This is a genomic window from Streptomyces sp. NPDC110618, assembly GCF_055657065.1.
Window position 1 is genome coordinate 1 of sequence record NZ_JBVKBN010000011.1, and the last position, 113,321, is coordinate 113,321.

Consider the following 113,321-nt stretch of genomic DNA (forward strand, 5'->3'; position numbering starts at 1 on the left):
GGCCGGCCGCGACCAGACCGGCGAAGTGCGCCATGTCCACCCACAGGTACGCATCGACCTCGTCGGCGATGCGCCGGAACTCCGCGAAGTCCAGCTGCCGCGGGTAGGCCGACCAGCCGGCGATGATCACCTTCGGGCGGTGCTCCTTGGCCAGGCGCTCCACCTCGGCCATGTCGACCAGGCCGGCGTCGTCGACGTGGTAGGCGACCACGTTGAACTGCCTGCCGGAGAAGTTCAGCCGCATCCCGTGGGTCAGGTGACCGCCGTGCGCCAGGTCCAGACCGAGGATGGTGTCGCCGGGCTTGGCCAGCGCGAACAGCGCGGCCTGGTTGGCGGAGGCACCCGAGTGCGGCTGGACGTTGGCGTACGCGGCGCCGAACAGCTCCTTGACCCGGTCGATGGCGATCTGCTCGGTGACATCGACGTGCTCGCAGCCGCCGTAGTAACGGCGGCCGGGGTAGCCCTCGGCGTACTTGTTCGTCAGCACCGTGCCCTGCGCCTCCATCACCGCGACCGGCGCGAAGTTCTCGGAGGCGATCATCTCCAGGGTCGACTGCTGACGGCGCAGCTCGGCATCGACCGCGGCGGCAACCTCCGGGTCGAGCTCGTGCAGGGACGTGTTCAGGACGGACATGCGTCTACGACTCCTCAGCCGGCGGAAAAGGCGGTGTACTCGTCGGCGGAGAGCAGGTCGCTCGGCTCCTCCGTGACGCGTACCTTGAACAGCCAGCCGCCCTCGAAGGGGGCGGAGTTCACCAGCGACGGGTCGTTGACGACGTCCTCGTTGATCTCCGTGACCTCACCGTTGACCGGGGAGTACAGGTCGGAGACCGACTTGGTGGACTCCAGCTCGCCGCAGGACTCGCCCGCGGTCACCGTGGAGCCGACCTCGGGGAGCTGGGCGTAGACGACGTCACCGAGCGCGTTGGCCGCGAACTCCGTGATGCCGACCGTCGCGACGCCGTCCTCGGCGGCCGACAGCCACTCGTGCTCCTTGCTGTAACGCAGCTGCTGGGGGTTGCTCATGGCCTGAATTCTCCTGTACGCGGGGGTGTGCTGATGAATGAGGGACCGCTGGAGGCGTGCGTGAGCAGCGGTGATGTGTTCAGCATCACCCACGGCCGGTGCCGGTGACGCTCACAGCTCCTGCATCCGATGCGTGCGGCTACTACTTCTGGCGCTTGTAGAACGGCAGCGCCACGACCTCGTACGGCTCGTGGCTGCCCCGGATGTCCACACCGACACCGGGCGTGCCGGGCGCCGCGTGCGCGGCGTCGACGTAGGCCATGGCGATCGGCTTGCCCAGGGTGGGGGAGGGAGCGCCGGAGGTGACCTCGCCGATGACCTTGCCGTCGGCGACGACCTGGTACCCGGCGCGCGGGACCCGGCGGCCCTCGGCGACCAGGCCGACCAGGACGCGCGGCGGGTTGCTCTCGGCGCGGGCGGCGGCCTCGGTGAGCGCCTCGCGCCCGACGAAGTCGCCCTCCTTCTCGAACTTCACCACCCGGCCGAGCCCGGCGTCGAAGGGGGTCAGCTCGGTGGTCAGCTCGTGCCCGTACAGCGGCATGCCCGCCTCCAGGCGCAGGGTGTCCCGGCAGGACAGGCCGCACGGGACCAGGCCCACCGGCTCGCCCGCCTTGGTCAGGGCCTGCCACAGCGGCTCGGCGTCGGAGGGCTTCACGAACAGCTCGAAGCCGTCCTCGCCGGTGTACCCGGTGCGCGCGATCAGCGCCGGGACGCCCGCGACGGTGCCGGGGAGCCCGGCGTAGTACTTCAGGCCGTCGAGGTCGGCGTCGGTGAGCGAGGCGAGGATACCGGGGGACTCGGGGCCCTGGACGGCGATCAGCGCGTAGGCGTCCCGGTCGTCGCGGACCTCGGCGTCGAAGCCGGCGGCGCGCTCCACCAGGGCGTCCAGCACGACCTGGGCGTTGGAGGCGTTGGCGACGACCATGTACTCGGACTCGGCCAGCCGGTAGACGATCAGGTCGTCGAGGATGCCGCCGTCCTCGCGGCAGATCATGGTGTAGCGGGCGCGGCCGACACCGACGGAGGCGATGTTGCCGACGAGGGCGTGGTTCAGCAGCGCGGCCGCCTGCGGACCGGTCACCGTGATCTCACCCATGTGGGAGAGGTCGAAGAGGCCGGCCTTGGTGCGCACGGCGTTGTGCTCGTCGCGCTCGGAGCCGTAGCGCAGCGGCATGTCCCAGCCGGCGAAGTCGGTCATCGTGGCGCCCAGCGAGCGATGCAGGGCATCGAGGGCGGTACGGCGCGGTTCGGTACTGCTCATCGGTCGGTCGTCTCCCAAGGCATGACGGGGGGGGCGTTCCTCCCCATCTGTCATCGGAACCTGAGAGGTTCGTCATGACCGCGCGTGGGCATGACTTGCACCTTGGGTGGGACCACCGGCGACGGCGGCCCGCTTTTCAGATGTGCCTCGCCCGCGCGGTAACGGGGCCTGAGAGATTCAAGGGAGGGACTTGCTCCTTCGGCGCCCCAGCACAAGGCTGGGAACTCTCCCGCGCGGATTCAAACGGCCGGTATGCAGTTGGCGCGCACATCATTGCACGCATCGGTCCGGCGTGGCAGGGCAGCATCTGTAACCGGGCTGTTGCGGTACGCGTACAGAAACTCCAGGCACGCGGAATTACCTTCTCTTTACGGTCGACGGGCAGATGGTCTCCATCTGACCCAGGGGAGGACGATCACGGTGAACAGGACGACGGCGTACGCGGCCACCTCGGGCATCGCGGTGCCCCGGCAGCCGGCAGCCCCCGTCGCGGAGGTGTGTCCGGCCCCGGTCGTGCGCGATCTGCGTGAGCGCTCCGGCCTGAGCCCGCACGCCCTGCTCTTCGGACCGAAGGACGTCGTGGTGATCACCGGCCTGCCGGGCAGCGGCAAGTCCACGCTGATGAAGCGGGCGGTCACGGGGCCGCGGATCGACTCCCAGGACACCCGGGACCGCTGGGACGCGCGGATGCCGGGCTTCCTGCCGTACGCGGTCTACCGCCCGCTCGTGCGGGTCGCGCACTACTTCGGACTGTGGCGGGCCCTGCGCTCCGGCGAGGGCCTGGTCGTGCACGACTGCGGTACGCAGTCCTGGGTGCGCGGCTGGCTGGCGCGGGCCGCGCGGCGCCGGGGCGGCACCCTGCACCTGCTGCTCCTCGACGTCACCCCGGACCAGGCACTCCAGGGCCAGCGCGAGCGCGGGCGGGGTGTGTCGCGGTACGCCTTCCTGCGGCACCGGGCTGCCGTGGGGCGGCTGCTGCGCGCGGCGGAGCGGGGCGAGCTGCCGCGGGGCACCGGTTCGGCGGTCCTGGTCGACCGGCCGGCGGCCGGGGTGCTGCGACGGATCGGGTTCACGGGCTGAGCGCGGGGCGGGTCTTCGGGCGGGGGTCGGGCTCGCGGGCCGGGTGCCGGGCGGACGCGGAGCGGATCGGCTGATGGGCCGCGTGCCCGGTGGGCGGGCAGGGTCGGCGGGTGCGGGGCGGGCCAGGTCTGGTGGACGGGCCGAGCCGGCGGGCGGCGGCGGGCCGGATCGGGTGCACGGCCAGGGCCGGGGCGGGCGCGCAGGCGCTAGCCTTTTCAGCCATACCAGTGGTTCACGGCAGGCGGTCAGAAGAGTATGGACTTCCCGGCGGATCTCCCCGCGGACTTCCCGGCGCAGGCGCACCCCCATTCGCACGGCGGATGGCCCGGCAACGAACTGGAGGAGGTGCTCTCCGCCTCCCTCGGCGTGCCCACCGCGGGCGGCCGGATCATCGAAGTGCTCGGCCGCAGCTTCCTGTGGGTCCCGCTGCCGTCCGGCGGCGGCCCGAACAGCGGTCCGCTGGACCTGCCCACGATGGAGATCGAGGGGCAGGGCTACGTCCCGGTCTTCAGCTCCGAGGAGCAGTTCCGTCAGGTCGTCGGCACGCACATGTCGTTCGCCGTCGCCCCGGCGGTGGAGTTCGCGCGGGGGCTGCCGCCGCAGGTCGGGATCATGGTCAACCCGGACGGTGTGGTGGGCATACCGCTGCCGCCCCCGGCGGTGGCCGAGCTGTGCCGGGTGGGCCGCACCCCGCTGGACGGGCCCGCGAGCGGCGGCCGGGTCAAGCTGTTCGAGCCGGACTGGAAGGACGACCCGGTCGACTTCCTCTCCGCGGCCTCGGCGGAGTTCGCGGAGACGGGCGTGGTGACCACGGCCCGCCGCTGCCTGGCCGCGATCGAGACCGCGGACCCGGTGATGTTCGTGGGGGTGGAGCTCTCGCACTGGGAGGGCGATCTGCGTACCGCGCCGATGGACGCCCTGGGCCGGGCCCTGGGCCGGGTCCCCACGAAGTGGCAGGTCAACCTGATCCTGCTGGACATGGCGGCGCAGGACCCGGTGACGCTGTGGATGCGCGAGCACGTACGGCCCTTCTACACGCGGGGTTAGCGGAGCCGTTCGAAGGGGCGCGGGGCCTGCGCGACCAGCCGCAACCGGAGCCGCGGACGCCCGCCCGGAGCAAGTCCCACTGCAGTGGGCGGCCTTAAGCTAGGGTCACGGCTCGGTCGGAGAACAGGTTGAAGGGGCGGTACAGGTGAGCGCCAGCGGCATCGCGGCCGGGCAGGTCGAGCACATGCTGCGCCAGGTCACGCCCGGGCGTTACGACGCCTACGAGGCGCTCCTGCGCGCGCTCGCGACCCCGAATTCCGGCCAGATCTGGATGCTGCTGTGGCACGGCCAGTCCGGCTCCCCGGACGCGCAGTACGGGAACATGGAGGTCGACGGCTACGGCTACGCGCCCTGCGTCACCTCCGCCCAGGAACTGTCGGCCAGTGGCTGGAACCGCAGTTACGAGGTGGTCGACGGGCTCGACGTGGCCCGCACCCTCTACCCCGACCACTACGGCCTCTGGCTGAATCCGCACGCTCCGGGCGGCGGTGTCGGCATCCCGTGGCTGGATCTGCGCCGGATCGCCACCGGCCTGGACCGCCAGCCCGCGGGCCCGCTGAGCCTGTCCGAGCCCGGCATCGAGATCCCGCACTTCTACGCCCTGCTCGCCCAGAACGCCCATCGCACCCCGGCCGTGCGCAGCCTGCGCCGCGCCTGGGTGCAGCCGGCGCTGGGGGCGCCGTATCTCGCCATCGGTCTGGACGTCTACGACACCAGTCCGTCGGCGGTGGACTCGGTGCGTGCGATGATGCAGCAGTCGATCGGCGCGGTCCCGGACGGGCTGCCGGTGTCGACGGTGGCGATGTCGGACGAGTACGACCCGGTCGCGATGTGGATGCGGGCGAACGCCCGGCCGTTCTACGACCGCGAGGCGCACGCGGCCCCGGCGCCCGCCGCCGGGTACGGGTACCCGCCCGCGCAGGGCGGCTACTGACCCGACGGGCCTTCCGACGGACCTCCCGAGGTCTTCTGACGGACCATCAAATCGTTTACGTGAACGTCACATTTCTTCGCGCGTAGATGATGGTGAAGATCACTGATTGTCCGAAATGTCATAAATTCCGCCTGTCCGACGTCCGTTATCCCCTGTTCGGATAACGGAATCCCCAGCACATCATCACGGTTGCGCATACTTTCGCCGTCAGATCTGGCGGCTGATCACGACGAAGCTGAAGACTCCCCAGTCAGACATGGGATCGGTCGATCCTGTGATCGAGTGCAAGTCGACAAAGCCGTAATCCACGGCAGGCGTAGGCCGGTCACCACCGGCGAGAGGGGTCGGGTCACCGTGACCGCACCGATCGAGACCACCGGGGCATCAGAAGCACAGCCGGAGGCTGTGCTCAGCGGTGCCGACAAGGGGCAGATCGAGGGCCGTTCCCTGGGGCAGATCGCCTGGACCCGGTTCAAGAAGGACAAGGTCGCCGTCGCCGGCGGCGTCGTCGTCATCCTGCTGATCCTGCTCGCGATCCTCGCCCGGCCCATCCAGGCCCTGTTCGGTCTCGACCCCAACGCCTTCAACCAGGACCTGCTCGACCCCAACACCTCGCTGCCGCACGGCGACTGGGGCGGCATGAGCGCCGAGCACCCGCTGGGCATCGACCCCAATTTCGGGCGCGACATCGCCACCCGCATCCTGGAGGGGTCCTGGGTGTCCCTGGTCGTCGCGTTCGGGGCGACGATCCTGTCCAACACGATCGGCACCATCCTCGGCGTGATCGCGGGCTACTACGGCGGCCGCACCGACGCGATCATCAGCCGGCTGATGGACACCTTCCTCGCCTTCCCGCTGCTGCTCTTCGCCATCGCCATCTCGGCGACGCTCCAGGGCGGTGCCTTCGGCCTGGAGGGCCTGCCGCTGCACATCAGCGTGCTGATCTTCATCATCGGCTTCTTCAACTGGCCGTACCTGGGCCGCATCGTCCGCGGCCAGACCCTGGCGCTCAGGGAGCGTGAATTCGTCGACGCCTCCCGCGGTATGGGCGCCAAGGGTCCGTACATCCTGTTCCGGGAGCTGCTCCCGAACCTGGTCGGCCCGATCATCGTCTACTCGACGCTGCTCATCCCGACGAACATTCTTTTCGAGGCCAGCCTGAGCTTCCTCGGCGTCGGCATCCAGCCCCCGCAGGCGTCGTGGGGCGGCATGCTCAGCGAGGCGGTCAAGTTCTACAAGGTCGACCCGCAGTTCATGATCGTGCCCGGCCTCGCCATCTTCGTCACCGTCCTGGCGTTCAACCTGCTCGGCGACGGACTCCGTGACGCTCTCGACCCGCGCAGCCGCTGATATGCGGCCCCATCGAGAGCCCATCAAGTTTCCAACTATGGAGGGGAAGCAGACCATCATGCGAAGGTCAGCGCTGGCCGCCATCGCGGCCATCGGCACTGTCAGCCTGGTTCTTTCGGGCTGCAGCAAGGCCGATGACAATTCGGGCAATGGCGACGGCAACAGCAAGTCCGCCGGCGCCGACGCGGCGACCAAGGGTGTCGTCAACGCCTCCACCGCCAAGGGTGGCACGGTCACTTACGAGTACTCGGACGTTCCGGACTCCTTCGACCCGGGCAACACGTACTACGGCTACATGTTCAACCTCAGCCGGCTGTACGCCCGCCCGCTGATGACCTACAAGCCGGCCCCCGGTGACAAGGGCAACGAGCTCGTCCCGGACCTCGCCGCGGCTCCGGGTGAGTCCAGCGACAACGGCAAGACCTGGACGTACAAGCTGCGTGAGGGTCTGAAGTACGAGGACGGCACGCCGATCACGTCCAAGGACGTGAAGTACGCCGTCGAGCGCTCCAACTTCGCGCGTGACGTGCTCTCCCTCGGCCCGAACTACTTCCAGCAGTTCCTTGAGGGCGGCGACAAGTACAAGGGTCCCTACAAGGACAAGAGCGACAAGGGCATCGCGTCCATCCAGACGCCGGACGACCAGACGATCGTCTTCAAGCTCAACCGCTCCTTCCAGGAGTTCGACTACCTGGTCGCCCAGCCGCAGACGGCCCCCGTGCCGAAGGCCAAGGACAAGGGCGTCGACTACGTCAAGAGCATCGTTTCCTCGGGCTCGTACAAGTTCGAGAGCTACGAGGAGGGCAAGCAGGCCGTCCTCGTCCGCAACGAGAACTGGGACGCGAAGACCGACCCGCTGCGCAAGCAGTACCCGGACAAGATCGTCATCAAGCTCAAGGTCAACGCCGAGACGATCGACCAGGACGTCCGCGCGGGCAAGGCGATCGACCTCGGCGGCGGTGGCGTCCAGGCCGCGACGCAGGCCGAGATCGTCAGCGACCCCGACCTGAAGGCCAACACGGACAACACCTACGGTGGCCGTCTGGTCTACATGGCGATCAACACCAAGCTGGCGCCGTTCGACAAGGTCGAGTGCCGCAAGGCCGTGCAGTACGCGGTCGACAAGAAGTCGGTGCAGACCGCCCTCGGCGGCCCGATCCGCGGTGACATCGCCACCACCGTCCTTCCGCCGGACGTCCCGGGCTACAAGAAGGCCGACCTGTACGCCACCCCGGACAACAAGGGTGACGCGGCCAAGGCCAAGGAGCAGCTGAAGGCCTGCGGCACGGAGAAGATCAAGACCAACATCTCCGCGCGCAGCGACCGCCCGCAGGAGATCGCCGCGGCGACCGCCATCATCAACTCGCTGAAGGCGGCGGGCATCGACGCCACCCTGAAGCAGTTCCCGTCGGGTAAGTACTTCACCGACGCCGCTGGTGTTCCGGCCTTCAACAAGAAGCAGAACATCGGTCTGCACATGATGCAGTGGGGTGCCGACTGGCCCTCCGGCTACGGCTTCGACCAGCAGATCCTGCACGGTGACGCGATCGGCGAGTCCGGCAACACCAACCTGTCGCAGCTCGACAACGCCGACGTCAACAAGATGCTGGAGCAGGCGATCGCGACCGAGGACGCTGCCGAGCGCAACAACCTCTACGCCGAGATCGACAACAAGACGATGGAGGAGGCGGCCCTCGTTCCGCTGACCTACTTCAAGGTCCTGCTGTACCGCCCGGCCGGCTTCACCAACCTGGTGTCCACCGCGGCCTTCAGCGGTCAGTACGACTACCTCAACATCGGCACGACCAAGAAGTAGCCCCGGAAGGCAGGTGAAGGCATTGATGCCCGCGGGCTTCGCGGCCCGCGGGCATCAGCGCCGATCCCCGTGATCTCGTATATCCTCCGCCGGACGGTCGCGGCAGTGATCCTGCTGCTGGTCGTCACCGCGGTCACCTTCGCGATCTTCTTCCTGCTGCCCCGGCTCGCCGGCCAGACGGCCGACCAGCTGGCCCAGCAGTACATCGGGAAGAGCCCCACGAAGGCCGACATCGAAGCGGTCAAGCAGAACCTCGGACTCGACCAGCCCGTGTACGTCCAGTACTGGGACTTCATCAAGGGGATCGTCTCCGGCGCCACGTATGACCTCGGGCCGACCACCGCGCAGTGCAACGCCCCCTGCTTCGGCTACTCCTTCAAGACCCACGTCGAGGTCTGGCCGCAGCTGACCAGCCGTATCCCGGTCACGCTGTCCCTGGCCGCCGGCGCCGCCGTGATGTGGCTGCTGGGCGGTATCACTGCCGGTGTGATCTCCGCGCTCAAGCCGCGGTCGCTCGCCGACCGCACCTTCATGGGCATCGCCCTCGCCGGTGTCTCGCTGCCCATGTTCTTCACCGGTCAGCTCGCGCTGTTCCTCTTCACCTTCAAGTGGCCGATCTTCGGCCGCGACTACGTCCCGTTCACCGAGAACCCCTCGCAGTGGGCCAACACCCTCTTCCCGGCGTGGTGTTCGCTCGCCCTGCTCTACTCCGCCATCTACGCCCGGCTCACCCGCTCGGGCATGCTGGAGACGATGAGCGAGGACTTCATCCGCACGGCCCGCGCCAAGGGCCTGCGCGAGCGGAACGTGGTGGCCAAGCACGGTCTGCGGGCCGCGCTGACCCCGATCATCACCGTGTTCGGCATGGACCTCGGCCTGCTGCTCGGTGGTGCGGTGATCACCGAGTACACGTTCTCCCTGCACGGCATCGGTGAGTACGCGGTGCAGTCCATCAAGGACAACGACCTGCCGCCGATCCTCGGCGTCACCCTGCTCGCCGCCTTCTTCGTCGTCCTCGCAAACTTCCTGGTGGACCTGTTGTACGCCGCCGCCGACCCGCGGGTGAGGCTCTCGTGACCGAACTGTCCAAGACCGGCGCCGCGGTGGGGGAGCCCGTGAAGGCCTCCTCCGACGTGCCCACCGCGTTCCTCGAAGTCCGCGACCTCAAGGTGCACTTCCCGACCGACGACGGCCTGGTCAAGTCGGTCGACGGAGTCAGCTTCAAGGTGGAGAAGGGCAAGACCCTCGCCATCGTCGGTGAGTCCGGCTCCGGCAAGTCCGTCACCTCGCTCGCCGTCATGGGCCTGCACAAGCTCGGCTCGCGCGGCAAGAACGTGCAGATCTCCGGCGAGATCTGGCTGGACGGCAAGGAACTGGTCTCCGCCGCCCCGGACGAGGTCCGCCGGCTGCGCGGCCGTGAGATGGCGATGATCTTCCAGGACCCGCTGTCCGCGATGCACCCGTACTACACGATCGGCCACCAGATCGTGGAGGCGTACCGGGTCCACCACGACGTCAGCAAGAAGGTCGCCCGCACCCGCGCGATCGAGATGCTCGACCGGGTCGGCATCCCCGAGCCCACCAAGCGCGTCGACAACTACCCGCACGAGTTCTCCGGCGGTATGCGCCAGCGCGCGATGATCGCGATGGCACTGGTGAACAACCCCGAGCTGCTCATCGCGGACGAGCCGACCACCGCCCTGGACGTCACCGTCCAGGCGCAGATCCTGGACCTGATCCGGGACCTGCAGAAGGAGTTCGGCTCCGCGGTCGTCATGATCACCCACGACCTCGGCGTGGTCGCCGAGATCGCCGACGACGTGCTGGTGATGTACGGCGGCCGGTGCGTGGAGCGCGGTCCGGTGGCCGACATCTTCGAGCAGCCGCAGCACCCCTACACCTGGGGCCTGCTCGGCTCGATGCCGCGTATCGACCGGGAGACCTCCGAGCGGCTCATCCCCGTCAAGGGCCAGCCGCCGAGCCTCATCAACGTCCCCTCGGGCTGCGCCTTCCACCCGCGCTGCCCGTACGCGGACATCCCCAAGGGCGATGTCACCCGCACCGTGCGCCCCGAGCTGACCCAGGTCGGCACCGGACACTTCTCCGCCTGCCACCTCTCGCCCGAGGACCGTACGCGGATCTGGACCGAAGAGATTGCGCCGAAGCTGTGAGTGAAACCAAGAAATCGGACGTGACCGTCCCGGCGCAGGCGTCGGCCCCCGGGGCGGAGAACGACGTGCTGCTGAAGGTCCAGGGCCTGCAGAAGCACTTCCCGATCCGCAAGGGCGTGCTCCAGCGCCAGGTCGGCGCGGTCAAGGCCGTGGACGGCATCGACTTCGAGGTGCGCCGCGGCGAGACGCTCGGCGTGGTCGGCGAGTCGGGCTGCGGCAAGTCGACCATGGGCCGGGTCATCACCCGGCTCCAGGACCCGACGGGCGGCACGATCCACTTCGAGGGCAAGGACATCACGCGGCTGAACACGGCCGGGATGCGCCCGCTGCGGCGGGACATCCAGATGATCTTCCAGGACCCGTACGGCTCCCTGAACCCCCGGCACACCATCGGCTCGATCGTCTCGGCGCCGTTCCGGCTCCAGGGCGTCGAGCCCGAGGGCGGGGTGAAGAAGGAGGTCCAGCGACTGCTGGAGCTCGTCGGCCTGAGCCCCGAGCACTACAACCGCTACCCGCACGAGTTCTCCGGCGGTCAGCGTCAGCGCATCGGCATCGCCCGCGCGCTCGCGCTCAAGCCGAAGCTGGTCGTCGCCGACGAGCCGGTCTCCGCGCTCGACGTGTCGATCCAGGCCCAGGTCGTGAACCTGATGGACGACCTCCAGCAGGAGCTGGGCCTGACCTACGTGATCATCGCGCACGACCTGTCGGTCGTCCGGCACGTCTCGGACCGGATCGCGGTGATGTACCTCGGCAAGATCGTCGAGCTGGCCGACCGGACCTCGCTGTACGAGTCCCCCATGCACCCGTACACCAAGGCCCTGATGTCCGCGGTGCCGGTGCCGGACCCGCGGCGCCGGGGTGCCAAGAGCGAGCGCATCCTGCTCCGCGGTGACGTGCCCTCGCCGATCGCGCCGCCGCCCGGCTGCCGCTTCCACACGCGGTGCTGGAAGGCGACGGAGATCTGCAAGACGACCGAGCCGCCGCTGCTGGAGCTGCGTCCGGGCCAGCAGGTCGCCTGCCACCACCCGGAGAGCTTCGAGGACCAGGCTCCGCAGGACACGGTGCTGCTGACGGCCGCGAAGGAGGCGGCCGAGCTGGTCGCCGACGAGGTGCTGGCGGAGTCGGCGGAGACGTCGGCGGCGGTGGCCGCGGAGGTCAAGGCGACGACGGAGGAGGCGACCTCGAAGGAGGCGGCTTCCGAGAAGGTCGCCAAGACCTCTGAGGAGACTTCCGAGGAGCCGGAGTCCACCGACAAGTAGGGTTAAATCCCCAAGTCAAGAACGAGCCCTCGCCTTGCAATGAAAGGCGGGGGCTCGTTCTTGGGTGAGAATGTAGGGGTGCTCCAGCAACTGTTCACCCCGTCCGTGCAGCATACGCTCGACCTGATCGGCATCTTCGTCTTCGCCATCTCCGGCGCGCTGCTGGCCGTCCGCAAGAACTTCGACGTCTTCGGCATCGCCGTCCTCGCCGAGGTCACCGCCCTGGGCGGCGGACTCTTCCGCGACCTGGTGATCGGCGCCGTACCGCCCGCCGCCTTCACCGACCTCGGGTACTTCCTGACCCCGATGCTCGCCGCGCTCCTGGTGGTCTTCCTGCACCCGCACGTGGAGCGCATCCAGATAGGGGTGAACGTCTTCGACGCGGCCGGCCTCGGCCTGTTCGCCGTCACCGGCACGACCAAGGCGTACGACTACGGTCTGAACCTCACCGCCTCCGCCGCCCTGGGCCTGGCCACCGCGGTCGGCGGCGGTGTGCTGCGCGACGTGCTCGCCAACGAGGTGCCCTCGCTGCTGCGCTGGGACCGCGACCTCTACGCGGTCCCGGCGATGGTCGGCGCCATCATGGTCGCGATCTGCATCCGCTACGACGCCCTCACCCCCGTCACCAGCGGATTCGCGGTGATCACGGCGTTCGTGCTGCGCCTGCTGGCGATGCGCTACCACTGGCGGGCGCCCCGGGCCTGGAACCGGCGCTCGACGGTGCGGGAGGAGGAGTAGGTCCGCTGTGCCCGGGTAAGCGGGCGCTCAGGTTAGAGGTAGGGGAAAGCTACCGCTTAGTAGTTAGCTGTTGTACCGTTCATCCATGTCAGAAGTAGCGTTCACGCAGGCCACCGTCGGAGACAGCGAGTTCGACCGCGACACCGCGCTCACCCGGCGCGAGCCCGGCGTCTACGACATCGACCTCTCCGCCGGCTGGACCATCATCAGCGCCGTCAACGGCGGTTATCTGCTGGCGGTCCTGGGCCGCGCGCTCGCCGACGCCCTGCCGCACGCCGACCCGTTCACCATCTCGGCGCACTACTTGACCGCGTCCCAGCCCGGTCCGGCGGTCGTGCGCACCTCCGTGGTCCGCACCGGCCGCTCCCTGTCGACCGGCCAGGCGTCGCTCTTCCAGTACGACGAGCGGGGGCAGGAGGTCGAGCGCATCCGCGTCCTCGCCTCCTACGGCGACCTCGACTCCCTGCCCGACGACGTCCGTACGACCGCGCGGCCGCCCGCGATCCCGCCGATGGACCAGTGCTTCGGCCCCGAGGACGGCCCGGCCCCGGTCCCCGGCAGTTCCGCCATCACCGACCGGCTGATGCTCAAGCTGGACCCGGCGACCCTGGGCTGGGCCCTGGGCGCGCCCTCCGGCAAGGGCGAGATGCGGGCCTGGTTCGGCCTGGCCGACGGCCGGGACCCGGACCCGTTCTCCCTGCTGCTGGCGGTGGACGCGCTGCCCCCGACCGCCTTCGAGCTCGGCATCAAGGGCTGGGTCCCCACGGTGGAACTGACGGTCCACGTCCGCAGCCGTCCCGCCCCGGGCCCGCTGCGGGTGTCGATCACCACCCGCAACCTCGCCGGCGGCTTCCTGGAGGAGGACGCGGAGGTCTGGGACAGCGCGGACCGGCTGGTGGCCCAGTCCCGCCAACTGGCGCGGGTGCGGCTCGGCTGACGTCCGCCGAACCCGCCGGGTGCCTTGAGGTGCCCGGCATCGGGCGGGTGTCGAACTCGCCGGTCTTTTCCATGAGTTGTGGCGCCGGGGCGGGAGTTCCCCCCGGCGCCTTTCGTGTCACGGTCCGGGGTCGGCGGGCCGGGCTGTTCCGGCGCGTCAGTCGGCGCGTTCGCCGGGAACGGCAGGCGTCCATCGTGAACGGCCGCGCCCGTCGTGAGGGTGTGCGGCTGATCGCCCGTCAGTCCAACCAGTGCTGTCGGCCGATGCTGATGAGCCGCAGGCGTCGGGTGGCGATGCGGACGACCTCGTCCCGCTGGTCCTGCGCGTCCTTCTCCATGGTGTCCAGGAACAGGGACGCGGTGATGAGCATCTGGTCGACGTAGAGGTTGGCCAGCATCAGCAGGTCGTCGTCGCTCCATCCCTGTGCCAGCGGGTCCTTGGCGAGTTCGCGCTTGACCTCCTCGCCGAAGCGGGCGAGTTGGTCCTGGATGGCCTCGCGCACGGGCCGCACGCCGCCGTGCCGTTCGCGCGCGATGAAGCGGACATGGGCGGGGTGGGCGGCGACATGGTCGGCGATCAACTCGACGGCGCGGGCTATGCGTTCGTCGGGGGTGCCGTCGGCGGAGACGGTGACGCGGATCATCGCGTGCAGGCTGCCGAGCGCCTCCTCGACGAGGGCGACGCCGAGGTCGGCGGTGGAGCGGAAGTGCCGGTAGAACGCGGTGGGGGCGACGCCGACGGCGCGGGTGACCTCGCGCAGGCCCAGACTGCTCAGGCTCTGCCCCTCCAGCAGCCCCAACGCGGCGTCCAGGAGCGCCTGTCGGGTCTTCTGCTTCTGTGCCTGCCGGATGCCGAGGGTGTGACTCATGCCATGCAGTTAACAACTGTTCTCCGGAATTGAAAAGCCGTCGGGCACGCTAGACTCGGCAGTCAGTGAACAACTGTTACTGCAACCGTTCACCGAAACGTCGCGAGACGCATCTCGGAGGGGGATCCCATCCCATGCTGTTCCTCGTCGCCGCGCTCCTGCTGCTGGGCGTCGTCCTGGGCACCGTGGCCCACGCGCCGCTCGGCTTCACCGTCGTGACCGCCGTGATCATCGCCGCCTGGCTGAGCGTCTTCGCCGTCCGCGAGCGCCACGCCCGCCGCAACTGACCGCGGTCCACAAGGCCGCGGTCCCGATCACAGACCATCGACCGCACTAGGAGTCGACCGCATGCTGCACCTCACCGCCCCGACCACCGGCCACCGCCCGCTCACCCGGGACGCCGACGGCATGGCCGTCGCGTCCTTCATCCTCGGCCTGGTCGGCCTGCTCGTCCTCAACGTCGTCCTCGGTCCCATCGCCGTCGTGCTGGCCGCCGTGGCCCTGTGGCGGGGCACCGCCCGGCGCGGCCGCGCCTACCTGGGCCTGGCCCTGGGCGTCGCCGACCTGGTGGTCCTGCTGACGTTCATGCAGCTGGACAACACGGTGTCCTGGAGCTTCTGAGCCGGTTCCGGACGCTTCCGGAACGGCCGGAGCCCGTCCCCGCGCCAACCGGACAGGCCCGTAGAATCAGCTCACCATGGCTTACCTCGACCACGCCGCGACCACCCCGATGCTCCCCGAGGCGGTCGAGGCGCTCGCCGCGCACCTGAGCGTCACCGGCAACGCCTCCTCCCTGCACGCGTCCGGGCGCCGCGCCCGCCGTACGGTCGAGGAATCCCGCGAGACCCTCGCCGATGCCCTCGGCGCCCGGCCCAGCGAGGTGGTGCTCACCTCCGGCGGTACCGAGGCCGACAACCTCGCCGTCAAGGGCCTGTACTGGTCACGCCGGGACGCCGACCCGGCCCGCACCCGCGTGCTGGCCTCGCCCGTCGAGCACCACGCCGTCCTCGACGCCGTCCACTGGCTGGGCGAGCACGAGGGCGCCACCGTCGAATACCTCCCGGTCGACGCGTACGGCAGGGTCCACCCCGAGGCGCTGCGCGAGGCCATCGCCCGCAACCCCGACGACGTGGCTCTCGCCACCGTCATGTGGGCGAACAACGAGATCGGCACCGTCATGCCGGTCCGCGAACTCGCCGAGACCGCCGCCGAGTTCGGCATCCCGCTGCACGCCGACGCGGTCCAGGCCTTCGGGCAGCTCGACGTCGACTTCGCCGCCTCCGGACTCGCCGCGATGACCGTGTCCGGCCACAAGATCGGCGGCCCCTACGGGATCGGCGCGCTGATCCTCGGCCGCGACCACACCCCCGTCCCCGTCCTGCACGGCGGCGGCCAGGAGCGTCAGGTCCGCTCCGGCACCCTCGACGTGCCCGCCACCGCCTCCTTCGCCGTGGCCGGACGGCTCGCGGCCGAGCAGCGCGCGTGGTTCGCCCGGGAGATCGGCGCCCTGCGCGACGACCTGATCGAGGCGGTCCGCGCGGCCGTCCCCGACGCGATCCTCGGCGGCGACCCGGTGGACCGGCTCCCGGCCAACGCCCACTTCATGTTCCCCGGCTGCGAGGGCGACTCCCTGCTGCTCCTGCTGGACGCGCAGGGCATCGAGTGCTCCACCGGCTCCGCCTGCACCGCCGGGGTCGCCCAGCCCAGCCACGTCCTGCTCGCCACCGGCACCGACCCGGACCTGGCCCGTGGCACCCTCCGCTTCTCCCTCGGCCACACCTCCACGGAGGCCGACATCGAGGCCCTGGCCAAGGCCATCGGCCCGGCGGTGGAACGGGCGCGGGCGGCGGGGCTGTCGTAGGACGCGGGGGCGTCTTGCGCCTTCCCAGCGGCCGGGATTCTCCTTCCGGCGGCCGGGTTTCGCCTTCCGGTGGAGGGGTTTCGCTGTCCGGGCGGCCGGCTCTCGCCTCCCGGTGGCGGGGCGGGCGCGTGCCACGCCGCGCACGCCCTTGCCGCATACGGCGGCAAGCCGGACACCCCGCGTCGTGAACGTCGTAGCGCAGATCTTCGTCCTCGTCGCCGCCGTGACCCACCTCGTCGTCGGCGTCCTGGAACGCTTCTTCTACGGCCGCCCCGCGGTCCGCGAGTTCCTCACCACCTCGACCGCCGACGCCCCCGAGGTCACCCTGTGGCGGTCCGGGGTGGCCGTCTACAACCTCCTCCTCGGCGCCGGTCTGATCGCGGGATTCGTCGCTCTGCACACCGGCGACACCACCGTGGGCCGCACGCTGATCGTCTACCTGTGCGCCTTCCTCATCGCGTCCGCCGCGGTCTTCGCGCTCTCCTTCCCGCGGCTGTGGCGGGGCGCGCTCGGCCAGGGGCTGCCGCCCGCGATCGCCCTGGCCGCGGACCTGTTCTGAGCGGGTACGCCGCTCAGGCCAGCGCCGCGCGCGCCTCGCGCACCAGCTTCATGTACCGCTTCCAGTCCCAGTGTTCGCCCGGGTCCGTGTGGTCCGTGCCCGGCACCTCCACGTGGCCGATGATGTGCTCGCGGTCGACGGGGATGTCGTAGCGGGCGCATATCCGGGCCGTGAGGCGGGCCGAGGCCTCGTACATCTCGTCCGTGAAGTCCTCGGGGCGGTCCACGAAACCCTCGTGCTCGATGCCGACGCTGCGCTCGTTGTAGTCGCGGTTGCCCGCGTGGTACGCCACGTCCAGCTCGCGGATCATCTGCGTGACGCGGCCGTCCTTGCGGACGATGTAGTGGGCCGCCGCCCGGTGGTCCGGGTCCTGGAACGCCTTCACCGCGCTGGCGTGACTGCCCTGGGTGACATGGACGACCACCATGTCCACGCCGTAGTCGTCCGGCCGGTCCGCGCGCCGCCAGTTCGCCTCCGAGGCCGCCACCCAGCGCGCGCCCACGAAGTCGACCTCGCCCTCCTTGCGCGGCTTCTCCACGCCGGGCAGCCGCCACCACAGCCGCCCCAGCTCGTCGCGCGCGAGCACGGCGGTGCCCAGCGCGGCCGCCGCGCCGCCGATCAGCAGCGCGCGCCGGCCGATGCGCCGGTCCGTGTCCCTGGATGCCTTCCTCGCCCCCATGCGATCACCAACGGATATCCGGCGGCCCCGGTTCCCGCCAACCCGTACTCTGGAAGGGTTATGACTGACACCCCGCAGCGCCCTCTCCGTGTTCTCGCCGCCATGTCCGGAGGCGTGGACTCCGCCGTCGCCGCCGCCCGCGCCGCGGAAGCCGGCCACGACGTGACCGGAGTCCACCTCGCGCTCTCCGCGAACCCGCAGTCCTTCCGCACGGGCGCGCGGGGCTGTTGCACCATCGAGGACTCCCGGGACGCCCGCCGCGCCGCGGACGTCATCGGCATCCCCTTCTACGTCTGGGACCTCGCCGACCGGTTCCGCGAGGACGTGGTCGAGGACTTCATCGCCGAGTACGAGGCCGGGCGCACCCCCAACCCCTGCCTGCGCTGCAACGAGAAGATCAAGTTCGCCGCGCTGCTGGACAAGGCGCTCGCCCTGGGCTTCGACGCGGTCTGCACCGGCCACTACGCCAAGGTGATCGTCCGCGAGGACGGCTCCCGCGAGCTGCACCGCGCCTCCGACATGGCCAAGGACCAGTCCTACGTCCTCGGCGTCCTCGACGAGCGGCAGCTCGCCCACGCGCTGTTCCCGCTCGGCGACACCGTCACCACCAAGGACGAGATCCGCGCGGAGGCCGAGCGCCGGGGCCTGGCGGTCGCCAAGAAGCCCGACTCGCACGACATCTGCTTCATCGCCGACGGCGACACCCAGGGCTTTTTGGCCAAGCGGCTCGGCAGGGCCGAGGGCGACATCGTCGACGAGTCCGGCACCAAGCTGGGCACCCACGAGGGCGCGTACGGCTTCACCATCGGCCAGCGCAAGGGCCTGCGCATCGGCACCCCGGCCCCCGACGGCAAGCCGCGCTACGTCCTGGACATCTCCCCGGTCGACAACACGGTCACCGTCGGCCCGGCCGCCGCCCTGGACGTGACCGCGCTGACCGCGATCAAGCCCCGCTGGTGCGGCACGGCCCCCACCGGCCCCGGCACCTACACCGCCCAGCTGCGCGCCCACGGCGACGAGACCCAGGTGACGGCGGAGGTCGTCGACGGCGAACTCCGCGTCGACTTCGCCGAGCCGGTCCGCGGCGTGGCCCCCGGCCAGGCGATCGTGCTGTACGACGGCACGCGCGTCGTGGGCTCGGCGACCATCGCGTCGACCACGCGCGCGCACGCGGGCGTGGCCTGAGCCGTCACCCGGCGAAGAACTCCGCCAGCACCGGCGCCAGGACACCCGGCTCCACCATGTGGGTCTGGCCCTCCAGGACGCGGTACGTGCCGTGCGGGGCCGCCCCGGCGACCTCGCGGGCGGCGTCCCGCATCCACGCGGGGCTCGCGCCGCCCGCGACCGCCAGCAGCGGCACGCCGATCCGGGCCAGCCGCTCGCGCGGCACCCCGTCGTCGCCGAGCACCGCGGCGTCGTACGCGAGGCTCGGGGCGATGGCTTCCATGCCGGCCCACATCGGGGCCTGGCGGGCGCCCCGGATCATGTCCTCGGCGAGCCCGGTGAGCCGCAGGAACAGCTCCACGGCGTCCCCGCGGCGGCCCTGGGAGAGCGCCTCGGTGAGCCGCTCGGTGTAGACGGCCCACTGCTCCTTGCCGGCCTCGTCCATGGCGAACGGCGTCTCGTACACGGCGACCTGACGCACCGGCAGCCCGCTCGCCGCCGCCCGAAGGGCCAGCGCGCCGCCCGAGGAGACCCCGCACAGCGCCGCATCGTCACCCACCGCGCCGATCAGGGCCGCGAGGTCCTCGACCTCGCGGGCCACCTCGTACGGCGCGGTGTCCCCGCTCTCGCCGCGCCCCCGCCGGTCGTAGGTGACCACCGAGAACCCGTGCCCCGCCAGCGCCTCGGCCAGCGGGACCAGGGTCGCCCCCGTCGACATGGCCCCGCTGACGAGGACGACCACCGGGCCGTCACCGGTGCTCTGATGGGCGAGGGAGGTCCCGTCACGCGAAATGGTCTTCTGTCCCATGTCGGACAGACTGCCATCGGGCCCCGGACTAATCGGTCACAACACTTCCACGTCGTAGAAGCACAGGTGGCCCTTGATCTCGGCGACGTCCGGCTTGGGGTCGAGGTACGCCCACACCAGATCGGGCGTGTCGGGCAGCGACCAGTAGGAGGCCGTGCCCTTGAAGGGGCAGTACGTCTGGGTGTCGGAGGGGATGAGAGCGTCGAACCGGACGTCCTCACGCGGGAGGTAGTAGCGGACGGGACAGCCGGTCTCCTTGAGGATCAGCGGGCGTTCGCTCTCCGCCAGGACCCGGCCGCCGTGGACGACGCGCACGCGCCGTGTGCCCTGCTCGATCGTGATCGTGTGTCCTATGGCCATGAAGGGTGGAGCGTCGCCGGGGCGCCTGTTTCTTCCCGTGTCAGGCGGCTCTTCGCGGGCCGCGTACCGTTGCCCCATGCGCATCTGTGTCTTCCTCTCCGCCGCCGACCTCGACGAGCGCTACACCCGCCCCGCGCGGGAGTTCGCGACGCTGCTGGGCAAGGGCGGGCACACGCTCGTGTGGGGCGGCTCCGACGTCGGGCTGATGAAGGTCGTGGCCGACGGCGTGGAGGAGGCGGGCGGACGGCTCGTCGGGGTCTCCGTGGAGTTCCTGGCCGCGAAGACCCGGCCCGGTGTCGACGAGATGGTCATCGCCAAGGACCTCGCCGAGCGCAAGCGGCTGCTGCTGGAGAAGGCCGACGCCGTCGTCGTCATGGTCGGCGGCACCGGCACCCTCGACGAGGCGACCGAGATCCTGGAGCTGAAGAAGCACGGCCACACCGACAAGCCGGTCGTCCTGCTGAACACGGCGGGCTTCTACGACGGCCTCAAGGAGCAGTTCCGCCGCATGGAGGACGAGGGTTTCCTGCCCCGTCCGCTGGCCGAGCTGGTGTTCTTCGCCGAGGAGCCGGTGGGGGCGCTGGCGTACCTGGAGGAGAGCCAGGGCGTGGGGTGACCCCGCCGTGATGCGACGATGTCGGTCATGGCTACTCATGTGATCACCGGGGCCGGTTCCGGAATCGGCGCGGCCGTGGCGCGCCGCCTGCACGCGCGCGGGGACGACCTCGTCCTCCACGCGCGCAACGCGGCCCGGGCCAAGGAACTCGCGGCTGAATTCCCCGGCGCGCAGACGCTCGTGGGTGACCTGGACGACCCGGACAAACTGTCCTGGGCCTTCTCCCACCAGTCGCTCCCGGACCGGGTGGACTCGCTGCTGCACATCGCGGGCGTGGTGGACCTGGGCCGGGTCGGCGACCTGACCCCGAAGTCCTGGCGCCACCAGCTCAACGTCAACCTGATCGCCCCCGCCGAACTGACCCGGCACTTCCTGCCGCAGCTCAGGGCGGCCCGCGGGCACGTGATCTTCGTCAACTCCGGCGCGGGGCTCAACGCGCACGCGGACTGGTCGGCGTACGCGGCCTCCAAGCACGGCCTGAAGGCCCTCGCGGACTCCCTGCGCCACGAGGAGCACGCCAACGGCGTCCGCGTGACCTCGGTCTACCCCGGCCGCACCGCGAGCCCGATGCAGGCCAAGGTCCACCAGCAGGAGGGCAAGGAGTACGACGCCACGCAGTGGATCGACCCGGAGTCCGTGGCGACCACCATCCTGATGGCGCTCGACCTGCCCCGGGACGCCGAGGTCAACGACCTGACGGTGAGGCCGGGCCGGTGACGACGTTCGACTTCGCGCCCGCCACCGGCGTCGGCTCCCTGCCCGGCGGGGACGCCCGGGAGGCCGCGAAGACGGCCACGGGCTCCTTCGAGGACTTCCCCTTCCTCGCCGAGCTCCCCGCGCGCGGCCCCGGCGCCGACATGATCGGCCGCACCGCCGGAATGCTCGTCGAGCTGTACGCGCGCGTGGAGCCCAGCGGCTGGCGCATCGGCGACCGGCCCGGCCGGGACACCAAGCGCGCCCGCTCCTGGCTCGGCGAGGACCTCGACGCCCTGGAGGAGTTCACGCAGGGGTACGAGGGGCAGCTCAAGGTGCAGGCCGTCGGCCCCTGGACGCTCGCCGCCGCGCTCGAACTGAAGAACGGCGAGGCCGCCCTCTCCGACCCCGGCGCCTGCCGTGACCTGACCGCCTCCCTCACCGAGGGCCTGCGCCAGCACCTCGTCGAGGTGCGGCGGCGGGTGCCCGGCGCCGAGATCGTCCTCCAGCTCGACGAGCCCTCCCTGACCGCCGTCCTGCGCGGGCAGGTGAAGACCGCCAGCGGCTACCGCACGCACCGGGCCGTGGACCGGCAGGTCGTCGAGTCCGCGCTCCGCGACGTCGTCGGGGTTCACGACGGCGGGCCCGTCGTGGTCCACTCGTGCGCACCGGACGTCCCCTTCAACCTCCTGCGCCGGGCGGGCGCCGCCGCGATCTCGTTCGACTTCTCGCTCCTCACCGAGCGTGACGACGATGCCATCGGCGAGGCGGTGGAAGGGGGTACCCGGCTGTTCGCCGGTGTCGTCCCGGGCACGGACGGCCCATTGTCAGACCCTGCCGGTAGCGTCATGGGTGTCAGGACGCTGTGGCGCAGGCTGGGGCTGCGACCGGGGCTGCTCGCGGACGCCGTCACGCTCACCCCGGCGTGCGGACTCGCGGGCGCGTCCCCCGAGTACGCCCGCAGGGCGCTCGCCCACTGCGTCCGGGCGGCGAGATCCCTCGCGGACAACCCAGAGTAACGGGAGGACAACACGGTGGCCGGCGACAAGCAAGCGGAGACGACGGTGCCCGCCGAGGCGCGGGAAAAGCACGCCAAGCTCGCTGAGCAGATCGAGGAGCACCGCTTCCGGTACTACGTGAAGGACGCCCCCGTCGTCAGCGACGCGGAGTTCGACCGGCTGCTGCGTTCCCTTGAGGCGCTGGAGGAGGAGTACCCGGAGCTGCGCACCCCGGACTCCCCGACCCAGAAGGTCGCGGGCGCCTACGAGACGGAGTTCACCGCCGTCCAGCACCGCCAGCGGATGCTCTCCCTGGACAACGCCTTCGACGACCTGGAGCTCGCCGCCTGGGCCGAGCGCGTCCACAAGGACGTCGGCACCTCCGACTACCACTTCCTGTGCGAGCTGAAGGTCGACGGCCTCGCCGTGAACCTCACCTACGAGCGGGGCCGCCTCACCCGTGCCGCCACCCGCGGCGACGGGCGCACCGGCGAGGACATCACCCCGAACGTGCGCACCATCGCCGAGATCCCGGACCGGCTGTCCGGGGACGGCATCCCGGACCTCGTGGAGATCCGCGGCGAGGTCTACTTCCCGATGGAGGAGTTCGAGGCGCTCAACGCCCGCCTGGTCGCCGCCGGCGACAAGCCGTTCGCCAACCCGCGCAACGCCGCCGCCGGTTCGCTGCGCCAGAAGGACCCGCGGGTCACCGCCACCCGCCCGCTGCACATGGTCGTCCACGGCATCGGCGCCCTGGAGGGCTTCGAGGGCCTCGGCCGCCTCTCCCAGGCCTACGACCTGCTGAAGTCCTGGGGCCTGCCCACCTCCCGGCACAACAAGGTGGTCGACGACCTCGACGGGGTGCGCGCGTTCATCGCGTACTACGGCGAGAACCGGCACTCCGTGGAGCACGAGATCGACGGCGTCGTCGTCAAGCTCGACGAGATCCCGCTCCAGGGCCGCCTCGGCTCCACCTCCCGCGCCCCGCGCTGGGCGATCGCATACAAGTACGCGCCGGAGGAGGTCAACACCAAGCTCGTCAACATCCGTGTGGGTGTGGGCCGTACGGGCAGGGTCACGCCGTACGCCCAGGTCGAGCCGGTGACGGTGGCCGGTTCCGAGGTCGAGTTCGCCACCCTGCACAACCAGGACGTGGTCAAGGCCAAGGGCGTGCTCATCGGTGACACCGTGGTGCTGCGCAAGGCCGGTGACGTCATCCCGGAGATCCTCGGCCCGGTGGTGGACCTGCGCGACGGCAGCGAGCGCGAGTTCGTGATGCCCAGCGAGTGCCCCGAGTGCGGCACGCCCCTGCGGCCCATGAAGGAGGGTGACGTCGACCTGCGTTGCCCGAACGCGCGGAGCTGCCCGGCGCAGCTGCGCGAGCGCCTGTTCTACCTCGCGGGCCGCAAGTGCCTGGACATCGAGCACTTCGGCTACGTCGCCGCGGCGGCCCTCACCCGGCCGCTGGAGCCCGCGGAGCCGCCGCTCGTCGACGAGGGCGACCTGTTCGACCTCACCATCGAACAGCTGCTGCCCATCAAGGCGTACGTCCTGGACCAGGACAGCGGTCTGCCCAAGCGGGACCCGAAGACCGGCGAGGAGAAGATCGCCACGGTCTTCGCCAACCAGCAGGGCGAGCCGAAGAAGAACGCCCTCGCGATGCTGGAGAACATCAAGGCCGCCAAGGACCGCCCGCTCGCCCGGGTGCTCACGGGGCTGTCGATCCGCCATGTGGGACCGGTCGCCGCCGAGGCGCTGGCCCGCGAATTCCGCTCGATCGAGCGGATCCAGCAGGCCAGTGAGGAGGAGCTGGCGGCCACCGACGGGGTCGGCGCGATCATCGCGGCCTCCCTGAAGGAGTGGTTCGCCGAGGAGTGGCACCAGGAGATCCTGCGCAAGTGGCGGGCGGCCGGTGTCCGTATGGAGGAGGAGGGCTCCGGCGAGGACGAGGGTCCGCGCCCGCTGGAGGGGCTCACCGTGGTGGTGACCGGCACGCTGGAGCGCTACACCCGGGACGGCGCCAAGGAGGCGCTGCAGAGCCGGGGCGCGAAGGTGACCGGTTCGGTCTCCAAGAAGACCTCTTTCGTCGTTGTGGGTGACAATCCCGGTTCGAAGTACGACAAGGCGATGCAGCTGAAGGTGCCGGTTCTGAACGAGGACGGCTTCGCCGTCCTGCTGGAACAGGGGCCCGAGGCGGCGGCGGAAGCCGCGCTGCCGACGGAGGAGTAGGCGACGTCAGCGGTTGAAGGCCACCCGATCGGCGCATACCAGATGCATACGGGCGGCCGAGGCTCATTCGGGCAACCGTCGACGACCGGTGCCCGTGGAAGCCTTCTGCGGCCTACTGTTGAGATGTGCGCCTGCCGTGCCCAGCTGCGGTTGGGGCATTCCCTTGCTCTTGATGGGCCGGGGGACGGTTTTTCCAACGCGGTGCCGCTCAAGGACGTCGGGCAGCGGACCGCGTGGCGTGGGCACCGCCGGCTGTGAGAGGGACGGGAATGGAACCGACCGAGAGCGCCGCCCCGGACTCACGGCTGCGCCTGCGCCGGGTCACCGGCGCCTGGCGGGCGAGCCGCTGGTCCGGACGGGCCGCCGCACGCCCGGGCACGGCCGGGCAGGCACCCGGTGCGGACGGCCGCGGCGCCCGGCAGCTCACCGTCGAGCCGGTCGGCCTGCCCGGGAGCGAGGCCGAACGGCACCTGTCCTGGCCCGCGCTGCCCGCGGCGGTGGTCGCGGCGGCCGGCTTCGTGCTCGGCGCCGGGTTCTACCGCGCCTTCTCCGGCGACCACGCCCTCTTCCCGTCCGGCACCGTCGGCTGGTCGCTGGCGCTGCTCACCGGCATCATCGTCGGCCACCTGGTCGCCCTCGGACGGGCCCGCTGGTGGGGCGGCACCGGCTCCGGCGCCGCCCTCACCCTCGCCGTCCTGCTGCTCTACGGCTGGGTGCCGGCCGGAATGGTCAGCCTCACCGTCGTCGTCCTGGTCGGCATAGCCCGGCGCCACCGCTGGCGGCAGGGCATCCTGCACGGTTCGGTGGACATCCTCGGCATCGCCGTCGGCGCGCTGGTGCTCGCCGCGTTCGGCCGGGTGCCCTCCGTCGAGGAACCCTGGGACCCGGACACCTGGACCTTCTACACCGCCCCCGGCGTGGTGCTGGTGGCCGCCGCCTACCTGCTGGTCAGCCGCACCCTGCTGTGGTACCTGCACTCCCCGCGCACCAGGGGCCTGCCGACCGTCGCCCGCACTGCCCTGGTCAGACAGGGCCTGGTCGCGGTGGCCCTGCTCGGGATCGCCCCGCTGGTCTGCGTCGTCGCCATGGCCAAGCCGGTGCTGCTCCCGCTGTTCTCCATCCCGCTGATCGCCCTCGACTCCACGCTGTGGATAGCCCGGGCCCGCGCCGAGGAGCAACTGCGCGATCCGCTGACCGGACTGCCCAACCGGCAGTGGCTGCTGGAGCGGATCTGGACCGCGCTCGACGACGCCGAGCGGATCGGCGCCCGGTCCGCCCTGATGCTGATCGACCTCGACCGCTTTCGGTCCGTCAACGACACCCTCGGTCATCTCGCCGGTGACCGGCTGCTGCTCCAGATCGCCGACCGGCTCCGGCTGGCCCTGCCCCGGGGGGCCGAGGCGGCCCGGCTGGGGGGTGACGAGTTCGCCGTGTTACTGCCGGTCGCCGACTCCACGACCTCGGCGACCCGTGTCGCCCGCAGTCTGGTCGCCGACCTCAGCTCCCCGCTCGACCTCGACGGTCTGACGCTCGTGCTGGAGGCCAGCGCCGGAGTCGCCGTCTTCCCCGACCACGCCCTGGACGCCGAGGGCCTGCTGCGCCGCGCGGACGTGGCGATGTACCAGGCCAAGCGGGACCGCACGGGCGTGGAGGTGTACGAGTCCAAGCGGGACTCCAACACCCCGGACCGGCTCGGACTCCTCGGCGATCTGCGCCGGGCGCTGGACGCGCACGAGGTGCAGCTGCACTACCAGCCCAAGGTCCGCTTCGACGGGCAGGTCGCGGGTCTGGAGGCGCTGGTGCGCTGGGTGCACCCGGAGCGCGGCAAGGTGCCGCCGGACGAGTTCATAGCCATCGCCGAGTCCTCCGGACTCATGCCCTACCTCACCGAGTACGTGCTGGAGACCGCGCTCGGCCAGGTCGCCAAGTGGCGGGCGCAGGGGCTGTACGTCCCGGTCGCCGTCAACGTCTCCCCGCGCGACGTGCACACCCCCGGCTTCGCCGGGTCCGTCGCCGCCCGCCTGGCCCGGCACGGAGTTCCGGCGGGAGCGCTCCAACTGGAGATCACCGAGCACGTCCTGCTGGAGGACCCGCAGCGCGCCGCCGACACCCTCGCGGGTCTGACCGGGCACGGCGTGAAGATGTCCCTGGACGACTTCGGCACGGGCTACTCCTCGCTGGTCCATCTGCGCCGGCTCCCCGTCAGCGAGCTGAAGATCGACCGCTCCTTCGTGGCCCGCCTCGCCGTCGACAACGAGGACGCCGAAATCGTCCGCTGCACGGTCGACCTCGCCCATTCCCTCGGCCTCCTGGTCGTCGCCGAGGGCGTGGAGGACGACGAGACCTGGGAACGCCTGCGCGACCTCGGCTGCGACGCGGTCCAGGGCTGGCTGGTCGCCGCCGCGATGCCGCCGGAGGAGACCACGGCGTGGCTCCGGGCCCGGGGTTCGCGGGGGTGGCAGCGCCCGGCGGCGGCGCTGCCCGCGGCGGCTTCGGACGATCCGGGGCGGGTCGGGTAGGACGGCACCGGCTGGTCTGGCTGGGGGAAGGCAAGGGCTGGTACGGCCCGCCCGCGCGTATGTACGTCGGTGGGTGGGCGTTCGGTTTGCCCACCCCTGCGGAAACCGTTTCACGGGCACACGCCCCCGCCCCATAGGATGGAGGGCCTGGCGCCACATTCCCGCCTGCCGTGCGACGCCTGGCACGCACGCTCGCCGCGTTGCCGAATCGTCCACGTGGCTCCGCCACGAGGACGCTCCGGCGCCTTGCGATCGCACGCGCCAGACGCCGCACGGCCCGCCCTTCGGGCGGACGACGGGAATGCGACGCCAGGCCCTCGGCCCAAACCACACACACTCACCCCAGAGGATCGCTGCATGCCTGGCATCACGCGCGAGGAGGTCGCCCACCTCGCCCGGCTGGCGCGTCTGGAGCTGAAGCCCGAAGAGCTTGAACACTTCGCCGGCCAGCTGGACGACATCATCGGCGCGGTGGCCCGCGTCAGCGAGGTCGCCGACCAAGACGTACCGCCGACCTCGCACCCGCTCCCGCTGACGAACGTCATGCGCCCGGACGAGGTCCGTCCCTCGCTCACCCCCGAGCAGGCGCTCTCCGGCGCCCCGGCCCAGGAGCAGCAGCGTTTCAAGGTGCCGCAGATCCTGGGGGAGGACTAACCGCCATGACGGAGAACGTCAACATCATCAAGCTCACCGCCGCCGAGACCGCCGCGAAGATCGCTTCCGGCGAGCTGACGGCGGTCGAGGTCACCGAGGCCCACCTCGCCCGGATCGAGGCTGTCGACGAGAAGGTGCACGCTTTCCTGTACGTCGACCGCGAGGGCGCCCTCGCGCAGGCGCGTGCTGTGGACGAGAAGCGGGCCCGGGGCGAGAAGCTCGGTCCGCTCGCGGGCGTCCCCCTCGCGCTGAAGGACATCTTCACCACCGAGGGCATCCCCACGACCGTCGGCTCGAAGATCCTGGAGGGGTGGATCCCGCCGTACGACGCCACCCTCACCAAGAAGCTCAAGGCCGCTGACGTCGTCATCCTCGGCAAGACCAACATGGACGAGTTCGCCATGGGGTCCTCCACCGAGAACAGCGCGTACGGCCCGACCGGCAACCCCTGGGACCTCACCAAGATCCCCGGCGGCTCCGGTGGCGGTTCCTCCGCCGCGCTCGCCTCCTTCCAGGCGCCCCTCGCGATCGGCACCGACACCGGCGGTTCCATCCGCCAGCCGGCCGCCGTGACCGGCACGGTCGGTGTGAAGCCGACGTACGGGGCGGTGTCCCGGTACGGCATGGTCGCCTTCTCCAGCTCGCTGGACCAGGGCGGTCCCTGTGCCCGTACCGTCCTCGACGCCGCCCTGCTGCACGAGGTCATCGCCGGGCACGACCCGATGGACTCCACCTCCATCGACGCCCCGGTCCCGCCGGTCGTCGAGGCCGCCCGCAACGGCAGCGTCCAGGGCATGCGCGTCGGCGTCGTCAAGCAGTTCCGCGGCGAGGGCTACCAGGCCGGGGTCATCCAGCGCTTCGACGAGTCCGTCGCACTGCTGAAGGAACTCGGCGCCGAGATCGTCGAACTGGACTGCCCGTCCTTCGACCTCGCGCTCTCCGCGTACTACCTGATCGCGCCCTCGGAGTGCTCCTCCAACCTCGCCCGCTTCGACGGCCTGCGCTACGGCCTGCGGACCGGCGACGACGGCACGCACTCCGCCGAGGAGGTCACCTCCCTGACCCGCGAGGCCGGCTTCGGCCCCGAGGTCAAGCGCCGCATCATGCTCGGCACGTACGCCCTGTCCAGCGGCTACTACGACGCCTACTACGGCTCCGCCCAGAAGGTCCGCACCCTCATCACGCGGGACTTCGGAAGGGCCTTCGAGCAGGTCGACGTGATCGTCTCGCCGACCACCCCCACCACCGCCTTCCCGATCGGCGAGCGCGCCGACGACCCGATGGCGATGTACCTCGCGGACCTGTGCACCATCCCCACCAACCTCGCGGGCAACGCGGCCATGTCGCTGCCCTGCGGTCTGGCCCCGGAGGACAACCTCCCGGTCGGTCTGCAGATCATCGCTCCGGCGATGCAGGACGACCGCCTGTACAAGGTGGGCGCCGCGGTCGAGGCCGCCTTCGTGGAAAGGTGGGGCCACCCGCTCCTGGAGGAGGCTCCGTCGCTGTGAGTGCACTGTCCAAGGCCAAGGGCTTCAAGAAGTCCCGTTCCGGTCTCTACGTCTCGATGGCCACCTCGGCGTTCGGCGCCTTCGGTGTCTACAAGCAGATCAAGAAGGCCCGTGGCGACAACGACACGCTGCGGCTGCTCGACGCCGTGGTGACCGGCGCCGCGGTCGTCACCAACCTCGCCATTCTCTACCGCGAGCTGAAGCGGCTGGGCGACGACGACGTCCTGCTGGGCTGAGAGGGAAGTTTCACCGTGACCACCACGACCGACCTGGTGTCGTACGAGGACGCGCTGGCGTCGTACGACCCCGTCATGGGCCTTGAGGTCCATGTCGAACTCGGCACCAAGACCAAGATGTTCTGCGGCTGTTCGACGGCCCTCGGTCAGGACGCCAACACCCAGACCTGCCCGGTCTGCCTCGGCCTGCCCGGCGCTCTCCCGGTCGTCAACGCGACCGGCGTCGAGTCCGCCATCAAGATCGGCCTCGCGCTGAACTGCGAGATCGCCGAATGGTGCCGCTTCGCCCGGAAGAACTACTTCTATCCGGACATGCCGAAGAACTTCCAGACCTCCCAGTACGACGAGCCGATCGCCTTCAACGGCTACCTCGACGTGCAACTGGAGGACGGCGAGGTCTTCCGCGTGGAGATCGAGCGCGCCCACATGGAGGAGGACACCGGCAAGTCGACGCACGTCGGCGGTGCCACCGGCCGTATCCACGGCGCCTCGCACTCGCTGCTGGACTACAACCGCGCGGGCATCCCGCTCATCGAGATCGTCACCAAGCCGATCGTCGGTGCCGGCGAGCGCGCCCCCGAGGTCGCCCGCGCCTACGTCCGTGAGCTGCGCGAGCTCATCCGTGCCCTCGGGGTCTCCGAGGCGCGCATGGAGATGGGCCAGATGCGCTGCGACGTGAACCTGTCGCTGATGCCCAAGGGCAGCGAGAAGTTCGGCACCCGCAGCGAGACCAAGAACGTCAACTCGCTGCGCTCCGTGGAGCGTGCCGCCCGCTTCGAGATCCAGCGGCACGCGGCCGTGCTCTCCTCCGGGGGCACGATCGTGCAGGAGACCCGCCACTTCCACGAGGACACCGGCACCACCACCTCGGGCCGGGTGAAGGAGGAGGCGGAGGACTACCGCTACTTCCCGGAGCCCGACCTGGTGCCGGTCGCCCCGTCCCGCGAGTGGGTCGAGGAGCTGCGCGCCGGTCTGCCGGAGCTGCCCCTGGTGCGCCGCAACCGGCTGCGCGAGGAGTGGGGCATCTCCGGCACCGACATGCAGGCGATCCTCAACGCCGGTGCGCTGGACCTGATCGTCGCCACCATCGACGCCGGTGCCGACGCCGCCTCCGCCCGCAAGTGGTGGATGGGCGAACTGGCCCGCAGCGCCAACGAGTCCGGCAAGGCGCTGGACGAGCTGGCGATCACCCCGGCGCAGGTCGCCCGGGTCACCGAGCTGGTGGCGAAGGGGGACCTGAACGACAAGCTGGCCCGTCAGGTCATCGAGGGCGTCCTCGCGGGCGAGGGCACCCCGGACGAGGTCGTCGACAAGCGCGGTCTGAAGGTCGTCTCCGACGAGGGCGCGCTCACGGCGGCCGTCGACGAGGCCATCGCCGGCAACCCGGGCATCGCGGACAAGATCCGCGGTGGCAAGGTGGCCGCGGCCGGTGCCCTGGTCGGCGCGGTCATGAAGGCGACGCGGGGTCAGGCCGACGCGGCCCGCGTCAAGGAGCTGATCCTGGAGAAGCTGGGCGTCACCGAGGGCTGACCCGGATTCACCGCCGAAGGGGTGCACCGATGTTCGGTGCACCCCTTTGTCGTACGTGTCGACCTGTCGTACCTGTCGACGGTCAGGTGGTGGCGAAGTCCGGCAGCTCCGTGGAGAGCAGTCCCTCCGCGGCGCCGTCGAGCATCCGGGCCGTCTCCGTGGAGCGGGGGAGCATGGTGCTCTCGTAGGCGCGGACCGCTTCGGCGACGGTGTCGTGCCGCGTCAGGGCGAGGGCGAGCTCGCAGGCGTCCAGCATGGCGAGGTTGACGCCGACGCCGAGCGGGGGCATGAGGTGGGCGGCGTCGCCGAGCAGGGTGACCGTGGGGTTGGGCTCCCAGGTGTGCGGGACGGGCAGGGCGAAGATCGGGCGGTCGACGTAGGGGCCGTCGTTGTCGCTGATCAGCCGGCGCAGTCGGGGTGACCAGTCGCGGTAGCGCTCCAGGAGGCGGGCGCGGATGCCGTCGGTGTCCTGCGGGGTGAGGCCCTCGGCGGGGATCCAGTCGACGGGGACGCGCTGGATGACGTACACGCGGATGTGGTCGCCGCCGTTGCGCTGGGCGAACAGGCCGCGTTCGCCGTCGGCTCCGGCGGCGCTGCCCTGGCCGACGAGTTCGGCGATCTCGGGGTGGCGGGTGGTGACGTCGTGGAACCAGGCCTCCAGGAAGCTGATGCCGGTGTACTGCGGGGTGGCCGGGGACAGCGCCCGGCGGACCCGGGACCAGGCGCCGTCGGCGCCGATGACGAGGTCGCACTCCACGCTGGTGCCGTTGGTGAAGCGCAGTCGGCGGGGGCCCTCGGCGGGGCCGTCGACTGCGTCCAGGGTGTGGTCCCAGCGGACGGTGCCGGGCGCGAGCGAGTCGAGCAGCAGGGAGCGCAGCAGGCCGCGGTCGATCTCCGGCTTGAACCGGTCGTCCGGCTCGGGGAGGTGGTGGAAGAGGACCGTGCCGGCCGGGTCGAGCTGCCGCATCTCCTGTCCCTCGGGGCGGGAGAGCCGGAAGAACTCCCCCAGCAGACCGGCCTCGCGCAGGGCGATCTGGCCGTTGTCGGCGTGCAGGTCGAGGGTGCCGCCCTGGTCACGGGCGTCGGGGCCGGGGTCGCGGTCGTAGACGGTGGCGGCGATGCCGTGCCGCTGGAGGATGCGGGCGCAGGTCAGGCCGCCGGGACCGGCGCCGACGATGGCGATGCGGGGTGCGGGGGTCGGATTCATGGCGTGCTCCATCCGTCGTGTGGGTGACAGGGGTGCAGAGAAAGGGGAAGTGAGGCGGCCGGGCAGTGCCGCGCAGCCGCTACTTCAGAAAAGCACACCGAGTAAATAAGTGCAACGACTCAACTTTTGAAGTCGGTCAACCGTGGGTTAGGGTATGGGCATGCCCAGCTCGACCACTGACCCCGCGACCGGTTCCGCGCCCGCCCCTGTCGGGCGCCGCGAACGCAAGAAGGCCGCCACGCGTCAGGCCATCGCCGACGCCGCCCTGCGGCTGTTCCTGGAGCGTGGATACGACGCGGTCGGCGTCCGCGAGATCGCGGACGCCGCCGACGTGTCGACGACCACACTGTTCAAGCACTTCCCGGTCAAGGAAGCCCTTGTCTTCGACGAGGACGCCGACCAGGAGGCCAGTCTGCTGGCCGCCGTGCGGGAGCGGCCCGAGGGGCAGTCCATTCCTGCCGCGCTGCGCGAACACGCACTCAGCGCCCGGCTGGCCTCCGAGGGCGGGGACGCCCGCTTCGCCGCCTTCCTCGAACTGGCGGCCAGCACCCCCGCCCTGCGCGACTACGGCCAGAAGATGTGGCTGCGGCACGCCACCGCCCTCGCCCGGGTCATCGCCGAGGAGAGCGGCCTGGCCCCGGACGACCCGGCCTGCACGGCCCTGGCCCACTTCGCCCTCGAAGCCCCCCGCGTCGCCTACGCCCACGACGACCCACGTCAGGCCATCACCAGGGCCTTCGACCTCCTGGAACAGGGCTGGAGCGCCCTCGCCCGCACGAGCTAGGGGTACGGGGGTACGGGGGACCTACAGCCGTCGCCCGACCACCCGTACGAACCCCAGGGCCCGCCCCTCGTCGGCGCGCACCATCTCGGCGACCTGGCGGGCCATCGTGCGGTGGAACTCCTCGGGGCTCTCCTCGGCGACGACCTCGCACCACAGCAGCCAGTCCCGCCAGCCGTCCTCCAGCCAGTCCGCCGTCTCCACCTCGACGGCGCCGCTGCGTGTCCAGTGGCGGCGCCACCAGCCGGGGGAGTGGAAGCACCAGTAGTCCGGCTCCCACCACTGCTTCAGATGCCCCGGCGGCTCCACGCCGTCGATCTCCTCGCGCAGGGCGGGTACGACGATGCCGACCCGCCCGCCCGGCTTCAGCAGGCGGGTCAGGGTGGGCAGGTAGAGGTCGTTCGTGCCGAAGTACTGGTAGGCGTCGACGCTCACGATCGCGTCGAAGCTCGCCTCGGCGAACGGCAGGTCGTGCGCCTCGGTGTGCACGGGCAGCACCCGGTCGGCGAAACCGGCCTCGGCGATGCGCCGGGCGTTGTCGTCCGCGGCGATCCACAGGTCGGCCGCGGTGACCTGGGCGTGGAACTCCCTGGCCAGGAAGACCGAGGTCATCGCCCGGCCGCAGCCGAGGTCAAGGACGCGGGCGCCGGGGGGAAGGGCGTCCAGACCCAGGGCGGGTGCGAGCCACTCCAGCAGCCACAGGGCGTTCGGGCCCATCTGGTTCTCGACGACCCAGCGGGCGTCGTAGGCGTTGCTGCGCGGGTAGCGGGCGTGGGTCAGCCGCTCGGTGAGGGCCTGGTCAGAGGTCCTCGGGGTGATGGTGTCCGACATCGGTGAACGGGCTCCTTGAGTCCTGGAAGACGGAAAGGGATACGGAGGAGCTCGCTCCGACGCTCAAACAACACACCTGCTTTGATCATGGGCCGGACGGGTTCCGGCCGTTTCGACGGGACACGCTACGCTCCCCGGCCATGAGCGGTCGCACCAATTCCGAGAACCCCGCGGACATAGCCGAGACCGAGCAGGCCGGGCAGGCGGACCTGACCGAGAGGACCGGCCCGGACGACGAGGCGGATCTGGTCGACGAGGCCGGCGTGGACGACGACCCGGACGACGACCCGGACGAGGTGCGGGACGCGCGGCGGGCCCGTTGGATCGCCGTCGCGGCCGGGGCCCTGCTGACCCTGGCCGGCCTCGCCGCCGCCACGCTGCGCGCCATCGGCTCCGCCCCGGCGCTCGTCCCGGCCGCCTACGCCCTGGGCGCCCTCGTCTGCGCCCTCGCCGCTCTGCTCGGCTCCCGTGGACGCACCCGCCGGGCGCTGTGGCTGCTGGTCGGGGGCGTGTCCGTGATGGCGTTCGGGGATCAGTTCGACTGACCTGACACGGTGGCCGTTACTGTCCTGTGATCTGCCTCCCACTCCTGTGAATAAGCCCACGAACGGGCTAAACGATCACTTTCACCTGCAAGAGTGGACTCCGCATTGCTCATGCGTTCTTTGCTGGCCGTTCATCCCATGAGCGACTGAACCCGGTCAAAGATCCGTAGTCCCCACCCCCCGGGAGCACGTTCGTGGCAGCCCTCGCACGCTGGTGTGTCCAGCGCCGCCTTGTCGCCGTACTGCTGTGGCTCCTCGCCCTCGGCGGGGTGAGCGCCGCAGCCGCCGTCGCGGGTTCCGCGTACTCCAACGACTACGAGGTCGCCGGCACCGAGTCCGGCCGCGCCACCCAGCTCCTGCGCGACGGCTTCCCGGACCTCGGCGGCGACAGCGACACGATCGTCTGGCACACCGACTCCGGCACCGTGCGGGCCGCCGACGTCCAGCAGACGATGGACCGCACCCTGGAGAAGATCGCCGAACTGCCCGGCGTGGCCGCCGTGTCCGGCGCCTCCGACGACAGCGGCGCGACCCGGGTCAGCGCGGACGGACGTACCGCCTACGCCACCGTGACCTTCGAGGACCGGGCCGAGAACATCGACCCGGGCGAGGTCCGGGCCGTCGTCGACACCGCGAAGGACGCCGAGACCGACGGGCTCCAGGTGGAGCTCGGCGGCAGCGCCGTAGCCCTCACCGAGTCCTCCGGCGGGCACATCGCCGAGGTCGTCGGAGTGGCCGTCGCCGCGGTCGTCCTCTTCCTCGCCTTCGGCTCCCTCGCCGCCTCCCTGCTGCCCATCGCCACCGCACTCGTCAGCGTCGGCACCGCCTACGCGGGCACCGTGCTCCTCGGCCACGCCATGACGCTGGCCGACTTCGCGCCCATGCTCGGCATGCTGATCGGACTCGGCGTCGGCATCGACTACGCCCTGTTCATCGTCACCCGGCACCGACGCGGACTGAAGCGCGGACTGCCTGTCACCGAGTCCATCACCAACGCCGTCGCGACCACCGGACGGGCCGTCGTGTTCGCGGGTGCCACCGTTTGCATCGCCCTGCTGGGCATGCTCATCCTGCGGCTGAACTTCCTCAACGGCGTCGCGATAGCCGCCTCGCTCACCGTGGTGCTCACCGTCGCGGCCTCCGTGACCCTGCTGCCCGCCCTGCTCTCCTTCATCGGCATGCGCGCACTCAGCCGCCGCGAACGCCGCCGGCTCACCGAGCACGGCCCCGAACCGGAGGTGCCCACCGGGTTCGCCGCCCGCTGGTCCGCCTTCGTCGAACGCCACCCCAAGCTGCTCGGCGCCCTCGCCCTCGCCGTCATCACCCTGCTCGCCCTGCCCACGCTCTCCCTGCGCCTGGGCACCTCCGACCAGGGCAACAACCCCGAGACCGCCACCACCCGGCAGGCCTACGACCTGCTCGCCGACGGCTTCGGCCCCGGCGTCAACGGCCCGCTGACCCTGGTCACCGAGGTCGACGGCGGCGACGACCGGCTCGCCCTGGAAGGCCTGGACGCGACCCTCCGGTCCACCGAGGGCGTCGCCTCCGCGACCCCGGTGACCTTCAACGCCTCCGGGGACACCGCCTATCTCACCCTCGTCCCCGAGTCCTCGCCGCAGTCCCAGCAGACCAGCGACCTCGTCGAACGGCTGCGCACCGAGGTGCTGCCCCGCGCCGAGACCGGCACCTCCCTCGACATCCAGGTCGGCGGCGTCACCGCGGGCTACGACGACTTCGCCGACGTCATCGTCGGCAAGCTGCCCCTGTTCGTGGGCGTCGTCGTCGGCCTCGGCTGTCTGCTGCTCCTGCTCGCCTTCCGGTCCGTCGGCATCCCGCTGAAGGCCGCCGCGATGAACGTCGCCGCCGTGGCCGCCGCCTTCGGCGTCGTCGTCGCGATCTTCCAGTGGGGCTGGGGCAGCGAGCTGCTCGGCCTCGGCCGCGCCGGGCCCATCGAGCCCTTCCTCCCCGTGATCATGGTGTCCGTCCTGTTCGGGCTCTCCATGGACTACCAGGTGTTCCTGGTCAGCCGGATGTACGAGGAGTGGCTGGAGACCGGCGACAACCGGCGCGCCGTCCGCATCGGGCTCGCCGAGACCAGCCGCGTGATCAACTCCGCCGCGGTCATCATGATCTCGGTCTTCCTCGCCTTCGTGCTCAGCGGCGACCGCGTGATCGCCATGTTCGGCATCGCCCTCGCCGCCGCCGTCGCCCTGGACGCCTTCGTCCTGCGCACCCTGCTCGTCCCCGCCCTCATGCACCTCCTCGGCGGCGCCAACTGGTGGCTGCCGCGCTGGCTGGACGCCCGTCTGCCGCGGATCAGCATCGAGCCGCCCGAGTGCCGCGCCGCCCATGAGAGGCTGGCCCAGGTCGTGGAGGAGTTCGACGAGGAGCGGCGGGACGATGTACGCGATATCGCTGGGTGACGACGGCGCCGAACTGCGCCCCCTGGAGCCCTGGCACGCCGAGGAGTTCCTGGCCCACCTGGAGCGCGGCCGGGACTTCATCAACCAGTACATCCCCTTCGCGTCCAAGGCCACCGACACCGCCGGCGCCCGCGCGGTCCTCCAGCGCTACGCCGACATGCGCGCCGCCGACACCGGCTCCCTGCACGGCCTGTGGCTGGACGGCAAGCTCGTCGGCGGGGTGCTGTTCCTGAACTTCGACGCCGAGGCCGGCAACTGCGAGATCGGCTGCTGGCTGGAGCCCGCCGGGACCGGCCGCGGGCTGGTCACACGCGCCGCGCGCGTCCTGCTGGACTGGGCGTTCGGTGAACGCGGCATGCACCGGGTGGAATGGCACGCGGCGAGCGCCAACACGGCCAGCGTCAACGTGGCGCGGAGGCTCGGCATGACCCGCGAGGGCGTGCAGCGCGAGAGCTTCCCGCACCGGGGTGCCCGCCTCGACATGGAGATCTGGGCGATCCTGGCCCCCGAGTGGCCCGCGGCCCGCGCGCGCCTCGCTCACAACGATCATTAAGAAACCTCTCAGAGAGCCTCCGTACGGTGCGAGACATGGGAACGAAGACAGTGGACGAGACGAACACCGCCGAAGAGCCGGAGGCCGTCGCGGCCACCGACCCCGAGGACACCGACCTTCTTGAGGACCCCGACGCCGGGACCGAGGAGACGCCCGAGACGAAGGAGAGCTCCTTCGTCGGCCAGGGCGCCGCCGCGGTCGTCTCCGCCGCGCTCGGCCTGGTGTCGCTGACCGGCGGCTGGATCGGCACCGTCGCCGCCGCGCGGGAGACCCTCATCGGCCAGCTGGAGACCTCCTCCAGCGCCAGCGTCGCCACGCAGATCGACCGGGTCTACGGCAACGCCTGGCAGGCCACCGCCTTCTGGGCCGGCGCCTTCGCGCTCGTCGCCCTGATCGTCGGCGTCCTCACACTGGCCAGGCCCGCCTTCGGCGTCCCCGGCAAGCCGCAGCCCGTCTGGATCAAGTCGGTCTCCTGGGCGGGCGTCGCCCTCGGTGTGATCGGCCTGCTGATGGCCGTACTGAAGTACACCGACGTCCTGCTCGGGCTGCCCTCCGCGCCCTGAAACACCGCAGGTCCTGAGGGGTCTTAGGGAATCCGTGAGCACCTTACGGAGCCCCTGAGGCCCCTCGGCCGCGTCTAAGGCCCCCACCACCGCCGAAGATGCGGAACTCTCCCGATGTGGCCGACCCCCCTGGCGGACGAGAGTGGAGGCATCGCAGGGAGCGAAACCCTCGCAGCCCGCGAAACCCACTCTCATCAGGGGGAACACCATGTTCGAGTTCGAGCTTCACCACCTGCGCTCCGCCGACCTGATCCGCGAGGCGGACAACGAGCGCCTGGCCCGCGAGGCCGTACGCAGCCGCCGCGCCGCCCGCCGGGAAGCCGCCCGACGGGCCGCCGAGGGCGAAGTACATACCGCACGCCGCGGCCGGCCGCGCACCGCCCGCACCGCGTGACCGTCACAGGCCTGACGGCGGGGACCACCGGGAAAACCGGTGCCCCGCCGTCAGTGCCGCATGCGATGCTCGGGCCCGTGGAGACCCAGTTCGTCAGCCCGGTGTTCGTCGGCCGCACCGAGGAGTTGCAGGCCCTGAAGGACGCGCTCGCCCGCGCCGACGCGGGCGAGCCGCAGGCGCTGCTGCTCGGCGGCGAGGCCGGGGTCGGCAAGACCCGGCTCGTCGAGGAGTTCGCCCAGCACGCCGCCCGCGCCGGGGCCGTCGCCGCCCTCGGCGGCTGCGTCGAGATCGGCGCCGACGGACTGCCCTACGCCCCCTTCTCCACCGCGTTGCGGGCCCTCCGCCACGAACTGCCCGCCGAACTCGCCGCCGCCGCCCAGGGCCAGGAGGAGGACCTGGCCCGGCTGCTGCCCGAACTCGGCACCACCGGCACCGGCCGGTACGACGACGAGAACGGCGTCGCCCGCCTCTTCGAACTCACCGCCCGCCTGCTGGAACGCGTCTCCGCCGACCGCACCGTCGTCCTCGCCCTGGAGGACCTGCACTGGGCCGACGCCTCCACCCGCCATCTGCTCGCCTACCTGCTGCGCACCCTGCGCACCGGCCGCCTGGTCGTCCTCGCCACCTACCGCGCCGACGACATCCACCGCCGCCACCCGCTGCGCCCCCTGCTCGCCGAACTCGACCGGCTGCGCACCGTCCGCCGGATCGAACTCGGCCGCTTCAACCGCGCCGAGGTCGGCCGCCAGATCGCCGGGATCCTCGCCGCCGAACCCGACCCCGCCCAGGTCGACGCCATCTTCGAACGCTCCGACGGCAACGCCTTCTTCGTCGAGGAACTCGCCGTCGCCTCCCACGAGGGCTGCGCCGCCGGACTCACCGACACCCTGCGCGACCTGCTCCTGGTGCGGGTCGAGGCGCTGCCCGAGACCGCCCAGCGGGTCGCCCGGATCGTCGCCGAGGGCGGCTCCACCGTGGAGTACCCGCTGCTCGCCGCCGTCGCCGGGCTCCCCGAGGACGACCTCATCGAGGCACTGCGCGCCGCCGTCAACGCCAGCATCCTCACCCCCGCCCCCGGCAGCAACGGCTACCGCTTCCGGCACTCCCTGGTCCGCGAGGCCGTCGGCGACGACCTGCTGCCCGGCGAACGCTCCCGCCTCAACCGCGCCTACGCCGAAGCCCTCCAGGCCGACCCGAGCCTCGTCCCCGCCGACGGACTCGTCATGCGCCTGGCCAGCTACTGGTACCACGCCAACGACCCCGCCAAGGCCCTGCCCGCCGTCCTGGACGCCTCCGTCGCGGCCCGCCGCCGGCACGCCCACTCCGAGCAACTGCGACTCCTGGAGCGGGCCATGGAGCTGTGGGACGCCGTTCCCGAGGACGTACGGGCCACCCTGCGCCCCGTCGACTACACCGAGGTCTACCCGCCCTGCGGATGCGACCCCGCCACCAAGGCCCTGAGCTATCTCGACCTGATGGCCGAGGCCGCCGTCGCCGGACGCCTGTGCGGGGAGCGGGAACGCGCACTGAAGATCACCAAGCGGGCGCTGCGCCTCCTGGAGGGGGAGGACGACCCGCTGCGGGCCGCGTGGTTCTGGACCCAGCGCGCCCGGCTGATCCAGGCCCAGGCCCGCGGCGACGGCTGGCAGGAGATCGCCACCGCCCAGGAGCTGGTCCGCGGCACACCCCCGTCCGAGGTGCACGCCGAAGTCCTGGCCACCGTGGCGTCCTGGGCCATGGTCCGCTCACCCGGACCCGAGGCCATGACGGCGGCCGAACGCGCCGTCGAGTACGCGCGCATGGTCGGCGCCACCGAGATCGAACTGAACGCCCGCCTCACCCTCGGCGGTCTCCTCGTCGAGGCCGGGGACAGCCAGACCGGGCTCGCCGTGATGCAGGAGGTGCGCGAGCAGTCCCTGGCCCTCGGCGTGCCGTCCGTGATCGGCCGCAGCCACATCAACCTGGGCTCCGTACTCGTCGGCGTCGGCCGCGCCGAGGACGCGCTCGACGTCCTCCAGGACGGACTGCGCATCACCAGGGAGCGCGGACTGCGCGACTCCGAGGCCTGGATCTGGGCCAACCTCGCCGAGGCGCTGATCAGTCTGGGCCGCTGGGACGAGGCCGTCGAGGCCGCCGACAGCGCCCGGCGCACCGGACAGGTCGCCAAGCCCCGCGGCTGCGCCGCCCACTGCCTGGGCACCATCGCGCTCGCCCGCGGACAACTGAACGACGCCGCCCGCCACTTGGCCGACGCCCGCGCCTCCTACGGCACCCACGACCCCATGCCGCAGAACAACCTGCCCGTCGCCCGGCTGGCCATCGCCCACGCCGCCGCCGAGGGCCGCCTCCTCGACGCCCGCGCCGAACTCGCCCGCACCCTGGACACCGGCTTCCAGCCCGGCACCCAGCGCTACGCCTGGCCCGTCCTGCTCGACGCCGCCGTCGCCGAGGCCGACGCCCGCACCCTGCCCGTCGCCCAGGAGGGCCGCGCCGAGACCCTGGAGCGCCTGTTCTCCGCGGTGAGGACCCTCACCACCGACGCCCCGATCTGGCACGCCTACGACCAGTGGACCCGCGCCGAACTCCGCCGGGCCGAGGGGGAGACGCCCGTCGGCCTGTGGTCGGCGGTGGTCACCGCCTTCGAACAGCTCCAGCGCCCCTACGACCTGGCCCGCGTCCGCCACCGCCTCGCCGAGGCCCTGCTGACCACGGGCGGCGAGGAGGACCGCGCCCCGGCCGCGGAACTGCTGCGCCTCGCCCACGCGGTCGCCCAGCACCTGGGCGCCCGCCCCCTGGCCGACGAGGCCGCCTCGCTCGCCCAGCGGGCCCGGTTGCCACTGACCGCCGAGGCACCGCCGCGTCCCGCCGCCAACGGCCTCGGGCTGACCACCCGCGAGCACGACGTCCTTCGCCTGGTCTCGGCCGGCCGCACCAACCGGCAGATAGCCGAGGAACTGTTCATCTCCCCGAAGACCGCCAGCGTCCACGTCTCCAACATCCTCGCCAAGCTCGGCGTCGCGGGCCGCGGGGAGGCCGCGGCGGTCGCCCACCGGCTGGGCCTGTTCACGACGGGGGACGGGGAGCGGGTCGGCGCGGGATAATGCCGGAAGGCAACCAGTGAGGAGCCGTGTTGTACCAGATCGAGTACACCGAGCGTGCTGCGGCCCAGCGGGACGCGCTTCCCGAGGACCGCCGCAAGCTCCTGGAGCGCGGCCTCCTGAAGCTCGCCGAGGACCCGTTCACGCCCGTGTCGCAGGCCGTGAGCGGGGAGGACATCCGCGTGGTGTCCGTGGCCCCCGGACTGACCGTGGACTACATGGTCCACCGGGCGTTCCTGATCCTCGTCTCGGTGGCGGTCCTGGACCGGTCGCTGATCGAGGACGAGTGACCCGCGCGCAGCCCGGGTCTACTTCACCTGCACCTCCAGAATCCGGTCGTCCGTGTCCTCCGGGTCACCCCGGCCGTCCGTGTTGCTGGTAACCACCCACAGCTTGTCGCCGCCCGCCGGCACCACGGTCCGCAGCCGGCCGTACTCGCCGTCCAGGAAGGACTGCGGTTCTGCCGCGGCCTCGGTGCCCTTCAGCGGGATCCGCCACAGGCGCTCGCCCCTCAGGCCCACCATCCAGATCGAGCCCTCGGCGTGGGCTATGCCGCTGGGGGAGGCCTCGTCGGTGCTCCACTGGGCTATCGGGTTGTGGAAGTCCGGGTCGTCGGACCTGCCCTCGACCTCGGGCCAGCCGTAGTTGTCGCCCGGCTTGATCGCGTTCAGCTCGTCCCAGGTGTCCTGGCCGAACTCCGAGGCGAACAGGCGCTGCCGGTCGTCCCAGGCCAGGCCCTGCACATTGCGGTGGCCGTAGGAGTAGACGGGGGAGTCGGGGAAGGGGTTGCCCGGGGCGGGTTCGCCCTCCGGGGTCAGGCGCAGGATCTTGCCGCCGAGGGACTCCTTGTCCTGGGACAGACCCTCCTCACCGCTCTCGCCGGTGCCCGCGTACAGCATCTTGTCCGGGCCGAAGGCGATCCGGCCGCCGTTGTGGATGAAGCCCTTGGGGATGCCCCGGAAGACCGTGTCGGGCGCGCCCAGCTGCTCACCGGCGGGCCTGTCCTCGTCGTAGAGCATGCGGACGATGCGGTTGTCCGAGGCGGAGGTGAAGTACGCGTAGACCATGTGGTCCGAGGCGTAGTCCGGGGACAGCGCGAGCCCCATCAGGCCACCCTCCCCGGCCGGGGACACCCCGGGCACCTCGCCCAGCTCGGTCTTCCTGCCGGTCTTCGCGTCGACCCGGGTGATCGTCCCCTCGTCACGGGACGAGACGAGCAGGTCCCCGTCGGGCAGCGGGGCAAGGCCCCAGGGCGTCTTCAGGTCCTCGGCGACGGTACGCACGACCTTGGCCGACCCCTTGGCGGGAGCGGCCTCCTCGCTCGCGGCGGGGGAGGACGCCGACGCCGTGTCCCTCGGCGCCGTACTCTCACCGCCCCCGGCCGAACCGCCGTCCCCGTCGTCGGAACACCCGGCCGTCAGCAGAAGCGCGGCCGCGGCCAGTACGGCCGACACAGCTCGACGTTGCACGATCATGGTCCCTTCGACGCGCCCGACTCCTACCTGTCATACACCGCTCGCGCCCCACAGGTTCCCGATCAAGAAATCCCGAACCACGGCGCCGGACGACGCGACCTCGCGGACACGACCTAGGTCCTGTCTTCAAACTCCCGCCTGCCCCGAGCCGCCATGCACGCACTCTCGCCGCACCGACCAAAGGTCCAAGTAGCTCCGCTACGAGCACCTTCGCCCGGCACGCCGAGAGCACGCACCTGACGCCGCGGGGCCGCCCTCCGGGCGACGACGGGAGTTGAAGACAGGCCCTAGTCCCAGGACCCCCGGGCCCCCGGCAGCCTCCCGATCTCCGCCAGGTCCTCCGCCGTGAGCCGCAGCTCCGCCGCTCCCGCGTTCTCCCCGACCCACCGCTCCCGCTTCGCCCCGGGCACCGGTACCACGTGCCGTCCCCGGGACAGGACCCACGCCAGGGCGACCTGGGCCGGGGTGACCTCGGGGCCGTGGCGCCGGGCGACGCGGCGCAGGCCCGCCACGATCGGCTGGTTCGCGGCCATCATCTCCGCCGTGAAGCGGGGGTGGCGGGCGCGGACGTCGTCCGGTTCGAAGCCCTCGCCGGGCGTGAGGGTGCCGGTGAGGAAGCCGTTGCCCAGCGGCATCGCCGCCAGGAAACCGATGCCGCGCGCCTCGCACCACGGGAGCAGCTCGTCCAGGGCCTCCGGCGACCACACCGACAGCTCCGCCTGCACCGCGCTCACCGGGAACACCTGCTGGATCCGCCGCAACTGCCCGAGCGTGCCGTCGTGCAGGCCGGCCCCCGACCGGCGTCCGCCGCGCGCGCCGACCGCGCACATGCCCAACGCCCGTACCTTGCCCGCCTGTACGAGCTCCGCCATCGCGCCCCAGGTCTCCTCGACGGGGACCTCGGGATCGGCGCGGTGCAGCTGGTACAGGTCGATGACGTCCGTCTGGAGCCGCCGCAGCGAGGCGTCGCAGGCCCGTTTCACATAGCCGGGGCGGCCGTTGGCGACGATGTGCTGCTCACCGACCAGCAGCCCGACCTTGGTCGAGACGAAGGCGTCCGACCGGCGCTCCTTCAACACCCGCCCCAGCAGCAGCTCGTTGGTGAACGGGCCGTACATGTCGGCGGTGTCCAGCAGCGTCGACCCCAGATCGAGCGCCCGGTGCACGGCCCTCAGCGACTCGCCGCCGCGCTGCCGCGACGTGCTGTAGGCCCAGCTCATCGGCATGCACCCGAGTCCGACAGCCCCCACCGCGAGCGCCGCCGCGCCGATCGTCCTGCGCTCCACCTGGCCGTAACCCTCCCTCTTCCGGCACCCCAACCTAACCTCTGCCGTCCCGCGGACCTGACATAGCCTCCGGAGCATGACTCCTGACGTGTGGCTTCCCATTCCGCCGGACGAGATCGAAGGGCTCCCGGAGGGTCCGCAGTACCGTTTCTGGGACGGTGCCGAGGACTTCCCCGCCGACCCCGCCGACTGCGCCTTCTACGTCGTCCCCTACATGAAGCCGGCGGGCCTCGGACAGCGCCCGCTGCCGCACATGAGCAACGTGGAGGTCGTACAGACCCTGTCCGCCGGCACCGACCACGTCGAACCGGGCCTGAAGCACCTGCGCCCCGGCGTCCGGCTGTGCAACGCCCGCGGCGTGCACGAGGCGAGCACCGCCGAACTGACCCTCGCGCTGATCCTGGCCTCGCTGCGCGGCATCCCCGACTTCGTGCGCGCCCAGGACAAGGGGGAGTGGCTCGGCGGCTTCCGGCCCGCCCTCGCCGACAAGAACGTCCTCATCGTCGGCTACGGCTCCATCGGCGCCGCCATCGAGGACCGGCTCGCGCCGTTCGAGCTCGCGCGGGTGGCGCGCGTCGCGCGCTCCGAGCGCACCACGGCGCGCGGGCCCGTGCACCCACTCACCCAACTCCCCGCCCTGTTGCCCGAGGCGGACGTCGTCGTGCTGTCCACACCGCTCACCGAGGCCACCCGTCACCTGGTCGACGCGGGCTTCCTGGCCCGTATGAAGGACGGCGCCCTGCTGGTGAACGTGGCCCGCGGCCCGGTCGTCGACACCAAGGCCCTGCTCGCCGAGCTGGAGACCGGGCGCATCACCGCCGCGCTCGACGTCACCGATCCCGAACCCCTGCCCCCCGCCCACCCGTTGTGGCGCGCGCCCGGCGTCCTCATCAGCCCCCATGTCGGCGGACCCACGTCCGCCTTCATGCCCCGCGCCAAGCGGCTGCTGGCCGACCAGTTGCGCCGCTTCGTGAACCGGGAGCCGTTGCGCAACGTGATCCTTACGACGGGCACGCCCACCGGCCCGTCGGGCAACGCAACAACCACGTAATCCGGTTCGGGTACCCTCCGCATTCCTCCGGACGCGGTCCGTGCCCGCATCCCCGCTGGTCGTCACGGAGCGTAGAGAACCTATGTCCCTGAGTGACGAGACTGGTGTATCGTCCCGACAGGGGCTGCGCCGCGCACCGTTCGGCGCCGGGGATGGACATTTCAGACTGTGAGGGGGGCGACGGGCGATGCACGGCCTATGGACCAACGATCCGACGCGGCGGGGCCGCCGACGGCGACCCTGGCGCACGACCGCGCGCAGACGAGGCCACCACGGCAGCCACAGCCGGCACAGCCATCACACCCCTCACCGCAGGCACAACGGCCGCCGCAGGAACACACACCCGGCCCACCGGGACCCGCGGGACCCGGGAGCGGCGCGGACCGGGAGGGACCGGTGAGCTCGCCGCCTCCCACCACCCTCAACGGCGCGTTGCGGGTGCGTCCCACGTCGGGGGTGCTGACCCGGCCGCCGTCCTCCGGCGCCGGGCGCGGCATGGTCCCCCAGCTCGTCCTGGCCGTGGTCTGCGCGGGATACGCCGTCGGTTCCGCGCTCGGCTGGGGTTCGCGGCAACTGGCCCTGATCATGGGCGACTTCGGGCTGAGTGCCGCCGCCGCGGTGGCCGCCGTGAGCTGCCTGCTGCACGCCCGCAGCCGCCGCGTCCGCTTTCGTCCCGCCTGGCTGCTGTTCGGCCTCTCCTCGCTGATGGCGTCCCTCGGCAACCTGGTGTGGGGATGGTACGAGGTCGTACTCGGGCGGCCCGTGCCCAGCCCCAGCTACGCCGACCTGTTCTTCCTGTGCTTCGCCCCGCCTGCCATCGTGGGCCTGCTGGTGCTCGCCAAACGCCCGGTGACCAAGGCCGGTTGGGTCTGCCTGGGACTGGACGCCTGGCTGATCGGCGGCTCCCTGCTCACCCTGGCCTGGAGCCTGGCCCTCGCCCAGACCGCCGCCCAGTCCGAGGCGACGAGCGTGTCGCACACCGCGCTCTCGCTCGCCTACCCGCTGCTGGACATCGCCCTGGTCAGCATGGTGCTCGCGCTGCACTTCCGGCGCTCGGCGGTCAACCGCACCGCCGTCAACACCGCCATCGGCGCGCTCGCGCTGACCGTGGTGTGCGACGCCCTGTTCACCTCGCCGCTGCTGCACAACAGCTACCGCTCCGGCCAACTCCTCGACGCGGGCTGGTTCGCCGGCTCCCTGCTGCTCGCGTACGCCCCCTGGGCCGCCCCCCGGCGCGGCGACGCCGAGCGGCCGGAGAGCGAGGGGTACACGCGCGTGGTGCACGAGCATGTGCCGGGGCAGCAGGGACCGCGCGGCGGCCACCATCACCCGCCCGCGCCAGGTGATCACAGCCGCTACCCGGCGGCCCGCCCCATCGCCGGTTCGCTGGCCGCGCTCACGCCCTATCTCGCCGCCGCCGTCTGCACGTTGGGGATCCTCTACAACGTCCTCAACGGCCGCAGCGTCGACCGCGTCGTGCTCATCACCGGCGGCACCGTCGTGCTCGCCCTCGTGATGCGCCAGGGCATCATGCTGATCGACAACATCACCCTCACCCAGGAACTGGCCCAGAAGGAGAACCACTTCCGCTCCCTGGTACAGGGCTCCAGCGACGTCATCATGATCGCCGCCCCGAACGGCATCCTGCGCTACGTCTCCCCGGCCGCCGCCGGTGTCTACGGCCGCTCCGCCGAGGAGTTGGTGGGTACCGAACTGGCCAATCTCATCCACCCGGAGGACCTGGGCTGTGTGGTGCACGAGGTGCGCCGCTTCCTCGCCGCCAGCCCGGGCGAGGAACCGACCACCCGTATCGAGTGCCGCTTCCGCTCCGGGGACGGCGGCTGGCTGAATGTGGAGTCCACCGTCAACCGTCACCACGGTGGACTCATCTTCAACAGCCGCGACGTCACCGAGCGCGTCCGCCTCCAGGCGCAGCTCCAGCACAACGCCGAGCACGATCCGCTCACCGACCTGCCCAACCGCGCCCTGTTCACCAAGCGCGTGCAGCAGGCCCTGTCCGGGCGCCGCGCCTCCGACCGCGGTGCCGCCCTGCGCGGCACCGCCGTCCTCTTCATCGACCTCGACGGCTTCAAGGCCGTCAACGACACGATCGGGCACCAGGCCGGGGACGAACTGCTCGTCCAGGCCGCCCGGCGGCTCCAGGAGGCGGTGCGGCACGGCGACACCGCCTCCAGACTGGGCGGCGACGAGTTCGCCGCGCTGATCGTCGGGGACGGAACCCGGGACCGCACCGCGCGGGAACGGCACATCCTGGAGCTCGCCGACCGTCTGCGGGTCACGCTGTCGCAGCCGTACACCATCGACGGCAACGATGTCCGGGTCGCCGCCTCCATCGGTGTCGCCTTCGCCGAGCCGGGCCTCGGCGCGGGTGAGCTGCTGCGCAACGCCGACCTGGCGATGTACCGCGCCAAGGCGGCCGGCAAGGGCCGGGTGGAGCTGTACAAGCCGCAGATGCAGCAGGACGTCGTACGCAAGGCCGAGCTGGCGACCCGGCTGCGGGCCGCGCTGCACGACGGCGAGTTCGTCCTGCTGCACCAGCCGGTGGTGTCCCTGGAGGACGGCCGGATCACATCGGTCGCCGCCCAGGCGCGCTGGCGGTCCTCGCAAGGCGTGCTGTTCACGCCCGCCGAGTTCCTGCGGGTCTCCGAGGGCAGCGACAAGACGGCCGAGCTGGGCCGCTGGATGCTCCAGGAGGCCGTGGAACTGGCCGCCGAGCGCACCGCCACCGGCGTCTCCGTACCGGTCTGCGTCCGGATGAGCGCACGCCGCCTGCTGGACCGCTCGATGCCGCTGGACTCCATCGAGGCCCTGCTCACCCGGCTCGGGCTGCCCTCGGGCGGCCTGGTGATCGAACTCGCCGACACCGACGTCCGTACGTCCCTGGACGACCTGGAGCGCAGGCTGAGCGCGCTGCGGCGGCTCGGGGTACGGATCGCGCTGGACGGCTTCGGCACCGGCTGCGGGGCGATCACCGCGCTGCGCAGGCTCCCCGTCGACATCCTCAAGCTCGACCGCGGGCTCGTGGACGGGGTCGTGGAGTCCGCGCGGCTGCACAAGATCACCAGCGGGCTGCTGCGGATCGCCGCCGACCTGGGACTGCAGTCCGTGGCCGACGGGGTGGATCTGCCCGAGCAGGTGGTGGCGCTGCGCGCCATGGGCTGCACCCACGGCCAGGGCATGGCGTTCTCCGGCCCGCTGGACGAGTACCGCTTGCGCAGAGCGCTCGGATCCGGCCACTTTCCGGTCCCGCACGGCCCCGCGGAACCCGCGTTCGCGGGCGTGCGCGAGCCCCGCGGAGTGCCCGCCGTCCTGGGCGGCGGCCGTTCACATAATGAGACTCCCGTCCCACCACCTTGACACGCGGTGCGTGCCGGGGGGAGGGTCAGTGCCATGCGCACCCGAATTCTCGTACTTGGAAAGCGCGTCGGCTGACGCTGAGCCACGACCGCTCAGCGACCCACTCCGGCGCGCTCCCCTCGCTTGCCTTACGGCACGAGGGGTTTTTTGTTGCACCAGCACCCGTCGTACACCGCACAAACTTCGCAAAAACCCTCAGCATCGAGAAGAGAATGCCGATGACCGAGCAGGCCACCGGGGCCCATCATCCGCAGCCGCGGCCCCGTTCCGGAGGACAGCAGTCCGCGCCCGAGCACGTCACGGGAGCGCAGTCCCTCATCCGCTCCCTTGAGGAGGTCGGCGCCGACACGGTATTCGGCATTCCCGGTGGTGCGATCCTCCCGGCGTACGACCCGCTGATGGACTCCACGAAGGTGCGGCACGTCCTGGTCCGGCACGAGCAGGGCGCGGGCCACGCGGCCACCGGCTACGCGCAGGCCACCGGCAGGGTCGGCGTCTGCATGGCCACCTCGGGCCCCGGCGCCACCAACCTGGTCACCCCGATCGCCGACGCGCACATGGACTCCGTGCCGCTGGTCGCGATCACCGGTCAGGTCGCCTCCAAGGCGATCGGCACCGACGCCTTCCAGGAGGCGGACATCGTCGGCATCACCATGCCGATCACCAAGCACAACTTCCTGGTCACCAAGGCCGAGGACATCCCGCGGGTGATCGCGCAGGCGTTCCACATCGCCGCCACCGGCCGCCCCGGCCCGGTCCTGGTCGACATCGCCAAGGACGCCCTCCAGGCGCAGACCACCTTCTCCTGGCCGCCCACCATGGACCTGCCCGGCTACCGGCCCGTGACCAAGCCGCACGCCAAGCAGATCCGCGAGGCCGCCCGGCTGATCACCTCTGCCAAGCGCCCCGTCCTCTACGTCGGCGGCGGTGTGCTGAAGGCGTCCGCCACGGCCGAGCTGAAGGTCCTGGCCGAGCTGACCGGCGCCCCCGTCACCACCACCCTGATGGCGCTCGGCGCGTTCCCCGACAGCCACCCGCAGCACCTGGGCATGCCCGGTATGCACGGCTCGGTGGCCGCCGTCACCGCGCTGCAGAAGGCCGACCTGATCGTCGCCCTCGGCGCCCGCTTCGACGACCGCGTCACCGGCAAACTGGACAGCTTCGCCCCGTACGCCAAGATCGTCCACGCGGACATCGACCCGGCCGAGATCGGCAAGAACCGCGCCGCCGACGTGCCGATCGTGGGCGACGCCCGCGAGGTCATCGCCGACCTGATCCAGGCCGTGCAGAAGGAGCACAGCGAGGGTCACAAGGGCGAGTACGAGGCCTGGTGGAAGGACCTCAACCGCTGGCGCGAGACCTACCCGCTCGGCTACGACCAGCCCGAGGACGGCTCGCTCTCCCCGCAGCAGGTCATCCAGCGGATCGGGCAGCTCGCCCCCGAGGGCACGATCTTCGCGGCGGGCGTCGGCCAGCACCAGATGTGGGCCGCCCACTTCATCCAGTACGACAAGCCCGCCACCTGGCTGAACTCCGGCGGCGCCGGAACCATGGGCTACGCGGTCCCCGCCGCCATGGGCGCCAAGGCCGGCGCGCCGGACAGGACGGTCTGGGCGATCGACGGCGACGGCTGCTTCCAGATGACCAATCAGGAGCTGACCACCTGCGCCCTGAACAACATCCCGATCAAGGTCGCCGTCATCAACAACGGCGCCCTCGGGATGGTCCGCCAGTGGCAGACCCTGTTCTACAACCAGCGGTACTCCAACACCGTGCTGCACTCCGGTCCGGACGACGTCAACCCGCAGGCCCGCGGCACCCGCGTCCCGGACTTCGTGAAGCTGTCGGAGGCGATGGGCTGTTACGCCATCCGCTGCGAGGACCCCGCCGACCTCGACAAGGTCATCGAGGAGGCGAACTCCGTCAACGACCGTCCGGTCGTCATCGACTTCGTCGTCCACGAGGACGCCATGGTGTGGCCGATGGTCGCCGCCGGCACCTCCAACGACGAGATCATGGCCGCCCGGGACGTCCGCCCCGACTTCGGCGACAACGAAGACGACTGAGCGAGAGAGACGTAGAAGATCATGTCCAAGCACACGCTCTCGGTCCTGGTGGAGAACACGCCCGGCATCCTGGCGCGGATCGCCGCCCTGTTCTCCCGCCGCGGCTTCAACATCGACTCGCTCGCGGTCGGTGTCACCGAGCACCCCGACATCTCCCGCATCACCATCGTGGTCAGCGTGGACGATCTGCCGCTGGAGCAGGTGACCAAGCAGCTCAACAAGCTCGTCAACGTGCTGAAGATCGTCGAGCTGGAACCCGGTTCGGCCGTTCAGCGCGAACTCGTTCTGGTGAAGGTGCGCGCCGACAACGAGACGCGCTCCCAGATCGTGGAGATCGTCCAGCTGTTCCGCGCCAAGACCGTGGACGTCTCGCCCGAGGCCGTGACGATCGAGGCCACCGGCTCCAGCGACAAGCTGGAGGCCATGCTGAAGATGCTGGAGCCCTTCGGCATCAAGGAACTGGTCCAGTCCGGCACCATCGCGATCGGCCGCGGCGCGCGTTCGATCACCGACCGGTCGCTGCGCGCCCTCGACCGTTCGGCATAACGACGGATCCGGGCGGCCGGGACACACCGGCCGCCCGCATTCCGAGACCCTAGAACTTCCCTTCCGCCCGCCGTCATACGGTGGGACGCAACACCTGCACCCAAGGAGAGAACCCAAAGTGGCCGAGCTGTTCTACGACGCCGACGCCGACCTGTCCATCATCCAGGGCCGCAAGGTCGCGGTCATCGGTTACGGCAGCCAGGGCCACGCCCACGCGCTGTCGCTCCGTGACTCGGGTGTCGACGTCCGCGTCGGTCTGCACGAGGGCTCCAAGTCCAAGGCGAAGGCCGAGGAGCAGGGCCTGCGCGTCGTGACGCCGTCCGAGGCCGCCGCCGAGGCCGACGTCATCATGATCCTGGTCCCGGACCCGATCCAGGCCCAGGTCTACGAGGAGCACATCGCCCCGAACCTCAACGACGGCGACGCCCTGTTCTTCGGCCACGGCTTCAACATCCGCTTCGGCTTCATCAAGCCCCCGGCCGGCGTCGACGTCTGCATGGTCGCCCCGAAGGGCCCGGGCCACCTGGTCCGCCGCCAGTACGAGGAGGGCCGCGGCGTTCCCTGCATCGCCGCCGTCGAGCAGGACGCCTCCGGCAACGCCTTCGCGCTCGCCCTGTCCTACGCCAAGGGCATCGGCGGCACCCGCGCCGGCGTCATCAAGACCACCTTCACCGAGGAGACCGAGACCGACCTGTTCGGTGAGCAGGCCGTCCTCTGCGGTGGCACCGCCGCCCTGGTCAAGGCCGGTTTCGAGACCCTGACCGAGGCCGGCTACCAGCCGGAGATCGCCTACTTCGAGTGCCTGCACGAGCTGAAGCTGATCGTGGACCTCATGTACGAGGGCGGCCTGGAGAAGATGCGCTGGTCGATCTCCGAGACCGCCGAGTGGGGCGACTACGTCACCGGCCCGCGGATCATCACCGACGCCACCAAGGCCGAGATGAAGAAGGTCCTCGCCGAGATCCAGGACGGCACCTTCGCGCAGGCGTGGATGGACGAGTACCACGGCGGTCTGAAGAAGTACAACGAGTACAAGAACGCGGACTCCGAGCACCTGCTGGAGACCACCGGCAAGGAGCTGCGCAAGCTCATGAGCTGGGTGAACGAGGAGGCGTAAGCCTCATGCGCAACAGGGCCGGAGCAAGCGCTCCGGCCCTGTTGTCCACCGCGTCCAACCACGGACGGGTGATCCTTACGAGGAGGCGTGAGACCGCCTCCGCCACGGCACTACACTGCCGTACTACATACGCGTCAGGCCCACAGCGTCGTGCGTCTTCCACGCGGCAAGCCCCCCTCCACCGCCTGCGGCCGTCGGGACGGCCGTCCGCATCGCACATGTGAGGACTCACGTGAGCTCGAAACCCGTCGTACTCATCGCTGAAGAGCTGTCGCCCGCGACTGTCGACGCGCTTGGCCCCGACTTCGAGATCCGCCACTGCAACGGCGCCGACCGGGCGGAGCTGCTCCCGGCCATCGCCGACGTGGACGCGATCCTGATCCGTTCGGCCACCAAGGTCGACGCCGAGGCCATTGCAGCCGCCAACAGGCTCAAGGTCGTCGCGCGAGCCGGCGTCGGCCTGGACAACGTCGACGTCTCCGCCGCCACCAAGGCCGGCGTGATGGTCGTCAACGCCCCCACCTCCAACATCGTGACCGCCGCCGAGCTGGCCTGCGGTCTGATCCTCGCCACCGCCCGCAACATCCCGCAGGCCAACGCCGCGCTGAAGAACGGCGAGTGGAAGCGGAGCAAGTACACGGGCGTGGAGCTGGCCGAGAAGACCCTCGGTGTCGTCGGCCTCGGCCGTATCGGCGCCCTGGTCGCCCAGCGCATGTCCGCCTTCGGCATGAAGGTCGTCGCCTACGACCCCTACATCCAGCCGGCCCGCGCCGCGCAGATGGGCGTCAAGGTGCTGTCCCTGGACGAGCTGCTTGAGGTCTCCGACTTCATCACCGTCCACCTGCCGAAGACCCCCGAGACGGTCGGCCTGATCGGCGACGAGGCGCTGCGCAAGGTCAAGCCGAGCGTGCGCATCGTCAACGCCGCGCGCGGCGGGATCGTCGACGAGGAGGCGCTGTACTCCGCCCTCAAGGAGGGCCGGGTCGCCGGTGCCGGTCTCGACGTGTATGCCAAGGAGCCCTGCACGGACTCCCCGCTGTTCGAGTTCGACCAGGTCGTGTGCACCCCGCACCTCGGCGCCTCCACCGACGAGGCGCAGGAGAAGGCCGGTATCGCCGTCGCCCGCTCGGTGCGCCTGGCCCTCGCCGGTGAGCTGGTCCCGGACGCGGTCAACGTCCAGGGCGGTGTGATCGCCGAGGACGTCAAGCCGGGTCTGCCGCTCGCCGAGCGCCTGGGCCGGATCTTCACCGCGCTCGCCGGTGAGGTCGCGGTCCGCCTCGACGTCGAGGTGTACGGCGAGATCACCCAGCACGATGTGAAGGTGCTGGAGCTGTCCGCCCTCAAGGGTGTCTTCGAGGACGTCGTCGACGAGACGGTCTCCTACGTCAACGCCCCGCTGTTCGCGCAGGAGCGCGGCGTCGAGGTGCGGCTGACCACCAGCTCGGAGTCGGCCGACCACCGCAATGTCGTCACCGTGCGCGGCACGCTCGGCAACGGCGAGGAGGTCGCGGTCTCCGGCACGCTGGCCGGTCCCAAGCACCTGCAGAAGATCGTCGCCGTCGGCGAGTACGACGTCGACCTCGCGCTCGCCGACCACATGGTGGTGCTGCGCTACGAGGACCGCCCGGGTGTCGTCGGCACCGTCGGCCGGGTCCTCGGCGAGGCGGGCATCAACATCGCCGGTATGCAGGTCGCCCGTGCGGCGGCCGGCGGCGAGGCGCTGGCCGTCCTGACCGTGGACGACACGGTTCCGGCGGCGGTGCTGGCCGAGCTGTCCGAGGAGATCGGGGCCACCTCGGCCCGCGCGGTGAACCTCGTCTGAGGCTCCGGTTCTGCGAGGACGCCGGACGGACCGAGAGATCGGCCCGTCCGGCGTCCTTTGTTGTCCGCTCACCCGCCGGAGGGGCTGAGCACGTCGGCCTGCGGAGCGTCCTCGCTGTCCCGCACCTTGATCCGCCGCAGCGTCACCGCCCCCAGTACCGCCGCCCCGACGAGCAGCACCGCCCCCGCCACGGCCGCCGCCTGCATCCCCGCCGTGAACGCCTCCCGGGCCGCCGACGCCAGGGCCTCTCCCGCGCGCCCCGGCATCCGCTCGGCCACGGCCAGCGCGCCGCCCAGCGTCTCGCGTGCTGACTCCGGCGTGCCGTCCGGCAGATCGGCGCGGTAGACAGCCGTACCGATGGACCCCAGCGCCGCCATGCTCAGGGCGCCGCCGAACTCGGTGCCGGTCTCCATCAGCGACGAGGCCGTGCCCGCCTGCTCCACCGGCGCCGCGCTCAGCGCGAGGTCGGTGAGCTGGGACATCACGGCGACGATCCCGCAGGCCAGCACCGCACACGCGGCCAGCAGTAGCCACATGTCGTCCGAGTCGGTCAGGGCCAGCAGCAGATAGCCCGACGCGGCGACCGCGAAGCCCCCGGCGACCACATGGGCGCGCGGCACACCCCGGCCCACCAGCCCGGCCGCGAACGGCGCCGCCGCCCCGATGGGCAGGGAGGGCAGCAGACTCCACAGCGCCGCCTCCAGCGCGCTCTTGTCGAGCACGGACTGCAGGTACTGCGTGGTGAAGTACGCCGAGCCCATCATCCCGAAGGCGGAGACCAGGTTGAGCACGACCGCCGGGCTGAAGCCGGGGATCCGGAACAGGGCGGGCGGGATCAGCGGTGAGGCCGCGGTGCGCTGCCGGTGCACGAAGAGCGCCGCGAAGAGCAGACCGACGGTGACCGAGACGACGTACGCCGCGCTCCAGCCGTTGGCGGCGATCTCCTTCAGCCCGTAGATCACGGGCAGTACGGCGGCCATGGACAGCGGCACGCTCACCCAGTCGAAACGGCCGGGCGCGGGGTTCCTGGACTCGGGCAGCAGGACCGGGCCGAGCAGCAGGAGCAGGACCATCGCGGGCAGGTTGACCAGGAAGACCGAGCCCCACCAGAAGTGCTCCACGAGCACCCCGCTCATCACCGAGCCGAGCGCGATCCCGGAGGTCATCACACCGGACCACACCCCGATCGCCTTGGTGCGCTGCGCGGGGTCGGTGAACATCGTGCGCACCAGCGCCATGGTCGACGGCATCAGGGTGGCGCCGCCGATGCCGAGCACCGCGCGGGCGGCGATCAGGGTCTCGGCGCTGTTGGCGTACGCGGCCACCAGGGATGCGCCACCGAAGGCCGCCGCGCCGCACAGCAGCAGCCGGCGCCGGCCGATCCGGTCGCCGAGCGAGCCCATCGTCATCAGCAGGCCGGCCAGGACGAATCCGTAGATGTCGAAGATCCACAGCTGCTGGGTACTGCTGGGCTCCAGGTCCGCGCTGATCGCCGGGATCGCGAAGTAGAGCACCGAGACATCCATCGAAGCCAGCATCAGCGGCAGCATCAGCACGCCGAGGGCGGTCCATTCGCGGCGTCCGGCGCGTAGGGACGGGGTGGTGTTCGTCGTCATGGCGGTGAATGTACGCGCGTCTTAAACGCTTGTCTAGAACGATTGTGTAAGACGGTCGTATGGGACGGCTGTATGGACGGGCGGTAGGGTGGCCCGCATGGGACACCGTGAGGATCTGCTCGAAGGCGCCAAGCGCTGCCTGCTGGCGAAGGGTTTCGCGCGGACGACCGCGCGCGACATCGTCAAGGAGTCGGGGACCAACCTGGCGTCGATCGGCTACCACTACGGCTCGAAGGACGCTCTGCTCGCCGAGGCGTACCTCGCGCTGGTCAGCGACCTCTCCGACGCCTTCGACGGCCAGGAGGGCGGAGGCATCACCGCCCCGCCCGGCTCGCTCGAACGGTTCCGGGAGGTCTGGTCGAACATCATCGGCACCATGCGGGAGCCCGGTTCGATGTGGCACCTGAGCATGGAGATCGTGGCGATGGGCGACCAACTGCCCATCGTGCGCGACCACTTGGCCAAGCAGCAGCGGGACGCAGAACGGGCCCTGGTCTCCCTGTTCACGGGCGTCCCCGAGGGCGAGATCCCGGACGAGCGGCTGGACACCCTAGGCCGCTTCTACACCACCCTGATGACGGGCCTGATCGTCCAGTGGAACTTCGACCCCGAGCGCGCCCCCGACGCCGACGCCCTCACGGAGGGGCTCAAGGAGCTCATCGAGGCCGCCTCCTAGAGCCGCGCCCCTTTGAGCGCCATGTGCAGCAGCAGCCGGTCCTCCCCGTCGTCCAGGTCCAGGCCCGTCAGCTGCTCGACGCGGGAGAGGCGGTAGTACAGGGTCTGCCGGTGGATGCCCAACTCGGCGGCCGTGCGCGCCGCCTGTCCCGCGCAGTCCAGGTAGACCTCGGCGGTGCGGGCCAGTTCGCGGTGGGCGGGGGAGAGGAGCGGGGTCACCGCCGGGTCCTGGGCCGTCTGCGGGGGCAGCGCGGTCAGCAGGCGGTACGGGCCGATGCGGGCCCACTCCGCGACCGGCCCGAGGCGCGGCTCGGCCAGCACCGCGCGGGCCGCCGCCGACGCCTCCCGCCAGGCCGCGCCGAGTTCCGCGAGCCCGCTGCGCGCGGCGGAGATGCCGGCGCCCCCGCCACTCACCCGTTCCAGCAGCCGCGTGGCCGCCGAGGTCGCCGGGGTCGGCGTCTGCGCGGACCGCAGCCGGATCAGCAGCGCCAGACAGTGGCCCGCCGCGCCCCACGGCACCGTGCACAGGGCCGTCGCGCCCGGCACCGTGCGCACCGAGGGCGCGTCGTCCGGGTCGGCGGAGGGCCAGGGGGCCACGCAGACCATCGTGTGGAGGGAGTCGGCGCGGGTGCCGAGGGCGGTGCGCAGCTCGGCGATCGCCATGTCCCGCTGCCAGTCCCGCTCGGCGGTCAGCACGGCCCGCAGCTCCCGGCTGAGGTCGGCGCCGTGCTGGGCCTCGTCGGCGAGCAGGTCGCCGATCCGGGCGGTGACGTCCATCGCGGCGGCGAGCTGGCGGTCGGTGGGGCCCGGGTCGTCGTCCAGGAGCCAGACGTAGCCGAACACGACACCCCGATGGCGTACCGGGAGACAGATCCGGCCACGGTAGACGCCCGCCTCCGGGGTCGGCGGGATCCGGACGGGTGCGGTCGCCCGGGTGATGCCGAAGCCCTCGAACCAGGTGCGGACGGCCGCCGTGGAGCGGCGGGTCAGGATCGAGCGGGTGCGCACCGGGTCCAGCGCGGAGGCGTCCAGCTCGTCCTCGCTGTCGTAGGCGCCGAAGGCGATCAGCTCGAAGTCGCGGTTCTCCAGGGTCGCCGGGGCGCCCAGCAGCTGAGAGATCTCGTCGACCAGCTCCTGGTAGTCGGCCTTGTATTCAGGCGTCACGCGGGCATTCTCCCTCATTTCCCGAGGGCCCTCATACATCTGTATGAGATCTGCGGCACGGATGCGTGACAGCTGTCGATGGCCGACGATCGGAGGGATCCTTAGGTTTCACGGTGGTTCTCCGTGCTGTTTCCCATGCGTTGGGTTTCGGCCAGTCTCTGATGGTTTGTGGAGGTGCCCCGTGCTGGGTCCCGTGATTCTCGCCGCGTCGCGCAGCGACCGGATGCGACGTCTGGTCTCGGCGGCCCCGGTCACCAAGCAGGTCGTGGACCGCTTCATCCCGGGCGAGACCGTGGACGAGATCGTCCCGATCATCGAGGACCTCACGGCCAAGGGCCTGGAGCTGACCATGGACGTGGTCGGCGAGGACATCACCACCCCCGAGCAGGCCGAGGCCGCCCGGGACGCCTACCTGGAGCTGATCGACCGGCTCAAGGGCCTGGAGCTGGGCACCCGCGCGGAGATGTCCGTGAAGCTGTCGATGTTCGGCCAGGCGCTGCCCGGCGGCCACGAGCTGGCGCTCGCCAACGTCCGCCCGGTCGTCGAGGCCGCCGCCGAGATCGGCACCACCGTCACCCTCGACGCCGAGGACCACACCACCCTCGACTCGATGTTCGCCATCCACGAGGAGCTGCGGAAGGACTTCCCGCAGACCGGCTGTGTGATCCAGGCGTACCTGTTCCGCACCGAGGCCGACGCCCGCCGGCTCGCCGAGAACGGCAGCCGCGTCCGGATCGTCAAGGGCGCCTACAAGGAGCCCGCCGAGGTCGCGTACCAGGACAAGGCCGAGATCGACAAGGCGTACGTCCGGATCATGCGCATCCTCATGGAGGGCTCCGGGTACCCGATGATCGGGTCCCACGATCCGCGTCTGATCACCATCGCCCAGGAGCTGGCCCGGCGCGCCGGGCGCAAGCTCGACGAGTACGAGTTCCAGATGCTCTACGGCATCCGCGGCGAGGAACACCTCCGCCTGGCCGCCGAGGGCCACCGCATGCGCGTCTACACCGCGTACGGCACCGACTGGTACGGCTACTTCATGCGCCGCCTCGCCGAGAAGCCCGCCAACCTGCGGTTCTTCCTCAGGTCGATGGTCAGCAAGGGCTAGCCCGAAACACCCGCTCACGTACAAGGAGTTACGGATCTCATGGACGCTGTGACCCAGGTCCCCACCCCCGTCAACGAGCCGGTGCACGGCTACGCCCCCGGCTCGCCCGAGCGTGCCCGGCTGGAGGCCAAGCTCAAGGAGCTGGCCGACAACCCGATCGACCTGCCCTGCACCATCGGCGGTGAGAAGCGGATGGGCGGTGGCGAGGTCTTCCAGGTCGTGCAGCCGCACAACCACAAGGCCGTGCTCGGCACCTACCGCAACGCCACCCAGCAGGACGCCCAGGACGCCATCGACGCGGCGCTGGCCGCCGCCCCGGCCTGGCGCGCGATGTCCTTCGACGACCGCGCCGCGATCATCCTGCGCGCCGCCGAACTGCTGGCCGGCCCCTGGCGCGAGACCATGGCCGCCTCGACCATGCTCGGCCAGTCCAAGACCGCCCAGCAGGCCGAGATCGACACCCCCTGCGAGCTGGTCGACTTCTGGCGCTTCAACGTCGCCTACGCCCGCCAGATCCTGGCCGAGCAGCCCCCGGCCAACTCCCCGGGCGTGTGGAACCGCCTGGACCACCGCCCGCTGGAGGGCTTCGTCTACGCGATCACGCCGTTCAACTTCACGGCCATCGCGGGCAACCTGCCGACCGCTCCCGCGCTGATGGGCAACGTCGTCGTGTGGAAGCCGTCCCCGACGCAGACCCACGCCGCCGTGCTGCTGATGCGGCTGCTGGAGGAGGCCGGTCTGCCCAAGGGCGTCATCAACCTCGTCACCGGCGACGGCATCGAGGTCTCCAAGGTGGCCCTGGAGCACCGGGACCTCGCGGGCATCCACTTCACCGGCTCCACCAAGACCTTCCAGTACCTGTGGAAGACGGTCGGCGCCAACATCGAGAAGTACCGCTCGTACCCGCGTCTGGTCGGTGAGACCGGCGGCAAGGACTTCGTCGTCGCCCACCCGAGCGCCGACCGCGCGGTGCTGAAGACCGCGCTGACCCGCGGTGCCTTCGAGTACCAGGGCCAGAAGTGCTCGGCGACCTCCCGCGCCTACATCCCGGCGTCTATCTGGAACTCCGGTTTCAAGGAGGAGTTCGCCTCCGAGGTCGACTACATCACCATGGGTGACGTCACCGACCTGTCGAACTTCATCGGCGCCGTCATCGACGAGCGTGCCTTCGCCAAGAACAAGGCCGCCATCGACCGTGCCAAGCAGGACCCGGCCTGCACGATCGTCGCGGGCGGCTCCTACGACGACTCGGTCGGCTACTTCGTCCGCCCGACCGTCATCGAGTGCACCGACCCGGCGAACGAGGTGTTCACCACCGAGTACTTCGGCCCGATCCTCGCCGTGCACGTCTACGAGGACGACAAGTACGACGAGATGCTGGAGCAGATGGAGTCGGTCTCCGACTACGCGCTGACCGGCTCGGTCATCGCGGGCGACCGCGCCGCCGCCGCGTACACGATGGAGAAGCTGCGCTACGCGGCCGGCAACTTCTACATCAACGACAAGTCGACCGGCGCCGTCGTCGGCCAGCAGCCCTTCGGCGGCGGCCGCGCCTCCGGCACCAACGACAAGGCCGGCGCCCCGCAGAACCTGATGCGCTGGACGCTGACCCGCGCCATCAAGGAGACGCTGGTCCCGCCGACCGACTACACCTACCCGCACATGGGCTGACACCCCGTCGCACAGGACAGGGGCCGGGCACACTGCCCGGCCCCTGTCCTGTCGTTCCCGGGGGCGCTAGCCCGGCATCTCCGTGCGCTCCCACCACTCGTACACCGGCAGCTCCCCCTCCGGGGTGTCCGCCCGGCGCGAGGTCGGCCGGAAGTGCTCGTAGCCGTTGCGCAGCTCGACCTTCACATCCGGGCCCGGGCTCGGGGTCGGCACGATCCGCTCGGGCAGATCGTCCGGCCCGCCTTCGAGAAACACCTTCGCCGTGTCGTTCATGCCGATCACCGTTCCCCTCGCACCCACGGTAGTCCCCGGCCGCGCCCGGGGATCAGTCGAGTGGCCGAGTCCCATCGGTCGCCGTCAGCACCGTTCGATACTGGGGTCATGACCACCTCCCACGTCCTGCGCACCGTCCACACCGCCGACCTCACCCCGGCCGAACTGAAGACCCTGCGCGCCCTGTTGGACGACGTCTTCGACGGGGACTTCGCGGACGAGGACTTCGAGCACTGCCTCGGCGGACTGCACACCATCGCCTACGAGGAGGGCGGGCGGCCCGTTGCGCACGGGGCCGTGGTGATGCGCCGGGTGCGCCACGGCGGGCGCTGGCTGCGCGTCGGGTACGTCGAGGGCGTCGGCGTCCGCGCCGACCTGCGGCGTGCCGGGCTCGGCGGGCGGGTCATGGCGGAACTGGAGCGGGTCGTGGCGCAGGCATACGACGCCGGGATGCTCTCCGCCAGCGACGAGGGCGCCGCGCTGTACGCGTCGCGGGGCTGGCAGGTGTGGTCCGGGCGTATCTGCGCGCTCGGTACGGAGGGTGTGGTCCGGCTGCCCGACGAGGAGGGGACCACCTTTGTGCTGCCCGGACTCGCCGGTCCCCTGGACGTGGAACAGGAGCGGGATCTGGTCTTCGACTGGCGCGACGGCGACGTGCTGTAACCCACACGACATCGGCGAAACCGCAGGTCAGCGGTGTGGGTCCGGTGGTGCCGTCTCAGATAGTAGGAAGTCCGACTAATTGTGGAGACAGAAAAGCCACCCTCCCTTAACTTTGTAGGAGCCGAACGTCTCGCTCGATCAAGCGAATGGCGGTCGAGAGCCGGGCCCCGTGCAGGCAACCCCTGCGGCACCGCTCCCCGCCCAACCGGCGTCTCGTAACCCCTCTTTGCGCTCCAGGAATTCGAAGGAGTCGATTTCTCATGGCCGAGACGACCGTCCGCCGCGTCCGTCACCACTCCCGTACGAGCGAGTCCGACCGCAAGAACGCCGCCGCCGCGCTCCAGCGCGCCCTCGACCGCCGCGACAACGGCGGCTCCACCGGGCACTGAGCCGCGCCGCCCCTGACCACCGGGAGCCGCACCCGGGCGAGGCGCGGCGCCGGGCTCGTCCCGCGCGCCGCGCCTCGACCCGGCTGTCCGTATCGCGGACATGGCATGTCATCCCCTGGGACGAGGAGTAGGGTGCCGACATGTCTCGCAGCATCAATCTCGCAGTGATCCCGGGTGACGGCATCGGCCAGGAGGTCGTGGCCGAAGGTCTCAAGGTCCTCTCCGCCGTCCTTCCGCAGGATGTGAAGCTGGAGACCAAGGACTACGACTTCGGCGCCCGGCGCTACCACGCCACCGGTGAGACCCTCACCGACGCCGACCTCGACGCCCTCAAGCAGCACGACGCCATCCTGCTCGGCGCCATCGGCGACCCCAGTGTCCCCTCCGGCGTCCTGGAGCGCGGCTTCCTGCTGAAGCTGCGCTTCGCCTTCGACCACCATGTCAACCTGCGTCCGTCGAAGCTCCTCCCCGGGGTGGCCACCCCGCTGGCCGGTGAGCCGTCGATCGACTTCGTGGTCGTCCGTGAGGGCACCGAGGGCCCGTACACCGGCAACGGCGGCACCATCCGCAAGGGCACCCCGCACGAGGTCGCCACCGAGGTCTCCGTCAACACCGCGTTCGGTGTCGAGCGGGTCGTCCGGGACGCCTTCGCCCGCGCCCAGGCCCGGCCGCGCAAGAAGCTCGCGCTGATCCACAAGAACAACGTGCTGACCTTCGCCGGTCACCTGTGGACCAACATCTTCAACCAGGTGGCCGAGGAGTTCCCCGAGGTCACCACCGAGTACATGCACGTCGACGCGGCGACCATCTACCTGGTCACCCAGCCCGAGCGGTTCGACGTCATCGTCACCGACAACCTCTTCGGCGACATCATCACCGACCTCGCCGCCGCCGTCTCCGGCGGAATCGGCGTCGCCGCGAGCGGGAACATCAACCCCTCCGGCGAGTACCCCTCGATGTTCGAGCCGGTCCACGGTTCCGCGCCCGACATCGCCGGCCAGGGCAAGGCCGACCCCACCGCCACGGTTCTGTCCGTCGCCCTGCTGCTGCGTCACCTCGGCTACGACGCCGAGGCCGCCCGGATCGAGGAGGCGGTCTCCGCCGACCTCGCCGAGCGCACCGGCAAGCCCGCCCGCTCCACCGCGGAGATCGGTGACGCGCTCGCGGTACGCGTAGCCGGCTGACCCGGTCGCGCACCAAAGCCGCCGGGTCCTGAACGCCCGGCGGCTTTCCCATGTCCGCCGCCGGGTGGGACCATCGAACCCTGGGCCGCATTCACGCCGTTTTCTTCCGTGGCACCCCGCGCGCGATAATCGAACGCGGAGCCGCGGAATGAGGGAATGCTCGGACGTCCTAGCACTGGCCACTGGCAGTACGGGCGTGAGCGCGGCCCGTCACGACAACCGGTGAAGGACACACTCATGACGACGCCCACGATCGAGCTCAAGCCCTCCGCCAGCCCCCTCGCCGACGCCGAGCGCGCGGCGATCCTGGCCAACCCGGGGTTCGGCCGCCACTTCACCGATCACATGGTGACCATCAAGTGGACCGAAGGCCGCGGCTGGCACGACGGTCAGCTCGTCCCGTACGCGCCGATCCCGCTCGACCCGGCCACCATGGTCCTGCACTACGCGCAGGAGATCTTCGAGGGCCTGAAGGCCTACCGCCAGCCCGACGGCTCGGTCGCCACCTTCCGCCCCGACAAGAACGCCAAGCGCTTCCAGGCCTCCGCCCGGCGCCTGGGCATGCCGGAGCTGCCGGTCGAGACCTTCATCGAGGCGTGCGACGCGCTGGTCAGGCAGGACGCGGCCTGGGTTCCGGCGCACGGCGGTGAGGAGTCCCTCTACCTGCGTCCGTTCATGATCGCCACCGAGGTCGGCCTCGGGGTGAAGCCGGCCAACGAGTACCTGTTCCTGGTCATCGCCTCCCCGGCCGGCGCCTACTTCCCGGGCGGCGTCAAGCCGGTCTCCATCTGGGTCTCCGAGGACCACGTCCGCGCGGTGCCCGGCGGCATGGGCGACGCCAAGACCGGCGGCAACTACGCGGCCTCGCTGCTCGCGCAGGCGGAGGCGGCGGCCGAGGGCTGCGCCCAGGTCTGCTACCTCGACGCGGTCGAGCGCAAGTGGGTCGAGGAACTCGGCGGCATGAACCTGTACTTCGTGTACGGCAACAAGATCGTCACCCCCCGGCTGACCGGTTCGATCCTGGAGGGCGTCACCCGCGACTCCCTGCTCGCCGTCGCCCGTGACCTCGGTTACGAGGCCGAGGAGGGCCGGATCTCCGTCGACCAGTGGCAGCGCGACTCGGAGAACGGCACCCTGACCGAGGTGTTCGCCTGCGGTACGGCCGCGGTGATCACCCCGGTCGGCACGGTCAAGCGCACCGGCGCCGAGTGGCAGCAGAGCGGCGGCGAGCCCGGCGAGGTCACGCTCCGGCTCCGCCAGGCCCTGCTCGACATCCAGCGGGGTACGGCCGAGGACAAGCACGGCTGGATGCACCCGCTGGGCTGAGGCACCCGGCGCCGGGGGCGGGCGTCCGGGGGCTGCCGCCCCCGGGCCCCCGCTTCGGCCTAAACGGCCTCGTCCTCAAACGCCGGACGGGCTGAAACGTCCACCCCGGCCTCGGCGGTTCCCGGCGTGGACACCACGTAGGCCAGGCCCCCCACCACCCCCGACAGCACGAAGCTCACGTCCACCCCGCCCGTCCACGCCACCAGCGGCCCCTCGTACGACGGCAGCGCCACCGCCAGCACGCCCACTGTCGCGCCCAGCGCCCAGGAGGCCGTGGCCGGAAGGTGCCAGCCGCCCCGGTACCAGTAGATCCCGCCCCGCGCGCGGCGGTTGAAGACCTGGAGGGCGTCCGCGTCGTAGACCCCGCGGCAGCGGGCGAAGCCGATGAGGGTGATGACCGCCCACGGGGTGCCGATCGCGGTGAGCAGCAGCACGAACGACGTCATCGCGTCCTGTGCGGTCGAGGCGTAGTGCCCGATGAAGACGCACACCGTGGCGACGGCGGCGACCGTGTAGGTGGCCGTGGCCCGGGAGGCGCGCGGCAGGATGGCGTCCAGGTCGAGGCCCATGGAGTAGAGCATCAGACCGGCGTTGCCCACCGAGCCCGCGCTCGCCGCGAGCAGCAGCGGCACCAGGTACCAGGTGGGCGCCGCGTCCACCAGGGGACCGGCGTAGTCGAGGGCGGCACGGGCCGCGTACGCGGTGAAGGTGCCGAAGAGCTGCGGCACCAGCAGGCCGAGGGCGAGGCCCAACCAGGTCGCGCGCAGGACCGTGCGGGAGGAGTGGCGGGCCGGGGAGATGTAGCGGGTGTAGTCGCCGAGCAGGGTGATGAAGGCGACCGGGCCGGACAGGCCCGCGGCCACGGCGGCCAGCAGCCAGGTCGGCCAGAACCCGTCGAGCAGATAGCCGCCCGCCTCGGGGAGCGCGGACGTGGTGAAGTCCGGGGCGTAGGCGAGGACTCCGAGCACCAGCAGGGCCGTCATCCCGACCGCGAGGACGCGGGACATGGCGAGCAGCACGCGGTAGCCGTAGACCGCGCCCGCGACGGTCGCCGCGGCGAGCAGGCCGTAGACGACGCCGTAGGAGAGGTCGTTCACGGGGAGGCCGAACAGGCGGTTCAGGGCGCCGAGCATCACGTCGCCGCCGATCCATACGGTCAGCGCGGTGTAGCCGAGGGCGAGCAGCAGGCCGACCACCGAGCCGACCAGCCGACCGCGCACGCCGAACTGGGCGCCCGAGGAGGTGGACAGGTTGGTCGCGGTGCGCAGGGAGATCAGGGCGAGCGGGGCGGTCAGGGCCGTGCCGACGGCGGTGCCGACCAGGATCGAGCTGACCGAGGCCCACCAGCCGAGGCCGAAGGACGGCGGCAGCCAGCCGAAGACGATCACACCGAGGCAGAGGTTGGAGCCCAGCAGGATCGAGACGAGGTCGCGGGGCCCGCTGGTGCGTTCCTCCTCGGGGATGGTGTCGACGCCGCGCTGTTCCCTGAGCATGCCCGCTCTCCTTCGCCTCGCCTTGCGCAGTGCTTAGAACGCCACTCAATGTGAGTCACCGTGGGGCGGGCGTCAAGGGTTTGTTTGTTGGCTGCTCTGATTTAGAGTGGCGTTCTAAAGGTGGATCGACGGCGGGGATCGAGGAGGGAATCACATGCGGCTCACGCCCACCGAGCGCGACCGGCTGCTGCTCTTCGGGGCCGCCGAGCTGGCCCGCGCCCGGCGCGCCCGCGGACTCCGGCTGAACGTGCCGGAGGCCACTGCGCTGATCGCGGACACCGTCTGCGAGGCCGCCCGCGACGGACTGCGGCTCGCCGAGGCCATCGAGCGCGCCCGCGCGGTCCTCGGCCCCGACGACGTGCTGCCGGGCGTCGCCGACGTGGTCACCGAGGTGCATGTCGAGGCCGTCTTCGACGACGGTTCGCGGCTCGCCGTGGTCTCCGACCCGATCGGCGGCGGGGGACTGGGCGAGCGGGCGCCGGGCGCGCTGCTGCCGGGCCCCGAGCCCGCCGAGCCCGAGGCGGCGCTGCGGCTGGCGGTCACCAACACCGCGACCGTGCCCGTCTCCGTCACCTCCCACTTCCACTTCTTCGAGGCCAACCCGCGCCTGGACTTCGACCGCGAGCGCGCCTACGGCATGCGGCTGGCGGTGCCCGCCGGTTCCTCGGTGCGGTTCGGGCCGGGGGAGAGCCTTCAGGTCGGCCTGGTGCCGATCGGGGGTGCGCGGATCGCCGTCGGGTTCGCGGGGCTCGTGGACGGGCCGCTGGACGCGCCGGGGGCGAAGCAGGAGGCCCTGCGGAGGGCCGCCGCCTGCGGATACCTGGGCACACGGACCGAGGAGGCAGACCGATGAGCCGTCCCGGAGGGCACGCGGCCGAGGCCCGTCGCCTCACCCCGCACGAGTACGCCGCCACCCACGGCCCCCGCGCCGGGGACCGCGTCCGCCTCGGCGACTCCGGGCTCGTCGTCCGCGTCGAGTCCGACTCCCAGCGCCACGGCGACGAATTCCTCGCCGGGTTCGGCAAGACCGCCCGCGACGGACTGCATCTGAAGGCCGCGGCCGTGCGCGAGACCTGCGACGTCGTCATCAGCAACGTCGTCGTGATCGACGCCGTGCTGGGCATCCGGAAGGTCTCCATCGGCATCCGCGAGGGGCGGATCCGCGCCATCGGGCGGGCCGGGAACCCGGACACCCTCGACGGGGTCGATGTCGTGGTCGGCACCGGCACCTCGATCGTCTCCGGCGAGGGGCTCATCGCCACCGCCGGGGCCGTGGACACCCACGTCCACCTGCTGTCGCCGCGCATCATGGAGGCCTCGCTGGCCTCCGGGGTGACCACGGTCATCGGCCAGGAGTTCGGGCCGGTGTGGGGCGTCGGCGTCAACTCGCCCTGGGCGCTGGGGCACGCCTTCAACGCCTTCGACGCCTGGCCGGTCAACATCGGGTTCCTAGGCCGGGGTTCGTCCTCCCAGGAGGCGCCCTTGGTGGAGGCCCTGGCCGAGGGCGGCGCCTGCGGCTTCAAGGTGCACGAGGACATGGGCGCCCACACCCGCGCGCTGGACACGGCGCTGAGGGTGGCCGAGGAGCACGACGTCCAAGTCGCCCTGCACAGCGACGGACTGAACGAATGCCTCTCCGTCGAGGACACCCTGCGCGTGCTGGAGGGGCGCACCATCCACGCCTTCCACATCGAGGGCTGCGGCGGCGGACACGTACCCAACGTGCTGAAGATGGCGGGCGTCCCCAACGTCATCGGCTCCTCCACCAACCCCACCCTGCCCTTCGGGCGGGACGCGGTCGCCGAGCACTACGGCATGATCGTCTCCGTCCACGACCTGAAGACCGACCTGCCCGGCGACGCCGCCATGGCCCGCGACCGCATCCGCGCCGGGACCATGGGCGCCGAGGACGTCCTGCACGACCTGGGCGCCATCGGCATCACCTCCTCCGACGCCCAGGGCATGGGACGCGCGGGCGAGACCGTCCGCCGTACCCTCGCCATGGCCGGGAAGATGAAGGCCGAGTTCGGCGCCCCGGACGAGCACGACAACGAGCGCGTCCTGCGCTACATGGCCAAGCTGACCATCAACCCGGCCATCGCCCACGGGCTCTCCCACGAGGTGGGCTCGCTGGAGGTCGGCAAGCTCGCCGACATCGTGCTGTGGCGCCCGGAGTACTTCGGCGCCAAACCGCAGCTCGTCCTCAAGGCCGGCTTCCCGGCCTACGGCGTGACCGGGGACCCCAACGCGGCCACCGACACCTGCGAACCCCTCGTCCTGGGACCGCAGTTCGGCGCGTACGGCGCCACCCCCGCCGACCTCTCCGTCGCCTTCGTCGCGCAGGCCGCCCTCGACCAGGGCCACGACACCATGCCCACCCGGCGCCGCCGCGTCGCCGTGCGCGGCACCCGCGGCATCGGACCGGCCGACCTGCGCCTGAACTCCCGTACCGGAGCCGTCGACGTGGACCGGCACACGGGTCTGGTGACGCTGGACGGGGAGCCCCTGCGCTCCGAGCCCGCCGACTCCGTCTCCCTCAACCGCCTGTACTTCCTCTAGGCACCTCTCTTCAGACACTTCCTCCTCCACTGCCTCCGGACACACGGGACTTTCGCCGATGACCTACCGCATGCCCCCCGAGTGGGCCCCGCACGAGCGCACCTGGATGGCCTGGCCGGGCCCCAACCCCACCTTCACCACCGACCAGGAGCTGGCCGAGGCCCGTACCGCCTGGGCGGCCGTCGCCCGCGCGGTGCGCCGCTTCGAGCCGGTGACCATGGTGCACGGACCCGGCCAGGGCGAGTCGGCGCGCGAACTGCTCGGCCCGGACATCGAGTTGGTGGAGCGCGAGCTGGACGACGCCTGGATGCGCGACATCGGCCCGACCTTTGTCAGCAACGGCCGTGAACTGGCCGCCGTGGACTGGGTGTTCAACGGCTGGGGCGGCCAGGACTGGGCCAACTGGGAGCACGACGCCAAGATCGCCCGCCATGTCGCGGACCTGGCTCACGTACCCGTGCACTCCTCGACGCTGGTCAACGAGGGCGGCGCGATCCACGTCGACGGCGAGGGCACGGTCCTGCTCACCGACACCGTCCAGCTCGGCGCCGGCCGCAACCCCGGCTGGAGCAGGCAGCGGGTCGAGGCGGAGATCCACGCCAGGCTCGGCACCACCAAGGCGATCTGGCTCCCCTACGGCCTGGCCGGCGACTACGGCCGCTACGGCACCCAGGGTCACGTCGACATCGTCGCCGCCTTCGCCCGCCCCGGCACCGTCCTGGTCCACAGCCAGCGCGACCCCGCCCACCCGGACTACGCCCGCTGTCAGCGGTACGTGGAGCTGCTGAGTGCCGCCACCGACGCCAAGGGCCGGGCGCTGGAGGTCATCGAGGTCCCCGCGCCCACCGCCTTGAAGGACGAGGACGGCGACTGGGTGGACTACTCCTACATCAACCACTACCTGTGCAACGGAGGCGTCGTGCTGTGCGCCTTCGACGACCCGCACGACGAGGTGGCGGCCGGCATCTTCCGGGAGCTGTTCCCCGACCGGACCGTCACCCTGGTCGACGCCCGTACCATCTTCGCGGGCGGTGGAGGCATCCACTGCATCACCCAGCAGCAGCCGAGGATCTAGGAGCCGTCGGATGGCCGGTGCGCGCAAGAACGCGCCGCCGCGGGAGGACGTACTCGCCGCCGCCATGGAGATGATCGCCGAGCGCGGTCTGGAGAAGCTCACCATGGCGGCGCTCGGCCGCGAGGTCGGAATGAGCAGCGGGCATCTGCTCTACTACTTCGGCTCCAAGGACGAACTGCTGCTGGAGACCCTGGAGTGGAGCGAGGGCCGGCTCGGCGCCGAACGCGGCCGCCTGCTCACCCGCACCGCCCCCGCCCGGGAACGGCTGGAAGCGTACGTCGACCTGTACGTGCCCGACGGCCACCGCGACCCGCACTGGACGCTCTGGCTGGAGGTCTGGAACCGCTCGCAGAACGCCGACGACTCCGCCCGCGACCGGCAGGCCGCCATCGAGGGCGCCTGGCACCGCGACCTCGTCGCCCTGCTCGCCGAGGGCATCTCGCGCGGGGAGTTTTGCCCGGTCGACGCGGACCGGTACGCGGCCCGGCTGCGCGCCCTCCTCGACGGCTTCTCCATCCACGTGGCGATCGGCCTGCGCGGCGCGGACCGGGCGCACATTCTCGGCCACGTACGGGAGTTCATCGAGCAGACCCTCCTCGCGGACGACTGAGACCGCGCCCGGGTTGTACTCAATTCGGGGGATTGGCGCCCCTGTGTGCGGTGCGTTTGCCTCGATGGGAGCCCCTCGGCGCGGGGCCGGGGGAGAAGCAGTCACACGGGGGAAACGTGTTGAGAACCATGCGTGGAGTGTCCATCGCCGTGCTCGCGGGCGCGCTGGTGGCGGGGGCGACAACGTTGGCGGGGGCGGCGCCGCAGCCGGGGCCCGAGCGGATCACCCTGCGGTCGACGGGGGAGCAGATCGGGGAGGGGTCCGGCGGGGCGCGGCTCAGCGCCGACGGACGCTACACCGCGTTCGCCACGAGCGACGCCGATGTGGTGCCCGGTGACACCAACGGGCGCAGCGACGTGTTCGTGCGCGATCTGCGCACCGGGGCCGTCGAGCGGGTCAATGTCGCGTCGGACGGGACGCAGGCGGAGGGTGGCTGGAGCGGCTCGCACGCGGTGCGGATCAGCGCCGACGGCCGCTATGTCGCCTTCATGTCGGACGCGACGAACCTCGTCGACTGGCCCGAACCGCCCAGCGGCAGTGTGTCGGACGTCTATGTACACGACCGGCGCACCGGCCGCACGGAACGGGTCAGCGTGGGGGTCGGTGGCGGAACCGCCCTGACGTTCGACGCCTTTGACATGTCCGGGGACGGCCGCTTCGTCGCGTTCGCCGCGCAGCGGATGGAGGGGGCGCCGAACAACCAGACGCTGGCCTATGTCGTCGACCGCCGCACCGGCACCGTCAGGCGCGTCAGCGATCGCATCCCGGGGGACTGGTACGTCCCGTACGTCACCCTGAGCGCCGACGGCAGCCATATGGCCTATGTGCAGCGGCATCCGCGCGGCGGGCGGCACGAGCTGTGGCACGTCGACCTGCGCACCGGTGAGCAGAAGCTGGTGAACCAGGTCGGGGGCGAGCCCACCAACGGCGGCCCGGGCTACACGACCCTCTCCGCGGACGGCCGGTACGTCGCGTACTCGTCCTTCGCCGAGGAGGTGGTCCCCGAGGCGCCGGACTACACCTGGGAGACCTACCTCTACGACAGCCGTACCGGCAGGACGCGGTGGATCACTAACGAGGGCCAGGGCGGGCTCGGCGCGGGCCTGCTCAGCCCCGACGGCCGGCAGATCGCGTACAGCGTCGAGACCAAGGCGGGCGATGAGGTCGTCGCGGAGAATGTCCACGTCCAGGACCTGCGGACGGGACGGACGAAGCTCGTCACCCGCACCCTTGCGGGCGGACCCCAGACCGAGGGGTTCGCGGCGCCCAGTGCGTTCGCGAGGGGCGGCAGCCTGCTCTCGGTCCTTTCGACCGCGCCCGACCTCGTCCCCGGCGACACCAACGGGGCCGGCGACGGCTTCCTGTACCGGCTGAGGTGACCAGGACGAGGTTCGCATACTGAGACAGCGCTGAGCACGCGGGGCGGACTGTGCCAGACTGCCCCCGTGCTCTCGTTCGCCATGATTATTGGCAGCAGGCGCGCCGGTCCGCAGTGACCGCCTTGTACGACCAGGTACGGGCGGCCATCGTCGTCCTCGACCCGCGCGCAGACCTCTCGCACCCGCGAGAGGTTTTTCGCATTTCTGGCCCACCTTCAGCCGGGAGAGCAGCGCGAGGGATCATTGGAGGACGGTGGAGCCGGTCATTCCGGTACAGACCGAGATCCATACATCAGGAGCCTTCACACCATGACGGAAACCAGCGAGCTGGACGACTCGTTCCACGTCTTCGACACCACCCTGCGCGACGGCGCCCAGCGCGAGGGCATCAACCTCACGGTCGCGGACAAGCTGGCCATCGCACGGCACCTGGACGACTTCGGCGTGGGATTCATCGAGGGCGGCTGGCCCGGCGCCAACCCGCGGGACACCGAGTTCTTCGCCCGCGCCCAGCAGGAGATCGACTTCAAGCACGCCCAGCTGGTCGCCTTCGGGGCCACCCGGCGCGCGGGCGCCAAGGCGGCGGACGACCCGCAGGTGAAGGCCCTGGTGGACTCCGGCGCCCCGGTGGTCACCCTGGTCGCCAAGTCGCACGACCGGCACGTGGAGCTGGCGCTGCGCACGACCCTGGACGAGAACCTGGAGATGGTCCGGGACACGGTGTCCTTCCTCAGGGAGCAGGGCCGCAGGGTCTTCGTCGACTGCGAGCACTTCTTCGACGGCTACCGCGCCAACCCCGAGTACGCCAAGGCGGTCGTCCGGACCGCGTCGGAGGCGGGCGCCGACGTGGTGATCCTCTGCGACACCAACGGCGGCATGCTCCCGGCGCAGGTCCAGGCGGTCGTCTCGACGGTCCTGGCCGACACCGGCGCCCGGCTCGGCATCCACGCCCAGGACGACACCGGCTGCGCGGTCGCCAACACCCTCGCCGCGGTGGACGCGGGCGCCACCCACGTCCAGTGCACGGCCAACGGCTACGGCGAGCGCGTCGGCAACGCCAACCTGTTCCCGGTGGTGGCGGCCCTGGAGCTGAAGTACGGCAAGAAGGTGCTGCCCGAGGGCCACCTGCGCGAGATGACCCGCATCTCCCACGCCATCGCCGAGGTCGTCAACCTCACCCCCTCCACCCACCAGCCCTACGTCGGCGTCTCCGCCTTCGCGCACAAGGCCGGCCTGCACGCCTCCGCGATCAAGGTCGACCCGGACCTGTACCAGCACATCGACCCCGAGCAGGTCGGCAACACCATGCGGATGCTGGTCTCCGACATGGCGGGCCGCGCCTCGGTCGAGCTCAAGGGCAAGGAACTCGGCATCGACCTCGGCGGCGACCGGGAACTGGTCGGCCGGGTGGTCGAGCGGGTCAAGGAACGCGAGCTGAAGGGCTACACCTACGAGGCGGCCGACGCGAGCTTCGAGCTGCTGCTGCGCGCCGAGGTCGAGGGCAAGCCGCTGAAGTACTTCTCCGTCGAGTCCTGGCGCGCCATCGTCGAGGACCGCCCCGACGGCAGCCACGCCAACGAGGCCACGGTCAAGCTCTTCGCCAAGGGCGAGCGCATCGTCGCCACCGCGGAGGGCAACGGCCCGGTCAACGCCCTGGACCGCGCGCTCCGGGTCGCCCTGGAGAAGATCTACCCCCAGCTCGCCAAGCTCGACCTGGTCGACTACAAGGTCCGCATCCTGGAGGGCGTGCACGGCACCCAGTCCACCACCCGCGTCCTGATCTCCACCACGGACGGCACCGGCGAGTGGTCCACGGTGGGCGTGGCCGAGAACGTCATCGCCGCGTCCTGGCAGGCCCTGGAGGACGCCTACACCTACGGCCTGCTGCGGGCGGGGGTCTCCCCGGCGGAGTAGTCCGGCCGCACCGAGAACCGACGGCGCCCGGGCGGTCACGTGTCCGCACACGGGCGCCGTTTGCCTGCCTTCCCGAAATGTCTGACGTGGCGTCTTGACGGGGCTACGTGGCGTTAGTTAACTCACGCCGTGATCTAAGTCCTGAGTGAACTAGAGAGCCGAGGGAAGGTCCATGCGAAGAACCGCCCTGCTCGTCTCCAGCGCTCTGCTCGCCGCCCTGGTGCCGCTCACCACGGCCCGCGCGGCCGACGATCCCGACCCCGCACCCGTCCCCATAGACCGCTTCGAAGGCGAAGTCCCCTTCGCCAAGCCGCCCGCCCACGGCATCTTCACCTGGGGCGGCGACACCGACGACCCGCCCACCCTCGAACTCGGCGCGCGCGACGACGCACCCGAGGGCGAGAAGGTCCTCTCCGGTACCTACGACATCAGCGGCTACGGCGGCTTCAGCCACGGCTACGCCTTCGACGAGCAGCCCCACAACTGGTCGGCGAGCAAAGGCATCCGCTTCTGGTGGGACGGGAGGAACAGCGGCGAGAAGTTCCTCTTCGAGCTCAAGGACGGCGGCGCCAACGGCGAGGCGTCCGAGCTGTGGCAGGCCGCCTTCACCGACGACTTCACCGGCTGGAAGCAGATCGAGCTGCCCTTCACGGAGTTCGTGTACCGCACGGACTACCAGCCCGTCGGCGGCATCGACCAGGTCCTCGGGCTCACCGAGATGTGGGGCTACGCCCTCACCCTCCCGGCCGGCAGGCCCGGCCAATTCGCCATGGACAACGTGGAGTTGTACGGCCGCGCCGATCCGGCGCTGCGCGCCTCCGTCACCACCGACGCCGCGGTCCACCCGGTGAAGGAGGGCGGCACGGCCACCGTGCGCGTCACCCTCTCCACCACCGGCGCCGCCCCCGTCGAGGAGCCCGTCACCGTCGCCTACGAGACCTCCGGCGGCACCGCCTCGGGCGGCGACTACGTACCCGTGAAGGGCGAGTTCACCTTCCCCGCAGGCACCGCCTCCGGCACCACCCGCGCCATCCAGGTCCGCACGCTGAAGGACAAGAGCGCCGAACCCGCCGAGACGGTCCCGCTGAAGCTGACCGTCACCGGCGCCAAGGCCCCCGCCGAGCACCCGCGGATCGTCGTGAACGCCCACGGGCTGCCGTATCTGAACAGCAAGCTGCCCGTGCACAAGCGGGTCGCCGACCTCCTCGGGCGGATGTCGCTGGAGGAGAAGGCCGGGCAGATGACCCAGGCCGAGCGCGGCGCGATGGGCAAGCCCGGCGACATCGCCGCCTACGACCTCGGCTCGCTGCTCTCCGGCGGCGGCTCCACCCCGACGCCCAACACCGCCGGGGCCTGGGCGAAGATGATCGACTCCTACCAGCTCAGGGCCCAGGCGACCCGCTTCCAGATCCCGCTGATCTACGGCGTGGACGCGGTGCACGGCCACAACAACCTGGTCGGTGCCACGGTCATGCCGCACAACATCGGCATCGGCGCCACCCGCGACCCCCGGCTCGCCCGGCGCACCGCCGAGGTCACCGCTGCCGAGGTCCGCGCCACCGGCGTCCCCTGGGACTTCGCACCCTGCCTCTGCGTCACCCGCGACGAACGCTGGGGCCGCTCCTACGAGGCCTTCGGCGAGGACCCGGCCCTGGTCGAGTCCATGGAGACGGTGATCCAGGGCCTCCAGGGCCGCCGCGACGGACAGGACCTGGACCGCGACGACAAGGTTCTGGCCACCGCCAAGCACTTCGTCGGTGACGGCGGCACCGAGTTCGGTTCCTCCACCACCGGCAGCTACACCATCGACCAGGGCATCACCAAGGTCACCCGCAAGCAGCTGGCGGCGGTGCACCTGTCCCCGTACCAGGAGGCCGTCGACCGCGGGGTCGGCAGCGTCATGCCCTCGTACTCCTCCCTCGACCTGATCGGGGACGGTCAGGGCCCGGTGAAGATGCACGCGCGCGGCGACATGATCAACGGCGTGCTCAAGGGCCGGATGGACTTCGACGGCTTCGTCATCAGCGACTGGAACGGCATCGACCAGATCCCCGGCGACTACGCCAGCGACGTGCGCACCTCGGTCAACGCCGGGGTCGACATGGTGATGGCGCCCTACTCCTACAAGGAGTTCCACTCCGCCCTGGTCGCCGAGGCGAGCGCCGGGCGGATCAGCCAGAAGCGGATCGACGACGCCGTGTCCCGCATCCTCACGCAGAAGTTCAAGCTGGGGCTCTTCGAGCAGCCGTACGCCGACACCAGCGGCGCGCGGAAGATCGGTTCCGCGCAGCACCGGGCGGTGGCGCGCGAGGCGGTGGCCGAGTCGCAGGTGCTGCTGAAGAACTCCGGGAACCTGCTGCCGCTGAAGAAGTCGCAGAAGGTGTACGTCGCCGGGTCCAACGCCGACGACATCGGCAACCAGTCCGGCGGCTGGACCGTCACCTGGCAGGGCTCCTCCGGCGACATCACCCCCGGTACGACCGTCCTGGAGGCCATGAGGAAGAACACCTCGCGGCTGACGTACTCCAAGGACGCCTCCGCGCCGACCGCAGGGCACGATGTCGGCGTGGTCGTCGTCGGTGAGACCCCGTACGCCGAGGGCGTCGGCGATGTCGGCAACGGGCACGACCTGGAGCTGTCCGCCGCCGATCAGGCAGCCGTGGACAAGGTGTGCGCGGCGATGAAGTGCGCGGTGCTGATCGTGTCCGGGCGCCCGCAGCTGATCGGGGACCGGCTCGCAGACATCGACGCGCTGGTCGCCTCCTGGCTGCCCGGCACCGAGGGCGACGGCGTCGCCGATGTGCTCTACGGCAAGCGGCCCTTCACCGGGCAGCTCCCCGTCACCTGGCCGAAGTCCGAGGCCCAGCTCCCGATCAACGTCGGGGACGCCTCGTACGACCCCCAGTTCCCCTACGGCTGGGGCCTGACCACGCTGACCCAGGTGCCGCACGGCGGTGCGGCCACCCTCAAGGCGCTCGGCATCGCCGCCGCGGTCGCCGAGCGGGCCGGGGCCGACGAGGCGGGGCGCGCGCTGGTGAAGAAGGCGCGGCTGATCGTCCAGCAGAAGCCGGTCACCGCGGCCCTGGCCAAGCCCTTCGCCGAGGCGGACCGGCTGCTCACCCAGGGCAGGTACGGCGCGGCCGTGGACCGGCTGACCACCGCCTACCGGGCGGACTGAGCGGCCGTACGACTGCCGGGCCCGGCGGGATTGCCCCCGCCGGGCCCGGCACGTTTGCCCGTTTCGTCGGGTAGCGTCGAAGTATGAGGACTCCGATGCTCCGGGGCCTTGTGCGCTGGGCCCTCGTCCCGGTCGTCGCCACGCTGGCGGCGCTGACCGCCGGTGTGCCCGGCGCCACCGCTGCAGCCGACCTGTCGACGGTGGCCGAGGCGCTGCGCGAGAGCCCCGTCTACGTGGACCCCGCCGCCTCCGACCAGCTCTCGGCCTCGGACGCCGAGGCGCTCGCCGACAAGATCACGGACGCCGACAAGCCGGTCTTCGTCGCCGTCCTCCCGGCCGACCAGCCCGAGGACGACCTGTTCCTCAAGCTCCGCACCGAGACCGGCATCACCGGCCTGTACGCGGTGCGCAGCGGTGACCGCTTCGGCGCCCGCGCCGACTCCTCCGTCATGAGCAACCAGGGCGTGGAGAACCTGGTCGCCTCCGTCGAGGGCACCGACGACGTCAAGGCCCAGCTCAACGACTTCGTCGACGCGGCCCTGCTGAACGCGGGCGGCTCCGCGCCCGCCTCCTGGGGCGGCACCACCACCGACGGCGGAGTCCCGGTCGCCGGGCTGGTCACCACCGGCGTGGTGGTCGCGGCGGGCGGCGCGGGCGCCTACGCCCTGGTACGGCGCCGGCGGCTTCAGCACGAGCGGGAACAGCGCGCGGCGCTGGAGAAGCTGCGCGTGGTGGTCGACGAGGACATCACCGCGTTCGGCGAGGAACTGGAACGCCTGGACTTCCACCCCGGCGAAGCGGGCGCCGACGACGCGATGCGCACCGCCTACGAACACGCCCTGGACTCCTACGAACAGGCCAAGCGCCTGATGGACGCGGCGGCGAAACCCGAGGACGTCAAGGCCGTCACCCAGGCCCTGGACGACGGCCGCCACTCCCTCGCCGTGCTCGCCGCGCGCCGCGAGCACCGTCCGCTGCCCGAGCGCCGGCCGCCCTGCTTCTTCGACCCGCGACACGGCCCGTCGACCGTGGACGCGGAGTGGACCCCGGTGGGCGGCGCCACCCGTGAGGTCCCGGTGTGCGCGGCCGACAAGGCCCGCCTCGACGACGGCCTGGACCCGATGATCCGCGAGGTCACCACCGACACCGGCGCCCGCCGCCCCTACTGGGAGGCCGGACCGGCCTACGGCCCCTGGGCGGGCGGCTACTTCGGCGGGGGCATCCTGCCCGGCCTGCTCGTCGGCACGATGCTCGGCAGCATGATGGCCTCCCCTGCCTATGCGGCCGACTTCGGCGCGGGTTACGGCGACTTCGGCGGCTACGAGGGCGGCGACATCTCGGGCGCCGACTTCTCCTCCGACGACTTCAGCGGCGGCTTCGGCGGCGGCTTCGACGGAGGGGGCTTCGGGGGCGGGGACTTCGGCGGAGGGTTCTGAGGCGGAGAGGTCTGAGGCGGAGGGTTCCGGGGCGGGTCCTTCGCGCCGGGAGCCGGGCGGGGATCGGGTACGGGCCCGGCGCGCGCGGCGCCGGGCCCGTCAGGTGCGTGGGCGTGCTCAGAGACCGGCCGCCGCGGAGGCTATCTGGGCGGCGAAGGTGGACACCTCGGCGTAGACACCGGGGGCGTTGGCCCGGGCGCAGCCGATGCCCCAGCTGACGATGCCGACCTGGATCCACTGGTTGGCGGAGTCCCGGCGGAACATCGGGCCACCGGAGTCGCCCTGGCAGGTGTCGACCCCGCCCGCGGTGTAACCGGCGCAGATCTCCTCGTTGGGGATGAGACCGCCGTAGCCGCTGTACGAGCGGCACTGGGCGTCGCTGACGAAGGGCACGTTCGCCTTCAGCAGGTACCGCTGCTGGGCGCCGCCCTCGCGGTTGGCTCCCCAACCGGCCACGGTGAAGGTGCCGTTGTTGTACTCCGTGGTCGTGGCGATCTTCAGCGTGGGCAGGTTGACCGGCTGGGCGAGCTTGATCAGCGCCCAGTCCTTGCCGTCGCCGTTGTAGCCGGGGGCGCGGTAGACGTAGGTCGAGCGGACGGTGATCCGGCTGCTGGACTGGAGATCCACGACGCCGGCGGTGGCGGTGATGCTGGTGTTGGGGCCGGTACGGCCCACGCAGTGCGCGGCGGTGAGCACGATCTGCTGGGTGTAGAGCGCCCCGCCGCAGCCCATGGAGAGCCGGACCATGAACGGGAACTCACCCTGCGCGGCCCGGGTGCCGCCGACGACGGGCGCCGGGGCCGCCTGCGCGGCGGACACGGGCTGGAGACTGACAACGGCGAGCGCGGCCGCACCGGCCACGGCGCATCTCTTGAGCGCCTTGAGGAGAGACTTCAACGGGGTTGCCTTCCGTGGGGGGTTGATGGAGGCGTACCGGCGTGCCCGGCTTGCTTGTCGCGGGCACGTCAATCCTGTGCTCGGATTATGGAAACGCTGTGAGCGGGCGGCAAGGAGGCAATTCCGGCCAGACCGACGGTCGGCGAAGAGGGCGGAAACCGACCTAATTGGCCCGTACGGTCGGCTCATGACCCCCGACGAACCGCTCTTCTTCGCCTCCGTCGGCGCCCTCGACACCTGGCTCGCCGCACACCCGGCCCCGCATCCCGGGATCTGGGTGAAGGTCGCCAGGAAGGGCTCGGGCATCACGTCCGTCGACTCGCTCGACGTCAACGACGTGGCGCTGTGCCACGGCTGGATCACCGGCCGGCGCCGGGCGCTGGACGAGTCGTACTTCCTGCAGCGGATCACCCCGCGCCGCCCCGGCAGCCTGTGGTCGATGGTCAATGTGCGGCGGGTGGCGGAACTGGCCGGCCAGGGGCGGATGCGCCCCGCCGGGCTCGCGGAGATCGAGGCGGCCAAGGCCGACGGCCGGTGGGAGGCGGCCTACGAGTCGCAGCGCAACGCCGCCGTCCCGGCGGAACTGACGGCGGCGCTGGAGCGGAACCCCCGGGCGGCGGCGGCCTTCGAGTCGCTCGGGAGGACCGAGCGGTACCAGCTCGTCCTCGGGCTGCTCCAGGCCCGTACCGCGAAGGCGTGTGCCGCCCGGCTCGACGCGGCCGTCGCTCGGCTGGAAGGGATGCGGACAGCCGAGCGCCCGCCCTCACGTACGGGGGAGTGAAGGGCGGGCGCGCTCAGGGGGCCGCGTTACGCGGCGTTGCGGATGGCCGAGATGTCGAAGTTCAGCTTGATCTTGTCCGAGATCAGGACGCCACCCGTCTCCAGGGCCGCGTTCCAGGTCAGGCCGAACTCCGAGCGCAGGAGCTCCGCCTTGCCCTCGAAGCCGACGCGCTCGTTGCCGAACGGGTCCTTCGCGGCGCCGTTGAACTCCAGGTCGATGGTGATCGGCTTGGTGGTGCCGAGGATCGTCAGGTCACCGGTGATCCGGTAGTCGTCGCCGCCGAGGGCCTCCGCCTTGGTGGAGCGGAAGGTCATCACCGGGAACTCGTCCGTCCGGAAGAAGTCGGCGCTCTTCAGGTGGCCGTCACGGTCCGCGGACCCGGTGTCGATGCTGTCCATCTTCACGTCGATGGAGGCGCTGGACTTCGAGGGGTCCGAGCCGTCCAGGCTGAGCGAGCCGGAGAAGTCCAGGAACTTGCCCTTGACGTTGGTGACCATCGCGTGGCGCGCCGTGAATCCGAGCGTGGAGTGGGCGGTGTCGATGGTGTACTCACCGGTCAGCGCGGCCAGGTCGGCGCTGACGGCGGCGGGGGTCTCGGTCTCAGCGGTGGTCTTGCGGCCGAAGATGCTCATCACGTTCTCCTTGGGGGACGGGTCTCGCTCACTGATGTTGAACGTTGAACTAACCAACGCCCACGACGGTAGACCTATTCCGTTCAGATTTCAACAACCTTGGTGGAGTGTTCGCCGCCACACGCCCGAGGGCATCACCAGGCATGCGCATGAATCGCCGTGCACTGCTCCTCGCCGTCGCCCTCGGTCTCACCGCTGTCGGCGCGGGCCGCGCGGAGGACCCGTACGACGTCCTCCGGCGCCGCTGGCTCGACCTCGCCCTGGGGACCGGCTACGACCCCGCCGCCGAGCCGTACGCCTCCCGGCTCGCCGAGACCGGCGTGCTCGCCCGGGGGTACCGCGCCTCGATGGCGCCCACCCCGACCTCGCTGTGGCCCGGCTACCCCTACGACCCGCCCTCCGGCATCACCCGCAGCTACAGCCGCCTGTGGACCATGACCCAGGCCTACCTCCAGCCCGGCACCGGATCGACCGGGGACGAGGGACTGCGGGACGACGTCGTCCGAGGGCTCGACCACCTGTCCGCCACCGTCTACAACCCCACCACCACGCGCTACGGCAACTGGTGGGAGTGGCAGATCGGCAGCCCGCGCCTGCTGATGGACATCGCCCTCGCCCTGTACGACCACCTCACCGGGGACCGCCGGGCGGCGGCCTGCGCCGCCGTCGACCACTTCGTGCCGGACTCGGTGCTGGCCGACTACTCCGGCACCTCCACCGGCGCCAACCGCGTCGACCTGTGCCGCTCGGTCGCCCTGCGCGGCATCCTCGGCCGGGAACCGGCCAAGATCGCCCTCGCCCGGGACGCGCTCTCCCCGGTCTTCCCGTACGTGACGCAAGGGGACGGGCTCTACTCCGACGGCTCCTTCGTCCAGCACACCTGGGTCGCCTACTCGGGTACCTACGGCCAGGTCCTGCTCGACGGGCTCGGGCGGCTCTTCGCCCTGCTCGCCGGGTCGCCGTGGGAGGTCACCGACCCGAACCGGCAGATCGTCCTGGACAGCGTGGAGCACGCCTTCGCCCCGCTGATCCACGACGGGCTGATCATGGACAGCGTCAACGGGAGAGCCATCAGCCGGGGTCTGCTCAAGGGCGATCGGAGCATCCTGCGCGGCGACCACTTCCACGGCCAGGGCGTCATCGCCGCGATCGCGCTGCTCGCGGGCGGGGCGAGCGCGCCCGAGCGGGATCGCTGGTACGGCATGATCAAGGGCTGGATCGAGCGGGACACCGTCTCCCCGGTCCTGATGGCACCGCAGTACCCGGTCGCCGACCTCGCCCGGCTGCACGCCGTCGCCGAGTCGGAGGTGCCCGCCACCCCCGAACCCGTGGGCCACCACCTCTTCGCCGCCATGGACCGCGCCGTCCACCGCCGCCCCGGCTTCGTCGCCAATATCGCCATGGCCAGCGACCGCATCGCCCACTACGAGTGCGGCAACGGCGAGAACCCGCGCGGCTGGCACACCGGCGCCGGAATGCTGTCCTGGTGGGTGCCGGGCCAGGGCGGCCAGTACACCGACTGGTTCTGGCCGACCGTCGACTGGTACCGGCTCCCGGGCACCACGGTCTCCACCCGCCCGCTGCCCGACCGCGCCGGCGGCGAGTGGGGCGAGCCCAAGCCCGACGCGCGCTGGGTCGGCGGGGTCACCGACGGCGCGTACGCGGCGATCGGCCAGCACCTGAAGGGGCTCGGCTCCACCCTGGTCGCCCACAAGTCGTGGTTCTGCGTCGACGACGCCGTCATCTGCCTCGGCGGCGGGATCACCTGCGCCGACGGCGTCCCCGTCGAGACGGTCGTCGACAACCGGAACCTGGGGGAGGGCGGCGAGCAGACCTTCGTCCAGGGCCGCGGCTGGGCCCACCTGGAGGGACACGGCGGCTGGCTGGTCCCGGGCGGCGGCCTGCGCGCCCTGCGCGAGGACCGCGCCGGCGCCTGGTCCGACATCAACACCGGCGGCGCCACCGAGCGGCGCACCCGGCGCTGGCAGACCCTCTGGCTGGACCACGGCACCGACCCCGAGGACGCGGCCTACCGGTACGTCCTGCTCCCCGGCGCCTCCCGCCGCGCCACCGCCGCCCGCGCCGCCGACCGGCACTGGCTGTCGGTCCTCGCCAACGACACCGCATGCCAGGCCGTCCACCTCCCCGCCCTGGGCCTGACCGCGGCGAACTTCTGGTGCCCCGGCACCGCCGGCCCGCTCACCGCCTCCGCGCCCGCCAGTGCCCTGGTCCGCCGCGAAGGCCGTACCGCTACCCTCTCGGTGAGCGAGCCGCCCCGGACCGGAGCCCCACTGGAGATCACCTGGGACCGGCCGGTGCGCTCCGTGATCCGCGCCGACGACACCGTCGAGGTGATCTCCACAGGCCGCCGACTGCGCGTCCGTGTCACTCCGGGGAGGGCATGTGCGAGCCATCGCTGTGAGGTGACTCTCCACTGACGGCTTTGTACGACCCCCACAACGGGCACGCCCCCTGAGCAGTCGGAACGGCTGCATAGGGCGATGGTTCTGTTCAGTGGTACCAGGAAAACGGGCCGGAGACTGTACGGAGTCGACGGCCCGCTTTCCTTCGCGGGCTTCGTAAGGTCGCTACATGACCGTTTTGGAAGAGACCACGGGTGAGCCCACGGACGCGCGCGGCCGGGTCGCCGAGCTGCACGAGATCCGTGCCCAGGCACTGGCCGGTCCCAGCGAGAAGGCGACCGCGGCGCAGCACGCCAAGGGCAAGCTGACCGCCCGGGAGCGGATCGAGCTGCTGCTCGACCCGGGTTCCTTCCGAGAGGTCGAACAGCTCCGCCGGCACCGCGCCCAGGGCTTCGGCCTGGAGGCGAAGAAGCCGTACACCGACGGTGTCATCACCGGCTGGGGCACGGTCGAGGGCCGCACGGTCTTCGTCTACGCACACGACTTCCGGATCTTCGGCGGCGCCCTGGGCGAGGCCCACGCCACCAAGATCCACAAGATCATGGACATGGCCATCGCGGCCGGTGCCCCGCTGGTCTCCCTGAACGACGGCGCGGGCGCCCGTATCCAGGAGGGTGTCTCGGCGCTCGCCGGGTACGGCGGCATCTTCCAACGCAACACCAAGGCCTCGGGAGTCATCCCGCAGATCTCGGTGATGCTCGGCCCGTGCGCCGGCGGCGCGGCCTACAGCCCGGCGCTGACGGACTTCGTGTTCATGGTCCGTGAGACCTCGCAGATGTTCATCACCGGCCCGGACGTGGTCAAGGCCGTGACGGGTGAGGAGATCACGCAGAACGGCCTGGGCGGCGCGGACGTCCACGCGGAGACCTCCGGTGTCTGCCACTTCGCCTACGACGACGAGGAGACCTGCATCGCCGAGGTGCGCTACCTCCTGTCGATGCTGCCGCAGAACAACCGCGAGAACCCGCCGCGGGTCGAGTCCACCGACGCCCCGGACCGCCGCGGCGACGTACTCCTGGACCTGGTCCCGGCGGACGGCAACCGCCCCTACGACATGGCCAAGGTCATCGAGGAGATCGTCGACGACGGCGACTACCTGGAGGTCCACGAGCGCTGGGCGCGCAACATCATCTGCGCGCTGGCCCGGCTCGACGGCCAGGTCGTCGGCATCGTGGCCAACCAGCCGCAGTCCCTGGCGGGCGTCCTGGACATCGAGGCCTCCGAGAAGGCGGCCCGCTTCGTCCAGATGTGCGACGCCTTCAACATCCCGATCGTCACCCTTTTGGACGTACCCGGCTTCCTGCCTGGTGTAGACCAGGAGCACGGTGGAATCATCCGCCACGGCGCGAAGCTGCTGTACGCCTACTGCAACGCGACCGTGCCCCGGATCTCGCTGATCCTGCGCAAGGCGTACGGAGGCGCGTACATCGTCATGGACAGCCAGTCCATCGGCGCCGACCTCACCTACGCCTGGCCCACCAACGAGATCGCCGTTATGGGCGCCGAGGGTGCCGCCAACGTCATCTTCCGGCGGCAGATCGCGGACGCCGAGGACCCCGAGGCCATGCGGGCCCGCATGGTCAAGGAGTACAAGTCCGAGCTCATGCACCCCTACTACGCCGCCGAGCGCGGTCTGGTGGACGACGTGATCGACCCCGCGGAGACCCGCGAGGTGCTGATCCGCTCGCTGGCGATGCTCCAGTCGAAGCACGCCGACCTGCCGTCCCGCAAGCACGGCAACCCCCCGCAGTAACCCACCGGTTCCCCTGCGGAAACCTCTCTCACGGAGACTGACACCCATGAACGCTGACATCCGCGTCGAAAAGGGCCACGCCGAGCCCGAGGAAGTCGCCGCGATCACCGCCATCCTGCTGGCCCGCGCGGCGGCCCGCCCCGAGCCCGCCGCCCACCACGGCCGGGCCAGGGCCGGCTGGCGCCGCCTGGAGCGCGAGTCCGGCTTCCGAGCGCCGCACAGCTGGCGCTGAGCGCCGTACGAAACCTGAGGGCCCCTCTTGTTCGGGAGGGGCCCTTTCGCGCGCCCAGCGGGCCGCAGAAGCCGTTCCCGGGCACAACAGAACTGCCCCGGACGGTGAACATCCGTCCGGGGCAGCTCAGTTGGCGTGCGAACCGCTTACCGCAGCCGCGCCATCAGCGCGTGCTCGACCAGCGTGATGAGGGTCGACTTCGCGTCCGCCCGGTGCCGGGCGTCCGTGGTGATGATCGGGGTGTCGGGACCGATCTGCAGCGCCTCGCGCACCTCGTCCGGGCTGTACGGCTGGTTGCCGTCGAAGCCGTTGAGGGCGATCACGAAGGGCAGACCGCTGTTCTCGAAGTAGTCGACAGCCGGGAAGCAGTCGGCGAGCCGCCGGGTGTCGACGAGAACGACCGCCCCGATCGCACCGCGCACGAGGTCGTCCCACATGAACCAGAAGCGGTCCTGTCCGGGCGTACCGAACAGGTAGAGGATCAGGTCCTGGTCCAGGGTGATACGGCCGAAGTCCATGGCGACCGTGGTGGTCGTCTTGTCCCCGGTATGGGTGAGGTCGTCGATACCCGCCGAAGCAGACGTCATGACGGCCTCTGTGCGCAGCGGGTTGATCTCCGAGACGGCGCCGACGAACGTGGTCTTGCCCACGCCGAAGCCGCCCGCCACCACGATCTTCGCGGAGGTGGTGGAGCGGGAAGGACCGCCGCTAGAGCTTGCGAAGTCCACTGAGCACCCTTTCGAGCAGTGTCACGTCTGGCTGGCCGCCGGCGTTCTCGTCGCCGCCGGGCTGATGGATGGCGACCAGGCCCGCCTCCGCCAAGTCGGCGACGAGGATCCTGGCCACGCCGAGAGGGATGGTCAGCAGGGCCGAGATCTCGGCCACCGACTTGATCTCCCGGCAGAGGTTGCAGATCCGCTGATGCTCGGGCAGCTGGCCCTGCATCTGGTGCGGCTGCGCGGTGGTGTGCACCAGCGCCTCGATGGCGAGCTGGTACCGCGGCCTGGTGCGACCGCCCGTCATCGCGTACGGGCGCACCAGAGGGTTGTTCGACGCCCCGGCGGGCGACGGCTCGGGGGCACGTCGCTGCGGCTGCACCGGCTGGATACGCGGGGACTGCGGCTGATCGTACGGACCGGGACCCTGCGGACCCTGGGGGGCGTACGGCTGCCGATGACCCGGTGCGGAGGGGAAGTTGTACCGGTTCTGGGAACCGTCGTGCTGACCCTGGGCAGGGCCGTACGACCAATTGCCCGGATGTGAACCGTCTGGGGGTGTTGCCACTTTCTCTCCTCCTCCGACTGTGCCTGGCACCCATCATGTGGAGCCGCGTCCCGAAACCTTACGGCCACGGGACGCCAAAACGCACCGTCTCTCTGTTAGTTGAGAAGGCTCCCTTGGAGCTCCGCACGCAGATCCGGGGTAAGGACCGTGCCCGCGCGGTCGACCAGAAGGGCCATCTCGTACCCAATGAGGCCGATGTCCGCCTCGGGGTGGGCGAGAACCGCGAGCGAGGAACCGTCGGAGATGGACATGATGAACAGGAATCCCCGCTCCATCTCCACAACCGTCTGGTTCACGCTGCCGCCCTCGAAGATGCGCGAGGCACCGGCGGTCAACGAGGTCAGACCGGAGGCGACGGCCGCAAGCTGATCGGCGCGGTCGCGCGGGAAGCCTTCGGACATCGCCAGAAGGAGTCCGTCGGCGGAGACCACCACCGTGTGAGACACCCCGGGGGTGTTGTCCACGAAGTTGGTGATCAACCAGTTCAGGTTCTGTGCCGCCTGGCTCATCGGGCTCACACTAACGCTCCTGGTTGTAGGTGCTGTCAGGACCGAAGCCCTGGCCGTTCGTTTCACTTCCCGCACTGCGACCCCGCTGGACTCCCCGGCGCAGGTTGCTCAGCCTGCCCCGGACGTCCTCGGGAGCGCGGGAGACCTGTGGGCCGCCCTGAGGGGTGGCTGCGGCGGCTCCCTCGACCAGATTGGCCTTGGGTACCCGCCGAGGTAGACCGGAGGAGGTCACACCGCCTGCCTTGGGCTTGCGGAGCTGCGCCGCCTGCTGCCAGCGATCGTCGTTCGCCGAACGCCAGCCGGAGTCGGTGGAGTTCTCCGCGGGGGCCGGCGTCTCCTGCCGTACGGGCCGTGCGCCGTTCGCGCCGCTCGCGGTGGATCCGCGGCGGGGGAGCCCGGCGTCGGTCAGCTCGTGGGCGGCGGAGGGGGCCGGTCCCGGACGGTCGAAGCCTACGCGGTCCCGCTCATTTGTGTCAGCGGCCTGCACAGGTTCCGGTTCCGGAGAGTACTGGTCGGAGTAGCCACCGCGGTAGTCGTCCTGCTGCGGCCAGTCGTCCTGCTGACGGCTCTCCTCGAAGGCCGAGTAGGACTCCTGGGCGGACGTGTGTCCGGCCGCGGGGGCCTCCTGAGCCGACTCCGGATAGGCCGGCTCGGGGTAGCCGCCGTTCGACGAGAAGGTGTCGTCCTGTGGCAGGCCGCCGTTCGGCGCGTAGTACTGCTCCTCGTACGCAGGCTGCTGAGGCTCCTCGTACGCCGTCTGCGGGTCGTACGCCTGCTGCTGCTCGGGGTAGCCGCCGTGGCCGTTCGACGCGGCGTTGTCGTAGCCCTGCTGCGCGCCGTACTCGTTGTACGCGCCCTCCTCGGAGGACTCCAGGGCGGGCTGCCCGTGCTGCTGGGCCTCCAGGGCCGCCCTGCGCTCCTCGCGCATCAGGGAGCGGCCCACCGGGTCCAGCTCGCGGATGTCGTCCGGCACATCGGAGTAGCGGCTGTCGTCGAAGCCGAGTTCGGCGGCCGTGCGCATCGGCTGGCCGTTGAAGTTCTCACCCTGGAAGTTCTGCTCCGGGATGATCTGCGAGACGGTGAACTCGTCCTGCATCGGCGCCGCCTCGCCGCCACCGCCGTGGGTGATGGCGTCGGGCAGCATGACCAGCGAGGTGGTACCGGCCTGCTCGCCCGAGGGGCGCAACTGGACCCGGATGCCGTGCCGGTCGGACAGCCGGCCGACCACGAACAGACCCATGCGCTGCGAGATCGCGGCGTCCACGGTCGGCGGGTTGGCCAGCTTGTGGTTGATGTCCGCGAAGTCCTCGGCGGTCAGGCCGATGCCCTTGTCGTGGATCTCGATCATCACGCGGCCGTCGGGGAGACGGGTCGCGGTGACCCGGACCTTGGTCTGCGGGGAGGAGAACGTGGTGGCGTTCTCCAGCAGCTCGGCCAGCAGGTGCACGAGGTCGGTCACGGCGCGGCCGTGGATCTCGGCCTCCGGGACGCCGGACAGCTCGATGCGCTCGTACTGCTCCACCTCGGAGGAGGCGGCGCGCAGCACGTCGATCAGCGGGACCGGCTGGTCCCAGCGGCGGCCGGGCTCCTCGCCCGCGAGGACCAGGAGGTTCTCGCCGTTGCGGCGCATACGGGTCGCCAGATGGTCCAGCTTGAAGAGGTTCTCCAGCTGGTCCGGATCGGCCTCGTTGTTCTCCAGGTCGGTGATCAGGGTCAGCTGGCCCTCGATCAGCGACTGGTTGCGGCGCGAGAGGTTGGTGAAGATCGCGTTGATGTTGCCCCGCAGCAGGGCCTGCTCGGCGGCGAGCCGGACGGCCTCGCGGTGGACCTGGTCGAAGGCGCGGGCGACCTCGCCGATCTCGTCCGTGGAGGTGATCGGGATCGGGGCCACCCGGGTGTCGACCCGGCCGGGGTCGGTACGGGAGAGCTGGTCGACCAGCATCGGCAGCCGCTGCTCGGCGATGCCGAAGGCGGCGTTGCGCAGCTGGCGCATCGAGCGGGACATCTGGCGGGCCACCATGCCGGCCAGGATGAACGCGGCGAGCAGGGCGACGACGACGGCGGCACCCACGATGAAGGTGTCCTGCTTGGCGTCCTCGGCGATCGCCTCGGCCTCGTTCACCGCGGTGTCGGCCATGTCCGACTCGATCTGGCGGTAGGCGTCGTACTTGAGCGTGTTCACCGCCCACCAGTTCTCGGCGGTGATGCCCTTCGTGGCGAGCCCCTGGCGCACGATCGGGTCCGTGGACTCCATGCCCGCGACGCCCCGCACCATGTCGACCGGGTCCTCCGGCGGCGGCACGTAGTCCGGGTTCTTGGCCTTGGCCTCCTTGGCCATGGCCGCGCCCTTGGTCTTGAGGTTCGCCTGGGCGGTCAGCAGCTTCTGCTCGTCGGCCTCGGTGCCACCGCCGATGTACTCCTGCAGGGCGATGCCCTCCAGGTAGGCGTACGAGGACAGGGCGACCTTCTGGCTGGTGAAGCTGCCGGTGCCGGGGCCGGGCTTGACCAGCATGTGCATACCGATCGAGCGCTCCAGCGACAGGGCCGCCTTCGTCAGCTCGATCGCGTAGACCGTACGGCCGTAGGAGGTGACGTTGCCGGTGCCGAGGCCGAGCTCGTTGGCGAACTCGGTCAGCGGGTGGGCGACCTCGACGTAGCCCTCCTCGGTGTCCACGCCGGGCAGCTTGGTCGTGTACGCGTCCTCGCGCAGCTTCGCCAGGTCCGGCTCCACCTCGCGGAACAGAGCCAGGCGGCGCTCCAGGCCCGGCTTGCTCGGCGCGTTCTGGGCGACCTCGTCGAAGGTGTCCCCGGCCTCGTCGGTCGCCTTGCGGGCGGCCTCGACGGTGGCCTTGTCCTTGTCGGTCTGGGAGTTGCCCTTCAGCAGCGGCGCGGCGGTGATGTCGCGCTCGTTGTACAGGGCGTCCGCGTAGTTCAGGGCGGCCCGGACCAGGCGCGCGGTGTCCGCGGCGTCCTCGGCCTCCTGCCAGGTGTCGATCGAGCTCTTCACCTGGAAGCCGCCCATGACCAGGCCGACCAGCACGGGTATGAGCAGGATCGCGTTCAGCCGGGTCGGCACCCGCCAGTTGCGCGGGGAGAGACGGCCGCCGCTCGGAGCGGGCGCGGCCGTCGGCTCGGGTCCGGGCACAGGGGCGGGCGCCGCTCCGCGCGGCGGCGGGGTGAAGTTGCCCCGCGCCGACGGCTCGGGACCGTTCTTGCTTCGCCTCACTCGACCAACAACCTTCCGGCGGTCGGCACCTACGTTGTGCCGCAGTGTCTCAGGCCCAGTACGTCATCGACTTGTGAGTACGTCTTTGACTATTGGGCAGTTCAGGCATTCCAGCACGTGGACCTGCGCAGTTCCAAACATGGGAATGCGATCTTTCCACGTGATGTAAGCCCCAGATAAAACGGTCATAAAGAACGAGCCCCGCCAAAAGGCGGGGCCTTCGTGCGCACAGCGAGACCGGTTGACCGCGACGCGTGGCCGCCCCACTCGATTCCTCTGCCGAAACGTTATGAACACCGGAGCCGACCGTGTCAAAGGCCACAGCCGGCTCCGGAATTCCTACGGCAACTGCCGTACGCGATGGCTGAATTGCCCGCTTACCGCAGTCGCGCCATCAGAGCGTGCTCGACCAGCGTGATCAGCGCACTCTTGGCGTCGGAGCGGTGCCGGGCGTCCGTGGTGATGATGGGGGTGTCGGGCCCGATCTGCAGGGCCTCGCGCACCTCCTCGGGCGCGTACGGCTGGTGCCCGTCGAAGCCGTTGAGGGCCACGACGAACGGCAGTCCGCTGTTCTCGAAGTAGTCCACCGCCGGGAAGCAGTCCGCCAGACGCCGGGTGTCCACCAGCACGACCGCGCCGATGGCACCGCGCACCAGGTCGTCCCACATGAACCAGAAGCGGTCCTGTCCGGGCGTACCGAACAGGTAGAGGATCAGGTCCTGGTCCAGGGTGATACGGCCGAAGTCCATGGCGACCGTGGTGGTCGTCTTGTCCCCGGTGTGGGTCAGGTCGTCGATGCCCGCGCTCGCGGACGTCATGACGGCTTCCGTGCGCAGCGGGTTGATCTCGGAGACGGCGCCGACGAACGTCGTCTTGCCGACGCCGAAGCCACCCGCCACCACGATCTTCGCGGAGGTGGTCGCCCGGCCTCCGTCAGAGCTTGCGAAGTCCACTGAGCACCCTTTCGAGCAGCGTCACATCCGGAGCGCCGCCGTTGTTCTCGTCGCCACCCGGCTGGTGAATGGCGACAAGCCCGGCCTCCGCGAGGTCCGCGACGAGGATCCGGGCGACACCGAGAGGCATGGCCAGCAGCGCCGAGACCTCGGCGACCGACTTGACCTCTCGGCACAGATGGCAGATGCGCTGGTGCTCCGGGAGCAGCCCCATGAGCGCTGCCGGGTCGGCCGTGGTACTGATCAGGGCCTCGATGGCCAACTGGTAGCGCGGCCGGGTCCGGCCACCGGTCATCGCATAGGGACGGACCAGCGGCTGGTCGCCCTCATCCTCGTACGGCTCCGCGTACGGATCATGAGAGGCGTTGGGCGGGGTCATGAATCCTCCGGGCGGGACAGCAAGTGGGTCAGTCGTGCCGTCGGAACGGGGCCGGTGGGGGGACTTGTGTCGGCCTGACGGTGATTTGGTGAGGCGGGTGGATCCGAGATGGGTCAGTGGAGCAGACTGCCTTGCAGCTCGGCACGGAGATCGGGCGTGAGCACCGCGCCCGCCCGATCCACCAGCAGCGCCATCTCGTAGCCGACGAGGCCGATGTCGCACTCCGGGTGCGCGAGTACGGCCAGGGACGAGCCGTCGGAGATGGACATGAGGAAGAGGAATCCCCTCTCCATCTCCACAACGGTCTGTGCCACGTCGCCGCCCTCGAAGATCCGGGAGGCGCCGGCCGTGAGCGAGGTCAGTCCGGACGCGACGGCCGCCAGCTGGTCGGCTCGGTCGCGCGGGAAACCCTCCGAGAGCGCCAGCAGAAGACCGTCGGCGGACACGACGACGGTGTGGGACACCCCGGGGGTGTTGTCCACGAAGTTGGTGATCAACCAGTTGAGATTCTGTGCCGCCTGGCTCATCTGGCTCAACTAACGCTCCTGCTGGTGAGTGGGGCTCGGGAAGCTGCCGGTCTGGCCGTTACCGGCCTGACGACCCTGCGCGATACCCCGACGGAGATTGGTCAGCCGCCCGCGCACGTCGTCAGGCGCACGCGAGACCTGCGGACCGGCTTGGTGCTGTTGCTGCTGAGCCGTGCCCGGGACGAGGTTCGCCCGGGGCACCCGCCGTGGCAGGCCGGAGGTGGTGACCCCGCCCGCGGCCGGCTGACGGACCCGCTCTGCCTGCCGGACGAGATCGTCGTTCGGCGAGCTGCGCCAGCCGGTCGCGGCCGGACGCTGCGGAGCGGAAGCTTGCGGTGCCGGAGACTGCGGCTGGGCCGGAGCGGGCGCGGCACCGCCCGGCTGGCCCTGGCCCTGGTTCTGCTGGCCGCGCTGGCCGCGGAACCAGTTGGTCTCCAGCGTGTCGTACAGCGGCGTCCGTCCGTCACCGGGACCGGTGGCCGGGGGCAGCGCCTCCGGCTCGGGCCGGCGGGCCGGCGGACGCGGCGGAGTGGCCGGACGCGGCGGGCTGTAGTCGGCCGGGCCGCCCACCTGGGGCCGCTCGAACTGACCCGTGCTCGACGGGTCCTGCCGCGGCGGCAGGGGGTGCTGGCCGGTCGAGCCGTTGTCGTAGCCGGTCGGGGCCGGGAACTGACCCGTGGACTGGCTCGCGGCCGGACCGTAGAGGTCCTGGCGGGCGAACTGGCCCGTGTCCTGGCCCGTGTTCTGCGGCACGCCCGGCTGCGGGAACTGGCCGGTGTTCTGCCCGGAGTCGTACGACGGGACCGGGCGGCCGCCGTCGCGCGGGACCGCGGGCATCTCGGCCGTCGCGGCCGGGCCCTGACGGTCGTCGATCCGCGGCATCCGGGAGGTCTGCGCCGGGTCCTGCTCGTCGTGGCCGCGCGGGGCGTCCAGCGAGGCACGCGGCACGGACGGCTGGGCGTTCTCGTCGCTCCAGCTCGGGGTGCGCGGCTGACCGGCACCCGCGCCGGCGCCCGGCAGCTCGGCCCGCGGGCCGCGACGGGCCCCGGGAAGCTGCGGCCGACGGCGGCGGCCGGTGTTGCCCTGCTCCGACTTGCCGCCCGCCTGCTGCTGCGGGGCGGGGGGCGTCGGGCGACCGCCACCGAAGGCGTCCTGACCCTGGGACGCGGACGGGGCGGGACGGTTGTTGCCGAAGGCGTCCTGGCCGGCACCGTTGCCCGAGGACTGCAGGCCCTGCGGCGCGGCGGGCGCCTGCCCGAAGGCGGAGGCGGTCTGCGGGGCCGGACGGCCCGGCGGGGGACCGGCCGGGGGCTGCTGCGGTGCCCGCGGGGCAGGGCGGCCCGCGCCGTCCCGGCCGGGCAGCGCGGCACGCGGTCCCTGACCGGCGCCGAGCAGTCCGCCGGAGGGCGAACCGGCGCCGAGCGAACCGCCCGCGGCGGCCTGGCGGCGGGCGGCGGCCGCACCGGCGGCGGCCTGCGCGGCGGCGGGACCGCCGGACGGGCCGCCCTGGCCGGGCTTGCCCGGTCCGGGCTTCTTGCCGCCCTGGGCGACGTCGACGGGGAGCATGACCAGCGCGGTCGTACCACCGGAGTCGGACGGGCGCAGCTGGATGCGGATGCCGTGCCGCTGCGACAGACGACCGACCACGAACAGACCCATGCGGCGGGAGACGGAGACGTCCACGGTGGGCGGCGAGGCGAGCCGCTCGTTGATCGCCGCGAGGTCCTCGGGGGACAGGCCGATACCGGTGTCGTGGATCTCGATCAGCACCCGGCCGTCGGGCAGGGCGTGACCGGTGACCTTGACCTTGGTCTGCGGGGAGGAGAACGAGGTGGCGTTCTCCAGCAGCTCGGCGAGCAGGTGCACGAGGTCGTTGACCACGCGTCCGGCCACTTCGGTGGACGGCACGGAGGCCAGCTCGATGCGCTCGTACTGCTCCACCTCGGACGCGGCGGCGCGGAGCACGTCGACCAGCGGGACCGGGCGGGTCCAGCGGCGGCCGGGCTCTTCACCGGCGAGAACGAGGAGGTTCTCACCGTTACGGCGCATGCGGGTGGCGAGGTGGTCGAGCTTGAACAGCGAGGACAGCTGGTCCGGGTCGGCCTCGCGGGACTCCAGTTCGGAGATCAGCGAGAGCTGACGCTGGATAAGACCCTGGGAGCGGCGCGAGAGGTTGGTGAACATCGCGTTGACGTTGCCCCGCAGCAGGGCCTGCTCGGCGGCGAGGCGGACCGCCTCGCGGTGCACGTCGTCGAAGGCCGCGGCCACTCGGCCGATCTCGTCCCGGGAGTGCACACCGACCGACTCCACGGACGTGTCCACGTCCTGCGGGTCGGACTCGGACAGCTGCTTGACCAGCTCGGGCAGTCGGTCCGAAGCGACCTTGGTGGCGGTCTCCTCCAGACGGCGCAGCGAGCGGATCATGGAGCGGGCCACCACGAAGGCGCCGACCAGGGAGACACCGAGCACGAGCAGGATCAGCGCACCGGAGATGATCGCGTCGCGCTCGGACTCGTTGCGCAGCTCGCGGGCCTTCTGCTCCATCTGCTCCAGGAGCGTGCGCTCGATGTTGCCCATCTGCTCGATCTTGATCGAGCTGTCGTCCACCCAGTCCTTGTACGAGCGCCGGTCCACCGTGGCCAGACCACTGGTGATGGCGCGTTCGCCGTAGGTTTCGGTGGCCTGGATCGTGGAGTTGCCCTCCTGGACCGGCTTGAGCAGCTCGGCCGCCTCGTCACCGCCGTAGATCGCCTTGAAGGAGGCGAGTTCGGAGGTCTGGCTGGTCAGCGCCGACTGGGCGTAGAGCCGGTCGTTGTCGGAGAGGGAGCCGGCGGACTTGTTGTTCACCGGCAGCGCCGAGGCGAGCACCGCGCGCTGGATGGAGGCGTACTCCTTGGCGGAGGAGAAGGCCGCGAGCGCGCGGGTGCGCTGGATCATGTCCGGGTTGCTGGTCGCCTGCGCCATGTCCTGGGACAGGTCCAGCAGGTTCTCGATCAGCCGGTGGTACGCCTCGACCGTCTGGGTGGAGTTGTCCTTGGCCTGGTAGGCGTCGCGGCGGATGTTGGTCAGCGTGCGCAGGTCGCGGACGACACCGACGAGGGTGTCGTGGACGCCCTGGAGGTTGGTGTCGGAGGTGTCGACCTCTTCCGCGGACTCGATGAAGTTCTCGCGCAGCCGGTCGGTCTTGTCCGTGAAGCCCTTGACCGTGTAGCCGGTCGCCTTCTCACCGTGCGAGAGCGGACCGGCGGACTGGTCGCGCTCCTCCTGGAGCGCGGCGGCCAGCTCGGTCGCCTGCTTGGTCATGTCCGTCAGCAGCTTCATGTTGTCGAGCTGCTGCATGTCGTCCATGGAGTCGCTGATACGCAGAGCGCCCAGCGACGTGGCCGCGACGACCGGAAGAGCCAGCAGCGACACCAGGCGCGTGGAGATACGCCAGTTGCGCAGGGCTATTCGCGGACCCGGGTTGGGGGCACCCTGCGGCGGCTTCACCGCCGGGGCCGTGGGGCTCGCCTGGCCCGAGGAGGCCGCACCGCCGTCGGCGGACGGGGCCTGACCCGGGCTCTGGGCGTGCTGGGGCGAGGGACTGCCGGCATTGGGGCCAGTCCCGCCGTGCAGCTCCGGCTCCGCCGAAGCACTGCCATCCCTCTTGAAACGTCCCTGCACTAGCGTCGCAACCTCTGGACCAGGCGCCCCGCCGGTTGAACGGACAGGACGGTGTCGGCGTAAGTAGAAGACGTACCTGAATTACGTCCTCTGATGGTCGTTGAGTGACCGGCGCTGGCTCCCCCTTCCGCCGCCACTCGGCGCTGTTGCGCCCTTGCGCGCCGGTACGAACCTGCGGCGGTCCGTGGAATTCCAGCACAGTGCAGGAACTCCAACAAGGGCCGTGGACCGAGCCGTGACCTAGGTGACACCTTGTGGGTGCTGAGTCACGGTGTGTAGAAAGTGATTCACCCCAAAACGGACTTATAAGAGCGAGTTGCAAGGGTACGTCCCGTGTCCCAGTCGACATGATCAGGAGCGGAATGACTGCTTCAGGTGCGCAATGTCCGTTTCGTTGGGGTGGCTTGGGGGCCGGATTTGACCGGTTTGAGCCTGAACCCGTGAGCAAACTCACATACAGATCATGGGGTCTTCACGTCTTCTCCGGGGAAACGGATGTTTAGCCTGACGCTTTACAAGAGGGCGCGATCTGCCCACTCACCCCACCACAGACGACAGGGTTCGTACCACCGTGAAGACGACGATGATGTTCCGCACCATAGCCAACCCGCGGCGCACGACGCTGGCCCACCTCGACGGAGCCGACGAACTGCAGACCCCGGAACTGCCGGAGCACCCCGTCGAGCTGCCGACCCAGACGGCCAACCCGCGCCGCACGGTCCTGGACACGATCCCGAGCGCCACCGCCGCGGAGTAATGCCGCGAGGTGCGCCGCCCCGACCGCGCTAGCCTGGAGCGTCAGACTCCAGCCGGTTCAGTCAAGGGGCCAAGCATCCCGTGCGCATCGCCAGATTCTCCATCGACGGGAACGTCGCCTTCGGCGCGGTCGAGGGCGACAAGCCTGACGAGCTCGTCCTCGACATCATCAAGGGCATCCCGTTCGCGGAATTCGAGCTCTCCGGCACCAAGGTCCCGCTGAGCAAGGTACGGCTGCTGCCCCCGGTGCTCCCCAACAAGGTCGTGGCCTTCGGCCGCAACTACGCGGAGCACGCCCGCGAGCTGGGCAACGAGGTCCCGGACGCGCCCTTCGCCTTCTTCAAGCCGTCCACCTCCGTGATCGGACCGGGCGACGAGATCCAGTACCCCGCCTTCTCCGAGGAACTGCACCACGAGGCCGAGCTGGCCGTGGTCATCGGCCGGATGTGCCGGGAGGTCCCGCGCGAGCGGGTCAAGGACGTGATCCTCGGCTACACCTGCGCCAACGACATCACCGCCCGCGACGTACAGCGGCGCGAGAAGCAGTGGGCGCGGGCCAAGGGCTTCGACACCTCCTGCCCGCTGGGCCCCTGGGTCGAGACCGACCTGGACCCCTCCGACCTGACCGTCCAGCTCACCGTCAACGGGCAGCAGCGGCAGCTCGGCCGCACCAGCGAGATGATCCACTCCATCGAGGATCTGATCGTCAACATCACCGAGGCCATGACGCTGCTCCCCGGCGACGTGATCCTCACGGGCACCCCCGCCGGGGTCGGCCCCCTGGCTGTCGGCGACGAGGTCTCCGTCAGCATCGAAGGCATCGGCACTCTCACCAACAAGGTTGTCAAGCGTGGCTAGCGCACCCGCCTCCCCCGTCCGCGTCCGTTTCTGCCCGTCGCCGACCGGCAACCCCCACGTGGGCCTGGTCCGCACCGCCCTGTTCAACTGGGCGTTCGCCAAGCACCACGGCGGCACCCTGGTCTTCCGCATCGAGGACACCGACGCAGCCCGCGACTCCGAGGAGTCCTACGAGCAGCTGCTGGACTCGATGCGCTGGCTGGGCTTCGACTGGGACGAGGGCCCCGAGGTCGGCGGCCCGCACGCGCCCTACCGCCAGTCGCAGCGCATGGACCTCTACCGCGACGTGGCCCAGAAGCTGCTGGACGGCGGGTACGCCTACCACTGCTACTGCTCCCAGGAGGAGCTGGACAGCCGCCGCGAGGCCGCCCGCGCCGCCGGCAAGCCGTCGGGCTACGACGGCCACTGCCGCGAGCTGAGCCCCGAGCAGGTCGCCGAGTACCAGGCCCAGGGACGCGCCCCGATCGTCCGCTTCCGCATGCCCGACGAGACGATCACCTTCACCGACCTGGTCCGCGGCGAGCTGACCTTCACCCCGGAGAACGTGCCGGACTACGGCATCGTCCGCGCCAACGGGGCGCCGCTGTACACGCTGGTCAACCCGGTCGACGACGCCCTGATGGAGATCACCCACGTCCTGCGCGGCGAGGACCTGCTCTCCTCCACGCCCCGGCAGATCGCCCTGTACAAGGCGCTCAAGGACCTGGGCATCGCCAAGCAGACCCCCGCCTTCGGCCACCTGCCCTACGTCATGGGCGAGGGCAACAAGAAGCTCTCCAAGCGTGACCCGCAGTCCTCGCTCAACCTCTACCGCGAGCGCGGCTTCCTGCCCGAGGGCCTGCTCAACTACCTCTCGCTGCTCGGCTGGTCGCTCTCCGCCGACCAGGACATCTTCACGATGGACGAGATGGTCGCCGCCTTCGACGTCCAGGACGTCAACCCCAACCCGGCCCGCTTCGACCTGAAGAAGTGCGAGGCCATCAACGGCGACCACATCCGCATGCTCGATGTGAAGGACTTCACCGAGCGCTGCGCCCCCTGGCTGAAGGCCCCCTTCGCCCCCTGGGCCCCGGAGGACTTCGACGAGGCCAAGTGGCAGGCGATCGCCCCGCACGCCCAGACCCGCCTGAAGGTCCTGTCGGAGATCACCGACAACGTCGACTTCCTGTTCCTGCCGGAGCCGGTCTTCGACGAGGCGAGCTGGACGAAGGCGATGAAGGAGGGCAGCGACGCCCTGCTGCGCACGGCCCGCGAGAAGCTGGAGGCGGCCGACTGGACGAGCCCGGAGTCCCTCAAGGAGGCTGTCCTGGCGGCCGGCGAGGCGCACGGCCTCAAGCTCGGCAAGGCCCAGGCGCCGGTCCGGGTGGCCGTCACCGGCCGCACCGTCGGCCTGCCGCTCTTCGAGTCCCTGGAGATCCTCGGCAAGGAGACGACGCTGGCCCGCATCGACGCGGCGCTGGCGAAGCTCTCCGCGTGAGCTGAAGCACAAGTGAGGGGCGGCACCCGGTCCGGGTGCCGCCCCTCACTGCTTGAACTCAGCGCGCGTCCGCCTCGTCGATCAGGTAGGCGCTCTCGTCGAAGACCTCCAGTACGACGACGACCATGATCGCTCCGGCCACCATGTACTCAAGCATCATGCCGGGGGCGACATAGGCCTTGCGCAGATGCTCGTCCGGGCCGAGCTGCGCTGTCGAGTTCTTCCGGAACGGGTCCCGGGCCAGTATCCGTACGGCCGTGTCCAACTGTGCCCGGCGTTCTTCAGGCAGGCCGTCGAATGTCGCACGGGCCTCGACGGTGAACTGGACACGGTACGCGCTCATGAGCACCAGTGTGTCAGCCGTGCCGCGGCGCCGGGCACCCTTCCCGGACCCCCTGCCTGCCCGCCCGCAGGCCGTGCCGGGCGCCCCTGCGCCGAGCTCGGGACGTCCCTGGCCGCCGGCACCCCACGAGGTGACCTACGTCGGGGACCACCCCGAGATCGACGCGCGCGGTGCCGCCGAGGCGGGCCTGGTGTCGGTCTGGATCGACCGGGGCGCCCTGCCCGGCGCCGCCGACGCCCCCGTCGGCCCGCACCGCATCGCGACCCTCGCCGAACTCCCCGCGCTGCTCGGCGCGGATACCCGTTTTGGAGCCCCGTCCACCTTCGGGTAATGTTCTTCCTGCGCCGCCGGGGAGCGGGCCGAAAGGCCGGTGACCGGAAGCGCGAACTAGAACAAGATCCCTTCGGGGCTTGCGTTCCAGTGGCCTATGGTGTAATTGGCAGCACGACTGATTCTGGTTCAGTTAGTCTTGGTTCGAGTCCAGGTAGGCCAGCTCGCAGAGCTCATCTGCAAAGCCCCCGTTGTGTAGCGGCCTAGCACGCTGCCCTCTCAAGGCAGTAGCGCCGGTTCGAATCCGGTCGGGGGTACAGATCCTTCCCGCGGGAACGGTTCGGGTAGCTCCCTCCGTACCTGATGCAGGATCGCTAGGGCCCCCGTTGTGTAGCGGCCTAGCACGCCGCCCTCTCAAGGCGGTAGCGCCGGTTCGAATCCGGTCGGGGGTACTGACTGGTCTAAACCACATTGGTCTATGGTGTAATTGGCAGCACGACTGATTCTGGTTCAGTTAGTCTTGGTTCGAGTCCAGGTAGACCAGCTCGGACCTGCGGAAACGCAGGCTCCACGCCCCCGTTGTGTAGCGGCCTAGCACGCCGCCCTCTCAAGGCGGTAGCGCCGGTTCGAATCCGGTCGGGGGTACGCATCACGAAAGGCCCTCCACTTCGGTGGAGGGCCTTCGGCGTTCCCGGGGCGCTCACTCCAGGCCGTACCTGCGCGCCGACTCCTCCTCCTGTGCCAGGTGGTGCAGCGCCCGCAGCATCGGCTCGACCAGGACCACGCCGAGCACCGCGACCTCCGCCTCCGAGACATGCGCCTCCATGAAGTCCAGGTCCAGCTCGGCCACCTGGTGCATCAACCGGGCGTAGGGCACGAGACGTTCGGCGCCCCAGTCGTAGCCGAGCCGGCGCAGCGCCGCCGCCGCGACCACGAGCGAGCGGAAAGCGGGGGAGAGGGGGGCCAGGGACTGCGCGTGGGTCCAGCCCAGCGTGCCCAGCAACTCCTCCATCGCGGCCCGCGAGCCCTGTACGAATTCGTCGTCGGCGTCCGGCTCCGGCACCTGTGGCAGCGCCCACACCGAGGCGCCCAGGCGAATGGTGCGGGGCAGGGAGTCGTCGTCGACGTGGGTCAGCACCTCGCGCACGGTGGCCACCGGGATCCGGCCGACCTGGATCATCGCGCGGATCAGCCGCAGCCGGCGCAGATGCTCCTCGTCGTATTCGGCGGTGGTCGCGTTGACCTGGCGGCCGGGCGCCAACAGCCCTTCGCGCAGGTAGTACTTGATCGTCGCGGTGGACACCCCGCTGCGCTCGCTCAGTTCGGCCAGCCGCATCTCTTGCGCCTTTCGTTGGGGAGTGTCACTATCCAAGCACCGAACAGAAGGATAGCGCCGCTATCCAACGCGGGGAACGGGGGCTCGTCATGTTCGCCAAGCCCGTCTCGGGCCGGACCACCGCCAATGTCGAGGGCGACGCGGTCGTCCTGCTGATCGGCATGCGCATCAACCACTTCTGGGCCGTGCACCACTGGCTGCCGGTGCTGACGGCCATGCCGCGGATGCTGCGCGAGCTGGGCAAGGAGCCCGAGCGCGGACTGCTCGGCCACGTCCTGCTGACGGCCTCGCCGCGGACGTACTACGTCGTCCAGTACTGGGAGTCCAAGGAGAAGCTCTACGCCTACGCGCACGCGCCGGACATGTTCCACCGGCGGGCCTGGCAGATCCTCAACCGCAAGGAGAAGCAGGGCAAGGCGAACCGGCACGTGGGGCTGTGGCACGAGGCGTACGTCGTGCCGGAGGGGTCCTACGAGGCGATCTACTTCGACATGCCGGCCTTCGGGCTCGCGGCGGCCCACGGCCAGGTGCCGGTGGAGCGGCGCGGGCGCACCGCGAAGGACCGGTTCGCGTACCGGTCGAAGCAGGCGAAGGTGCCCGAGGGGACAGGCTGACGGGGGATCGGGGGACGGGGAGGGCCTGCCGCGGCGTTGAGGCAGGTCCTCCCCGCTTGCCGTTCCGGGGGGCGTCAGCCGCTGCGGCGCAGGGCCTCGGAGAGGCGGGCGGCGGCGTCGATGACCGCCTGGGCGTGCATACGGCCCGGATGGCGCGTGAGGCGCTCGATGGGGCCGGAGACCGAGACGGCGGCCACCACGCGGTTGGAGGGGCCGCGTACGGGCGCGGAGACCGAGGCCACGCCCGGCTCGCGCTCGCCGATCGACTGGGCCCAGCCGCGGCGCCGTACGCCCGACAGCGCCGTCGCCGTGAACCGGGCGCCCTGCAGACCGCGGTGCAGGCGCTCGGGCTCCTCCCAGGCCATCAGGATCTGGGCCGAGGAGCCCGCCTTCATCGTGAGCGTGGAGCCGACCGGGACGGTGTCCCGGAGGCCGGAGAGCCGCTCCGCCGCCGCGACACAGATCCGCATGTCGCCCTGGCGGCGGTAGAGCTGGGCGCTCTCGCCCGTGACGTCACGCAGATGCGTGAGCACCGGGCCGGCCGTGGCGAGGAGACGGTCCTCACCGGCCGCCGCGGCCAGTTCAGCGAGCCGAGGGCCGAGAATGAAACGGCCCTGCATGTCACGCGCCACCATACGGTGGTGTTCCAGGGCCACGGCCAGACGATGGGCCGTGGGCCGTGCCAGTCCGGTGGCGGCCACGAGCCCCGCGAGGGTGGCCGGACCGGACTCCAGAGCGCTCAGGACAAGGGCTGCCTTGTCCAGAACGCCGACGCCGCTACTGTTGTCCATGCAACGATACTCACGTCTCACTCTGTGAAACGCAAGTTCCTTTTTTCGTGAGACGCGCAACCCTTGGAGACACAGCGGCCCGCAGACCAACGGGCCTGGCGGCGGCTGCCCGGAAATCCAGGGGGCCGGGCGCCGCTTACGGAAGATCTCTAGTTGGGCCGGGCACACCTTTGCCGGCCGGAGGGAAAGCGATGGGTAGGACACTCGCGGAGAAGGTCTGGGACGACCACGTCGTCCGGCGCGCCGAGGGCGAGCCCGACCTCCTCTACATCGATCTGCACCTGCTGCACGAGGTGACCAGCCCGCAGGCGTTCGACGGCCTCCGCAAGAGCGGCCGCCAGGTGCGCCGGCTCGACCTGACCATCGCCACCGAGGATCACAACACCCCGACCCTCGACATCGACAAGCCCATCGCCGACCCGGTCTCCCGGGTCCAGCTGGAGACGCTGCGCAAGAACGCCGCCGAGTTCGGGGTGCGGCTGCACCCGCTGGGCGACGTCGAGCAGGGCGTCGTGCATGTCGTCGGCCCGCAGCTGGGTCTGACCCAGCCCGGTATGACCGTGGTCTGCGGCGACTCCCACACCTCCACGCACGGCGCCTTCGGCGGCCTGGCGTTCGGCATCGGCACCTCCCAGGTGGAGCATGTGCTGGCCACCCAGACGCTGCCCATGGTCCGCCCGAAGACCATGGCCATCACGGTCAACGGCGAACTGCCCGAGGGTGTCACCGCCAAGGACCTGATCCTGGCGATCATCGCGAGGATCGGCACCGGCGGCGGCCAGGGCTACGTCCTGGAGTACCGCGGCTCCGCCATCGAGAAGCTCTCGATGGAGGCCCGGATGACCATCTGCAACATGTCGATCGAGGCCGGCGCCCGCGCGGGCATGATCGCCCCGGACGAGACCACCTTCGAGTACCTCAAGGGCCGCCCGCACGCGCCCAAGGGCGAGGACTGGGACGCCGCCGTCGCGTACTGGAAGACGCTGAAGACGGACGAGGACGCCGAGTTCGACGCCGAGGTCGTCATCGAGGCCTCCGAACTGTCGCCGTTCGTCACCTGGGGCACCAACCCCGGCCAGGGCGCGCCGCTTTCGGCGTCCGTCCCCGACCCGGCTTCGTACGAAGACGCTTCGGAGCGCCTGGCCGCCGAAAAGGCCCTGGAATACATGGGGTTGGAGGCCGGTCAGCCGCTGCGCTCCATCAAGGTGGACACCGTCTTCGTAGGTTCCTGCACCAACGGCCGCATCGAGGACCTGCGGGCCGCCGCCGAGCTGCTCAAGGGCCGCAAAGTCGCCGACGGCGTACGGATGCTGGTTGTCCCGGGCTCCGCGCGGGTCGGTCTGCAGGCCGTCTCCGAGGGTCTGGACGTGGTCTTCAAGGAGGCCGGCGCCGAATGGCGGCACGCGGGCTGCTCCATGTGTCTGGGCATGAACCCCGACCAGCTCGCCCCCGGTGAGCGCTCCGCGTCCACCTCCAACCGCAACTTCGAGGGCAGGCAGGGCAAGGGCGGCCGTACCCACCTGGTGTCGCCGCAGGTCGCCGCCGCGACCGCCGTACTGGGCCACCTGGCCTCGCCCGCCGACCTGTCCGACGCCCCTGTCGCCGCTGGAGTCTGATCAGTCATGGAAGCATTCACCACGCACACCGGCCGGGCCGTCCCGCTGCGCCGCTCCAACGTCGACACCGACCAGATCATCCCTGCTCACTGGCTCAAGAAGGTGACCCGGGACGGTTTCGAGGACGGGCTGTTCGAGGCCTGGCGCAAGGACGAGAAGTTCATCCTCAACCAGCCCGAGCGCAAGGGCGCGACCGTTCTGGTCGCCGGCCCCGACTTCGGCACCGGCTCCTCCCGTGAGCACGCGGTCTGGGCGCTGCAGAACTACGGCTTCAAGGCCGTCATCTCCTCCCGGTTCGCCGATATCTTCCGCGGCAACTCGCTCAAGAACGGCCTGCTCACGGTGGTTCTGGAGCAGAAGATCGTGGACGCCCTGTGGGAGCTGACCGAGCAGGACCCCGAGGCCGAGATCACCGTCGACCTGGAGAGCCGCGAGGTGCGCGCCGAGGGCATCACCGCCGCTTTCGAGCTGGACGAGAACTCCCGCTGGCGGCTGCTGAACGGCCTGGACGACATCTCCATCACGCTCCAGAACGAGGCCGACATCGCCGCGTACGAGGCGAAGCGGCCGTCGTTCAAGCCGCAGACGCTGCAGGCGTGACGCCGGGCGGAGTCCGCCGCAACTGAACAGGTCGAGATTCGGCCACCCCAACACCCCCGTTGTACCCCCGATCGGCCCGATCGGGGGTACAGCCATGTCCGGGCCCGAATCGCCGCGCGCGTGCGCCGGGGGGCGCACAACTTCCCACGTTAGAGGGGTTGTTGTCGGGGTAGTCGAGCGTTGAGGCCGTGGCCTCCGCCCGTGCTCGGGCGGCTGTTTGAGGCGGCAGTTGCACCCTGAGCAGGCGACAACTCGCCCCAGATGGCACAATCTGTGCATGGAACACGACGGCCAACTCGAGCTCTATGCGGCAGTCGCGGACCAACTCAAGGAAGCGCACACAACAGTGCGCGCACTGCAAGTCCCGGAGGGCGTACGGATGGCGCTGACCCGGAAGCTGCTGGTCATTACGGCCGCGGCCAAGCACGATCTCGCCGACGCGGCAAGGCGTCTGGAGGCGTTCAAGGTGGACCTCGAAGCGGGTCGACTCCCCGACGAGGAACGCTGAGGCTCCGAAGATCGCCGAGTCCGTTGCGGCACAAGGGTGATAAGCCCGTTTCGTGTTTGATTTGCGGTATATATCTGCCTAACGTGCGAAAAAGCTTGAACACTTTCGTTCTGGCGATGTCTCCGAAGGGGAAGACGTGAACAAGGCGCAGCTCGTAGAAGCGATTGCCGACAAGATGGGCGGCCGCCAGCAGGCCGCCGATGCTGTCGACCACGTACTGGACGCCATCGTCCGCGCGGTCGTCGCTGGTGAGCGGGTCTCCGTCACCGGCTTCGGTTCGTTCGAGAAGGTCGACCGCCCCGCCCGTTACGCCCGCAACCCCCAGACGGGCGAGCGGGTTCGGGTCAAGAAGACCTCCGTTCCGCGCTTCCGGGCCGGCCAGGGCTTCAAGGACCTGGTGAGCGGCTCGAAGAAGCTCCCGCGCGGCGGCGAGGTGGCCGTCAAGAAGGCCCCCAAGGGCAGCCTGAGCGGCGGCGCTTCCGCGACGGTCAAGAAGGCCGCGGCCAAGAAGACCACCGCCAAGAAGACCACGGCGAAGAAGACGACCGCCAAGAAGACCACGGCGGCGGCGAAGAAGACCACGGCGAAGAAGACGACGGCTAAGAAGACCACGGCCGCCGCCAAGAAGACCGCGGCGAAGAAGACCACCACCGCCAAGAAGGCGACGGCGAAGAAGGCCCCCGCGAAGAAGGCGACCGCCAAGAAGGCCCCGGCCAAGAAGTCGACCGCCCGCAAGACCACGGCGAAGAAGACCACCGCCCGCAAGAGGTAGAGGCGCAGAGGTACTCACGCGCCGGGCCGGACTCCCCAGGGAGCCCGGCCCGCGGCGCGTTCAGGGGCCTTTCGGGGCCTCTCAGAAGGTCTGGAGCGTCACCAGGGTGATGCGGGGCTTGTCCTTCGGGCCCTCCACCTCCACGCGCACCCGCTGACCGGGGCGCAGCAGCCGCAGCCCGCCGGCGTCGAAGGCCGCGGTGTCGAACGGCACGGGGGTGCCGTCGTCCAGGAGTACCTGTCCGCTGCGGGTCTCGGCGTCGTACGTGTATGCGGTGGCCTGCATGACGGTCAGCCTACGCCGACCCGGTCGCGGGTGAATCCGCTGCCGCTCGATCCCGGCCGCGCGAAGCGGGCTCCGCTACCGCCCCGCGTTGATCAACCGCGCCGCCGCCTCGGCCGTCCACCGTCCCACCCCCAGTGTCAGCGCCGCCCGCAGATCGTCGCCGGTGTCCACGTCCTGGCGTACCGAATCGACATCGGTGAGGGGGAGTTCCGCGGCCCCCGAGGCGCGGTGGCGGGCGCGGGAATCGGGGCCGAACTCCGGGTCCAATTCCCGGCCCGGCGCGGCCGTCAGCAGTGTGGTGCCGATCGCCGCCGCGTCCGGCAGAAAAGCGCGCGGGAATTGCGCGGCCGAGTCCAGTACCCGGGTCAATTCCGGCGGGCGCAGTGCGGGTAGATCCGCGTTGAGGGCGGCGAGGGCGCTTTCCGGACGGGAAGCGCGGACCACCGCCGCCGCGTGCGCCAGGGCCGCGTTCAGACCGGCGCCGGGGGTGTCCGGCACGATGCGGGCGCCGAGGGCGGCCAGCTCACGGCCGGCCAGGGGATCGTCCGTGACGACTGCCACATCCCGTACCACGGCGCTGGCCAGCGCCGCCGCCACGGTGTCCTGCGCGAAGGCCAGGGCGAGCGCCGGGCGCAGGGCGTCGGCCGCGGTGTCCGAGAGCCTGCTCTTGGCCCGCGCCAGAGGCTTCAGGGGTATGACCAGGGTCCACTGCACGAACGTTCGCACCTCTCTTGTCGCGGCCATTGTCACCCGGCTCTCACCCTTGGCCATCTGGCGGTCCGGTGCGTGGGGCGTACGGTGTTCTCGACAGACGGTCGGCCTGGGGTGACACTTGTGCGGCCCCCCAAGGCCCTAGAGGAAGGTGTCCGCGTGCCCCGCCGCAAAATCGGCTTCTGGTATCGCTTGGCAGCGGTGATCGCCAAACCACCGCTGGTGGTACTGATCAAGCGGGACTGGCGCGGAATGGAGCACATTCCGGCCCAGGGCGGATTTATCACCGTGGTGAACCACAATTCGCACGTCGATCCCTTCGCCTACGCGCACTTTCAGTACAACACCGGCCGAGTTCCGCGATTCCTCGCGAAGAGCGGTCTTTTCAAGAAGGGATTCGTCGGCGCCTTCATGCGCGGCACCGGCCAGATCCCCGTCTACCGCGAGACCACGGACGCGCTCAGCGCCTTCCGGGCCGCGATCGACGCCGTGAACCGGGGCGAATGCGTCGCCTTCTACCCCGAGGGCACCATCACCCGGGACCCGGACCAGTGGCCCATGACCGGCAAGACCGGTGCCGCGCGCGTGGCCCTGCAGACCAAGTGCCCGGTGATTCCGGTCGCCCAGTGGGGCGCCAACGAACTGCTGCCGCCGTACGCGAAGAAGCCCAGTCTCCTTCCCCGCAAGACCTCCCGCGTCCTCGCGGGCCCGCCGGTGGACCTGGAGCGCTTCTACGACAAGGAGATGACTCCGGAGCTCCTGAAGGAGGCCACCGAGGTCATCATGGCCGCCATCACCCGGCAGCTGGAGGAGCTGCGCGGCGAGAAGGCGCCCCTGACGCCCTACGACCCGCGCAAGGAGCGGATCGAGCAGCGACGCCGCAGCCAGGCGCAGAACGGACGGCAGGCACAGACCGGGCACGAGGAGAAGAGCACGTGAGCAAGCCCGTCAAGGCGGCCGTCTTCGGCACCGGCTCGTGGGGCACCGCCTTCGGCATGGTGCTCGCCGACGCGGGCTGCGAGGTCACCCTGTGGGGGCGGCGACCGGAACTGGCCGAAGCGGTCAACTCCACCCGCACCAACCCCGACTACCTGCCCGGCGTGGAGCTGCCGGAGAACCTGCGGGCCACCACCGACGCCGCCGAGGCGGCGCGCGGCGCCGACTTCACCGTCCTCGCGGTGCCCTCGCAGACGCTGCGCGGCAACCTCGCCGAGTGGACCCCGCTGCTCGCCCCGGGCACGGTCCTGGTCTCCCTGATGAAGGGCGTCGAGCTGGGCTCCGCGATGCGGATGAGCGAGGTCATCGAGGACGTCGCCAAGGTCGGCGCCGACCGGGTCGCCGTCGTCACCGGGCCCAACCTGGCCCGGGAGATCGCCGCGCGGATGCCGGCCGCCGCCGTGGTCGCCTGCACCGACGCCGCCGTCGCCCAGCGGCTCCAGACCGCCTGCCACACGCCGTACTTCAGGCCGTACACCGAGACCGACGTCATCGGCTGCGAGCTGGGCGGGGCGGTGAAGAACGTCATCGGGCTCGCCGTCGGCATCGCGGACGGCATGGGGCTCGGCGACAACGCCAAGGGCTCGCTCATCACCCGCGGCCTCGCCGAGACCGCGCGGCTCGGGGTGGCGCTCGGCGCCGACCCGATGACCTTCGCCGGACTCGCCGGGCTCGGCGACCTGGTGGCCACCTGCTCCTCGCCGCTGTCGCGCAACCACACCTTCGGCACCAACCTCGGCAAGGGCATGACCCTGCAGGAGACCATCGCGGTCACCAAGCAGACCGCCGAGGGCGTCAAGTCCTGTGAGTCGGTGCTGGATCTGGCCCGCAGGCACGGCGTCGACATGCCGATCACCGAGACGGTCGTCGCCATCGTGCACGAGGGCAAGCCCCCGGTGGTCGCCGTCAAGGAGCTGATGTCGCGCAGCGCGAAGCCGGAACGACGGTGAGCGACGCAGGTTCGCGGCGCTGTATCAGGCCTCTACCAACGGGTACTCTCAACGCGATATGAGCACCGAGAACAGCCCCCAGAGCCCTCCGCAGCCGCCTCGCAAGCCGCGTGTGGCCGTCGTGTTCGGCGGCCGCAGCTCCGAGCACGGGATCTCCGTGGTCACGGCCGGCGCCGTCCTCAAGGCCATCGACCGGACCAAGTACGACGTCCTGCCGATCGGTATCACGCAGGACGGCCGCTGGGCGCTCACCGCCGACGAACCGGAGCGCATGGCGATCGCCGACCGCCGTACGCCCAACGTGGCGGAACTCGCCGAGTCCAGCGAGGGCACGGTGGTGCTCCCCGTCGACCCGGGCACCCGCGAAGTCGTCTACAGTGAGCCGGGTTCGGTGCCCAAGGCGCTCGGCGACGTCGACGTCGTCTTCCCCGTCCTGCACGGCCCGTACGGCGAGGACGGCACCCTCCAGGGGCTGCTGGAGCTGTCCGGTGTGCCGTACGTGGGCGCGGGGGTGCTCGCCTCGGCCGTGGGCCAGGACAAGGAGTACATGAAGCGGGTGTTCACCTCCTTCGGGCTCAAGGTCGGCCCGTACGTGGTGATCCGGCCGCGCGAGTGGCGGCAGGACGAGTCGGCGGCCCGCAAGAAGATCGTCGACTTCGCCGGTGAGCACGGCTGGCCGCTGTTCGTGAAGCCCGCCCGCGCGGGGTCCTCGATCGGCATCACCAAGGTCGACGACCTCTCCGGCCTGGACGAGGCGATCGCCGAGGCGCAGCGCCACGACCCCAAGATCCTCGTCGAGGCCGCGCTGCGCGGCCGGGAGATCGAGTGCGGGGTGCTGGAGTTCGAGGACGGCCCGCGCGCGTCGGTGCCCGCCGAGATCCCGCCGCCCGAGGCGCACGCCTACTACGACTTCGAGGCCAAGTACATCGACTCCACCCCCGGCATCGTCCCGGCCCCGCTGAGCGAGGCGGAGACCGCCGAGGTGCAGAGGCTCGCCGTGGACGCCTTCGAGGCGGCCTCCTGCGAGGGCCTGGTGCGCGCGGACTTCTTCCTCACCGAGGACGGCGAGTTCGTGATCAACGAGATCAACACGATGCCCGGCTTCACGCCCATCTCCATGTACCCGCAGATGTGGCAGGCCAGCGGAGTCGCCTACGGCGAGCTGGTGGACCGCCTCATCCAGGCGGCCCTGCGCCGCTCGACGGGGCTGCGCTGAACGCACCGCACGCCGACTGCCAGGAGGCCATTCCCTTCGGGGATGGCCTCCTTTCGGTGCCGGGGCCGGCTTCACACCGCAGCGCAGTATGATCTCCGGGCTTCCCCAGCCCGCGGTCAGCGTCCTTCGCAGGCGGGAGCCTGTCCAGGTTCTGACACAGCTTGGTGGTCTCGGCCCCCGGGGAGGGAACCGCCGTCGATCCGCCGTCGTCTGCTGAAGGGCAGCCCGCGACGGCGATCGACAGGACGAGCGCGGGAGGACTGGTGAACCGGTGATGCGAAGAGATCACCGGTCAAGGGGTGGACGGGGGCTACAGATGGACGACCGGGCAGGTCAGGGTGCGTGTGATGCCGTCCACTTGCTGGACCTTGGCGACCACCATGCGACCCAGGTCGTCGACGGTGTCGGCCTGGGCGCGGACGATTACGTCATAGGGTCCCGTCACGTCCTCGGCCTGGATCACTCCAGGGATCTTGCTGATCGTCTCGGCGACGGTCGACGCTTTGCCGACCTCCGTCTGGATCAGGATGTACGCCTGTACCACGGAACCTCCAGGGCGGCCACGAGGATCATGTGGGGAAAAGGAACGCCACGGTATCGCGTTGTCGCTCGTCACGGGGAGACCCGTGGGGGCCGTGGTCCCGCGCCGGGGTGCAGGCACGCCATTGGTTGACGGCCACCTCGACCGTATCGAGGACAGTAGAGACACGCGACCGGGAACGGACAGGGACAGAAGGGGCACCAGGGCAATGAAGGGCACTGTCGGTGAGCTAGGGGAGTTCGGGCTCATCAGGGAGCTCACCTCCCGTCTCACCACCACCCCGGCGGTCCGGGTCGGCCCCGGCGACGACGCCGCGGTGGTCGCCGCGCCCGACCGCAGGGTCGTGGCGAGCACCGACATCCTCGTCGAGGGGCGGCACTTCCGCCGGGACTGGTCCACGGCGTACGACGTGGGCCGCAAGGCCGCCGCGCAGAACCTCGCCGACATCGCGGCCATGGGCGCCGTACCGACCGCCCTGCTGCTCGGGCTGGTCGTCCCCGCCGAGCTTCCGGTGACCTGGCCGAGCGAGCTGATGGACGGCCTGCGCGACGAGTGCCAGGTGGCCGGCGCGGCCGTGGTCGGCGGTGACGTCGTACGCGGTGACTCCATCACGGTGTCGATCACCGCGCTCGGCGATCTGCGCAACCAGGAGCCCGTCACCCGGGCCGGCGCCCAGCCCGGCGACCTCGTCGCGGTGACCGGCTGGCTGGGCTGGTCCGCGGCCGGGTACGCGGTGCTCTCCCGCGGCTTCCGCTCGCCGCGCGCCTTCGTGGAGGCACACCGGCGCCCGGAGCCGCCGTACCACGCGGGACCCGCGGCGGCCGGGCTCGGGGCGACGGCCATGTGCGACGTCAGCGACGGGCTGATCGCCGACCTCGGGCACATCGCGGAGGCCAGCAAGGTCCGTATCGACATCCGCTCCGGGGCGATCGACATCCCCTCGCAGATGAACGACATCGGGCAGGCCGTCGGTGTCGACCCCATGCAGTGGGTGCTGACCGGGGGAGAGGACCACGCGATCGTGGCGACCTTCCCGCCGGATGTGAAGCTGCCCGCCCGCTGGAAGGTCATCGGCGAGGTCCTCAACCCCTCCGCGCTGCCCCAGGTGACGGTCGACGGGGCGCCGTGGACCAGCAAGGGCGGCTGGGACCACTTCGGGGACATCGAGTCGTGACCGCGCCGCCGAGGGTACTCACGGTCGCGGGCTCCGACTCCGGGGGCGGGGCCGGGATCCAGGCCGACCTGAAGACGATGCTGGCGCTCGGCGTGCACGGCATGAGTGTGATCACCGCGGTCACCGCGCAGAACTCGCTCGGTGTGCAGGGCGCTTGGCCGCTGGCCGTGGAGGCGGTGCGGGCGCAGTACCGCAGTGTCGTCGACGACATCGGTGTGCGGGCGGTGAAGACCGGGATGCTGGCCTCCGCCGAACTGGTCGAGGCGGTGGCCGAGTTGATCGCCGGTACCGACGCCCCGGCGGTCGTCGACCCGGTCGGGGTGTCCAAGCACGGGGACTCGCTGCTGGCCGCGTCCGCGCTGGACTCGGTGCGCACCAAGTTGCTGCCGGTGGCCGAGGTCGCCACCCCGAACCTGGACGAAGTGGCCCAACTCACCGGCGTGCGCGTGGAGTCCGAGGACGATCTGCGCCGGGCCGCGGCCGCCGTACTGGAGTACGGGCCGCGCTGGGTCGTGATCAAGGGCGGCCATCTCGCGGGCGACGCCGTCGATCTGCTCACCGACGGCTCCGAGGAGCACTGGCTGCGGGCGCCGCGCCACGACAACCGGCACACCCACGGCACGGGCTGCACGCTCGCCTCCGCCATCGCCTCGGAACTGGCGAAGGGGCGGGGCGTGCCGGAGGCGGTGACGGCGGCCAAGGAGTACGTCACCGGGGCCATCGCGGCCGGGTTCGCGCTCGGCGGCGGAATCGGGCCGGTGGACCACGCGTGGGCGCTGAAGGCGCGCTGAGGGTTCCGGGTCAGGGCGTTTTTGGGCAGGCAAAAAGCCGGTCCACCGTGAGGTGGACCGGCTCAGTGCAGCGAACCAGCTGTGGCCGCGCGCTTAGCTGTGCGTCAGCGCGAGACCTTGCCGGCCTTGATGCACGAGGTGCAAGCGTTCACGCGCTTCGGCGTCCCGCCGACCACGGTACGGACGCGCTGGATGTTGGGGTTCCAGCGACGGGACGTACGGCGGTGCGAGTGCGAGATGTTGTTGCCGAAGCCCGGCCCCTTGCCGCAGACGTCGCAGTTGGCAGCCACGGGTCACTCCAAAGACTTCAGATGCACTTACGGTTGATCCCGGCAGGCCGGGATCGAGATCGCAGGATCAAAGATCTGAGTGGCGTTGCCAGGGGAATGGCCCGATCTGGATCGGGCAACCGGAGCAGCATACAACGACTGCGCCAGTAGAACGAAACTACCATGGCTGCTCAGGGCCCCGCTCCCGGCCCTCTTCCGGTGCCCCCGGTCCCTGGGTCTACGCTGCGTCCCACGTCCGGCAGCTCAAGGAGGCGCAGGTGGCCCAGGTGCCGCAGACATTCCTCGATGCTCTCGCGGTACGCACCTGGTGCGGCCTCGCGCTGGAGGCACTGGGGCGGGCGCGGGAGGAGATCGACGCGATCAACGTCTACCCCGTGGCCGACGGGGACACCGGCACCAACCTGTATCTGACGGTGGAGTCGGCGGCGGCCGCCGTCGACGCGGTGTTCCTCGGGCACGAGGCGGGCTCCCAGGGGACCGTGCCCTCCCTCGCCGACGCCGTACGCGCGATGGCCCACGGCGCGCTCATAGGGGCGCGCGGGAACTCCGGGACGATCCTGGCGCAGCTGCTGCGCGGCATGGCCCAGGTGCTGTCCGCCGACGGTGACCGGCCGCACGCCGAGGCCGGAGCGCTCCGGCTGGCGCTGCGGCGGGCCGCCGACTCCGCCCGCCAGGCCGTGGCCCACCCGGTCGAGGGCACGGTGCTGACGGTGGCCTCGGCCGCGGCGGACGCCGCCGACGGGGCGGAGGGGGACTGCGGGGCGGTCGCCCGGGCCGCCTATGAAGGCGCGCGCGTCGCACTCGCCGCGACCCCGCACCAGCTCGCGGTGCTGGAGCGCGCCGGGGTGGTGGACGCCGGGGGACGGGGGCTGGTGACGGTGCTGGCCGCGCTGGTGGAGACGTTCACGGGGGAGAAGCCGGTGGTCACGGCGGCCCACGCGCGCGTGCCGGTCGAGGCGCCCGGGGAGTGCGCGCCGGTCAGCGAGGGCGGGCCCGCCTTCGAGGTGATCTACCTCCTGGAGGCCTCGGACGAGGCCGTGGCCCGTCTGCGCGAGCGCCTGGACGAACTCGGGGACTCGCTGGTCGTGGTCGGCGGGGACGGCCTGTGGAACGTCCATGTGCACGTCGACGACGCGGGTGCCGCCGTGGAGGCGGGCGTCGAGGCGGGACGGCCGTACCGGATCCGCATCACCCACTTCGGCGCCGGGGACGTGCACACCACCGGGGCGGAACGGCCGCCCCGGGAGCGGGTGCAGCGCGCGGTCGTGGCCGTCGTCCCGGGGCCGGGCCTGGCCGGGCTCTACACCGAGGCCGGTGCCACCACCGTGCTCGCGCGGCCCGGGGAGCCGCCCGCGAGCGGGGAGCTGGTTCAGGCCGTGCGGCGCGCCCACGCGCGGGAGGTCGTGCTGCTGCCCAA

Annotated in this window: 104 protein-coding genes, 5 tRNA genes, 1 pseudogene and 2 riboswitches (1 of these 112 running past the window's edge); of the genes and pseudogenes, 77 read left to right on the top strand and 33 right to left on the bottom strand. The window is 70.9% G+C overall.

What is annotated here, in order from left to right; translation table 11 throughout:
* The 3 genes from ACZ7L7_RS19725 to gcvT all read right to left on the bottom strand — a co-directional run.
* On the bottom strand, positions 1–634 hold a 634-nt coding region (locus ACZ7L7_RS19725; protein WP_472076677.1), incomplete at its 3' end, for an aminotransferase class I/II-fold pyridoxal phosphate-dependent enzyme.
* 14 nt (positions 635–648) lie between these two features.
* On the bottom strand, positions 649–1,026 hold the full coding sequence (gene gcvH / locus ACZ7L7_RS19730) for a glycine cleavage system protein GcvH (protein ID WP_093723341.1): 378 nt from the start codon (positions 1,024–1,026) through the stop codon (positions 649–651).
* A 142-nt stretch (positions 1,027–1,168) separates the two neighbouring features.
* Positions 1,169–2,287, bottom strand: a complete 1,119-nt coding sequence (gene gcvT / locus ACZ7L7_RS19735) for a glycine cleavage system aminomethyltransferase GcvT (protein WP_285513560.1) — start codon at positions 2,285–2,287, stop codon at positions 1,169–1,171.
* 37 nt (positions 2,288–2,324) lie between these two features.
* Positions 2,325–2,433, bottom strand: a riboswitch (glycine riboswitch).
* Positions 2,434–2,529: riboswitch (glycine riboswitch) on the bottom strand.
* A gap of 178 nt (positions 2,530–2,707) precedes the next feature.
* Between gcvT and ACZ7L7_RS19740 the strand changes: the two genes are divergently transcribed.
* Positions 2,708–3,367, top strand: coding sequence for an AAA family ATPase (locus ACZ7L7_RS19740; RefSeq protein ID WP_472076679.1), 660 nt, complete (start codon positions 2,708–2,710; stop codon positions 3,365–3,367).
* Here the strand turns inward: ACZ7L7_RS19740 and ACZ7L7_RS19745 are convergent.
* Complete coding sequence (locus ACZ7L7_RS19745; protein WP_285513562.1) at positions 3,357–3,590, bottom strand: hypothetical protein; 234 nt, start codon at positions 3,588–3,590, stop codon at positions 3,357–3,359. The two genes, ACZ7L7_RS19740 and ACZ7L7_RS19745, sit on opposite strands and share 11 nt — an antisense overlap.
* Before the next feature lie 32 nt (positions 3,591–3,622).
* Here ACZ7L7_RS19745 and ACZ7L7_RS19750 point away from each other — a divergent pair, with 32 nt between their 5' ends.
* The 9 genes from ACZ7L7_RS19750 (at position 3,623) to ACZ7L7_RS19790 (ending at position 13,619) form a co-directional block, all read left to right on the top strand.
* Complete coding sequence (locus ACZ7L7_RS19750; RefSeq protein WP_285513563.1) at positions 3,623–4,414, top strand: enhanced serine sensitivity protein SseB; 792 nt, start codon at positions 3,623–3,625, stop codon at positions 4,412–4,414.
* Between the two features lie 145 nt (positions 4,415–4,559).
* On the top strand, positions 4,560–5,348 hold the full coding sequence (locus ACZ7L7_RS19755) for an enhanced serine sensitivity protein SseB C-terminal domain-containing protein (protein WP_093723337.1): 789 nt from the start codon (positions 4,560–4,562) through the stop codon (positions 5,346–5,348).
* A 354-nt stretch (positions 5,349–5,702) separates the two neighbouring features.
* Positions 5,703–6,698 (top strand): ABC transporter permease, encoded by a 996-nt coding sequence (locus ACZ7L7_RS19760; RefSeq protein WP_093723336.1) that lies wholly within the window; start codon positions 5,703–5,705, stop codon positions 6,696–6,698.
* Positions 6,699–6,756: 58 nt separating this feature from the next.
* Positions 6,757–8,514: an ABC transporter substrate-binding protein gene (locus ACZ7L7_RS19765; protein ID WP_472076682.1), complete on the top strand. Its 1,758-nt coding sequence runs from the start codon at positions 6,757–6,759 to the stop codon at positions 8,512–8,514.
* A gap of 69 nt (positions 8,515–8,583) precedes the next feature.
* Entirely contained in the window at positions 8,584–9,591 is a 1,008-nt protein-coding gene (locus ACZ7L7_RS19770; RefSeq protein WP_093723334.1) for an ABC transporter permease, read from the top strand.
* A complete protein-coding gene (locus ACZ7L7_RS19775; protein WP_471427576.1) occupies positions 9,588–10,685 on the top strand; it encodes an ABC transporter ATP-binding protein in 1,098 nt (365 codons plus the stop codon). Before ACZ7L7_RS19770 ends, ACZ7L7_RS19775 begins: the two co-directional genes overlap by 4 nt.
* Positions 10,682–11,944 carry an ABC transporter ATP-binding protein gene (locus tag ACZ7L7_RS19780; RefSeq protein ID WP_471427574.1) on the top strand — a complete coding sequence of 421 codons (1,263 nt, stop codon included), beginning with the start codon at positions 10,682–10,684 and terminating at the stop codon, positions 11,942–11,944. The genes ACZ7L7_RS19775 and ACZ7L7_RS19780 overlap by 4 nt, the downstream gene beginning before the upstream one ends.
* A 78-nt stretch (positions 11,945–12,022) precedes the next feature.
* Positions 12,023–12,682: a trimeric intracellular cation channel family protein gene (locus tag ACZ7L7_RS19785; RefSeq protein WP_285513569.1), complete on the top strand. Its 660-nt coding sequence runs from the start codon at positions 12,023–12,025 to the stop codon at positions 12,680–12,682.
* Between the two features lie 85 nt (positions 12,683–12,767).
* A complete protein-coding gene (locus ACZ7L7_RS19790) occupies positions 12,768–13,619 on the top strand; it encodes a thioesterase family protein (protein WP_472076684.1) in 852 nt (283 codons plus the stop codon).
* 238 nt (positions 13,620–13,857) lie between these two features.
* On the opposite strand, the gene ACZ7L7_RS19795 is transcribed toward ACZ7L7_RS19790, so the two are convergent.
* Positions 13,858–14,487, bottom strand: a complete 630-nt coding sequence (locus ACZ7L7_RS19795) for a TetR family transcriptional regulator (protein WP_285513571.1) — start codon at positions 14,485–14,487, stop codon at positions 13,858–13,860.
* Positions 14,488–14,621: 134 nt separating this feature from the next.
* Here ACZ7L7_RS19795 and ACZ7L7_RS19800 point away from each other — a divergent pair, with 134 nt between their 5' ends.
* From ACZ7L7_RS19800 to ACZ7L7_RS19815, 4 genes are all read left to right on the top strand, one after another.
* Positions 14,622–14,774, top strand: coding sequence for a hypothetical protein (locus tag ACZ7L7_RS19800; protein ID WP_285513572.1), 153 nt, complete (start codon positions 14,622–14,624; stop codon positions 14,772–14,774).
* A 64-nt stretch (positions 14,775–14,838) separates the two neighbouring features.
* Positions 14,839–15,108, top strand: coding sequence for a DUF4190 domain-containing protein (locus ACZ7L7_RS19805; protein ID WP_453607703.1), 270 nt, complete (start codon positions 14,839–14,841; stop codon positions 15,106–15,108).
* A gap of 76 nt (positions 15,109–15,184) precedes the next feature.
* The gene (locus ACZ7L7_RS19810; RefSeq protein ID WP_472076686.1) at positions 15,185–16,348 is read left to right on the top strand and encodes a cysteine desulfurase family protein; all 1,164 of its coding nucleotides are present in this window, start codon (positions 15,185–15,187) and stop codon (positions 16,346–16,348) included.
* 184 nt (positions 16,349–16,532) lie between these two features.
* Complete coding sequence (locus tag ACZ7L7_RS19815; protein WP_471427570.1) at positions 16,533–16,907, top strand: DUF1304 domain-containing protein; 375 nt, start codon at positions 16,533–16,535, stop codon at positions 16,905–16,907.
* A gap of 13 nt (positions 16,908–16,920) precedes the next feature.
* Here ACZ7L7_RS19815 and ACZ7L7_RS19820 read toward each other — a convergent pair whose 3' ends face one another.
* The gene (locus ACZ7L7_RS19820) at positions 16,921–17,586 is read right to left on the bottom strand and encodes an N-acetylmuramoyl-L-alanine amidase (RefSeq protein ID WP_285513576.1); all 666 of its coding nucleotides are present in this window, start codon (positions 17,584–17,586) and stop codon (positions 16,921–16,923) included.
* 60 nt (positions 17,587–17,646) lie between these two features.
* Between ACZ7L7_RS19820 and mnmA the strand changes: the two genes are divergently transcribed.
* Positions 17,647–18,771, top strand: a complete 1,125-nt coding sequence (gene mnmA / locus ACZ7L7_RS19825) for a tRNA 2-thiouridine(34) synthase MnmA (RefSeq protein ID WP_285513577.1) — start codon at positions 17,647–17,649, stop codon at positions 18,769–18,771.
* 4 nt (positions 18,772–18,775) lie between these two features.
* Here the strand turns inward: mnmA and ACZ7L7_RS19830 are convergent, their stop codons facing one another.
* The gene (locus tag ACZ7L7_RS19830; RefSeq protein ID WP_285513578.1) at positions 18,776–19,558 is read right to left on the bottom strand and encodes an alpha/beta fold hydrolase; all 783 of its coding nucleotides are present in this window, start codon (positions 19,556–19,558) and stop codon (positions 18,776–18,778) included.
* Between the two features lie 36 nt (positions 19,559–19,594).
* Positions 19,595–19,918, bottom strand: coding sequence for a DUF427 domain-containing protein (locus ACZ7L7_RS19835; RefSeq protein WP_285513579.1), 324 nt, complete (start codon positions 19,916–19,918; stop codon positions 19,595–19,597).
* Positions 19,919–19,994: 76 nt separating this feature from the next.
* Here ACZ7L7_RS19835 and ACZ7L7_RS19840 point away from each other — a divergent pair, with 76 nt between their 5' ends.
* The 9 genes from ACZ7L7_RS19840 (at position 19,995) to gatB (ending at position 30,901) form a co-directional block, all read left to right on the top strand.
* A complete protein-coding gene (locus ACZ7L7_RS19840; RefSeq protein ID WP_285513580.1) occupies positions 19,995–20,534 on the top strand; it encodes an LOG family protein in 540 nt (179 codons plus the stop codon).
* Between the two features lie 27 nt (positions 20,535–20,561).
* Complete coding sequence (locus ACZ7L7_RS19845) at positions 20,562–21,251, top strand: SDR family oxidoreductase (RefSeq protein ID WP_471427566.1); 690 nt, start codon at positions 20,562–20,564, stop codon at positions 21,249–21,251.
* The gene (locus tag ACZ7L7_RS19850; RefSeq protein WP_471427564.1) at positions 21,248–22,246 is read left to right on the top strand and encodes a methionine synthase; all 999 of its coding nucleotides are present in this window, start codon (positions 21,248–21,250) and stop codon (positions 22,244–22,246) included. The genes ACZ7L7_RS19845 and ACZ7L7_RS19850 overlap by 4 nt, the downstream gene beginning before the upstream one ends.
* Positions 22,247–22,261: 15 nt before the next feature.
* Positions 22,262–24,454, top strand: coding sequence for an NAD-dependent DNA ligase LigA (ligA, locus tag ACZ7L7_RS19855; protein WP_285513583.1), 2,193 nt, complete (start codon positions 22,262–22,264; stop codon positions 24,452–24,454).
* Between the two features lie 269 nt (positions 24,455–24,723).
* Positions 24,724–26,973, top strand: coding sequence for a putative bifunctional diguanylate cyclase/phosphodiesterase (locus tag ACZ7L7_RS19860; RefSeq protein WP_285513584.1), 2,250 nt, complete (start codon positions 24,724–24,726; stop codon positions 26,971–26,973).
* Positions 26,974–27,330: 357 nt separating this feature from the next.
* The gene (gatC, locus tag ACZ7L7_RS19865; protein ID WP_030231941.1) at positions 27,331–27,627 is read left to right on the top strand and encodes an Asp-tRNA(Asn)/Glu-tRNA(Gln) amidotransferase subunit GatC; all 297 of its coding nucleotides are present in this window, start codon (positions 27,331–27,333) and stop codon (positions 27,625–27,627) included.
* Positions 27,628–27,632: 5 nt separating this feature from the next.
* Complete coding sequence (gene gatA, locus ACZ7L7_RS19870; protein WP_471427562.1) at positions 27,633–29,135, top strand: Asp-tRNA(Asn)/Glu-tRNA(Gln) amidotransferase subunit GatA; 1,503 nt, start codon at positions 27,633–27,635, stop codon at positions 29,133–29,135.
* The gene (locus tag ACZ7L7_RS19875) at positions 29,132–29,371 is read left to right on the top strand and encodes a hypothetical protein (protein WP_285513586.1); all 240 of its coding nucleotides are present in this window, start codon (positions 29,132–29,134) and stop codon (positions 29,369–29,371) included. Before gatA ends, ACZ7L7_RS19875 begins: the two co-directional genes overlap by 4 nt.
* A 15-nt stretch (positions 29,372–29,386) precedes the next feature.
* Positions 29,387–30,901, top strand: a complete 1,515-nt coding sequence (gene gatB, locus ACZ7L7_RS19880; protein WP_285513587.1) for an Asp-tRNA(Asn)/Glu-tRNA(Gln) amidotransferase subunit GatB — start codon at positions 29,387–29,389, stop codon at positions 30,899–30,901.
* Positions 30,902–30,983: 82 nt separating this feature from the next.
* Here gatB and ACZ7L7_RS19885 read toward each other — a convergent pair whose 3' ends face one another.
* On the bottom strand, positions 30,984–32,108 hold the full coding sequence (locus ACZ7L7_RS19885; protein ID WP_472076691.1) for an FAD-dependent oxidoreductase: 1,125 nt from the start codon (positions 32,106–32,108) through the stop codon (positions 30,984–30,986).
* Positions 32,109–32,268: 160 nt separating this feature from the next.
* Here ACZ7L7_RS19885 and ACZ7L7_RS19890 point away from each other — a divergent pair, with 160 nt between their 5' ends.
* Positions 32,269–32,892: a TetR/AcrR family transcriptional regulator gene (locus ACZ7L7_RS19890; protein ID WP_285513589.1), complete on the top strand. Its 624-nt coding sequence runs from the start codon at positions 32,269–32,271 to the stop codon at positions 32,890–32,892.
* Between the two features lie 21 nt (positions 32,893–32,913).
* Here the strand turns inward: ACZ7L7_RS19890 and ACZ7L7_RS19895 are convergent, their stop codons facing one another.
* Positions 32,914–33,720 (bottom strand): SAM-dependent methyltransferase, encoded by an 807-nt coding sequence (locus tag ACZ7L7_RS19895; RefSeq protein ID WP_471427557.1) that lies wholly within the window; start codon positions 33,718–33,720, stop codon positions 32,914–32,916.
* 140 nt (positions 33,721–33,860) lie between these two features.
* Between ACZ7L7_RS19895 and ACZ7L7_RS19900 the strand changes: the two genes are divergently transcribed.
* The 7 genes from ACZ7L7_RS19900 (at position 33,861) to ACZ7L7_RS19930 (ending at position 41,586) form a co-directional block, all read left to right on the top strand.
* On the top strand, positions 33,861–34,265 hold the full coding sequence (locus ACZ7L7_RS19900) for a hypothetical protein (protein ID WP_471427555.1): 405 nt from the start codon (positions 33,861–33,863) through the stop codon (positions 34,263–34,265).
* 194 nt (positions 34,266–34,459) lie between these two features.
* Positions 34,460–36,688 (top strand): MMPL family transporter, encoded by a 2,229-nt coding sequence (locus ACZ7L7_RS19905; protein ID WP_453606607.1) that lies wholly within the window; start codon positions 34,460–34,462, stop codon positions 36,686–36,688.
* On the top strand, positions 36,666–37,241 hold the full coding sequence (locus ACZ7L7_RS19910) for a GNAT family N-acetyltransferase (RefSeq protein ID WP_285513593.1): 576 nt from the start codon (positions 36,666–36,668) through the stop codon (positions 37,239–37,241). Before ACZ7L7_RS19905 ends, ACZ7L7_RS19910 begins: the two co-directional genes overlap by 23 nt.
* Before the next feature lie 35 nt (positions 37,242–37,276).
* Positions 37,277–37,804, top strand: a complete 528-nt coding sequence (locus tag ACZ7L7_RS19915; RefSeq protein ID WP_285513594.1) for a hypothetical protein — start codon at positions 37,277–37,279, stop codon at positions 37,802–37,804.
* A 208-nt stretch (positions 37,805–38,012) separates the two neighbouring features.
* The gene (locus ACZ7L7_RS19920; RefSeq protein ID WP_285513595.1) at positions 38,013–38,198 is read left to right on the top strand and encodes a hypothetical protein; all 186 of its coding nucleotides are present in this window, start codon (positions 38,013–38,015) and stop codon (positions 38,196–38,198) included.
* Between the two features lie 65 nt (positions 38,199–38,263).
* Entirely contained in the window at positions 38,264–41,299 is a 3,036-nt protein-coding gene (locus ACZ7L7_RS19925; protein WP_453606612.1) for a helix-turn-helix transcriptional regulator, read from the top strand.
* Positions 41,300–41,325: 26 nt separating this feature from the next.
* On the top strand, positions 41,326–41,586 hold the full coding sequence (locus ACZ7L7_RS19930; RefSeq protein WP_285513597.1) for a type II toxin-antitoxin system RelE family toxin: 261 nt from the start codon (positions 41,326–41,328) through the stop codon (positions 41,584–41,586).
* Between the two features lie 18 nt (positions 41,587–41,604).
* On the opposite strand, the gene ACZ7L7_RS19935 is transcribed toward ACZ7L7_RS19930, so the two are convergent.
* Entirely contained in the window at positions 41,605–42,771 is a 1,167-nt protein-coding gene (locus ACZ7L7_RS19935) for a PQQ-dependent sugar dehydrogenase (protein ID WP_453606615.1), read from the bottom strand.
* 287 nt (positions 42,772–43,058) lie between these two features.
* Entirely contained in the window at positions 43,059–44,057 is a 999-nt protein-coding gene (locus ACZ7L7_RS19940; RefSeq protein WP_285513599.1) for an aldo/keto reductase, read from the bottom strand.
* A gap of 76 nt (positions 44,058–44,133) precedes the next feature.
* On the opposite strand from ACZ7L7_RS19940, the gene ACZ7L7_RS19945 reads away from it, so the two are divergent.
* The 6 genes from ACZ7L7_RS19945 to serA all read left to right on the top strand — a co-directional run bounded on the left by ACZ7L7_RS19945 (position 44,134) and on the right by serA (position 54,037).
* On the top strand, positions 44,134–45,108 hold the full coding sequence (locus tag ACZ7L7_RS19945; protein ID WP_471592979.1) for a 2-hydroxyacid dehydrogenase: 975 nt from the start codon (positions 44,134–44,136) through the stop codon (positions 45,106–45,108).
* A gap of 396 nt (positions 45,109–45,504) precedes the next feature.
* Positions 45,505–48,486, top strand: coding sequence for a putative bifunctional diguanylate cyclase/phosphodiesterase (locus ACZ7L7_RS19950; RefSeq protein WP_453606621.1), 2,982 nt, complete (start codon positions 45,505–45,507; stop codon positions 48,484–48,486).
* Between the two features lie 218 nt (positions 48,487–48,704).
* Entirely contained in the window at positions 48,705–50,552 is a 1,848-nt protein-coding gene (locus ACZ7L7_RS19955; RefSeq protein WP_453606624.1) for an acetolactate synthase large subunit, read from the top strand.
* 21 nt (positions 50,553–50,573) lie between these two features.
* Positions 50,574–51,098, top strand: coding sequence for an acetolactate synthase small subunit (ilvN, locus tag ACZ7L7_RS19960; RefSeq protein ID WP_093722996.1), 525 nt, complete (start codon positions 50,574–50,576; stop codon positions 51,096–51,098).
* 118 nt (positions 51,099–51,216) lie between these two features.
* Positions 51,217–52,215, top strand: a complete 999-nt coding sequence (gene ilvC, locus ACZ7L7_RS19965; protein ID WP_093722997.1) for a ketol-acid reductoisomerase — start codon at positions 51,217–51,219, stop codon at positions 52,213–52,215.
* Positions 52,216–52,447: 232 nt separating this feature from the next.
* Positions 52,448–54,037, top strand: coding sequence for a phosphoglycerate dehydrogenase (gene serA, locus ACZ7L7_RS19970; protein ID WP_093722998.1), 1,590 nt, complete (start codon positions 52,448–52,450; stop codon positions 54,035–54,037).
* Positions 54,038–54,105: 68 nt separating this feature from the next.
* Here the strand turns inward: serA and ACZ7L7_RS19975 are convergent, their stop codons facing one another.
* A complete protein-coding gene (locus ACZ7L7_RS19975; protein WP_472076697.1) occupies positions 54,106–55,653 on the bottom strand; it encodes an MFS transporter in 1,548 nt (515 codons plus the stop codon).
* Between the two features lie 97 nt (positions 55,654–55,750).
* On the opposite strand from ACZ7L7_RS19975, the gene ACZ7L7_RS19980 reads away from it, so the two are divergent.
* On the top strand, positions 55,751–56,329 hold the full coding sequence (locus ACZ7L7_RS19980) for a TetR/AcrR family transcriptional regulator (RefSeq protein WP_453606631.1): 579 nt from the start codon (positions 55,751–55,753) through the stop codon (positions 56,327–56,329).
* Here the strand turns inward: ACZ7L7_RS19980 and ACZ7L7_RS19985 are convergent.
* The gene (locus ACZ7L7_RS19985) at positions 56,326–57,510 is read right to left on the bottom strand and encodes a PucR family transcriptional regulator (protein ID WP_471592977.1); all 1,185 of its coding nucleotides are present in this window, start codon (positions 57,508–57,510) and stop codon (positions 56,326–56,328) included. The genes ACZ7L7_RS19980 and ACZ7L7_RS19985 overlap by 4 nt on opposite strands.
* 163 nt (positions 57,511–57,673) lie before the next feature.
* Between ACZ7L7_RS19985 and ACZ7L7_RS19990 the strand changes: the two genes are divergently transcribed.
* Both ACZ7L7_RS19990 and pruA read left to right on the top strand, forming a co-directional pair.
* Positions 57,674–58,600, top strand: coding sequence for a proline dehydrogenase family protein (locus ACZ7L7_RS19990; RefSeq protein ID WP_472076699.1), 927 nt, complete (start codon positions 57,674–57,676; stop codon positions 58,598–58,600).
* A gap of 39 nt (positions 58,601–58,639) precedes the next feature.
* A complete protein-coding gene (gene pruA, locus ACZ7L7_RS19995; RefSeq protein WP_471427537.1) occupies positions 58,640–60,271 on the top strand; it encodes an L-glutamate gamma-semialdehyde dehydrogenase in 1,632 nt (543 codons plus the stop codon).
* A 66-nt stretch (positions 60,272–60,337) separates the two neighbouring features.
* On the opposite strand, the gene ACZ7L7_RS20000 is transcribed toward pruA, so the two are convergent.
* The gene (locus ACZ7L7_RS20000; protein ID WP_453606641.1) at positions 60,338–60,544 is read right to left on the bottom strand and encodes a DUF5988 family protein; all 207 of its coding nucleotides are present in this window, start codon (positions 60,542–60,544) and stop codon (positions 60,338–60,340) included.
* Positions 60,545–60,652: 108 nt separating this feature from the next.
* Here ACZ7L7_RS20000 and ACZ7L7_RS20005 point away from each other — a divergent pair, with 108 nt between their 5' ends.
* The 4 genes from ACZ7L7_RS20005 to ACZ7L7_RS20020 all read left to right on the top strand — a co-directional run bounded on the left by ACZ7L7_RS20005 (position 60,653) and on the right by ACZ7L7_RS20020 (position 64,106).
* Entirely contained in the window at positions 60,653–61,207 is a 555-nt protein-coding gene (locus tag ACZ7L7_RS20005; protein WP_471592976.1) for a GNAT family N-acetyltransferase, read from the top strand.
* A 260-nt stretch (positions 61,208–61,467) separates the two neighbouring features.
* Positions 61,468–61,596 (top strand): hypothetical protein, encoded by a 129-nt coding sequence (locus ACZ7L7_RS20010; RefSeq protein ID WP_093723005.1) that lies wholly within the window; start codon positions 61,468–61,470, stop codon positions 61,594–61,596.
* A 140-nt stretch (positions 61,597–61,736) separates the two neighbouring features.
* On the top strand, positions 61,737–62,780 hold the full coding sequence (locus tag ACZ7L7_RS20015; protein ID WP_471427533.1) for a 3-isopropylmalate dehydrogenase: 1,044 nt from the start codon (positions 61,737–61,739) through the stop codon (positions 62,778–62,780).
* A 237-nt stretch (positions 62,781–63,017) separates the two neighbouring features.
* A complete protein-coding gene (locus ACZ7L7_RS20020; RefSeq protein WP_471427531.1) occupies positions 63,018–64,106 on the top strand; it encodes a branched-chain amino acid aminotransferase in 1,089 nt (362 codons plus the stop codon).
* 59 nt (positions 64,107–64,165) lie between these two features.
* Here the strand turns inward: ACZ7L7_RS20020 and ACZ7L7_RS20025 are convergent, their stop codons facing one another.
* Positions 64,166–65,599, bottom strand: a complete 1,434-nt coding sequence (locus tag ACZ7L7_RS20025; RefSeq protein ID WP_285513608.1) for a cytosine permease — start codon at positions 65,597–65,599, stop codon at positions 64,166–64,168.
* Between the two features lie 154 nt (positions 65,600–65,753).
* Here ACZ7L7_RS20025 and ureA point away from each other — a divergent pair, with 154 nt between their 5' ends.
* The 8 genes from ureA to ACZ7L7_RS20065 all read left to right on the top strand — a co-directional run bounded on the left by ureA (position 65,754) and on the right by ACZ7L7_RS20065 (position 77,750).
* Positions 65,754–66,452: an urease subunit gamma gene (ureA, locus tag ACZ7L7_RS20030; RefSeq protein ID WP_453608921.1), complete on the top strand. Its 699-nt coding sequence runs from the start codon at positions 65,754–65,756 to the stop codon at positions 66,450–66,452.
* Positions 66,449–68,158 (top strand): urease subunit alpha, encoded by a 1,710-nt coding sequence (locus ACZ7L7_RS20035; RefSeq protein ID WP_453608918.1) that lies wholly within the window; start codon positions 66,449–66,451, stop codon positions 68,156–68,158. The genes ureA and ACZ7L7_RS20035 overlap by 4 nt, the downstream gene beginning before the upstream one ends.
* 58 nt (positions 68,159–68,216) lie before the next feature.
* A complete protein-coding gene (locus tag ACZ7L7_RS20040; RefSeq protein WP_472076703.1) occupies positions 68,217–69,233 on the top strand; it encodes an agmatine deiminase family protein in 1,017 nt (338 codons plus the stop codon).
* Positions 69,234–69,243: 10 nt separating this feature from the next.
* On the top strand, positions 69,244–69,843 hold the full coding sequence (locus ACZ7L7_RS20045; RefSeq protein ID WP_471592972.1) for a TetR/AcrR family transcriptional regulator: 600 nt from the start codon (positions 69,244–69,246) through the stop codon (positions 69,841–69,843).
* A gap of 137 nt (positions 69,844–69,980) precedes the next feature.
* Positions 69,981–71,222 carry a TolB family protein gene (locus ACZ7L7_RS20050; RefSeq protein WP_472076705.1) on the top strand — a complete coding sequence of 414 codons (1,242 nt, stop codon included), beginning with the start codon at positions 69,981–69,983 and terminating at the stop codon, positions 71,220–71,222.
* A gap of 309 nt (positions 71,223–71,531) precedes the next feature.
* Positions 71,532–73,136: a citramalate synthase gene (gene cimA, locus ACZ7L7_RS20055; RefSeq protein WP_285513614.1), complete on the top strand. Its 1,605-nt coding sequence runs from the start codon at positions 71,532–71,534 to the stop codon at positions 73,134–73,136.
* Between the two features lie 172 nt (positions 73,137–73,308).
* Complete coding sequence (locus tag ACZ7L7_RS20060; RefSeq protein WP_472076707.1) at positions 73,309–76,314, top strand: glycoside hydrolase family 3 protein; 3,006 nt, start codon at positions 73,309–73,311, stop codon at positions 76,312–76,314.
* An 83-nt stretch (positions 76,315–76,397) separates the two neighbouring features.
* Complete coding sequence (locus tag ACZ7L7_RS20065) at positions 76,398–77,750, top strand: hypothetical protein (protein ID WP_285513616.1); 1,353 nt, start codon at positions 76,398–76,400, stop codon at positions 77,748–77,750.
* A 117-nt stretch (positions 77,751–77,867) separates the two neighbouring features.
* Here the strand turns inward: ACZ7L7_RS20065 and ACZ7L7_RS20070 are convergent, their stop codons facing one another.
* The gene (locus ACZ7L7_RS20070; RefSeq protein WP_285513617.1) at positions 77,868–78,647 is read right to left on the bottom strand and encodes a serine protease; all 780 of its coding nucleotides are present in this window, start codon (positions 78,645–78,647) and stop codon (positions 77,868–77,870) included.
* A gap of 187 nt (positions 78,648–78,834) precedes the next feature.
* Here ACZ7L7_RS20070 and ACZ7L7_RS20075 point away from each other — a divergent pair, with 187 nt between their 5' ends.
* Positions 78,835–79,428: a YdeI/OmpD-associated family protein gene (locus tag ACZ7L7_RS20075; RefSeq protein WP_472076709.1), complete on the top strand. Its 594-nt coding sequence runs from the start codon at positions 78,835–78,837 to the stop codon at positions 79,426–79,428.
* A gap of 26 nt (positions 79,429–79,454) precedes the next feature.
* Here ACZ7L7_RS20075 and ACZ7L7_RS20080 read toward each other — a convergent pair whose 3' ends face one another.
* Positions 79,455–80,060 (bottom strand): YceI family protein, encoded by a 606-nt coding sequence (locus tag ACZ7L7_RS20080; protein ID WP_285513619.1) that lies wholly within the window; start codon positions 80,058–80,060, stop codon positions 79,455–79,457.
* 143 nt (positions 80,061–80,203) lie between these two features.
* Between ACZ7L7_RS20080 and ACZ7L7_RS20085 the strand changes: the two genes are divergently transcribed.
* The 3 genes from ACZ7L7_RS20085 to ACZ7L7_RS20095 all read left to right on the top strand — a co-directional run bounded on the left by ACZ7L7_RS20085 (position 80,204) and on the right by ACZ7L7_RS20095 (position 84,468).
* Complete coding sequence (locus tag ACZ7L7_RS20085; RefSeq protein WP_472076711.1) at positions 80,204–82,498, top strand: polysaccharide lyase 8 family protein; 2,295 nt, start codon at positions 80,204–80,206, stop codon at positions 82,496–82,498.
* Positions 82,499–82,652: 154 nt separating this feature from the next.
* Positions 82,653–84,236 (top strand): acyl-CoA carboxylase subunit beta, encoded by a 1,584-nt coding sequence (locus ACZ7L7_RS20090; RefSeq protein ID WP_093723020.1) that lies wholly within the window; start codon positions 82,653–82,655, stop codon positions 84,234–84,236.
* 46 nt (positions 84,237–84,282) lie between these two features.
* Positions 84,283–84,468, top strand: coding sequence for an acyl-CoA carboxylase subunit epsilon (locus ACZ7L7_RS20095; protein ID WP_261719522.1), 186 nt, complete (start codon positions 84,283–84,285; stop codon positions 84,466–84,468).
* A gap of 146 nt (positions 84,469–84,614) precedes the next feature.
* Here ACZ7L7_RS20095 and ACZ7L7_RS20100 read toward each other — a convergent pair whose 3' ends face one another.
* From ACZ7L7_RS20100 to ACZ7L7_RS20135, 8 genes are all read right to left on the bottom strand, one after another.
* Positions 84,615–85,196, bottom strand: a complete 582-nt coding sequence (locus ACZ7L7_RS20100; protein ID WP_003997631.1) for a GTP-binding protein — start codon at positions 85,194–85,196, stop codon at positions 84,615–84,617.
* Positions 85,177–85,752: a DUF742 domain-containing protein gene (locus ACZ7L7_RS20105; protein ID WP_093723022.1), complete on the bottom strand. Its 576-nt coding sequence runs from the start codon at positions 85,750–85,752 to the stop codon at positions 85,177–85,179. The genes ACZ7L7_RS20100 and ACZ7L7_RS20105 overlap by 20 nt, the downstream gene beginning before the upstream one ends.
* Positions 85,753–85,847: 95 nt before the next feature.
* Complete coding sequence (locus ACZ7L7_RS20110) at positions 85,848–86,261, bottom strand: roadblock/LC7 domain-containing protein (protein ID WP_004983065.1); 414 nt, start codon at positions 86,259–86,261, stop codon at positions 85,848–85,850.
* 10 nt (positions 86,262–86,271) lie between these two features.
* Positions 86,272–89,487: a sensor histidine kinase gene (locus tag ACZ7L7_RS20115; RefSeq protein WP_285513622.1), complete on the bottom strand. Its 3,216-nt coding sequence runs from the start codon at positions 89,485–89,487 to the stop codon at positions 86,272–86,274.
* A 377-nt stretch (positions 89,488–89,864) separates the two neighbouring features.
* A complete protein-coding gene (locus ACZ7L7_RS20120; RefSeq protein WP_015657619.1) occupies positions 89,865–90,440 on the bottom strand; it encodes a GTP-binding protein in 576 nt (191 codons plus the stop codon).
* Positions 90,421–90,819: a DUF742 domain-containing protein gene (locus ACZ7L7_RS20125; RefSeq protein ID WP_285513623.1), complete on the bottom strand. Its 399-nt coding sequence runs from the start codon at positions 90,817–90,819 to the stop codon at positions 90,421–90,423. The genes ACZ7L7_RS20120 and ACZ7L7_RS20125 overlap by 20 nt, the downstream gene beginning before the upstream one ends.
* Positions 90,820–90,932: 113 nt before the next feature.
* Positions 90,933–91,346 carry a roadblock/LC7 domain-containing protein gene (locus ACZ7L7_RS20130; RefSeq protein ID WP_261720658.1) on the bottom strand — a complete coding sequence of 138 codons (414 nt, stop codon included), beginning with the start codon at positions 91,344–91,346 and terminating at the stop codon, positions 90,933–90,935.
* Between the two features lie 9 nt (positions 91,347–91,355).
* The gene (locus ACZ7L7_RS20135) at positions 91,356–95,009 is read right to left on the bottom strand and encodes a sensor histidine kinase (RefSeq protein WP_471427515.1); all 3,654 of its coding nucleotides are present in this window, start codon (positions 95,007–95,009) and stop codon (positions 91,356–91,358) included.
* 571 nt (positions 95,010–95,580) lie between these two features.
* Between ACZ7L7_RS20135 and ACZ7L7_RS20140 the strand changes: the two genes are divergently transcribed.
* The 3 genes from ACZ7L7_RS20140 to gltX all read left to right on the top strand — a co-directional run bounded on the left by ACZ7L7_RS20140 (position 95,581) and on the right by gltX (position 98,100).
* Positions 95,581–95,766 carry a hypothetical protein gene (locus tag ACZ7L7_RS20140; protein WP_285513625.1) on the top strand — a complete coding sequence of 62 codons (186 nt, stop codon included), beginning with the start codon at positions 95,581–95,583 and terminating at the stop codon, positions 95,764–95,766.
* 80 nt (positions 95,767–95,846) lie between these two features.
* The gene (locus ACZ7L7_RS20145; RefSeq protein ID WP_093725538.1) at positions 95,847–96,623 is read left to right on the top strand and encodes a fumarylacetoacetate hydrolase family protein; all 777 of its coding nucleotides are present in this window, start codon (positions 95,847–95,849) and stop codon (positions 96,621–96,623) included.
* Complete coding sequence (gene gltX, locus ACZ7L7_RS20150; RefSeq protein WP_472076715.1) at positions 96,616–98,100, top strand: glutamate--tRNA ligase; 1,485 nt, start codon at positions 96,616–96,618, stop codon at positions 98,098–98,100. Before ACZ7L7_RS20145 ends, gltX begins: the two co-directional genes overlap by 8 nt.
* Positions 98,101–98,158: 58 nt before the next feature.
* Here the strand turns inward: gltX and ACZ7L7_RS20155 are convergent, their stop codons facing one another.
* Entirely contained in the window at positions 98,159–98,443 is a 285-nt protein-coding gene (locus tag ACZ7L7_RS20155; RefSeq protein ID WP_285513628.1) for a hypothetical protein, read from the bottom strand.
* Between the two features lie 121 nt (positions 98,444–98,564).
* On the opposite strand from ACZ7L7_RS20155, the pseudogene ACZ7L7_RS20160 reads away from it, so the two are divergent.
* The 6 genes and pseudogenes from ACZ7L7_RS20160 to ACZ7L7_RS20185 form a co-directional block, all read left to right on the top strand.
* Positions 98,565–98,774 (top strand): annotated as a pseudogene (locus ACZ7L7_RS20160) (HAD family hydrolase); the annotation flags it as partial.
* Positions 98,775–98,864: 90 nt separating this feature from the next.
* Positions 98,865–98,936 (top strand) — tRNA-Gln (locus ACZ7L7_RS20165).
* A gap of 21 nt (positions 98,937–98,957) precedes the next feature.
* A tRNA-Glu gene (locus ACZ7L7_RS20170) sits at positions 98,958–99,030 on the top strand.
* A gap of 62 nt (positions 99,031–99,092) precedes the next feature.
* Positions 99,093–99,165, top strand: a tRNA-Glu gene (locus tag ACZ7L7_RS20175).
* Positions 99,166–99,185: 20 nt separating this feature from the next.
* A tRNA-Gln gene (locus tag ACZ7L7_RS20180) sits at positions 99,186–99,257 on the top strand.
* Positions 99,258–99,285: 28 nt separating this feature from the next.
* Positions 99,286–99,358: transfer RNA gene (locus tag ACZ7L7_RS20185), tRNA-Glu, on the top strand.
* A 55-nt stretch (positions 99,359–99,413) separates the two neighbouring features.
* Here the strand turns inward: ACZ7L7_RS20185 and ACZ7L7_RS20190 are convergent.
* Positions 99,414–100,049 (bottom strand): MerR family transcriptional regulator, encoded by a 636-nt coding sequence (locus ACZ7L7_RS20190; protein ID WP_472076717.1) that lies wholly within the window; start codon positions 100,047–100,049, stop codon positions 99,414–99,416.
* Positions 100,050–100,138: 89 nt separating this feature from the next.
* On the opposite strand from ACZ7L7_RS20190, the gene ACZ7L7_RS20195 reads away from it, so the two are divergent.
* Positions 100,139–100,663: a DUF4188 domain-containing protein gene (locus tag ACZ7L7_RS20195; protein ID WP_285513630.1), complete on the top strand. Its 525-nt coding sequence runs from the start codon at positions 100,139–100,141 to the stop codon at positions 100,661–100,663.
* A 74-nt stretch (positions 100,664–100,737) separates the two neighbouring features.
* On the opposite strand, the gene ndgR is transcribed toward ACZ7L7_RS20195, so the two are convergent.
* A complete protein-coding gene (ndgR, locus tag ACZ7L7_RS20200; protein ID WP_026278050.1) occupies positions 100,738–101,454 on the bottom strand; it encodes an IclR family transcriptional regulator NdgR in 717 nt (238 codons plus the stop codon).
* A gap of 191 nt (positions 101,455–101,645) precedes the next feature.
* Between ndgR and leuC the strand changes: the two genes are divergently transcribed.
* From leuC to ACZ7L7_RS20220, 4 genes are all read left to right on the top strand, one after another.
* Positions 101,646–103,070: a 3-isopropylmalate dehydratase large subunit gene (leuC, locus tag ACZ7L7_RS20205; protein ID WP_285513631.1), complete on the top strand. Its 1,425-nt coding sequence runs from the start codon at positions 101,646–101,648 to the stop codon at positions 103,068–103,070.
* Positions 103,071–103,076: 6 nt separating this feature from the next.
* A complete protein-coding gene (leuD, locus tag ACZ7L7_RS20210; RefSeq protein ID WP_285513632.1) occupies positions 103,077–103,670 on the top strand; it encodes a 3-isopropylmalate dehydratase small subunit in 594 nt (197 codons plus the stop codon).
* 277 nt (positions 103,671–103,947) lie between these two features.
* Positions 103,948–104,178: an SCO5555 family protein gene (locus ACZ7L7_RS20215; protein WP_285513633.1), complete on the top strand. Its 231-nt coding sequence runs from the start codon at positions 103,948–103,950 to the stop codon at positions 104,176–104,178.
* Positions 104,179–104,314: 136 nt separating this feature from the next.
* Positions 104,315–104,950, top strand: coding sequence for an HU family DNA-binding protein (locus ACZ7L7_RS20220; protein WP_285513634.1), 636 nt, complete (start codon positions 104,315–104,317; stop codon positions 104,948–104,950).
* An 81-nt stretch (positions 104,951–105,031) separates the two neighbouring features.
* Here ACZ7L7_RS20220 and ACZ7L7_RS20225 read toward each other — a convergent pair whose 3' ends face one another.
* Together ACZ7L7_RS20225 and cofC are read right to left on the bottom strand one after the other, a co-directional pair.
* Positions 105,032–105,235 carry a hypothetical protein gene (locus tag ACZ7L7_RS20225; RefSeq protein WP_285513635.1) on the bottom strand — a complete coding sequence of 68 codons (204 nt, stop codon included), beginning with the start codon at positions 105,233–105,235 and terminating at the stop codon, positions 105,032–105,034.
* 75 nt (positions 105,236–105,310) lie between these two features.
* The gene (gene cofC / locus ACZ7L7_RS20230) at positions 105,311–105,949 is read right to left on the bottom strand and encodes a 2-phospho-L-lactate guanylyltransferase (RefSeq protein WP_471427510.1); all 639 of its coding nucleotides are present in this window, start codon (positions 105,947–105,949) and stop codon (positions 105,311–105,313) included.
* A 156-nt stretch (positions 105,950–106,105) separates the two neighbouring features.
* On the opposite strand from cofC, the gene ACZ7L7_RS20235 reads away from it, so the two are divergent.
* Genes ACZ7L7_RS20235 through ACZ7L7_RS20245 form a run of 3 tightly spaced genes read left to right on the top strand, consistent with a single transcriptional unit; the run spans position 106,106 to position 109,108 of the window.
* A complete protein-coding gene (locus tag ACZ7L7_RS20235) occupies positions 106,106–106,885 on the top strand; it encodes a lysophospholipid acyltransferase family protein (protein WP_285513637.1) in 780 nt (259 codons plus the stop codon).
* On the top strand, positions 106,882–107,892 hold the full coding sequence (locus ACZ7L7_RS20240; RefSeq protein ID WP_453604282.1) for an NAD(P)H-dependent glycerol-3-phosphate dehydrogenase: 1,011 nt from the start codon (positions 106,882–106,884) through the stop codon (positions 107,890–107,892). Before ACZ7L7_RS20235 ends, ACZ7L7_RS20240 begins: the two co-directional genes overlap by 4 nt.
* Positions 107,893–107,950: 58 nt before the next feature.
* A complete protein-coding gene (locus ACZ7L7_RS20245; RefSeq protein WP_285513639.1) occupies positions 107,951–109,108 on the top strand; it encodes a D-alanine--D-alanine ligase family protein in 1,158 nt (385 codons plus the stop codon).
* A 310-nt stretch (positions 109,109–109,418) separates the two neighbouring features.
* On the opposite strand, the gene ACZ7L7_RS20250 is transcribed toward ACZ7L7_RS20245, so the two are convergent.
* Entirely contained in the window at positions 109,419–109,652 is a 234-nt protein-coding gene (locus ACZ7L7_RS20250; RefSeq protein WP_003997603.1) for an Lrp/AsnC family transcriptional regulator, read from the bottom strand.
* 205 nt (positions 109,653–109,857) lie between these two features.
* Between ACZ7L7_RS20250 and ACZ7L7_RS20255 the strand changes: the two genes are divergently transcribed.
* Together ACZ7L7_RS20255 and thiD are read left to right on the top strand one after the other, a co-directional pair.
* On the top strand, positions 109,858–110,823 hold the full coding sequence (locus ACZ7L7_RS20255) for a thiamine-phosphate kinase (RefSeq protein ID WP_250753797.1): 966 nt from the start codon (positions 109,858–109,860) through the stop codon (positions 110,821–110,823).
* Complete coding sequence (thiD, locus tag ACZ7L7_RS20260; protein WP_472076721.1) at positions 110,820–111,614, top strand: bifunctional hydroxymethylpyrimidine kinase/phosphomethylpyrimidine kinase; 795 nt, start codon at positions 110,820–110,822, stop codon at positions 111,612–111,614. The genes ACZ7L7_RS20255 and thiD overlap by 4 nt, the downstream gene beginning before the upstream one ends.
* A gap of 104 nt (positions 111,615–111,718) precedes the next feature.
* Here the strand turns inward: thiD and rpmB are convergent, their stop codons facing one another.
* Positions 111,719–111,904, bottom strand: coding sequence for a 50S ribosomal protein L28 (rpmB, locus tag ACZ7L7_RS20265; protein WP_003993230.1), 186 nt, complete (start codon positions 111,902–111,904; stop codon positions 111,719–111,721).
* A 257-nt stretch (positions 111,905–112,161) separates the two neighbouring features.
* Here rpmB and ACZ7L7_RS20270 point away from each other — a divergent pair, with 257 nt between their 5' ends.
* Positions 112,162–113,321: the 5' portion of a DAK2 domain-containing protein gene (locus ACZ7L7_RS20270; protein WP_285513641.1), read on the top strand. Its footprint extends 496 nt past the window's final position; 1,160 of the gene's 1,656 nt are visible here — the first part of the coding sequence; the start codon lies at positions 112,162–112,164; its stop codon lies beyond the right edge, outside the window.

Bases quoted from the DNA above. Each gene is read 5' to 3' on its own strand.
- gcvH (WP_093723341.1), bottom strand. From the start codon at position 1,026: ATGAGCAACCCCCAGCAGCTGCGTTACAGCAAGGAGCACGAGTGGCTG.
- gcvT (WP_285513560.1), bottom strand. From the start codon at position 2,287: ATGAGCAGTACCGAACCGCGCCGTACCGCCCTCGATGCCCTGCATCGC.
- ACZ7L7_RS19745 (WP_285513562.1), bottom strand. From the start codon at position 3,590: ATGGCTGAAAAGGCTAGCGCCTGCGCGCCCGCCCCGGCCCTGGCCGTG.
- ACZ7L7_RS19750 (WP_285513563.1), top strand. From the start codon at position 3,623: ATGGACTTCCCGGCGGATCTCCCCGCGGACTTCCCGGCGCAGGCGCAC.
- ACZ7L7_RS19765 (WP_472076682.1), top strand. From the start codon at position 6,757: ATGCGAAGGTCAGCGCTGGCCGCCATCGCGGCCATCGGCACTGTCAGC.
- ACZ7L7_RS19790 (WP_472076684.1), top strand. From the start codon at position 12,768: ATGTCAGAAGTAGCGTTCACGCAGGCCACCGTCGGAGACAGCGAGTTC.
- ACZ7L7_RS19795 (WP_285513571.1), bottom strand. From the start codon at position 14,487: ATGAGTCACACCCTCGGCATCCGGCAGGCACAGAAGCAGAAGACCCGA.
- ACZ7L7_RS19800 (WP_285513572.1), top strand. From the start codon at position 14,622: ATGCTGTTCCTCGTCGCCGCGCTCCTGCTGCTGGGCGTCGTCCTGGGC.
- ACZ7L7_RS19810 (WP_472076686.1), top strand. From the start codon at position 15,185: ATGGCTTACCTCGACCACGCCGCGACCACCCCGATGCTCCCCGAGGCG.
- ACZ7L7_RS19820 (WP_285513576.1), bottom strand. From the start codon at position 17,586: ATGGGGGCGAGGAAGGCATCCAGGGACACGGACCGGCGCATCGGCCGG.
- mnmA (WP_285513577.1), top strand. From the start codon at position 17,647: ATGACTGACACCCCGCAGCGCCCTCTCCGTGTTCTCGCCGCCATGTCC.
- ACZ7L7_RS19830 (WP_285513578.1), bottom strand. From the start codon at position 19,558: ATGGGACAGAAGACCATTTCGCGTGACGGGACCTCCCTCGCCCATCAG.
- ACZ7L7_RS19835 (WP_285513579.1), bottom strand. From the start codon at position 19,918: ATGGCCATAGGACACACGATCACGATCGAGCAGGGCACACGGCGCGTG.
- ACZ7L7_RS19840 (WP_285513580.1), top strand. From the start codon at position 19,995: ATGCGCATCTGTGTCTTCCTCTCCGCCGCCGACCTCGACGAGCGCTAC.
- ACZ7L7_RS19845 (WP_471427566.1), top strand. From the start codon at position 20,562: ATGGCTACTCATGTGATCACCGGGGCCGGTTCCGGAATCGGCGCGGCC.
- ACZ7L7_RS19860 (WP_285513584.1), top strand. From the start codon at position 24,724: ATGGAACCGACCGAGAGCGCCGCCCCGGACTCACGGCTGCGCCTGCGC.
- gatC (WP_030231941.1), top strand. From the start codon at position 27,331: ATGCCTGGCATCACGCGCGAGGAGGTCGCCCACCTCGCCCGGCTGGCG.
- gatA (WP_471427562.1), top strand. From the start codon at position 27,633: ATGACGGAGAACGTCAACATCATCAAGCTCACCGCCGCCGAGACCGCC.
- ACZ7L7_RS19885 (WP_472076691.1), bottom strand. From the start codon at position 32,108: ATGAATCCGACCCCCGCACCCCGCATCGCCATCGTCGGCGCCGGTCCC.
- ACZ7L7_RS19890 (WP_285513589.1), top strand. From the start codon at position 32,269: ATGCCCAGCTCGACCACTGACCCCGCGACCGGTTCCGCGCCCGCCCCT.
- ACZ7L7_RS19895 (WP_471427557.1), bottom strand. From the start codon at position 33,720: ATGTCGGACACCATCACCCCGAGGACCTCTGACCAGGCCCTCACCGAG.
- ACZ7L7_RS19900 (WP_471427555.1), top strand. From the start codon at position 33,861: ATGAGCGGTCGCACCAATTCCGAGAACCCCGCGGACATAGCCGAGACC.
- ACZ7L7_RS19910 (WP_285513593.1), top strand. From the start codon at position 36,666: ATGTACGCGATATCGCTGGGTGACGACGGCGCCGAACTGCGCCCCCTG.
- ACZ7L7_RS19915 (WP_285513594.1), top strand. From the start codon at position 37,277: ATGGGAACGAAGACAGTGGACGAGACGAACACCGCCGAAGAGCCGGAG.
- ACZ7L7_RS19920 (WP_285513595.1), top strand. From the start codon at position 38,013: ATGTTCGAGTTCGAGCTTCACCACCTGCGCTCCGCCGACCTGATCCGC.
- ACZ7L7_RS19925 (WP_453606612.1), top strand. From the start codon at position 38,264: ATGCTCGGGCCCGTGGAGACCCAGTTCGTCAGCCCGGTGTTCGTCGGC.
- ACZ7L7_RS19935 (WP_453606615.1), bottom strand. From the start codon at position 42,771: ATGATCGTGCAACGTCGAGCTGTGTCGGCCGTACTGGCCGCGGCCGCG.
- ACZ7L7_RS19945 (WP_471592979.1), top strand. From the start codon at position 44,134: ATGACTCCTGACGTGTGGCTTCCCATTCCGCCGGACGAGATCGAAGGG.
- ACZ7L7_RS19955 (WP_453606624.1), top strand. From the start codon at position 48,705: ATGACCGAGCAGGCCACCGGGGCCCATCATCCGCAGCCGCGGCCCCGT.
- ilvN (WP_093722996.1), top strand. From the start codon at position 50,574: ATGTCCAAGCACACGCTCTCGGTCCTGGTGGAGAACACGCCCGGCATC.
- ACZ7L7_RS19975 (WP_472076697.1), bottom strand. From the start codon at position 55,653: ATGACGACGAACACCACCCCGTCCCTACGCGCCGGACGCCGCGAATGG.
- ACZ7L7_RS19980 (WP_453606631.1), top strand. From the start codon at position 55,751: ATGGGACACCGTGAGGATCTGCTCGAAGGCGCCAAGCGCTGCCTGCTG.
- ACZ7L7_RS19985 (WP_471592977.1), bottom strand. From the start codon at position 57,510: ATGAGGGAGAATGCCCGCGTGACGCCTGAATACAAGGCCGACTACCAG.
- pruA (WP_471427537.1), top strand. From the start codon at position 58,640: ATGGACGCTGTGACCCAGGTCCCCACCCCCGTCAACGAGCCGGTGCAC.
- ACZ7L7_RS20000 (WP_453606641.1), bottom strand. From the start codon at position 60,544: ATGAACGACACGGCGAAGGTGTTTCTCGAAGGCGGGCCGGACGATCTG.
- ACZ7L7_RS20005 (WP_471592976.1), top strand. From the start codon at position 60,653: ATGACCACCTCCCACGTCCTGCGCACCGTCCACACCGCCGACCTCACC.
- ACZ7L7_RS20010 (WP_093723005.1), top strand. From the start codon at position 61,468: ATGGCCGAGACGACCGTCCGCCGCGTCCGTCACCACTCCCGTACGAGC.
- ACZ7L7_RS20015 (WP_471427533.1), top strand. From the start codon at position 61,737: ATGTCTCGCAGCATCAATCTCGCAGTGATCCCGGGTGACGGCATCGGC.
- ACZ7L7_RS20020 (WP_471427531.1), top strand. From the start codon at position 63,018: ATGACGACGCCCACGATCGAGCTCAAGCCCTCCGCCAGCCCCCTCGCC.
- ACZ7L7_RS20025 (WP_285513608.1), bottom strand. From the start codon at position 65,599: ATGCTCAGGGAACAGCGCGGCGTCGACACCATCCCCGAGGAGGAACGC.
- ureA (WP_453608921.1), top strand. From the start codon at position 65,754: ATGCGGCTCACGCCCACCGAGCGCGACCGGCTGCTGCTCTTCGGGGCC.
- ACZ7L7_RS20035 (WP_453608918.1), top strand. From the start codon at position 66,449: ATGAGCCGTCCCGGAGGGCACGCGGCCGAGGCCCGTCGCCTCACCCCG.
- ACZ7L7_RS20040 (WP_472076703.1), top strand. From the start codon at position 68,217: ATGACCTACCGCATGCCCCCCGAGTGGGCCCCGCACGAGCGCACCTGG.
- ACZ7L7_RS20045 (WP_471592972.1), top strand. From the start codon at position 69,244: ATGGCCGGTGCGCGCAAGAACGCGCCGCCGCGGGAGGACGTACTCGCC.
- cimA (WP_285513614.1), top strand. From the start codon at position 71,532: ATGACGGAAACCAGCGAGCTGGACGACTCGTTCCACGTCTTCGACACC.
- ACZ7L7_RS20060 (WP_472076707.1), top strand. From the start codon at position 73,309: ATGCGAAGAACCGCCCTGCTCGTCTCCAGCGCTCTGCTCGCCGCCCTG.
- ACZ7L7_RS20065 (WP_285513616.1), top strand. From the start codon at position 76,398: ATGAGGACTCCGATGCTCCGGGGCCTTGTGCGCTGGGCCCTCGTCCCG.
- ACZ7L7_RS20075 (WP_472076709.1), top strand. From the start codon at position 78,835: ATGACCCCCGACGAACCGCTCTTCTTCGCCTCCGTCGGCGCCCTCGAC.
- ACZ7L7_RS20080 (WP_285513619.1), bottom strand. From the start codon at position 80,060: ATGAGCATCTTCGGCCGCAAGACCACCGCTGAGACCGAGACCCCCGCC.
- ACZ7L7_RS20085 (WP_472076711.1), top strand. From the start codon at position 80,204: ATGCGCATGAATCGCCGTGCACTGCTCCTCGCCGTCGCCCTCGGTCTC.
- ACZ7L7_RS20090 (WP_093723020.1), top strand. From the start codon at position 82,653: ATGACCGTTTTGGAAGAGACCACGGGTGAGCCCACGGACGCGCGCGGC.
- ACZ7L7_RS20095 (WP_261719522.1), top strand. From the start codon at position 84,283: ATGAACGCTGACATCCGCGTCGAAAAGGGCCACGCCGAGCCCGAGGAA.
- ACZ7L7_RS20110 (WP_004983065.1), bottom strand. From the start codon at position 86,261: ATGAGCCAGGCGGCACAGAACCTGAACTGGTTGATCACCAACTTCGTG.
- ACZ7L7_RS20125 (WP_285513623.1), bottom strand. From the start codon at position 90,819: ATGACCCCGCCCAACGCCTCTCATGATCCGTACGCGGAGCCGTACGAG.
- ACZ7L7_RS20130 (WP_261720658.1), bottom strand. From the start codon at position 91,346: ATGAGCCAGGCGGCACAGAATCTCAACTGGTTGATCACCAACTTCGTG.
- ACZ7L7_RS20155 (WP_285513628.1), bottom strand. From the start codon at position 98,443: ATGAGCGCGTACCGTGTCCAGTTCACCGTCGAGGCCCGTGCGACATTC.
- ACZ7L7_RS20190 (WP_472076717.1), bottom strand. From the start codon at position 100,049: ATGCGGCTGGCCGAACTGAGCGAGCGCAGCGGGGTGTCCACCGCGACG.
- ACZ7L7_RS20195 (WP_285513630.1), top strand. From the start codon at position 100,139: ATGTTCGCCAAGCCCGTCTCGGGCCGGACCACCGCCAATGTCGAGGGC.
- ndgR (WP_026278050.1), bottom strand. From the start codon at position 101,454: ATGGACAACAGTAGCGGCGTCGGCGTTCTGGACAAGGCAGCCCTTGTC.
- leuC (WP_285513631.1), top strand. From the start codon at position 101,646: ATGGGTAGGACACTCGCGGAGAAGGTCTGGGACGACCACGTCGTCCGG.
- leuD (WP_285513632.1), top strand. From the start codon at position 103,077: ATGGAAGCATTCACCACGCACACCGGCCGGGCCGTCCCGCTGCGCCGC.
- ACZ7L7_RS20215 (WP_285513633.1), top strand. From the start codon at position 103,948: ATGGAACACGACGGCCAACTCGAGCTCTATGCGGCAGTCGCGGACCAA.
- ACZ7L7_RS20225 (WP_285513635.1), bottom strand. From the start codon at position 105,235: ATGCAGGCCACCGCATACACGTACGACGCCGAGACCCGCAGCGGACAG.
- ACZ7L7_RS20245 (WP_285513639.1), top strand. From the start codon at position 107,951: ATGAGCACCGAGAACAGCCCCCAGAGCCCTCCGCAGCCGCCTCGCAAG.
- ACZ7L7_RS20255 (WP_250753797.1), top strand. From the start codon at position 109,858: ATGAAGGGCACTGTCGGTGAGCTAGGGGAGTTCGGGCTCATCAGGGAG.